The organism is Hoeflea sp. CAU 1731 (genome assembly GCF_039888615.1).
Lineage (GTDB): Bacteria > Pseudomonadota > Alphaproteobacteria > Rhizobiales > Rhizobiaceae > Flavimaribacter.
In genome coordinates, this window is record NZ_JBDQQS010000002.1 from 228,014 (window position 1) to 341,088 (window position 113,075).

Consider the following 113,075-nt stretch of genomic DNA (forward strand, 5'->3'; position numbering starts at 1 on the left):
GCCGATCAGCAGCGCCAGGTCCTTGGTCATGTGGCCGCTTTCCACGGTGTCCACGCAGACTTTTTCGAGCGTGTCGGCGAATTTGGCCAGCGCCTCGTTGTTGTCGAGCTTTGCCCGGTGGGCGAGGCCGCGCGTCCATGCGAAGATGGAGGCGATCGAGTTGGTCGAGGTTTCCTCGCCCTTCTGGTGCTGGCGGAAGTGGCGCGTCACGGTGCCGTGCGCGGCTTCCGCCTCGACCGTCTTGCCGTCCGGCGTCATCAGAACGGAGGTCATCAGGCCGAGCGAGCCGAAGCCCTGGGCCACCGTGTCCGACTGCACGTCGCCGTCGTAGTTTTTGCAGGCCCAGACATAGCCGCCGGACCATTTCAGGTTGGCCGCCACCATGTCGTCGATCAGACGGTGCTCGTAGGTGATGCCGGCTTCCTTGAAGGCGTCCTGGAATTCGGCTTCGTAGATTTCCTGGAAGATGTCCTTGAAGCGGCCGTCATAGACCTTGAGGATCGTGTTCTTGGTCGACAGGTAGACCGGAACCTTCCGCTGCAGGCCATAGTTCAGCGAGGCGCGGGCGAAATCGGTGATCGATGCGTCGAGGTTGTACATGCCCATGGCGATGCCGGCGCCTGGCGCGTCGAAGACCTCGAATTCTTCCTCGTAGCCGTCTTCGCCGACGAATTTCATCGTCAGCTTGCCTTTGCCCGGAAACTTGAAGTCGGTCGCGCGATACTGATCGCCGAAGGCGTGACGGCCAACAATCACCGGCCTCGTCCAGCCCGGAACGAGACGCGGCACGTTGTTGCAGATGATCGGTTCGCGGAAGATCACGCCGCCGAGAATGTTGCGGATGGTGCCGTTCGGCGAGCGCCACATCTTCTTCAGGCCGAATTCCTCGACGCGCGCCTCGTCCGGCGTGATGGTTGCGCATTTGACGCCGACGCCGTGCTTCTTGATGGCGTTGGCCGCGTCGATGGTGATCTGGTCGTCGGTCGCGTCGCGGCTTTCCATGCCGAGGTCGTAATATTCAAGATCGATGTCCAGATAGGGGTGTATCAACTTGTCCTTGATGAACTGCCAGATGATCCGGGTCATCTCGTCGCCGTCGAGTTCGACAACAGGATTTTCGACCTTGATTTTTGCCATGAAGAAAGCCTCGTCTTTATGTTTTCGGGCGTTGCGCCCGCTGCGCTATCGTGAAGTTCGCGCTCCTATAACACTGTGCGCCGTGAAGGCAAAGGTGGTGTTCCTGATGATTTCGTCTTATGTGAGCGCCCGAGTGCTCATGTGGCGCCAAAACAGGACAAATCATGCAAATCGACTTTCATGTTTTCGAAGAAGGCGAAGTGCGGCTTCACTATGCCGCGCTTGGGCGTTCCGATGCGCCGGCGCTGATCTGCCTGCACGGATTTCCGGAATACTGGGCAAGCTTTCGCGATATCATGCCGCTGCTTGCCGAGCGTTTCCGCGTCTACGCGCCGGATCAGCGCGGCTACAATCTGTCGTTCAAGCCTGAAGGCGTTGACGCCTACGCCGCGCGATATCTTGCCGACGACATCGCCCGCTTTGTCGATCACGTTTCGCCGGACCGGCCAGTCCTGCTGTTCGGGCACGATTGGGGCGCTTCGGTCGCCTATGCCTACGCCTTCCGTCATCCGGACAGACTCACCGGTCTGATCATCGCAAATGGCATCCATCCGGTCACGTTCCAGCGCGCGCTGCTGTACGACAAAGGCCAGCGCGAGGCGAGTTATTATATCCCGAGGCTGCGCAAGCCTGGCGTCGAGGCGGCGCTCGAGGAGGACGACTACGCCCGCACGTTCAACATGATCGGGGGCTTTTCGTCCACGGACTGGCTGAGCGAAGACGTCAAACAGGGATATCGTGACGCCTGGAGCCAACCCGGCGCGATGGAAGCGATGGTGAACTGGTATCGCGCGTCGCCCCTGGTGGTGCCGGCGTCCGATGCGGACCCGGCTGAAATCGAACGCGAAGCGGAACGTCTTCTGGATATACCGGCGGAGCACGTCACGGTTCGGGTTCCCCATCTCGTCGTGTGGGGCGCCGACGACGCCGCCCTCAAGGATGTCTGCCTGGATGGCCTTGGGGACTTCGCGCCGGATCTTGAGATCCATCGTATGAAGGGAACCGGACACTGGCTACTGCATGAACGACCGCAAGAGGTTTCCGACGCGGTTTTCGATTGGCTTGACAGGAAAGGCATAGTCTCCGGACGGGCGTAGCGCATGGCGGGAACAGACCGGCACAAGAAACTCATGACAGGCGGCCCGGCGATCATTCTCGTCGAGCCGCAACTCGGCGAGAATATCGGCATGGTGGCGCGGGCCATGGCGAACTTCGGACTGTCGGACCTGCGGCTGGTCAATCCGCGCGACGGCTGGCCGAACGACAAGGCCCGGTCCGCAGCCAGCAAGGCCGACCACGTCATCGACGCGACACAGGTGTTCGAGACCCTGGCGGAGGCGATCGCCGATCTGAATTTCGTCGTCGCCACCACGGCGCGCGAGCGCGACGGCTTCAAGCCCGTTTGCGGGCCGGTCGAGGCGACCGGCAATCTGCGCCGCGTTGAGGAAAGCGACAGGCGCGCCGGCATCCTTTTCGGCCGCGAACGCTGGGGGCTGAAGAATCACGAGATCACGCTCGCCGACGAGATTGTCACCTTTCCGGTCAACCCCGCCTTTGCATCTCTCAACATCGCACAGGCCGTCCTCCTCATGGCCTACGAGTGGATGAAATCGGGCATGGAGAGCGACCTGCCGGCCGATTTCAGGCAAGCGGAAATGGAGCCGGCCACCAAAGCCGACATGCAGGGCCTGTTCGAACATCTGGAGGAGGCGCTGGAGGCTCGCGGCTATTTCAGACCCGCCTCCAAAAAGCCGAAAATGGTGGAGAACCTGCGCGCCGTACTTAGCCGGCAGGGGCTCTATCTGCCGGAAATCAATCTCTTGAGAGGCGTCATCCGGTCGCTCGACCGGTTCAGCCGCAAAAGGCCGAAAGGCAGTGGAGCGCCGGACATGGACGCAAGCGACGAGACGGTGCAATCCGGTGAGTGACGGGCCGATCCTCGTTTTCGATTCCGGTATCGGCGGGCTGACGGTCTTGCGCGAGGCGCGCGTCCTGATGCCCGACAGGCGCTTCGTCTATATTGTCGATGACGCTGCCTTTCCCTATGGCGGATGGGAGGAGGGCGAACTCGATAGCCATATCGTCGATTTGTTTGGACGGCTTGTTGATGAGCACCAGCCGCAGCTCTGCGTGATCGCCTGCAACACCGCTTCGACCTTGGTTCTCGGAAGTCTGCGTAAGGCCTTCGCCGACATGCCCTTCGTCGGCACCGTGCCTGCAATCAAACCTGCGGCCGAGCGCACGCGCTCCGGCCTGGTCTCCGTGCTTGCGACGCCCGGCACGGTCAGACGCGCCTATACGCGCGATCTCATACAGTCCTTCGCCGCGCAGTGCCATGTGCGGCTAGTCGGCTCGGAAAATCTGGCGTCTCTTGCTGAAAAGCACATTCGCGGCGTGCACAACGATCCGGGCGCCATCCTGGCGGAGATCGAGCCCTGTTTCGTTGAGCACGATGGCAAACGCACCGATATCGTCGTGCTCGCCTGCACCCATTATCCGTTCCTCGCCAATGTGTTTCGCCGCCTTGCGCCCTGGCCGGTGGACTGGCTGGATCCGGCTGAAGCGATCGCCCGGCGCGCGCTGTCGCTGCTGCCCGATACGCGCTCGGTATCGGAAGAGCCCGATATCGCGGTTTTCACCTCGGGAGCGCCGGATTTCGCGATACGCCGGTTGATGGGTGGGTTCGGACTTTCGGTCGTGTCATGATTTTCGTTGACTTTGCTCCGGGTTTCTCCTAATCAACCCCGGAATTCGGGCCTCGCGGCCCGTTTTTTCATTACGTGTCCCGTGAATGTCCGTTTTCGCACAGTGGCTGCGGATATTCTGTCAGTCGGCAAAAACAGCCGGCAGAGGAGGGCGCGTTTCCTTCGACCGGTTTGGCAACAAACCGGTGCAACTGTATGAAAGGGAATGCGGTGAGCAAGCGCGAACCATCCAAATACAAACTCGATCGCCGTATGGGCGAAAACATCTGGGGACGTCCGAAGTCTCCGGTTAACCGTCGTGAATATGGCCCCGGCCAGCACGGTCAGCGCCGCAAGGGCAAGCTGTCCGACTTCGGCGTGCAGCTTCGCGCCAAGCAGAAGCTGAAAGGCTATTACGGCGATATCCGTGAAAAGCAGTTCCGCAAGATCTATGACGAAGCCAACCGCCGGAAGGGCGATACGCCGGAAAACCTGATCGGTCTTCTGGAATCGCGTCTGGACGCCGTCGTCTACCGCGCGAAGTTCGTGCCGACGGTCTTCGCCGCGCGCCAGTTCGTCAACCACGGCCACGTCACGGTCAATGGCGTTCGGACCAACATCCCGTCCTACCGCTGCAAGCCGGGCGACGTGATCGAAGTTCGCGAAAAGTCCAAGCAGATGGTGCTGGTCCTGGAATCGGTGCAGCTCGCCGAGCGCGATGTTCCGGACTACGTCGAAGCCGACCACAACAAGATGGTCGCCACTTTCGTGCGCGTGCCGGGTCTGGCCGATGTGCCGTATCCGGTGCACATGGAGCCGAACCTCGTCGTCGAGTTCTATTCGCGCTGATCGTTTTTCGACAGTCGACATTCGAAGCCGCCGGTTTGCTCCGGCGGCTTTTTTGTTTTAATCCTTGCCTTCGCGACCCAGCGCGATTCATACCGAACCGGAACGTCTCATGACCACCGCCGAAACCGCAGTCAAGGCCTGGACGGAGCCTGTCATGGACATGCCCGGCTCTGCAATGTCGTATCATCCGATGTTCAGGGACGCGCCGGGCTCGGTCAACTTCAAGAAGCTTAGAAAACGCCTGCTGCGGCAGACGCGGGAAGCCATCGACACCTATGCAATGGTGGACGCGGACGCGCAGCGGCGCCCGCGCTGGCTGGTCGCGTTGTCGGGCGGCAAGGATTCCTACGGCATGCTGGCGCTGCTGCTCGATTTGCAGTGGCGCGGGTTGCTGCCCGTCGATCTTCTGGCCTGCAATCTCGATCAGGGCCAGCCGAATTTCCCGAAGCATGTGTTGCCTGAGTTTCTCGAATCGATCGGCGTCGCGCACCGGATCGAATATCGCGACACTTATTCGATCGTGACCGAAAAGCTGCCCGAGACGAGCACCTACTGCTCGCTCTGTTCTCGCCTGCGACGCGGCCACCTTTATCGTATCGCCCGAGAGGAGGGATGCGACGCGCTCGTGCTTGGCCACCATCGCGAGGATATCCTCGAGACATTCTTCATGAACCTGTTTCACGGCGGACGGCTGGAGGCCATGCCGCCAAAGCTCGTCAACGACGAAGGCGACCTTCTCGTGCTGCGACCGCTTGCGCTCTGCGCCGAGGACGATCTGGAGAAATTCGCCGACGCCTTGCGATTCCCGATCATTCCCTGCGATCTCTGCGGTTCGCAGGATGGTCTGCAGCGCAACGCCATGAAAGCGATGATCGCCGATATCGAACGCCGCATGCCGGGGCGCAAGGACGCGATGATCAGGGCGCTCGCCAATGCACGGCCGTCACATCTCCTTGATACGAAACTGTTCGACTTTGCAGGCCTTTCTCTCAAGACTAATCCCATACCGGAGTAGACATGACATTTTCGGACAACGACATCGACGCGCTCGACGGCATCCTGCGGCGGGCGGCGGCGGAACAGATCGCGCCGCGATTCCGCCGGCTGGAAGACAATCAGGTCCGGGAAAAGAAGTCAGCCCTCGATCTTGTCACCGAAGCCGATGTCGCCGCCGAGCATGCGATCGAGGCGGCGTTGCGCGAAGCATATCCCGACGCGATCATCGTCGGCGAGGAAGCCGCAGAGAAGAACCCTTCGATTATCGGCGCGCTGCATGGCGCGGAACTGGCTTTCGTCATTGATCCGATCGACGGAACCTACAATTTCGCCTCCGACATGCCGCTGTTCGGCGTCATGCTGGCCGTGGTTGTCAAAGGGGAATGCGTCGCAGGCGTCATTCATTATCCAGTGACCGGTGAAAGCCTGATCGGCGCCAAGGGGGCGGGCAGCAGGCTTGTCGACGAGCATCTGATTTCCCGTCCGGCACTGGTGGCCGAACCCGTTCCGCTTTCGGAAATGATCGGAACCATCACCTGGAGCCTGATGGAAGAACCGCGTCGTTCTCGGGTAGCGGGCAACATGGCGAAGATCGCCATGACCTTTCACTTGAGGTGCTCGGCCTGGGAATACCGGGTCGTCGCCACCGGCAAGGCGCATTTCATCGGCGGGCAACGGCTATTGCCATGGGATCATCTCGCCGGCGTGCTCATCCACCAGGAGGCGGGCGGCTATTCGGCGCGGCTCGACGGCTCGCCCTATCTGCCAGGCATGACCGATGGCGGACTGATCACTGCGCCCGACCGCGATACCTGGCGGTTGATTCGCTCGGAAATTATCGGCGATTGAAAATCAGTCGTCGGCCGATCGCCTGAACAGCCGTCCTCTGTCGGTCCAGACCACCACCAGGATAGAAAGATAGCCGAAGATCGCGAAACCCAGCGCGAGCGGAACCAGCGTTCCGTCAAAAAAGCGTCCAACCACCGCGCCCAGCGCGGCGCCGCCCGTAAAGGTGACGACGCCGATCAGCGACGACGCAGAACCTGCGATGCGCCCCATCGGCTCCATGGCGATCGCATTGAAATTGGCGGAAACCACACCGAACGCCCCCATGATCATGGCCATGAGCAGAAATGACGGCCAGAAGGACGTGTTCTCCTGCAAGCTGATCGCCACCAGCAAGGTTGCAGCGACGGCATAGGCGATCAACGCCCAGTGAGAGATCATTCTCATGCCGAGCCGACGCACCAGCTGGCCGTTGAACAGGCTGAAAATCGCCATGAGGCAGGCGGTGGCTCCGAAGGCGGTGGCGAACCACTCCGCCTTGTCGAAGACAACGTCAAAGACCTGCTGGGAACTGACGATATAGGCGTAAAGCCCGCCGAAACACAGCATGGCCGCCACGGTGTAGCCTACGCTGATACGATTGGAGGCGATCTCGCCGAAGGCCTGGCTCACGGCAGCATAGGATATCGGCCTGCGCTCCTCCTCGGGCAGAGTTTCCTTCAAACGCAGAAAGGCCCAAAAACCGAGCACCGCGCCAAACACACCTAGAAAGGCGAAGATCCACTGCCAGGGCGCGACGACCAGGATCGCCTGGCCGATGCCGGGCGCGACGATCGGAACCACCATGAAAATCGAATAGGAATAGGACATGACGCGCGACATTTCCCGTCCGGTGAAACAATCGCGCACGATTGCGGTCGTCACGACCCGCACGGCGGCGGCGCATGCGCCCTGCGCTGCGCGCATTGCCAGCAGGGCTGCGTAGCTTTCTGTCCAGATGGCGGCGAGGGAGAACACTGTGTACAACGCCATTGCCGGGATCAGGACCGTTCGGCGGCCGAACCGGTCGGAAAACGGGCCGAAAACAATCTGCGAGAGACCAAATCCGAGGCCAAAGACCACAACGACCATTTGCCGGTCATTGTGATCTCCGACACCCAATCCTTCTCCGATCTGGGGCAGGGCCGGCAGCATGATGTCGATGGCCAGCGCCACGACGGAATTGAGCAGGGCGACAAGGATGATGAACTCGACAAAGCCAGTGCCTGCCTTTGTCATAGAGCCGGTTCCGCGCGGATCCGAACTTGGCTGGACCCCGGATCCAGACGGCATGGAAACTCCTTCCGAGTGACGGCCAGGAGCCTGGATGCAGAGCCCTCCGGTCTTATTCAACAAACTTTGTCTGGCTCCGGTGCGCGACCTCCGGAACCGGCAGGATGGATATCGCGGGGCCGGAGGTTCCGGTCCCGCCGATCAGACGTTGTAGCCGGCGAGACGTCCGTTGATTACATAGTCGAGGATTTCGACCGTCTGATCAGGAGTCTCCGCGACGGCGAGCGCCGCCGCATCGACTTCTTTCAAGGCGTGCTGGTGATCGGAGCCGTGGATGATGATCAGGGGTTTGCCAAGCGCCGCTGCATACCCGGCGTCGAAAGCGGCGTTCCACTGTTTGTACTTTTCGCCGAAACGCACCACCACAATATCGGCCTTGCCGATCAGCGTGCGGGTGCGGATGGCGTTGACCTGCGCGCCCTTGTGGTCATGCCAGAACTTGTTTTGCTCGGCGCCCAGAATCTGAACGCCGCAATCGTCGGACGCTTCGTGATGGGTTACGGGCGCGCTGAACGTCACCGGCAGGCCGGCCTGGCCTGCCTTTTCTTCGATCCGTTCTCTCCAGTCCGTATGGATTTCGCCGGAGAGGTAGACATTCCAAGCCATCAGGCAGCGCCCTTGACGGTGATTCCCTTCTCGGCGAGGTGGCTCTGCAGTTCGCTGGCCTGGAACATCTCACGGATGATGTCGCAGCCGCCCACGAATTCACCCTTTACATAAAGCTGCGGGATGGTCGGCCAGTTGGAGTATTCCTTGATTCCCTGGCGAAGGTCGTCGTTTTCGAGAACGTTGACGCCCTTGTAGTCGACGCCGAGATAGTCAAGAATCTGCACTACCTGACCGGAAAAACCGCATTGCGGGAAAGTAGGCGTGCCCTTCATGAACAGCACGACGTCGCTGCTTTTGACTTCACTGTCGATGAATTCGTTGATTACGGTCATGGAACGTTTCCTTTTCGCTGCCGGGTAAAAGGCCCGGAGGTTTCGGTGTCGTCCGTAAATAGCTCCGTACCAGTCAGATTTCCAGTCCCTTGTGGGATGTCGTCCGAGGAATCGGAAAAGCCGCGGCGCGGGCCGCGACTTTTCGTGGAAGTGTGGCGTTGATCAGAAGTTCAGGCACTTTTCGAGAAGGCCGGCGTCCGGATATTTGGCGTTGGGGCCGAATTCCGCATAGCAACCCGCCGTCCAGGCGTAGGCGGTGTTGTCGAAAGGCTTTGCAACCGGCGAGTGACCCGGAGCCTTGAAAACTTTCATGGGCTGAGCGGACTGTGCGCCGCCGCGCATGGGCGCTGCGAGTTTTGCCTTCAGGCAGGCTTCCTTGTTGGATTCGGTGCCGCTTGCCTTGACGGTCTTGCCGTTGGAGCATCGGACTTCGCGGATGGTATCGGCGCTTGCCGGCGTTGTGACAGTTGTGGACATTGTTGCGAGGACTGCCAGCGAAGCAAGGGTGGTTACGATCTTTTTCATAGGTTCTCTCCATATATCCGCATCCCCATCGGATGCAGGAACAGAAGTAGACCTTTGCAACTGAACGTTGCCGAAACGACCGGTTCACCCACAGTTCATGTGGAAAAACTGTTTTGCAATGCTTTGAAAAGTCAGTCGGGCGCGCTCGTCTGCAGTGCCAGCGCGTGCAGCACGCCGCCCATATTTCCCTGCAGTGCGTTGTAGACCATCTGGTGCTGCTGGACGCGTGATTTGCCGCGGAAGCTTTCAGAAACCACTTCCGCCGCATAGTGATCGCCATCGCCTGCCAGATCCCTGATGGTCACCTTCGCGTCCGGTATGGCCGTCTTGATCATCGTTTCAATGTCTCCGGCGTTCATCGGCATGTTCGGTCTCCTGTACTGCGGATTGCGGCGTTGCAGGCCGAATCCGTCTCCTTGCTTTACCGGTTCGATCCGGTCATTCGCATCATCAGCCTTCCATATAGGAAGGAAACCACGATTCATGCGCCGTGCGCAATTGGGATACGGGAATGCTCAGCAAATCGCCCAATCTCAATTCCTGGCCGCTTACAGTTCCGATGATGCGGAAGGGAACGCCGGCGCCCTCAGCATTCAGGCAAACAAAATTGGCCAGCTCCGCCGGGATCGTCGCCACGTAGCGCGCCTGGTCTTCGCCGAAGAGCTGGGCGTGCAATAGGCCGTCATTGTGGGAGATTTCGATGTCCATTCCCTTGTTTGAGGCAATCGCCATTTCGGCGAGGCATATCGCCAGACCTCCGTCCGAGATGTCGTGGCAGGACGAAAACTGGCCGTTGCCGATGGCGGATCGAATGAAATCGCCGTTGCGCCGCTCGATTGCGAGATCAACCGGCGGCGGCGGGCCGTCTCTCTGATCGAGGCAATCGCGCATATAGGCCGACTGACCAAGATGCGCGCCGTCGCCGCCAAACAGAACCACGGCGTCGCCGTCCTTTGCGCCGCTGACGCGCGCCATGTTCGCCCAGTCGGCGATCAGGCCGACGCCGGCGATGGTCGGGGTCGGCAGGATCGCCTCTCCATTCGTTTCGTTGTAGAGAGATACATTGCCCGAAACGATCGGGAAACCGAGCGCGCTGCAGGCCTCGCCCACGCCCTCGATCGCCTTGACGAATTGCCCCATGATCTCGGGACGTTCGGGATTGCCGAAATTAAGATTGTCGGTCGCCGCCAGCGGAAGCGCGCCTGTCGCGGTCAGATTGCGCCAGCACTCGGCGACCGCCTGTTTGCCGCCTTCAAACGGATCCGCCTCGCAATAGCGCGGCGTGACGTCGGAGGAAAAGGCGAGCGCTTTGGCGGGATGGCCGTCGACTCGCACCACGCCGGCGTCTCCGCCGGGAATCTGCAGGGTGTTGGCCTGGATCAGCGTGTCATATTGCTCGTATACCCAGCGCTTTGACGCGTTGTTGGGAGATCCCAGGACCTTAAGCAGCGCCTCGCCATAGTCTTCCGGTTCGGAGATCTGGTCTGCGGGGAGGGGAGAGTAGAGTCCCGTCTCACGCCACGGCCTGTCATATTCGGGCGCTTCGTCGCCGAGTTCGCGAATCGGCAGATTGGCGACTTCGTCCTTCTGGTGGAATACCCTGAAGCGCAGGTCGTCCGTGGTCTTGCCGACGATTGCGAAATCCAGTCCCCATTTGCGGAATATCGCCTCGGCGTCTGCTTCCAGTTCGGGGCGAAGCACCATCAGCATGCGTTCCTGGCTTTCGGAAAGCATCATTTCGTAGGCGCTCATACGGTCTTCGCGCACCGGCACCTTGTCGAGATCGAGTTCGATGCCAAGGCCGCCCTTGGCGCCCATTTCGACAGCGGAACAGGTCAGGCCGGCAGCCCCCATGTCCTGAATGGCGATGACGGCGCCGGACGCCATCAGCTCAAGACAGGCTTCGAGCAGGCATTTTTCGGTGAACGGGTCGCCAACCTGGACGGTCGGGCGTTTTTCCTCGATCGATTCGTCGAATTCCGCTGACGCCATGGTTGCTCCGCCGACGCCGTCGCGACCGGTCTTGGCGCCCAGATACACGACCGGCAGGCCGACGCCTTCCGCCTTCGAATAGAAAATCGCATCCGCTTTCGCGAGCCCCGCCGCAAAGGCGTTGACCAGGCAATTGCCGTTATAGCGCGCGTCGAACTGCACCTCGCCGCCGACCGTCGGCACGCCGAACGCATTTCCGTACCCGCCAATGCCGGCGACCACGCCGGAAACGAGATGGCGGGTCTTGGGATGGTCCGGCTCGCCGAAACGCAGCGCGTTCATGGCGGCGATGGGTCTTGCGCCCATGGTGAAGACGTCGCGCAGAATGCCGCCGACGCCGGTCGCCGCCCCCTGGTACGGTTCGATATAGGAGGGGTGATTGTGGCTTTCCATCTTGAAGACCACGCAGTCGCCGTCGCCGATATCGACGACGCCGGCGTTTTCACCCGGTCCCTGGATCACCTGCGGGCCTTCCGTCGGCAGGGTTCGCAGCCATTTCTTGGAGGATTTGTAGGAGCAGTGCTCGTTCCACATGGCCGAGAAGATGCCGAGTTCGGTAAAGCTCGGCGCACGGCCAATTAGATCAATGATCCTCTGATATTCATCTTCCTTGAGCCCGTGGGCTTCCACCATCTCCGGGGTAATCGCGATATCGTTGGGAATGTTCATGTCGACCAGGTGTATGTCATTGTTCTTTTCAGGCGCAGGACGAGGAATCGCCTGTCCAGCGCTTCAAGTCCGTGTTGATTCGCGCGCCGACGGGTTGGTCCATCAGCGGGCCGTAGGCGTCGATGGTCGCCGGATCGCCATGCGCCTCGATAACCGCCAGCGGCTTGCCGTTCGGGTCGCGTTTCGGCACGACCAGAATGCGTGGACGTCCGCTGAAGGAATTGAGTTCCGGCGCCATGCGATAGGTCCTGAAGTCGGCGTCATTCGAACGGAACCAGCATTCACGCGCCGCCAGCGCCACCTGTTCCATGGCGGGCAGCGCCTTCTTGTTCGTTTTGTAGGCGCTGTTGCCCGGACCGGTGGACTGGCATCCCGTTAACCCGGCGAGGGCTGAAAGCGTCAGGGCCAGCGTCGGTACATTTTTCATCATCCGGGTTCGCCTTGCTTGTTCACGCCGCGATGTCGAGCGCCGCCCGGAAAAGGCCGGCGCCGTCCTCGCCGCCATGGGCCGGCTCGATCAGATCTTCCGGGTGGGGCATCATGCCGAGCACATTGCCGTTCTCATTGATGATTCCAGCGATGTCGTTCATCGATCCGTTCGGGTTGCTTCCGTTCGCATAGCGGAAGACAACGCGGCTGCTATCCTCGAGACGCGCCAGCGTGTCCGCGTCGGCGTAGTAATTGCCGTCGTGATGCGCGACGGGGCAGCGGATCACCTGGCCCGCCTCATACTGGCTGGTGAAGCAAGTCTGCGCATTTGTAACCTCGAGCGAGACTTCCTTGCAGACGAATTTCAGCGACGCGTTGCGCATCAGCGCGCCAGGCAGCAGGCCAGCTTCCAGCAAAATCTGGAAGCCGTTGCAGACGCCCAGTACGCGCACGCCGGCCGCGGCCTTTTCGCGAACCGCGTCCATCACGGGCATGCGGGCGGCGATGGCCCCGCAGCGCAGGTAATCTCCGTAGGAGAAACCGCCCGGCACAACGATCAGGTCTACATCTGGAATTTCGGTCTCGGTCTGCCAGACAGTCACGGGCGGCGCGCCCGAGATCTTCGTCAGCGCGGCAATCATGTCCCGGTCGCGGTTGAGGCCGGGGAGGAGGAGAACTGCGGACTTCATGAATCGAATCTGTGCAAACGAGGGTGTCGGATGTCCGTTCCTTAGCGTATGTGGCGGTCAATTGCGATAGTTCGCAGCTTTCTTTCCCCGCGGAACTGATGCATAGATTGTTTTAGGCATAAAGTATTCCGTCGGGCGGGAGCGTGTGATGAGCGAAGACGAAACACGGGTCGAGAAAGGCATATCCCTGGATTTCAGGGATCGCATGTCCTATGGCGACTATCTGAAGCTGGACACGCTGCTTGCGGCTCAGGAGCCCCTCACCAAAAGCCACGACGAAACCCTTTTCATCGTGATTCACCAGGTTCAGGAGCTCTGGATCAATCTCATCGTGCACGAGCTCGAACTGGCGATCGCCAAGATGCGCAGCGATGAAACCGGGATAGCCTTCAAGGCGCTCGCCCGCATATCGCGGGTGCAGGAACAACTGATCTCGGCCTGGGACGTGCTGTCGACCATGACGCCGTCCGACTATCTGACGTTCCGCAACCAGCTTGGCCAGTCGTCAGGCTTCCAGTCCTATCAGTACCGGCTTGTCGAAATTCTGCTGGGCGCCCGCGACAGGCGCATGCTCGGGCCCCACAAACATCGGCCGGAGATTTATGAAAGGCTGGAGACGGCGTTTAATGCGCCAAGCATTTACGACGAGGCGATCGCCGTCGTGGCAAGGGCCGGTTTCGATGTTCCACGCGGCTTGCTGGACCGCGATTTCTCGCAGAGCCGTCCCTCAAGCGAGGCGCTGAGCGATATCTGGCTTGCGATTTATCGAGCGCCGCAGAAGCATTTCGAGCTCTACGAATTGGCCGAAGAACTGGTCGACGTGGAGGACCATTTCCAGCAATGGCGGTTCCGGCACATGAAGACCGTGGAGCGCATCATTGGTCACAAGACCGGAACAGGCGGATCGTCCGGCGTCGGCTTCCTGAAAACCGCGCTGGAGAAAAGCTTCTTTCCGGAACTGTGGGAAATCAGAACCCGGCTATGAGCCGCCGCCCAGCGCTTCGCCGCTACAGAATGTCGACCGCGTAGTCTTCGATCACCGTATTGGCGAGCAGCTTCTCGCACATGGCGGACAGTTTCATGCGAGCGGCTTCCTTGTCCGCCCCGTCCATTTCCACGTCGAAGACCTTGCCCTGACGGACCTGGCCAACGCCGTCGAAACCCAGCGTTCCCAGAGCGCCCTCGATCGCCTTGCCTTGCGGGTCGAGAACGCCGTTCTTGAGGGTGACGGTTACACGCGCCTGTATCACGATCCTGTTTCCCGTTTCCTGTCCGGTTATTTGACCAGAACCGGTCCGCTGCGCGGGGGTTCATTGCCATTGACGATACCGAGCCGTCTGGCGACTTCCTGATATGCGTCGACCAGGCCGCCCATATCGCGCCGGTAGCGATCCTTGTCGAGCTTGTCCTGGGTCTCGATGTCCCACAGGCGGCAATTGTCCGGCGATATCTCGTCGGCGACGACGATTCGCATCATGTCGCCTTCGTAGAGCCGGCCGCACTCGATCTTGAAATCGACGAGTTGGATGCCGACGCCCATGAACAGGCCGGAGAGAAAGTCGTTGACGCGGATGGCGAGCGCCATGATGTCGTCGATTTCCTGCGGATTTGCCCATCCGAACGCGGTGATGTGTTCTTCCGAGACCATCGGATCGTCGAGTTCGTCCGACTTGTAGTAGAATTCGATGATCGAACGGGGCAGCATCGTGCCTTCGTCGATGCCCAGCCTCTTCGCGAGAGAGCCGGCTGCGACATTGCGCACGACGATCTCGAGCGGAATGATTTCCACCTCCTTGATCAACTGCTCGCGCATATTGACGCGGCGGATGAAATGGGTGGGAATGCCGATGCGGTTCAATTGCTCGAAGATAAACTCGGATATCCTGTTGTTCAGGACGCCCTTGCCTTCGATGACATCATGCTTCTTGGCGTTGAAGGCGGTGGCGTCATCCTTGAAGAACTGGATAAGCGTGCCAGGTTCAGGTCCTTCGTAGAGGACCTTGGCCTTGCCCTCATAGATGCGGCGTCGACGACTCATTGTAAACTCTGGTTTCTGCAGATTGCTTTGATCCGCTGCATTTGGATGGAGAAATCTCGCCTTGCTGTAGCTGAAATGCGAAGATTTCACAATCGGCATATAATATCGAAAAGAAAGGATTACAGCCACCGAACCGGCTGATGTCTCGAGACGGTGATTGATCTTTGTTCCGGTATTCGGTTATGAGGTCGGACCGAAACCCGGCAATCTTTATGCCACGGCCAAATGGAAGACTTCTGGAGATCTGAACATGAGCGGTATGGACGATCGCAGCGACGCCTATGAGAACAAGTTCGCTCACGACGAGGAATTGCGGTTCAAGGCGGAAGCCCGCCGCAACAAACTGTTGGGACTGTGGGCGGCCGAACACCTCGGAAAAGCCGGTGATGAAGCCGAAGCCTACGCCAAAGAGGTAGTGCTTGCCGATTTCGAAGAAGCCGGAGACGCTGACGTCTTCCGCAAGATTCGCGGCGATTTCGACGCGGCCGGCGTGGAGCAGTCCGATCACCAGATCCGGCGCACGATGGACGAATTGATGCAAGTCGCAAAACAGCAGGTGATTTCTGAGTAAAATCGAATCATCGGCGCCAGCAACGGACGCCGTCACGATGCCCTTCAGCGATGCCTTGAGACGGGGTGAAACGAACCTCACCCTGTGGTCTTTCCTGTATGCGAAGCAGCCGCTCGAATTGTTTGCGCGCAGTAGCGTGGATTCCATAGTCCTCGACGCCCAGCACGGCGCCTATGGCGAATCGGATTTGGTCGATTCGATCGGCGTCTGCAAGGCGGCGCAAAAACCGGTTCTCGTTCGGGTTCCCGTGGATCGTCCGGATCTCGCAAGCCGGGTCCTTGATTTCGGCGCTGACGGGGTGATTGCTCCGATGATCAATTCCGCGAAGCAGGCGAGCGTTTTTGCCGCGGCTTGCAAATATCCGCCGCTGGGCGAGCGGTCATGGGGTCCCGTTCGCGACCTGGTGTTATCGCAATCTCCGGATCCAAAGAGCTACTTCACCTCTCGCAATGCGCAAACACTCGCTCTGGCGATGGTGGAAACGCGCGACGCGGTCCTGAATATCGACGAGATACTCGCGGTCGAAGGTATCGACGGCATTTTCGTCGGTCCCGCCGACCTGTCCATAAGCTGGACCGGCGGCGCTCTGATGGAGCCCGCCACAGAAGAACTGCAGAATGTGATCGCCAGGATTGCGAAGAAAATCACCGCTGCGGGCAAGATCGCCGGTGTATACGTCACCGAGACGAAAGATATCGGTCGCTATCACGCGCTGGGCTATCGATTGATCACCTGCACGTCCGATTTGGCGTTGCTCCAGGCGGGCGTCAACAACGTCATGAAGGCCGCAAAGGATCAGGTTTCCTAAGCCGGCAGCCGCCCCAGAAAGCGTGAAAACACCATGAGGCCTTCGGGCCAGGGGCCGAAGCCGGCCTCGTCGTTGATGTGCCCGGCCTCACCGGCGTCCATCATCAGCGATCCCCATGCGGCCGCGATCTCGTCCGCGACGTCATAGCTGCAGAACGGATCGTCGCGACTGGCGATGACAACCGACGGGAAGGGCAGGGGATCGCGCGAGTAGGGGCCAAAGGTCTGAAGATGCCGCGGCCGGATTTTCGGATTGGCGACGTCCGGAGGCGCGACAAGCAGCGCGCCGGAAACCAGATGGCCGATTTGCGGAACAGTCTTGATCGTCGCCGCGACGCCGAGCGAATGCGCGACAATGACAACCGGTTTCGTAGCCTCTACCACAGCCTTGCAGATGTTCTCCATCCAGTCCTCGCAGACCGGCTTGGACCAGGCTTCCTGTTCGACGCGCCGCGCGGTTGACAGCTTGGCCTCCCAGCGCGACTGCCAGTGCTGTGGTCCCGAGTTCTTGTAGCCGGGTACGATGAGGATATCTGCTTCGGAGGCTTTCATGGTCTCTGATCAGTTTGCTGAACGATCTCAGCCGAAGACCCTTTTGAAGATCGTATCGACCTGCTTCGTGTGGTAGCCGAGATCGAATTTCTCGCGAAGATCCTCTTCGGAAAGAGCGGCGCGTACGTCCTTGTCCGCCAGCAGTTCCGTTAGAAAATCCTTTCCATCCTCCCAGACCTTCATCGCGTTGCGCTGGACCAGCCGGTAGGCGTCCTCGCGGCTGACGCCTGCCTGGGTCAAAGCAAGCAGCACGCGCTGCGAATGCACCAGCCCCTTGAACTTGTTCAAATTGGCCAACATGGTTTCGGGATAGACGACCAGCTTCTCAATGACGCCCGTCAGGCGCGCCAGGGAAAAATCTAGCGTTACGGTGGCGTCCGGACCGATCATGCGTTCGACCGAGGAGTGCGAAATGTCGCGCTCGTGCCATAGCGCGACGTTCTCCATCGCCGGCATCGCATAGGAGCGCACCATGCGTGCGAGGCCTGTCAGGTTTTCCGTCAGCACCGGATTGCGCTTGTGCGGCATCGCGGACGAGCCTTTCTGGCCAGGCGAAAAATATTCCTCGGCTTCCAGCACTTCCGTGCGCTGCAGATGGCGGATTTCGACGGCCAGTCTTTCCACAGAGGAGGCGATCACGCCGAGCGTTGCGAAGAACATGGCGTGCCGGTCGCGCGGTATAACTTGCGTGGACACCGGCTCGGCTTTCAGGCCCATCGCGCTCGCCACATGCTCCTCGACCCGCGGATCGATATTGGCGAAGGTGCCGACGGCGCCCGAGATCGCGCAGGTTGCGATTTCCTCGCGGGCTGCTTCCAGCCGCTTTCGGCACCGTTCGAACTCGGCGTAAGCGTAGGCCATTTTGACGCCGAAGGTGGTCGGCTCCGCGTGAATGCCGTGGCTTCGGCCAATGGTGATCGTGTCTTTATGCTCCAGGGCGCGCTTTTTCAGTGCTTCCAGCAACTTGTCCATGTCTGCAAGCAGGATATCGCTCGCCTTGACCAGCTGTACGTTGAAGCACGTGTCGAGAACGTCCGACGAGGTCATGCCCTGATGAACAAAACGGGCGTCCGGTCCGACAATCTCTGCAAGGTGGGTCAGGAAGGCGATGACATCGTGCTTGGTTTCCCGCTCGATCTCGTCGATCCGGTCGACATTGAACTCGGCGGCGTTGCCGTTTTCCCAAATCGTTTCGGCGGCGCTTTTCGGAATAACGCCAAGTTCGGCAAGAGCGTCGCAGGCGTGCGCCTCAATCTCGAACCAGATGCGGAACTTCGATTCCGGGGACCAAATGGTTGTCATTTCAGGGCGGGAATATCTGGGAATCATGGGTTCTTGCAGTTGTTGGAGGGAACGGCCCGCCTGCTAGCAGATATCGCCTGCGATCTCAACGCAAAGCTTTCGCCATCACGTAGCTGGCCAGAGCAAGCAGGGGAAGCCCCAGAGGCAGGAAGTAGCGGCTGCCCATGACAAGAAACTGAAAAACAGCCGCAATTCCAGACGCGGCGATATAGAACGGCCAGAACCATCCGAGAGCCCTCGGATGGTAGTATCCGTTCGAATACTGAAAGCTGACGGCGAAGACAATCGCCGTTGCCGCGATCGTCAGGATTACGAGGCACAGAAATGATGCTGAAACACGGGCGGTGAACGGCTTTTCGGCGGCGATGCGCCGGGCGACGAGCCAGGCCGGCGAAAAGCCGGCGAGTCCGCCTGCAAAATAGAGCGCGACCAGGGCATTGGCGTTGAGCGTATGACCATCCAGCCAGAAGCGCAGATCGACCAGCACGGTCGCCGCCATCGCCGTTCCCCACAGGAGTGAGCCGATGGCCAGGGCGCGGATCGATGGCTGCCTGCGGCGGTGATTCACGAGGTCAGCCGCACTCCGTCGCGGCGGCGCGGATCGCATCGATGTTTTTCCTGTAGTGCTCTTCTGTTCCGCCTTTGAAAACCGCAGAGCCGGCGACGAAAACATTGACGCCTGCCGCAGCGGCGAGGGGAGCGGTTTCCGGCGTGACGCCGCCGTCGATTTCGAGGTCTATCGGGCGGTCGCCGATCATGGCGTCGATACGGCGCGCCTTGTCGAGAACGCCGCCGATGAATTTCTGGCCGCCGAAGCCCGGGTTGACGCTCATCACCAACACCAGATCAATCATGTCGATGACCGCCTCCAGCGCGTGTTCCGGAGTAGCGGGATTGAGAGATACGCCCGCTTTTTTCCCGAGAGCGCGGATCGCCTGGACGGATCGATGAAGATGCGGTCCCGCTTCCGCATGCACCGTAATGATGTCGCAGCCGGCGTCCGCAAAGGCTTCCAGGTAGGGGTCGCAAGGCGCGATCATCAGATGGCAGTCAAACGTTGCTTGTGTATGGTGCCGCAGCGCCTTGATGACGTCGGGGCCATAGGAGATATTCGGCACGAAATGACCGTCCATGACATCCAGATGCACCCAGTCAGCGCCGGCCGCGACGACGTCGCGCACTTCCTGGCCAAGCTTGGAAAAGTCGGATGCAAGGATGGACGGGGCGATCTTGACGGGGCGATTCATTCGTTGGCTCGGTCGTTGTTGGTGTTTGGCTCAGCCTCTAGCACCTCGGCCGTCCGGTTACAAACCGCCATTCAGCCCTGTGAATCGCCAAATAGGGTCCGCCATGCGGGCATGACGTCGCCCGGCGCCGGCGCGGCCTCATAAACCCCTCGAGCGATTGCGCGCGCCATGACCGCGCCTGCGGCTGCGCACATCTCGAGCATCTGGTCCGAATCCGGACGCTGTCCGCTTGCGCCGGTGGCGAGTGCGAAGACCAGATCGCCGTCATGGGCCGTGTGGGTCGGCCAGATGGCGCGGGCGAAACCGTCATGCGCGGATATTGCGAGCCGCTTGGCTTCCGCCTTGGTCAGAACCGCGTCGGTCGCGATGACGCCGATCGTCGTATTGGTTCCGTATTGCGGGCTCCGACCGCGCTGCATCTCGCGGAACTTGATGCGCAGCTCGGTTGCAGTCTTGCCGAATTCTCCCGGCAAGCCCAGGCCGCCGAATTCGCCGTCGATTTCAAAAGGCGCGGCCCAGAAATGCGGCCCCTCGCCGACCAGAACCGATCCCACCGGATTGACCGCGACAAGCGCGCCGAGGGTGAAGCTGTCGGCAACGCCGCAGGACGAGGAGCCCAGGCCGCCCTTGACGATCGCCGTCAGCGCGCCATAGCCGGCGCCGGCTGTGCCGACGTCGAAGGCCTTCCCCGCGTTTTGTGCGGCTGCGTATCCGAGTTCGCGATAGGGAGAATACCGCCCCCAGTCCTTGTCTCCGCCGTTGGTGAGGTCGAAGATAATGGCAGAAGGCACAATGGGAATCCGGAAATCGCCAGTCTGGAAGCCGACGCCCTGTTCGCGCAGGGCCGCCTGGACCCCCGAGGCGGCGTCGAGGCCAAACGCCGAACCGCCGGAAATCGCGATGGCGTCGATATGTTCGACGGCGTTGTGCGGTTCAAGGAGATCGGTCTCGCGGGTGCCCGGCGCACCGCCGAGAACCTGCACGGCCGCTGTCGCCGGTTTCGGGCAGACAAGAGCGGTCACGCCCGATTTCAGAGTATCGTCAGCGGCGTTGCCCACAAGCAACCCGTCGACGTCGGTTATGAGATTGAACGGTCCTGTTTTCACGCAATACCTCTGATCGAAAAGGTCACTGGCTTTCAGCCGGGACAAACTCGACGTCCCGCCAGACCATAAGGCGCATGGGATTGTCTCGCCGGTTGCCGTCGGCTGCAAAGGAGATCGGACCAAGCGCCGTTCGGAACGCGCCTTTGGACATTTCCTGCGCTACGCTGGTGTCGGCCATTTCCGCTGACCGTTTGGCTGCGAGCGCGATCTGGGCTGCGGCGAAAGCCGGTATGCGGTATCCGTTCGGAAGCGTCTCGGTTCTCTCGAAAACGGCGCGGGCGGCGGCCGCCGTGTCAAGCGTTTCGGCGCCAGGCAACATGACCGCGAAAACGCCATTGGCGAGCGGCGGATCTGCGTCCGGCGCATTCAGCGCATCGCCGCCCATGAAGGTCAACTCCAGCCCGGCTTCCGCAGCGTCTCGTGCGATTATCGCCGCGTCAGGGCGGTCTCCGCCGAGGAAAATATGCGTTGCCCCGGATTTCTCGAGCCGCCGCACAAGCGGAAACTGCTTTTCCTGCGATGGGCGGTAATTGTCGACGAACACCGGCTTGATGCCTGTTGTTTCTAGCGCCAGGCGCACGGACTCGGCGAGTTCGCGACCATAGACGGTGCCGTCGTCGATGAGCGCCAGCGGCTTGCCCGACCATTGCGTGGCGATTATTTCGGCAATCTTGGCTGATTCATCTGCGACGCTCGGGGCCAATCTGTAAAACTCCCAACCGAAACGGTCGGCGTCTTCTGAAACGAGTTCAGAACGCACACCGAGGGTGATTGCCGGAATATCTGAAGACGAAAGTATCGGCAGGGCCGACGCCAGGCTCTCCATGCACAGGAAGCCGATGACCACGTCCACGCCGGCCTCGACAAACGCGCTGGCCGCATCCGCGCCGCTTTCGGCGTCGCAATTGTCCGGTTCGTCGACAATGTCGACGATTGATCCGGGGGCCGTATCGGCAAAAATTCTGACCCCTTGGTCGACCTGTTTGCCGAGAATGGAGAAATTGCCGTCAGAAGGCGCGAATATGCCGATGCGCAGGCCTTTTGGACGCGACTGCGCATGCGCCATTCCGGTTGGATCCACCAACATGGCGAAAAAGAGCGCAGCCAGCAGCCTGTTGGACCTGAATTTTACCATGTGTTGTCGGCTTTCGGAGCGCATTCCTGTTGGTTCGGCGAACGCATCTGACGAATTCGTTCATTCTGACGCTGACGAAAGCAGCCTGAAAGGATGCCGTCGCCAGCGCTGGTCCACCGGCCTGATTTGGACACGAGCAGGTGGCGTTCGTCAATGTGAGGGTTAGAAAAATCGAACAGGCGGCCTCACCGCAAACCGGGCTTGTCATCGCTCGAAGCGCAAGAAAAATTCACCGGTGGTGCTTTCATTCAAAGCCAATCCATTTATGTAGGACGATACGCCGCGGACGTCGCTGCGGCGTCGGAGTATGCAATTGTTGGACAGCAAAACAGTTAACGCACAGGATTATCGGGACGCCATGGCGCATTACGCCGGCCATGTGCAGCTCGTCACCACAGAGCATGAGGGCGTTCGCCGCGGGGTTACGGTGACGGCGGCGTGCTCGGTTTCCGATAATCCTCCCACGGTTCTGGTCTGCCTGAACCGATCCAATGCGAGCAACGGAATATTTCTCGACAGGGGGTATTTTGCGCTCAACACGCTGGCGGTTCAGCATCAGGAAATGGCTGCGGCGTTCGCCGGATTCGACAACAAGACTGCTGACGAACGGTTCGCCATGGCTCGGTGGGATACGCTCGTCACCGGATGCCCGACCTTGATGGACGCCACGGCTGTTTTTGATTGCCGGCTGATTGAGCATAAGATCGTCGCGACACACATGATCCTGTTCGGGGAAGTGGTCGGCTTGCGTGAAACCGAAAACCAGCAGGCGCTGATGTTTCTGGAACGCACCTGGAGAACCTTGTAGTCAGATGTCGAAAAACGAAATCAATGCCTTTCCCGCGACAATCGATGAAACGCAGGCGCTTCTCGAAGGTCAGGACTACGTCGCAAGCCGCGCGCTTTCCACCGTTTTGTATCTGGGGCTCAAGATGCGCCGGCCGATCTTCCTCGAAGGAGAGGCGGGCGTCGGCAAGACTGAAATCGCCAAGGTGCTTTCTCAGGCGTTGGGCCGGCCGCTGATCAGACTGCAATGCTACGAGGGTCTGGATATCTCGTCGGCAGTCTATGAATGGAACTATCCGGCGCAAATGCTGGAGATCCGCATGGCTGAAGCCACCGGAGAGACCAGTCGCGACAGTATAGAGAAGGGTATATTTTCCGAACGCTACCTGATCAAGCGTCCCGTTTTGCAGGCGGTGTCGGCGCCGGAGGGCGAAGCGCCCGTCTTCCTGATCGACGAACTCGATCGCACAGACGAGGCCTTCGAGGCTTTTCTCCTCGAAATCCTTTCCGACAACCAGGTGACGATTCCCGAAATTGGTACGATCAGGGCGTCGGAACCGCCGATCGTGATCATCACGACCAACCGGACGCGCGAGATCCACGACGCCTTGAAGCGGCGTTGCCTCTATCATTGGGTGGATTACCCGGACGCAGCAACGGAGCTCGAGATCATCAGACGCAAGGTGCCGGGCTGCAACGAGGATCTGTCGGCCGAGATTGTCGCCTATGTTCAGAAATTGCGCGAGATTGAGCTTTTCAAGAACCCGGGCGTCGCCGAAACGATCGACTGGGCGACGGCCTTGACCGAACTCGACAAACTGGCGCTTGATCCGGAAACCGTGTCAGACACGTTGGGAACGCTCCTGAAATACCAGGACGACATCGCCCGGATCGAGGGCAGCGAAGGTCGGAAAATCCTCGAAGAGGTTAAAGTCGATCTGTCGCCGGCGCAGTAGAGTGAGATGACCACAACCGACAAGGCAGTGGAGACCGGCCGACTGGCCGACAATATCGTATTTTTCGCGCGAACACTGCGGAAGGCCGGCATGCGGATCGGACCGGCGGCCGTTCGCGACGCGATCGAAGCGGTTCGCGCCGGCGGCATCGGCTCTCGCGAGGATTTCTACTGGACGCTGCACGCCGTTCTCGTCAATCGCCGCGAGGATCATGTCCTGTTCGATGAGGCGTTTCGGCTCTTCTGGCGGTCGCGCGATCTTGTCGAAAAGATGCTGGAGTTGTTTTCACCCGTGGCGCCGCCTAATCGGCCGCGAGAGAAGCCCCGCGCCGGTGAAACGCGAATCAACGACGCGCTTGCCGAAAATCGCCGCAATCCGCCGACGCGTGACACGCCGCCGGAGATCGAGGTGGACGCGCGGCAATCGAGTTCCGGGACGGAAGTCCTCAAATCGCTGGATTTTGCGCAGATGACGGCCTCCGAGATGGAAGAGGCGAAGCGGGCTCTCGGTCGATTGATGTTGCCCGTGGATATGGTTCGAACGCGCCGCTATCGACGCGCGTCGAACGGGCGGCAGATCGATCCGCGCGCCACTATGCGAACCGCTCTGAGACGCGGCGGCTCGATCATATTGCCCGAGTTTCGAAAACGCAGGGAGATCCATCCGCCGCTGGTCGTTCTGGCCGATATCTCCGGATCCATGAACCAGTACACGCGCATTTTCCTGCATTTCCTGCATCTTCTCACCGAGAAGCGCCGCAAGGTGCACACATTTCTCTTCGGCACACGATTGACGAATGTCACCCGGCAGATGCGTTTCAAGGATCCAGACGTCGCGGTCGAGGAATGTTCGGCGGCCGTGGAGGACTGGTCAGGCGGCACGCGTATCGCCGAGACGCTGGAAGAGTTCAATCGTCTGTGGTCGCGGCGTGTGCTTTCGCAGGGCGCGGTTGTGTTGTTGATCACCGACGGTCTGGAGCGGGAGGTCGATAACGATCTCGAAGCGCAGATCGAGAGGTTGCATAAATCCTGCCGACGGCTGATCTGGCTTAATCCGTTGCTGCGTTTCGACGGGTTCGAGGCGCGGGCAGGCGGTGTGAGAAAGATGCTCCCGCATGTTGACGAGTTCCGCGCCGTGCACAATCTTAACGCCATATCCGACCTGGTCGCAGCACTGGACGGTAGCGGCAGGGCCGATGTGGATCCACGACGGTTTCTGTAGGTGGCCTGACCCGAGGGAGATTTTTCATGAGCGAAGCTGACACTATTCAGGATCCGCTCTCCATTGCGGAGAAATGGAAGCAGGAAGGACGGGAGGTTGCGATCGCCACCGTCGTTCAGACCTGGGGATCGGCGCCGCGACCCGTAGGCAGCCATCTTGTGATCGATGGCGAGGGCAACTTCCAGGGGTCCGTATCGGGCGGCTGTGTCGAAGGCGCGGTGGTGAGCGAAGCCCTGGACGTTATCGACGCCGGTAAATCGAAGATGCTGGAATTCGGCGTCGCCGATGAGACGGCCTGGCGGGTAGGGCTCTCCTGTGGCGGAAAAATATCCGTCTATGTCGAAAGGCTGGTTTAGACGGTGGATTTTCAACTCCTCAAAAAACTCAATGCGGAGCGGGCGGCGCGGCGCGCTGTCATCCACGTCACGGGCGTTGACGACGACGACGAACAACTCGTTCTGGAGCAGGATGAGATATCCGGAGAACTGGGAGAGGCGGTCGTCGGAGCTTTCAATTCGGGCAAATCGTCGATGGTCGAGATTGCCGGGCGCAGACAGTTCCTCAATGTCTACGTTCCTCCGGCGCGCATCGTCGTCGTCGGCGCAGTCCACATCAGCCAGGCCCTTGCGCCCATGGCGAAACTTGCCGGTTTCGATGTGCGCATCATTGACCCGCGCACGGCTTTCGCCACGGAAGTGCGGTTCGTCGATGTCGATCTGGCGGCGGAATGGCCTGATGAAGCGCTTAAAGCCCATCCGCTCGACGCCTATACCGCGCTTGCGGCGCTGACCCACGATCCCAAGATCGACGATTACCCGCTGCAGGCGGCGATCGATGCGGAATGCTTCTATATCGGCGCGCTCGGTAGCCGAAAAACCCATGCGTCCCGAGTGGCGCGGCTTATCAAGGCGGGCAAGTCCGAGGCGGAGATCGGACGCATTTCCGCGCCCATCGGCCTTGATATCGGCGCGGCAAGCCCATCGGAAATCGCAGTCGCAATACTTGCGGACATCATCCAGGCGCTCAGGAAGAGAAAGGCGGTCGCCCCGTGAAATTTGGTCCCGTCGGGCTCGATGACGCACGAGGCTCGGTTCTTGCCCACTCCGTCAAGGCGGGTGCGCGACGGCTGAGAAAAGGCACGGTTCTCGGCGAGGACGAAATCGCCATGCTGCGCGACGCCGGCATTGGTGAAGTTATCGTGGCGAGGCTGGATTCCGGGGACGTCGGAGAGGACGCAGCCGCAGGCACGCTCGGCAATTCCATGGTCGAACCGGGACTGACTGCGGAGCCGGCGTCGACCGGAAGGGTCAATCTCGTTGCGCGCTGGAATGGCCTGTTTCGGGTCGATCGTGACCGGGTTGACGCATTCAACCGCATTGATCCGGCGATAACGCTCGCCACCGTACCAGATTGCACGACCCTTCTGGCGGGCGAGATGGCGGCGACCGTCAAGATCATCCCGCTCGCCGTTTCTGAAAGTCGATTGGCCGATGCGTTTGCGCTTCTGGAGGGAGACGCCATTTTTCGCGTAAAGCCCTTTGAACCGCGCGCCGTCGGTCTGATCGCCACCGAACTACCGTCTCTGAAACCTTCTGTCATGGACAAGACCGCGCGTCTGCTTGCCCAACGGCTCGGCGTCTCTGGCAGCGAAATCAGAACGGAACGTCGCGTTCCTCACGATGCGAAGGCGGTCGCAGACGGTATTCGCGCACTGGCGGAAGACTGCGACATGATCGTCGTCTTCGGAGCGTCAGCAGTGGTGGACGATCATGACGTAATACCGGCTGCGATCGAACTTGCCGGAGGAGCTGTCGAACGCGTCGGCATGCCGGTCGATCCCGGCAATCTTCTGGTGCTCGGAAGCCTTGATCAGATTCCGGTCATCGGTGCGCCCGGCTGCGCGCGCAGCCCGAAGGAAAACGGTTTCGACTGGGTGCTTGCCCGCATCCTCGCCGGTGAAACGCCAACCTCCGACGTTATCGCCGGAATGGGCGTGGGCGGTTTGCTGGCGGAAATACCGAGCAGGCCTTCGCCGCGTCAGGCGGGAGAAACGCCCGGGAGCCTCAAACCTGTGTTGGAGACGATCATTCTCGCCGCCGGCAGATCGAGCCGCATGCAAAAGGGGGCGTCCGGTGACGCCCCGCACAAGCTTCTCGCCGAATTTGACGGGGTTCCTCTGATCCGTCGAACGGTCGAAACGGCTTTGGCGGCCGGCGTCGGTAAAGTTCATGTTGTGACCGGATACCGCGCTGCCGAGATTGAGGCGGCGCTGACAGGGCTCGACGTCAACGTGGTCCATTGCCCGGATTATCAGGACGGCATGGCGTTTTCGCTGCGCGCCGGTCTTGCCGCGCTGTCGGAAAAGACCTCCGGAATGCTGGTCTTGCTTGCGGACATGCCATTTGTCTCGGCGGATGATCTTCGCCGTCTCGCAAAGGCTTTCGATGATGCTGGCGGCCAGTCGATCACTCGCGCAGCCAGCGGGAACAAGCGAGGCAATCCGCTGATTTTGCCCAGAAGCACATTCGCCGCCATCGGCCAGTTGGAAGGCGATGTCGGAGCCAGGAGCATCGTCGCCTCCAGCGGTCTCGATGTCGTCGACGTCGATATCGGAGACGCCGCGCTGATAGACGTGGATACGCGGGAGGCGGTGACGGAAGCCGGAGGCGTATTGAAAGGCTGAGCAGTCCAAGGTTCTCTTTGACGGGTGGAACTGCAGCCCGGCCATTCTACTACCTGTTGATATGCGGTATGTTCAGGTCCTGTTTGGAAATCGGAGGGGGCTGTGATGAATGTGATGGTTGTCGGCGCGGGGCCGACCGGACTGACTGCTGCGGTCGAGCTTGCCAGACGCGGCGTCGATGTCCGTATCGTCGATAAACGCGCCGACGGCTCCGGCTTTTCGCGGGCCGTCGGAATCCTGCCCAAAAGTCTCGAACTTCTGGAGGCGTCGGGCGCAAGCGCACGATTGCTCGATGAAGGCGTCAGAATTCAGCGCGTCCATGTTTTTCAGGGAAAGCAGGAAGTACTCACGGTATCGCTGGGTCAGCAGGGCGCTGACGGTGGTTTCATTCTCGCGTTGGCGCAGGACCGAACGGAAGCGATCCTGCGCGACTGCCTCTCACACCATGGCGTCGCCGTGGAATGGTCGCGAGAACTGACTGATTTCCGGCAGGAGGCCGACTGCGTCCACGCGGTCTTTGCGGACGGCGCGACGGAGGACTTCGACTATCTGGTTGGGGCCGACGGCGTTCGAAGCCACGTTCGCGAGGCGCTTGGCGTCGACTATGACGGGATAGATCTGCCCGAAACCTGGTCGATCGCCGATGTCGACGCAAACGGCTGGCCCTATGACAAGAGCTTCGTCATCTTCAGGCTGGATCATGGTCGCGTGGCGGTGGTCGTGCCGCTCGACGCCAATCGATACCGGGTCATCTCGAATACGGACAACGCGCTTGCGGCGCTGCCTTTGCCGCTGGCGGTCACGAATACCCATCGCGAAGGCGAATTCAAGATATCTGTTCGTCAGGTCGACCGATACGATATCGACCGGGTCTATCTCGCCGGCGACGCAGCCCACTGCCATTCGCCGGTCGGGGGAAGGGGCATGAACCTGGGTATCGACGATGCGGCGGAATTCGCAAGGAGGCTAGCGCAAGGAACGCTCGACGGCTACGGCGAAAGTCGACACGCGCGGGGCCGACGCGTCATCAAGGCCAGCGAGGGACTGAGAAAATTCGTGACGTCGCAATCCGGTGTCAACGCCATTCTGTTTCGCGTGTTGACGGCGGCCATCGGTCGCGTGCCCGCCCTGCAACGCCGTCTTGGCAGGGCGATACTTTACGACTGAACGAAATTTCAGGAAACGGCGTTGGCCGCCGCAAGTCCCTGCTGGATATCCGCAAGCAGGTCCTCCGTGCCCTCCAGGCCGATCTGCAGCCGGATGACCGGTCCTTCCTTCGGCTGCTTTACCACGACCCGGTCACCCAGATAGACGGGCACCGCCAGACTTTCGAAGCCGCCCCAGGAATAGCCGAGACCGAAAATCTCGAGAGCGTCCAGGAAGGCGTCCGCCTTCCTTTTCCAGCGCGACGCCGATGCATCGCCGCCGTCGAGCACGATGGAGAACAGTCCGCTCGAGCCGCTGAAATCGCGTTTCCACAAGTCGTGGCCCGGGAATTCGGGCAGCGCCGGATGCAGAACCCTGGCGACGCCGGCGGCGTCCTGCAGTCGTTGCGCTATGCTCAGCGCGCTTTTTTCATGATGGGCGAGCCTGACCGCCATGGAGCGCAACCCGCGCAACACAAGATAAATGTCGTCCGGTCCGGCGCATACGCCGAGGGTGACATAGGCCTCGTAGAGCTTGTCCCAGTACTTCTCGTTCGCGGACACCATGCCCAGCAGCACGTCCGAATGCCCTGACGGGTACTTCGTTCCGGCGTGTACGACGATGTCGACGCCGAAACTCATCGCCTTGTAGAAGACGGCGGTGGCCCAGGTGTTGTCGAGCATGACAATGGCGTCATGCCGATGGGCGACCTCGACAATCGCCGGGATGTCCTGGATCTCGTAGGTGTTCGAACCCGGCGTCTCTGTGAAGACAATGCTTGTGTTCGGCTTGAACAGTGATTCGATTTCCGCGCCGATCTCCGGGTCGTAGTAGGTGGTTTCTACTCCCATCTTCGCCAGAATCGTGTCGCAGAACCTGCGGGTCGGGCTGTAAACGGAATCGACAACCAGGATATGATCTCCCGCTTTGACTAATCCAAGCAGCGGAACTGTGATCGCGGCAAGCCCGGACGGAACCACGATTGTGCCCGCCGCGCCTTCGATCTCCGTGATCGCGTCGGCCAGCGCGTCGGATGTGGGGGTGCCGCGCGTGCCGTATGTGTATTTCTGGTTGCGGGAGGCGAGCGTCGCCGCATCGGGAAACAGCACAGTCGAAGCATGCACCACCGGCGGATTGACGAATCCGTGAAATTCCCTTGGATTGTTGCCGGCGTGGGTAATGACTGTGTCTATGTTTTTTTGTGAATCCCGGTTCTTGTCTGACATGGAGGCGTTGATCCTGTTTTGATTTCATCGAATGCTCTGCCATGCCCCGAGGAAGGGTGCAAGATGCGTCTAAAATCCAAGATGCATTGCTTTTGTTGGTCAATTATTCAGGGAAAAGTCGGTTTTTGAGCTAAAGGGCTTGACCCGAGGGGCGATTGTGGAATGTGATGACTGTGTCAAAGGCTGTTATGTCGCGTGAAGTCGTCCGCATGACGACAAATCATCGTCATGCGGCCTATTGGGAGTGACAAACAGGGCAACAGAAAAGGTTGTATAAAATGAAAAAACAGATTCTGTCGACAATCGTCGGCACAGCGGTCTTGGGCCTGACGGCGGGTTACGCGTCAGCAACCACCCTTGAAGACGTCAAGGCGAAAGGATCGTTGCAATGCGGCGTGAGTCAGGGTCTCCCCGGCTTCTCGAACCCGGATGACAGTGGCAACTGGTCCGGTCTGGACGTCGATTTTTGCCGGGCGGTCGCCGCCGCTATTTTTGGCGATGCAACGAAGGTCAACTTCACGCCGCTCTCCGCGAAGGAACGTTTCACAGCACTTCAGTCAGGGGAAGTTGACGTTCTGTCGAGAAACACCACCTGGACGATGACACGCGACACCACGCTCGGCCTGAATTTTTCCGTCGTGAACTACTATGACGGTCAGGGCTTCATGATCCGTAAGGACATGAACATCAACTCCGCTCTGCAGCTTTCGGGCGCGTCGATCTGTACGAACACCGGCACGACGACCGAGCTGAACGTCGCCGACTATTTCCGCGCCAACGACATGGAATACGAACTGGTCGCGTTCGAAAAGGCCGACGAAGTCGTCGCCGCCTACGACGCGGGACGTTGCGACGTCTACACTACGGACGCTTCCGGCCTGTACGCACAGCGCCTCAAGCTGACGGATCCGAACGCCCATATCGTTCTGCCGGAAATCATTTCCAAGGAACCGCTGGGACCGGTCGTCCGCCAGGGTGACGACGAGTGGCTCAACGTCATCAAGTGGACCCACTTCGCCATGCTCAATGCTGAAGAACTCGGCGTAACCTCCGAGAATGTCGATAGCATGAAAGAGAGCGCCAACCCGGCGATCAAGCGTCTGCTCGGCACCGAAGGTGAATTCGGTACGCCGATCGGCGTCCCGAACGACTGGGCCTACAATATCATCAAGGAAGTCGGAAACTACGGCGAAACCTTCGACCGAAACGTCGGCCCGGATACGCCGCTGGCGATTTCGCGCGGCGTGAATGCGCTGTGGACCAATGGCGGTCTGCAGTACGGACCTCCGATCCGCTAACAAACAGAAAGCCGCCCGGTGGAGCACCTCCGCCGGGCGGTTTCACAAAAGACGCAAACGATCCGCCTGAAAGGCGGGCGAGGGGACTACATCACCCGGTCTTCGCGACAACAATCGCGGGATTCGGGCAGGAGAAAGTACTATGGCTCTGCAGGGCGTTTCACACGACGTCGGTCAGCCAAAGGTTGCAATATTCAACGATCCGAAAATCAGGGGCTGGGTTTACCAGACGGTTCTTCTTGTCGCGATCGTGTACGTTGCCTATGTCGGCATCCAGAATATGTTCGCCAACCTTGCGGCGCAAAACATCGCATCCGGCTTCGGATTTCTCGGGCGCAACGCCGGTTTCGCCATAAGCCAGACTTTCATCGATTACAGCCAGGGGGAGTCGAGCTACGGACGGGTATACCTGGTCGGCTTGATCAATACGCTTGCCGTTGCGGTGAGCGGGGTATTTCTGGCGACGATCCTCGGTTTCATTGTCGGCATTGCGCGCCTGTCTCCCAACTTTGTGCTGAGGGGGGTGGCGACGGTCTATGTCGAGGTCTTCCGGAATATTCCTCTGCTGCTTCACATCTTCATCTGGTATTTCGGCGTCTTGCGGCTGTTGCCGCATCCGCGGGAAAGCGCTGATCTGGGTTTTCTTGGCCTCCTGAACAACCGCGGATGGTTTGCGCCCTTGCCGATCACCGATGATCTGTTCTTCCTGACATCGATCGCTTTCGTCATCGGCCTTGTCGCGACCATCGTCATCTCGAACTGGTCCAGAAAGCGGCAGATGGCGACTGGTCAGCAGTTCCCGGTCTTCCAGACCGGCCTAGCGCTCATCATCGGTTTCCCGTTGCTGGTCTTCCTCGTCACCGGACTGCCCTTGGCCTTCGATATGCCTGTCGCCGGAGGCTTCCGGCCAAGCGGCGGCTTCACCATAATCCCGGAATTCATTGCGCTGCTGCTGGCATTGACGTCCTATACGGCCGCCTTCATCGCGGAAATCGTGCGCGCGGGCATTCTGGCGATCAACAAGGGGCAGACCGAAGCGGCCCACGCGCTGGGTCTTCGCAATGGTCCGACGCTGCGCCTTGTGATCATTCCGCAGGCGATGCGGGTGATCATTCCTCCGCTGACCAGCCAGTATCTAAACCTGACCAAGAACTCGTCTCTGGCCGTCGCAATCGCCTATCCGGACCTTGTTTCGGTGTTTGGCGGAACAGCGCTCAACCAGACCGGTCAGGCTGTCGAGATATTGCTGATGACTATGCTGACCTATCTGGGCATCTCGCTGCTCACATCGGCCTTCATGAACTGGTACAATGCGCGAATGGCGCTGGTGGAGAGGTAGGGTCATGTCGACGTCAACGAAATCCACCGCCTATGTCAGAACCGAGATGCTCGGCGAGGAAACCCCGCCGATCACCTCAACAGGCATCGTCGCCTGGGTCAGAGCCAATCTGCTCTATCCCTGGTACAATGCGATCCTGACGCTTCTGGCCATCGTAATCATCGTTCTCTTCTTGCCGCCTTTGATCGAATTCGTGTTCATCAACGGCGTGTGGACCGCAGAGGGCAGGGAGCAGTGCACGACGATAGCCCAGGGCGGCGTCCAGCCGGACGGATGGGTCGGCGGCTGCTGGGCCTATGTCGGCGCTTACATGGGGCAGTTCATCTATGGCCGATATCCCAGCGCCGATCTTTGGAGGGTCAATCTGGTCTTCGCGATGTTCGCGATCGGCTTGGTCCCGTTGCTCATGCCGTCGGTTCCATACAAGCGGGAAAACATCGCGTTTCTGTTGATCATCTTCCCGGTGGCGGCGTTCATTCTGCTGACGGGCGGCCACTTCGAATATAGCGGTTTCCTGCTGCCGGACTTCATCATGGAACCTTCTGCGGCGAAGTTCTGGGTCGATTACATCATCCTGACCGCGATAATCATCGGGATCGGCGTCGCCATTGCGCGGGGCACAGACTCCAATCCCCGACCCATCGTGCGGGGAATTCTCATCGCAATGGGCGGCCTCGCGGTGATCTTCATTGTATGCGCTGTAAACTTCGGTCTGGAGGAAGTTCCGACGGACCGTTGGGGAGGCCTGCTGGTGACGCTGGTCATCGCGGTGACCGGCATTGTGGCTTCGCTGCCGATCGGCATCGTGCTCGCCCTCGGCCGGCGGTCCAAGATGCCGATCGTCCGTCTGATCTCGGTGATCTTCATCGAGTTCTGGCGCGGCGTGCCGCTGATCACCGTTCTTTTCATGTCTTCGGTGATGCTGCCGCTCTTCCTGCCGGAAGGCGTGACCTTCGATAAATTGCTGCGCGCGTTGATCGGCGTCGCGATGTTCTCGGCCGCGTACATGGCGGAAGTGATCCGCGGTGGTTTGCAGGCCATTCCCAAGGGACAGTACGAAGGCGCGATGGCGCTGGGCCTCGGCTATTGGCAGATGATGCGTATGATCATTCTGCCGCAAGCGCTGAAGCTGGTGATCCCGGGGATCGTCAACACCTTCATCGGCCTCTTCAAGGACACGACGCTGGTGCTGATCATTGGTTTGTTCGACTTCCTCGGCATGATCCAGTCGAGCTTCACCGATCCGACATGGGCGACGCCCTTGCAGTCTATGACGGCGTACTCATTCGCCGCCGCCGTGTATTTCTGCTTCTGCTTCAGCATGTCGCGCTATTCAGCCTATATGGAACGCCGGCTTGACACCGGACACAAATAAGACAGGGGAATAACAACAATGTCAGAACCAGCCATCGAGGAAGTCGACCGTTCCAAAATGACCGTGTCCGACACGGAGGTCGCGGTAGAAATCGTGGGCATGAACAAGTGGTTCGGTGATTTCCACGTCCTGCGCGACATAAACCTGAAAGTCATGCGTGGCGAAAGAATTGTCATCGCAGGCCCGTCCGGATCGGGCAAATCGACGATGATCCGCTGCATCAACCGGCTGGAAGAACATCAGCAGGGCACGATCGTCGTCGACGGAATCGAACTGACCAACGACCTGAAGAAGATCGACGAAGTACGGCGCGAAGTCGGCATGGTGTTCCAGCATTTCAATCTTTTCCCGCATCTGACGATCCTGGAAAACTGTACGCTGGCGCCGATCTGGGTTCGCAAGATGCCGAAGAAGCAAGCCGAGGAAACGGCGATGCATTTCCTGACACGGGTCAAGATCCCGGAGCAGGCCCACAAATATCCGGGCCAGTTGTCCGGCGGTCAGCAGCAGCGCGTGGCGATCGCCCGGTCGCTGTGCATGAACCCGCGTATCATGCTGTTCGACGAGCCGACCTCGGCCCTCGACCCGGAAATGATCAAGGAAGTGCTCGACACCATGGTCGGCCTCGCGGAAGAAGGCATGACGATGCTGTGCGTGACCCACGAGATGGGATTTGCCCGTCAGGTGGCAAACCGTGTGATTTTCATGGATCAGGGGCAGATCGTCGAAGAGAATGCGCCGGACGAATTCTTCGACAATCCGCAGCACGAGCGCACCAAGCTATTCCTCAGCCAGATCCTTCACTGATCCTGCGGAAACTGTTTCTTCAGCCGGTCTCGTAGCCGTAGAGCCAGTCGAGGTCGGCCAGAAGCGATTGCCCGCCGCGGAGTGTGAAGACGATGTCGCGGCCCAGCCTGAAGGGGCCGATGGCCTGGTAGGCGAACTTGTTGAGCAAGCCGCGCTGGCCAACGCGTCGGATGCGGGGCCTGCGATGCGCTTCGAAGCGCATGAGGGCGGTCGCCGTTTCGATGTCGGTCCGATCCAGCCAGGACGCGAGTTCACAGGAATCCTCTATCGCCATAGCCGCCCCTTGAGCTGCATGCGGCGCCATCGCGTGGGCGGCGTCGCCGATGAGTATCGTGCTGTCGTCGCCTCGCCAGGACGCGTCTGCGACTTCGTAGATCGGCCAGTGGCGCCATTCGGCATTCGCCAGAACAATTCCGATCGACGCGTGCCACCTTTTGAATGCTGACAGCAGACGGGCGGCGTCGCCCTTGAGGTTCCAGCCTTTCTCACTGTGATGTTCGGGGATCGTTGCAACGAGGTTTATCGTCCCGGAACCGATTCGGTAGATCACGAGATGAGCGCCGGGGCCTAGCAGGGCCGTCACGTCGGTGCGCGAAAATGAAGCTGGAAGCTCCGCAATCGGCATTGTCGCCCGCCACGCGGAGTAACCCGAGAAGCGAGGCTCCGCAGACCCGCGAACCATGCGCCGCAGGCTCGACCAGACGCCGTCTGCGCCGACGGTCACATCGGCGGCGCCACGCGCCGGCGCCTCGATCCGCTTGCCGAATTCGAAATCGATTGAACTGTAGCGCCGGCAGGCATTCAAAAGAACATCCTGCAGTCTGGCGCGGTGGATGACGGCGTAAGGCGCCTTCCAGCGATCCCTTGACATGGCTCTGACGGGCAATCGGGCAAGCGTTCGCAGTGAAAGACCGGAAACCAACTGCAGATTATCGGGTTCATACCAGACTTCGGCGAGGTGGCCCCTAAGGCCGAGCGCATCGTAAATCCTGGTCGCATTCGGCGAAAGCTGCAAGCCGGCGCCGATTTCCTCAAGCGCCGGAGATTGTTCGAATATCCGCACAGTATGGCCTCTTTCGGCCAAGGCGAGCGCCGTCGTCAGTCCCGCAACCCCGGCGCCAACGATATCGATATGCTTTGTGTTCTTCACGGGTATCCGTGCATTTCGTTCGGACAGTCGTAGTGTCTGATTTGCGTTCAGGGCCGACGCGTCCCTGACAGCCCCGCCTTAAAGAACTGCGGCGTTGAAGAGGCAGTTTTCCGGAAGCGTTGTTGTCACGCTGAGAAGCGGATTGTAGCGATAGTGCGTCGAACAATAGGGACAAACGATTTCCGTGTCGTCTCCCATATCGAGAAATTCGTGCGGATGATCGAAAGGCGGATTCGCGCCGACACACATGAACTCCTTCGTTCCAACCTCGATCGTGGTGTGACCCGCGTCATTGTGGAAGTGAGGAATTGTATGTCCGGCCATGGAATTCTCCATAAGAATAAATGTTTCGAGTAAGCATTTCCGCTTTCCATCGCCCCGCTTGCTGATCGCAAAATTCGGGCCTGTCTTCAAGTCCAAATATTTGGGGTAAACTTGTTTGTGATCAAACCATTCCAGCGCGATGCTCGATGTATCACTTGATTTTCGGGACCCGCTGGGTTTGAAAACAGAAACGCAAAGGCTCCGCATGTCGAATGGATCGCCTTGCGGTGTTTCATGCTTCGGATCTGGACGATATGGTTATAGAGGCGCTGCCAATGCAGCATTTCATGAATGGTGATCTGCGGATCGCCTATCTCGATGCAGGCCCGCGCGATGCGTTTCCAATCCTGCTGATTCACGGATTTGCCTCCACAGCTCACATCAACTGGGTCAACACGGGTTGGGTCAAAACTCTGACTGACGCCGGACACCGGGTGATTGCTCTCGATAATCGCGGTCATGGCGTCAGCGACAAACCGCATGATCCCGACCGCTATACATTGTCGGAGATGAAGAGCGATTCCGTGGCGCTGCTGGATTATCTGTCTGTTCCGCAGGCCAATGTCATGGGTTACTCCATGGGAGCGTCGATAACAGTGCGACTTGCGCTCGACGATCCCGACAGGGCGGCGTCCCTGATTTTCGGCGGCCGCGGGGCCGCGATCCTGGAGCCGAACCTCGACTGGGAGTCGATCGCCAATGGTCTGCGCGCGCCTTCGGCCGACGACGTTACTGGCGAGCCGGCGCGTCGGTTTCGTCTCTTCGCCGACCAGACGGGGTCTGATCGACTTGCGCTTGCGGCTTGCATTCAGTCAATCCGCACCTTTTTTACGGAAGTGGAACTGGCTCAGATCGAAAAGCGCGCCCTGGTAGCGACCGGAACGAAGGACGACATTGCGGGTCCGCCGGAGCCGTTCGCAAACGCGCTTGCGCACGGCGAGGTGTTTCACATCGAAGGCCGGGACCACATGCTTGCTGTTGGCGACAAAACCTACAAGGCTGCGGTGCTCGAGTTCCTTGCCGACGGTTCCGGAAGCTGCGTTTCCGGATGAGCGGGCAGACTGTCGATATAACTCGACCGGTCGAGCAAGTCCGCAAGTTTATCGGAACGCATCAGAATACTCTGGTCGCGACTGTCTTGGGGGTAGAAGGACCTCCCGTGGTATTCCTGCATGGCGGCGGCCAGACCCGCCATGCCTGGCTGGCGACCGCGAGAAGTGTCGCCCGCGCCGGTTGGACTGCAATCTCTGTCGATTTGCGAGGTCATGGCGACAGTGACTGGATTGATGGCGGGCACTACAATTTCGATGACTTTTCCCGAGACGCGATCCGCCTGTTTCGTACAATCAAAGAGGATTACGGGGAAAAGCCCGTGGCGGTGGGCGCGTCGCTCGGCGGCATTTCGTCGCTGATCGCACAACAGTTGTCCGGCCAGGATCTTCTCGCCGGGCTGGTTCTCGTTGACGTGACGCCCCGGATGCGGCGTGACGGCGTCGAAAAGATCCTGGGTTTCATGGGAGAGAGAGCCCATGAAGGATTTGCCTCCCTGGAAGAGGCCGCTGACACGATCAGCGCCTATCTGCCGAATCGAAATCGTCCCAAATCGCTGTCGGGCCTTTCCAAGAACCTGCGGCGGGGAGAGGACGGCCGCTATCGCTGGCATTGGGATCCGGCCATTGTTTCGGGGCCGCATCCGATCGATGCCGGCCAATTCACCTCGGAAAAGCATCGCCTGGAGGCTGCCCGCGCGCTGACCATTCCCACCCTGCTGGTTCGCGGGCGACAATCGGAGCTTGTCCAGGAGGAGCACACTGAGGAGTTTCTCGAAATAGCGCCGCACGCAAGACTTGCGGATGTTTCGGGGGCCGGGCACATGGTTGCGGGCGATCGCAATGATCTCTTCCAGGCGGCCATACTCGATTTTCTTGGTGAATTACGCGACAGCGCCGCCACGTAATGGTTGCATCCGCATTTATTGACGCAGCGCGGCCAGTATGATCTGTCAGTCGCCCGTGTGGCGGAATTGACGCATATCGGCTGCACGAACGACGGTTCTGTTAGAATAGGCATGACATGGACATCGCATCGCGAGTTTACGATCACAATTGGAAGATTGATCCGATCGTCCGATCCCTGATCGACACGGACTTCTACAAATTGCTGATGGCGCAGTCGGTTTTCGGAAACAATCCGGACACGCAGGTGACGTTCAGCATCATCAACCGGACGAAAGAGGTGCCTCTGGCGCAGCTTATCGACGAGAAGGAACTGCGCGACCAACTCGACCACATACGCGACCTCAGGCTTACTCCCGGCGAGAGCACCTGGCTGCGGGGCAACATGTTTTATGGCAAACGCTACATGTTCCGTCCGGACTTCATGGAGTGGTTCGAGAACCTGCGATTGCCGCCCTATCATCTGGAGCGGCGCGGCGATCAGTACGAATTGACATTCGAGGGGCCATGGCCCGCCGTCATGCTTTGGGAAATACCGGCGCTTGCCGTACTGATGGAACTGCGATCCCGCGCTGTCCTCCGTGACATGGGCCGTTTCGAACTGCAGGTCCTTTATGCGCGCGCAATGACGAGGATCTGGGAAAAAGTCGGTGACCTGCGCGATTTGGACGCTCTCAAGATCGCCGATTTCGGCACGCGCCGAAGGCATTCCTTCCTGTGGCAGGACTGGTGTGTTCAGGCGATGCTCGAAGGTCTGGGCGACAAGTTCATCGGCACGTCGAACTGCCTGATCGCGATGCGGCGCGACGTCGAAGCCATCGGCACCAACGCGCATGAATTGCCGATGGTCTATTCCGCGCTGGCGAACTGCGATGAAGAGCTGGCTTCGGCGCCATACAGGGTGCTGGAGGACTGGCAGGAAGAGCACGACGGCAACTTGCTGATCATATTGCCGGACACGTACGGCACAGAAGGCTTTCTGAACCGGGCTCCTGACTGGCTGGCGGACTGGACGGGCATTCGCATTGACAGCGGTGATCCGGTCGTCGCCGCCGAAACGGCGATACACTGGTGGCGCTCCCGCGGACAGGACCCGCAAAAGAAGCTGCTGATATTCTCCGATGGGCTCGATACCGACAAGATCATCGACATCTACAACCGCTTCCATGGACGCGCCCGCGTCAGTTTTGGATGGGGCACGCTGCTGACAAACGATTTCCGGGGCCTCGTCGACGGGGATCGACTTGCGCCGTTCTCGCTCGTCTGCAAGGCCGTTTCCGCCGATGGCCGGCCGACCGTCAAGCTGTCGGACAATCCCCGCAAGGCCATGGGGCCGCCGCAAGAGATCGAACGCTACAAGAAGGTCTTCGGCGTCGGCGCTCAGGAAGAGCGGGACGTCCTGGTTTGACCTCAGCTTCCGTTGAAAACGGGTTTGCGCCTTTCGCGGAACGCCAGTCTGCCTTCCTTGTAATCCCTGCTTGAAAACGTCGATGCTCCGAGAGCAGAGGCTTTTTGGAAATCGTCGGCGCTATGGCTGAGCGCGGCGCGTATGGCCGCCTTTGACGCGCGGTTGCTGAGGGGCGCGTTCGCGCAGATCTCCGCAGCCAGTTGCAGCGCGTTTTCCTCCAGGTCCCGGTCGTCGTGCAGCGAGAGAATAAAGCCGGCGTCGAGCGCCGTCGCAGCGTCGATCCGGCGGGCCGAATAGAGCATGTAGCGGGCGAATTGCGGACCTGCTGCCTCCACGATGTCAATCATTGCATCCGCCGGATAGGACAGGCCAAGCTTGCCTGCAGGCACGCTGAAAGAAGCGGTGTGGCTGGCTATGCGCAGATCGGCGGCGGCCGCAAGGCCAAACGCCCCGCCGAAACAGATTCCTCTGATAACGGCCAGGACCGGTATGGGACATTCGCGCACAGCCCGAAACGCGTCGGAATTCGACTGCTCGTATCGGTCGGCGGTGTGCGGATCGCGTCTTGCTGAATCGAATTCTCCGATGTCGGCGCCTGCGGAAAAGTCGCTTTCCCCGCCGCCCTTCATCAGCACGCATCGAATGTCGTCAGCCTGGTCGATCAGTTCGAATGCATGGACGATCTCGCGCCACATCTGGTGCGTGATCGCGTTCTTCTTGTCCGGTCGATCGAAGGTAATCGTCGCTATGGAATCGGACCAGCTTAGAACGATCTGGCCGTCGGCAAGCGGTTTCGAAGATTGATTGTTCAATTTCTTTGTCACCGTCGTTGAAAAGTTTTCGATTTGAATAATCGCGGATTCGCCCTATTTTTATCGCAAGTTTACCAAGGCGCGATAGGTTCCGAAGCAAATGCGGCTCCGGTCGTGACGCAAAAATATCGAGGGAGACGCCGCGATGCCAGCACCGAAGGCGCTAAGGGCGGAACAGATCAAGGCGATGGATCCGATTTGGGACGCCATCCGCATGGAGGCCCAGCAGGCCGCCGACAATGATCCCGTTCTCGCAACCTACCATTATTCGACCATCCTGAATTTCCGGACGCTCGAAGAAGCCGTCATTCATCGCGTGTGCGAACGTCTTGATCATGCGGACATGCCGACCAACCTGCTGCGCCAGACATTCGATGAGATGCTGGAAGACTGGCCGGAATGGAGCGCGATCCTGCGGGTTGATATTCAGGCTGTTTACGACCGTGATCCGGCTTGCGACCGCTTCATTGAGCCGGTGCTTTATTTCAAGGGATTCCATGCAATCCAGGCGCATCGTCTTGCACACTGGCTGTGGGAAAACGGTCGCCGGGATTACGCCCTTTACCTGCAGAGCCGGTCTTCGGAAGTTTTCCAGACGGATATTCATCCGGCGGCGCGCATGGGCAAGGGCATCTTCCTCGATCATGCGACCGGTCTTGTTGTCGGCGGCACGGCGATTATCGAGGACGACGTTTCCATTCTGCATGGCGTAACGCTGGGAGGAACCGGCAAGGAGCCGGGCAACCGGCACCCGAAAGTTCGTCAAGGCGTTCTGATCGGCGCCGGCGCAAAGATTCTCGGCAATCTGGAAATAGGAAGATGTTCGCGCATCGCCTCCGGTTCGGTGGTGCTTTCGGCCGTGCCCGAGGCGTCCACGGTGGCCGGAGTGCCGGCGCGGGTTGTCGGCAAGGCCGGGTGCCTGGAGCCGTCGCGATCCATGGACCAGATCGTCGGCGAAAGCTGAGACAACAGAAATCCCGCGTTTCAGGCCCGCATCCCGAGGTGCGGGCTTTCTAGTTTAAAGACACGGGATTGTCGGTGGTTGCAGTGGGTTTTGCTGCAGATCGAAATAGTACAAGCGGCCGGTCGCTCTTTACATTGCCGCTTCTGACGTGCGAGAAGCGCCGCTAACCTGAAACGCCGGGCGACCCGTGTCGCCGACAGGTCAATTGACGGAGATTGTCTTGAAGCCGGAAGAACTGCGCAAACTGGATTCCTATTTCAAACGCACATTCAACGCCCAGATGGCGGTTCGAAAGCGCCCCAACAAGAACGATTCGGCGGAAGTCTATATCGGAGATGAATTTCTCGGCGTGCTGTTCCGCGACGATGACGAAGAAGACGATCTTTCCTACAATTTCACGATGGCTATTCTCGAGATCGATCTGGACGATCATTAAGTCTCAGGTTCACTGGGTCAGGCGCTGCTTGCGGGGAGGGCGGGCGCTTACGATTGCCGACGACACGTAAAAATTCATAGCCTGATCCAGGGCTTTCCATTGCGGCAGCAGGTCTTCGCTGAAGCGGTACATCAAGCTCAGGCCTTGACCTTTATGAACATCGCGCATGCAGGTGCGCGACTCGTTCGGCAGATCCGAAGGGTCGATGCATCTGGCGACAAAGGGATGGGCTGTGTTCGTCTCGACATAGAGATATTCACCGGCGTAGCGGCTGGTTTCGTCAAAGGTAAACCGGGTCAGGCCGTAACTCAGTGACTGACCGCGATGATCGACAAGTCGGCTGTATACAGGCGCAAATCGCTCCGACATGTCGAGCTGCATCTCCTGCCTGCTGAGCGTGATGAAAACGATATCCTGTGAACTGTCGATGCCGTTGAAAAGATCCTTGGTCTTCTCACTGTATCCCTCCAGACTCGGCCAGAGCACGTAGAGGTCAACCCGGTTTGCAGCGCCGTCGTTTCGCTGCTCTTCGAAGCGGATCATGTTGTCCGGGATACGCAACGCATTATCGCCAATTGTGATGGTCCGGATTGTCGGATCCGCGCTGAAACCGCTGGTGACGATTGTGTCGCCGTACCAGTGTCCGGCGATGTTCAGCAGAACTGTGAGCAACATCAGGGACGCAGCGACTACGGCGGTTTTCCAGATGAACGCCTGCGATATCAGGGGGCGCGGGTCGATCGCCGGATTTGCCGATTGCGAGGAGGGCATCAAATGGAATTCCCATGCGAGCAACGCCCGCACCTATGGATCAGGTTATTTTGGATGCGATTTTCGCGGAATGTAGTTAAGACCTCGTAAACCGGCGTAATTCCGGCTCCCCGGCGCATTGTCATTTTCCCGGTAGCTGCTATGCGAGGACGGGATTGCGCAGACACCTGGAGGATTTGATATGGCGCTGTACAAGCTCGACGACGAAAGCCCCAACCTGCCTGACGGATTTTTCTGGGTTGCGGAAAGCGCGTCTGTAATCGGCAAGGTGAATATCGGCGAGGATGTTGGAATTTGGTTCGGTTCGGTTCTGCGCGGGGACAACGAGCCGATGACCCTTGGCAAGGGCACGAATGTCCAGGAAAATTGCGTCATGCACACCGATATCGGATTTCCGCTCGTCATTGGCGAAGGCTGCACGATCGGTCACAAGGCGATGCTGCATGGCTGCACGATCGGCGACAACAGCCTGATTGGGATGGGCGCGATCGTGCTCAATGGAGCCAGGATCGGCGATAATTGCCTTATAGGGGCAGGAGCTCTCGTGACGGAGGGAAAGGAAATACCGGACAACAGCCTCGTCATGGGGTCGCCGGCAAAGCCGGTTCGTGAACTCGACGACAAGGCGGTCGCCATGCTGCAATGGTCCGCGCGCCACTACATCGAAAATGCGCGTCGGTTTGCAGCCGGTCTCGAAAGAATTTCCTGAGAACAAAAAAGAGCCGTCCCTGGGGCGGGACGGCTCACAGGCCTGGTCTGAGATGGGAAGGGTGGGGACCGACCGAGGCCTGAATTCCGGTTGCGCGCCGTTCTATTTGCGGATGCTTCCGACAAAAGTGGCGCGGCTGTCCTGCAGCTTGGTCCATCTGCCGGTGTTGACCGAGGATTGACGCTTCAAAAAGGTGTAATCCGTTTGTGACCACAGCAGGACTTCATCGTGCATATTGTCGAGGATGAAGTCGCCATGGTCGGTTCTGACCGTAAGCACGGCGTGTCCCGATCCGTCGGTTTGACGTACAATGGTGATTAGCAGGTCAGAAGCGCGATAGCCCATCTGCATAAGCAGCTTCTGTTTCAGCAGAACGTAGTCCTCGCAGTCGCCGACAGCCTTGGGGTAAGCCCAGAACTCTTCGACGCCGAACACATCCTGATCGGTCATCGGGATGATGTCGCGATTGACCCGTGCATTAATGCTGACCATCCGGTTCCAGACGTCCTTTGTCAGCCTCATGGGCGCGCTGACGGGCGTACGGTAGCTGCACTCGGACGGATGAACCTTGCAAAAATTGTAGTGACCGATCGGCTGGCTGGTGCCTCCGAGCGTCTGCATGTTGGGCGAGAAGCCCAGCGCCGGCCCTGTCAGCCAGACCATGGCGAGCGCGAGAATACCGCCGATGCACAGTGTGGATTTCATGATGCGTCCCTCTCCATCTTGAGGGAACTATCTCACATTGGATTTTAGATACCGGAAATTATCGCAATAAAAACAAAGGCTAATTCAGAATAAATGCAGTTAAAATTCTATCGAACCGGGTAAGCGGCGGGAAACCGAAAACGCAATTGCGCGGATGGCTTTACCAGGCGCTTTCTATCGGCCGTATACCGAACTAAGGTGCCCGAATGGGGAGTCATCGCTAATGCGGCAGCCAACCAAGGCGGAGCTCAGGATCGAGCATTCCATGCGCGATCCGTTTCTGGCGGATAATGTGACGAATGCAATGCTGCTGCTCGCCGGCTTCATGTCCGGCTCGTTGACGCTGATCAGCGAAGGCATTCGGAGCTTCCTGATGCTGGCTGCGTCGACCTATGCCTATATTGTGCTGCGCGCCAAGCATCGCGGCCGCTTCGATCACTACGAATACGGGCTGGACAAGATTGAGAGCTTCGTCGGACTTGTCGTAGGGGGCGGACTTCTTGCAAGCGGTCTGTGGGTTGCCCAGAGCGTGGTTTCGACCATCGTCGGAGGCGAGCCGACCGCATCGCCGCTGGGGCTGGCCGTGGGGGCGGTGGTGAACGCCGTCAATGGCGTCGTGAATATTCTCGGTTGGTGGGGGATGAAGAAGGCCGAGCCGGAAGAGCCGTCCGATGTCTTCAGGGCCCAGCTCAACGCGCGGTTCATCATGATGGCGTCTTCGGTCTTTCTCCAGATCACGCTGACGATCGCCGCTTTGGCGATCGATCCCGTCGTGGCGCTGCTGATGGATGCGCTTGGCGCCGCTTTCGTCGCGACGATCATGGTGTTGCGCGGTGTTTCGATGCTTTTCCGCTCAGCGCCTCAGATACTGGATTCAAGGCCGGACGAGGACGTCTGCAAGGCTGTGCGCGAGGCGGCCGAGGCGGTCGTCGCCCCCGCCCAGGTCGCCCGTTTCAGGGCGCGGCCGATCATGGAGGGTGTCCAGGCGGAAGTCTTCGTGACGACGCCGCCGGATATGCCGGCCTCGGCTTTGTCACGGTGGCGTCAGGACATACTGGATCGCCTGCAGGACGGCGCGATGCGGATCGAACTCGCGGTTCTTTCCGAACATCAGGCCGATGGACAGGAAACGTGACGACACAGACGATCATGTAATCACTTTTCCGGGAATGAAACGGGGGTATCGATGCGCGGCAGGAAAGTTCTGTTACTGACAATCTTGGTGTTCGGAGCCTATTGCCTCTGGATGATCGGGCCGTATATCCGATCCACGCTGGTTCGCGACTCCGCCATCACAACCTGGTCGCGGATGGCTGTTGCGCCCATTGAAGGCCGTATCGTAACCGAGCTGCCGCTCGCCGGTTCGATCGTGGGGAGCGACGGCCTCGTGGCAACGATTGAAAATCCGCTGCTGTTTGATGAAAAACGATCGGTGGACGACATGCGTCAGCAGGTCGCCACCGCGCAAAGCAATGCCGCCGAAGCCACTGATCAGCTTGACGACACCGAAAGTTTGGAACGGCGAAGAGTGAGTCAGCGCGATCAGTTGGCGGAGGTTTTTCACGAAACCCTTGAGACGGAAATCCAGACGCTCAGGCGGCAGATTGCGGTCAATGCAAAGCGGATCGACGTGCTGCAGCGGATCGTGGATCGCAGCCAGACCTTGACGGAGCGCGGTGTTGGATCGAACGCCGATCTTGACGAAGCCGCCCTCCGGCTATCCGACGCCAACGCGCGGGCGGCCGAACTCAACGCCGAACTTGCTTTTGCGCTATTGCGGGACAAGGCGGCCGAATCCGGCGTGTTCATCGCGGCCGACGGCAGCACGCCCGACTGGCTTCGCTACAGTGAACTGGAGTTGCAATTGCAACAGCAGAGACTGCGCCACGAACTCGACCGCGCAAATGCCCGCGTCGAGGACGCAAAACGTGGACTCGCATTGGCGACGACGGCGCTGGCGGAACTTTCCGCTGCAAATGTGACTGCGCCGGGCGGCTCGCTGATCTTCAGCGTCCTCGCCGCGCCGGACGCCGCAGTCACCGCTGGTCAACCCATTGTCGAATGGATCAATTGCGAGGTGCTGCTGGTGGACGTGCCGGTGCCTGACGCCGAGATTCCGCTGATCAGGAAAGGCGATCGCGCGGAGGTGATCATGGAAGGAGAATCCTCGGTCCGTGACGCGACGGTTGTTCTGACGCGGGGATCGGCGTCTCCGATCGGCCGCAAGGATCTGGCGGCGGTTGCAAAGGGGCGCACTGCAGGCGTCGCGCAGGCGTTGCTTTCGCTCGACAGGGAAGGGATGGGACCGGACCAGTGTCCGATTGGCCAATCCGCCTATGTCCGGTTTCCGGGCGTCGGCCTGTTTGACGTGCTGAAGGCGCGTTTGCGGCTATGATCGCCAGCGGGCGCCGCACGCCGACTCCGATCGAGCTCGAAAGAGAGCGAACTCTGATCATCACGGAAGTCGCCGACACGGCCATTGTCGTCCTGTTGATCGCCGCAGCCCTCGCCAGCGGATCGCTGACGATGCTGGGCGAGGCGACGCGCGGAGCGCTCACCCTTGGCATTGGATACTATTCGTTGTGGCTGTTGCGCGCCGTGCACCGAAACATGTTGAAGGGATTTCAATTCGGCACGGGAAAGATCGAGCAGTTCGCCTGGGTCGTCGTCGGACTTGGCATGGTCCTTGGCGCATTATGGGTGGGACAGAGCGTATTCCGGGCCCTGGATGGCGACAGTCCCGCAGCCAGTCCGCTCGGGCTCTCGGTGGCCGCGATCTTCAATGCTCTCAACTTCTGCATCAACTGGCTCAGCTGGCGCGGCATGCGCGCTGCGGCCAGAGAAGAAACGGGCGGCGTTCTCGGCGCCGAACTCAGCGCCCGGCGGGGAGCCGTCGTTGGCACCGGCATTCTTCAGGTGACACTGACTTTGGCCGTGTTCGCCAAGGATCCAGGGGTCGTTCTTCTGCTCGACTCGTTCGGAGCGCTGCTTGTCGTCTTTCTCATGCTGCGCCGGGGCCTGCGGATGATCAGCGCCGGTCTTTCGAGCCTGTTCGACCAGCCGGCCGATCCTGACAGGATGGAGGCGGTGCGCGCGGCGGTGGAGGCCTCTGTTCCCGAACGCGCGCTGATCGGATTTCGAACGCGACGGGGAGGCGACAGGCTGTTTGTCGAAGTCGCGATCGATACCGCGTCTGACGCTACGACCGGTGATATCGAGAATTACAGAAAATCACTGCAATCGGCTCTGCGGAGTCTCGAGACGCCCGTCGATCTTGTCGTCGTTGCTTCATGAATTGCGCGCGCGACGCAGAGGTCAGATGTAATTTTCCAGCGCTTCCGGCGGCTGGATGGTGGCGAATTCGATGGCGATGCCGTCATCGAAATGGCGCACGACACGGCCGCGCATGTTTCCGAGAAGGACATGCGAACCGAGCGCCGGCCTGGCCTCGATCTCGATTGCGGCGCCGGACATCGAAAGGTCCACGATACGACAGGGATAGGTGTCGCCGTCGGCGAGTTTGATTTCCGCATTCGGATCGCGCGGGACAATCCGCTCATGCCGACGATCTTCTGCTACGCCCATTTCGTTGCGGTTTGCGAACCAGTTCAACTGCGCCGCGAGTTTCTGCCGCTTTCTTTCGGTCGCCTTGATCTTGATTCGGAAGCCGTCTTCGGTCAGCGCGGACATCTTGCCTTCGACCCGTCCAATATGGTCGATATAGGCGATAATTCTCTCCTGGTTTTGTGGCCTGGCCGCACAGCGAAAATAGGCCTCGAAGGGAGACATTTCTACCGCAACGCATTGATATTCATTGAAATCCGCGCACATGAGCCGCCCGCTGAGATCAAGGGCGACTACCTTGTGTCCATTTCCCTCTGGATCAGGCGTGATAATGCGCTCCAATGTCGGCCTCGTCGTTTGCATGGAATACTGAACCTTGAAAGGGTGGGATCCAGCCACCGTTATATTATATATCTATGCTCAACCGTTAACAACCGGTAATAGATGTTATCGATGGAAACGATACAATTATAATTAGAAGTCCATCAGATAAAAGATCAATGGTTGCAAACTGGTATTATCCATCTTGGTTAACAATTTGTTGGCGAGTGTTTGCCATTCAGCCGGCAGCCTGTGCGCGTTTTGTCGAGCCACTTCTTTTTTTGCGCCGAACGGAATACTAGCTAAGTCCGATTCAGTGTGAAAGGCGCGTGTCATGGCGGATAGACAGCCGGATCAAGAACACAACGGTCCCGCAGGCGACTGGTCGAGCGGGCGACCGCCGCGACAGCCGATTTTCAATCTGCCGGCGGTCGTCACCTGGGCGACATTCGCGATGTGGTTCATCCATATAGCCAGGGCCTACGTCCTTACGCAGGACCAGAATATTTTCGTTCTCATTCATGGCGCCTTTATTCCGATACGCTATGAATCCGTGTCGCTGTTTACCGATCCGGCTGCTTTCTGGACGCCGGTCACCTATTCCTTGCTTCACGCGAATTTCGCGCACTTGATCGTCAACACGCTTTGGCTCATCGCATTTGGCGCGGTTGTCGCGCGTCGAATCGGAACACAGCGATTTGTCATATTCTGGATCCTGTCGGCTATGGCGTCGGCGGGGCTGTATTTCCTGTTTCATGCGCAGAGCGGCGCTCCGATGATCGGCGCTTCCGGCGTGATATCAGCTCTCATGGGCGCTGCGGCTCGTTTCGCCTTCCCCAGGCACGGCGGCTTCAATCGCCTCAATGCGCACAGGCTGCCTTATCAGACGCTGCAGGAAACCCTCGTGAACCGCACTGTGATCACTTACGTGGTGATATGGTTTGCAATAAACGCGATTGCGGCCTTCGGCCTGCTTGGCGGACCGGGCCCCGATGCGCAGATCGCCTGGGAAGCGCATGTCGGCGGCTTTCTCTTCGGCTTCTTTGCATTTCGGTTCTTCGACGTCGGCTCGCATTTCAAACCTGCCGCCTGAGCCTTTGGCGCAATGGCTTAAGTCTCACATTTCATTTCGTTTCACGAAGAATTCGCGATCAGTCTCCGCGCTACCATTTGCTTGCAATTCGCCTCGGCTGCGCGCACGATACGATGACTGATGCGCCGATATGGCGGCCGGGAAAGGATGCCGCCGTAACGAATGTGAGTGAGGAGACACCCATGACAGTCAAGGCAATACTCGATCAGAAGGGCCGTGAAGTGATCACGGTCACGCCTGAAATCTCACTGTCGGAAGCCAACGCCAGGCTGGCGGAGTACAAGATCGGCGCCGTCGTCGTCGTCGACGGGTCCGACAGGATCTGCGGGATCCTGTCGGAACGCGATATTGTGCGCGCGCTGGCAGCCAAGGGGGCTGACGCGATGTCCGGACCGGTCTCATCCGCCATGACGGCGAATGTAAAGGTCTGCAGCGAGACCCATTCGGTCAATCAGTTGATGGAGATGATGACGCAGGGACGGTTCCGTCACCTGCCGGTCGAGGTCGACGGAAAACTGGGAGGCCTCGTCTCGATCGGCGACGTCGTACGCCTGCGCATCGAACAGGTCGAGCGCGAAGCCGAGGAAATCAAGGCCTATATCGCCAGTTAATCGACTGCGGCGGCAATCTTTGCCGCGTTGGCCTTGAGTTCGTCCGCGTCGCCCTGCTGCGAGGCGGGCGGGAGAAGGGCGACGCCCTCGAAACGCGGAATAACGTGGACATGCAGGTGGAACACCACTTGTCCGCCAGCAGCTTCGTTGAATTGCTGGATGGTCACGCCGTCGGCCGCGAATGCCTTCTTGCAAGCCCGCGCTATCCGTTGGACGGTTTTTCCTACGCTGGCGTAGTCTTCATGCGCGATATCGAGAATATTGCGCGCCGGGTTTTTCGGAATGACCAGGCAATGTCCGGGTCCGCGAGGCATGATGTCCATGAAAACCAGCGTGTCTTCATCCTCGAAAACCTTGTGGCAGGGCAGTTCGCCACGGAGAATCTTCGCGAAGATGTTCTGATCGTCATAGGCCGGTTCATTCATCCCGATAGTCCTCGTTCATGCTTGGTTGGCGGTGAGATACACATGAAGGGGCGCGTCTGTTCCGTCAAGAACGAGTATGGTTGCAAAGACTGGTTATTTCGTGTCGGCGCGATTTGTATATAGTGTCTGGCGAGATGGATATTTCGGTAACTCTTCATCGATAGGTTGCTAACAAATCAAAATGGAGGAATTAAAATGGCGTCGAAGAATGTTTGTGAAGTCCTGCTGGACAACCTCGCTCATGCTGGAGCCCATCACATTTTCGGCGTCACAGGCGATGCGCTCAATCCGTTCCTCGAGGCGATCCGCGGAGACGGACGCTTCGAGTGGTTCGGCGTGCGCCACGAGGAAAACGCAGCCTATGCAGCCTATAGCCAGGCGGCGCTGAGCGGCGGAATAGGCGTGTGCGCAGGCACGGTCGGCCCGGGCGCTCTGCACCTGATAAACGGTCTCTACAACGCCAAGAAGGAGCGGGCGGGCGTTGTTGCGATCACCGGTCAGGTCGCCCACAAAGAGCGCAGCACGAACTATCACCAGGAAGTAAACCTGGAGAAGATTTTTGACGACGTCTGCGGCTTTCAGGCGATTATTCACACGGCCGAAGCGGCGCCGCGGCTGATGCAGATGGCGATTCAGAAAGCGCTGATCGAGCGCGAGGTCGTGCGCATAGAATTGCCCATCGACGTCACCGAACAGAAAGTGCCAGAAATCCGCAAGGACTTCCATTTCGTGACGAAACCTTCGGCGATTATCCCGCCGCAGGAGGAAATCGAACGCGCCGCCGACCTGATTAATCAGGGCAAGAAGGTGGCGTTCTTCTGCGGTCACGGCTGCCACGGCGCGAGAGATGAAATCGTGGAGCTCGCCAAACGCATTCACGCGCCGATCACCCATACTCTCAAGGGCAAGGAAGTCTTCGACTATGATGACGGTCCCGTGGTCGGCATGACGGGCCTCCTGGGCAATCCGGGCGGCTATCACAGCGTGCGGGACTGCGACGTTCTGGTGATGCTGGGAACCGACTTTCCCTATGAGTGGTTCATTCCCGACGGCATCGAGGTCGTCCAGGTGGATTGCCGCGCCGAAAATGTCGGCAGGCGGACAAATGTCACGGTTGGGCTGATCGGCACGATCAAGGAGACCGTCGGTCTGCTCGCGCCCCTGATAAAGGACAAGTCGGACGCCGATTTCTTCGACAAGCAGAAAAAGCGGTCGTCGAAATGGTTGAAAGCGATGGAGGAGCAGGGGTCGCCGGAACGCACTTCCAAGCCATTGCATCCTCAACTTTTCGCCAAGGCTGTGTCGGATATGGCGGACGACGATGCGGTTTTCGCGGCCGATGTCGGCGAATGCACAGTGTGGCTCGCGCGTCAGATGCGTTTGAAGGGCGAGCGCCGCATGGTCAGCGCCTTCAATCACGGCTCCCTCGGTTCCGGCCTGCCCTCCGCGCTCGGCGCGATTGCGCTCAATCCCGGACGTCAGGTCTGGTCGCTATGCGGCGATGGCGGCTTCGGTATGGCCATGCAGGACTTCGTCACCGCCGTGCGCTATGACTGGCCGCTCAAGGTGATCATCTTCAACAATTCCGAACTGGGTTTCGTCAAAATGGAGATGGAGGTCGCGGGCTACGCCTACAACAAGAACGCCACGCATCTGCAGAATCCGGACTTTGCTGAATACGCGAAGATCTGCGGCGGAGACGGCGTTCGGGTTGAAGACGCTGATCAGGTCATTCCCGCCATCGAAAAGGCCGCAGCATCCGACAAACCCTTCATTATCGATGCGATCGTCACGTCTGGCGAGTTCGCCATGCCGCCGCACATCGAAATTAATCAGGCCTGGGGCTTTGGCCTTGTAAAGGTCAAGGAAGGCATCCTGATGTTGAAGGGCGATGAAAGCCAGTGGGACAACTGGAAGGACGAAATCAAGGCTTCGCTGTAATCTGAATACAGTATCCGATTGAGATATCACCAAGATTCATAGTCATTTTCTGAAAAGAACTATGGTTAGGAATTGGTGATTTCTTAATTCTATTGTTGTTCAATCACCGAGTATGGCAGACACAATTGTTGTTTGCGCCGGTTGAGTATTGCGTTCCGGGTACTGGCCGAAAGCCGACTTCCCGGTTATTGATTGAAAGAACACCGTTTGCGAGAGCGAATGGGCGACGTATCGCGTACAGGGAAGGGGCAGCACGGGTTTGTTTCCAGACTTCAGGAACACTTGCTTCAAGCCGCACTGATAAATCGATGACGGGCTGCCGAACCATGTCTGAACGGGCGCATTCCAGGGGCAGACATTGTCTCGCCGCGATGCTTTGCGCCGGCTTGATTCATGTTCCTCAGGCGGCTTTTGCGTTCGAGCTTTTCGGGATCCATCTGTGGGGCAAGAAACAGGAAGCGGTCGAAGAAGTCGAACCCGTCCCCGATCCAGTCACCTACAAGGTTGAACTCAGCGTCGACAACGAAGAGATCAAATCGGATCTTGAATCTTCGTCGCTTCTACTCGCGGAAGAAACCAAGCCGCCCTCGGGTACGATCGGGCTTCTGACCCGCGCGCACAATGACCAGAGGCGGCTCGTTGCGACGCTGTACTCGCTGGGCTATTACGGCGGCATCGTTTCGATCCTTGTAAACGGTCGTCCGTATGAACTGGTCCCGATCGACGCCGGCCTGGACAGGGCCGGAACCGTCAATGTCGTGATCCACGTCAAGACCGGCCCTTTGTTCCATTTTGCCCCGGCGGATGTCGTCGCCTCGGACGGCGAGGCGGTGGACCTGTCGGAATATGGCGTGGTCCCTGGCGAGGTCGCGCAATCCGGACAGGTCGCGCAGGCCGCCTCAAAGGTGGTGAGCGCCTGGCGCGACAAGGGCTACGCCTTTGCGAAGATTTCGAACCAGGAACTTATCGCCAATCACAACAACGATCTGCTGGAAGTCAAATTGCGCCTCGATACGGGCATAAAGACGGTTTTCGGCGATGTGAAAGTGGTAGGCGCCGTAGACATAGAGCCGGATTTCATCATCCAGCAGGCAAATATCAGGCGCGGCGCGATCTTCAGTCCGAAAGACCTTGCCGACGCCAGCAAGCGGCTTCGCGCGCTGGGCGTGTTCTCCAGCGTCGTCATAGAGGAAGCGGGCGCTCCTGATCCCGACGGATCCGTTCCGGTCACGATTACGGTGAGTGAGCGCGATCCAAAGGGATTCGGCATCGGTCTGACCGCCGCCACGCAGGATGGCCTTGGTGGTGAGGCGTTCTGGGTGAACAGGAACCTGTTCGGCCGCGCGGAGTCTCTGCGCTTTGAAGCATCCATGCAGGGCGTCGGCCGCGATAATCTCGAAACCGATCTCGATTATCGCGCAGCGATGATTTTCTCGAAGCCCGGTGTCTTCGGACCGCTGACGACGTTCAGCACGAAACTCGAGGCCGAGCTTCTCGACAACGACGCCTATTTGAAAAAATCCGTTTCCGCCAATTTGGCGCTCGAACGGGAATTCACCGACACGGTCTCCGGCACGGCCGCGCTGGATATCGAATATGCTGACTTTACGGAAACCGTGTATCCGTCGCGATCACTGATCGTTTCGACGCCGCTGGAACTCACCTGGGACACCAGGGACGACAAGCTCAATCCCACGAAAGGCATGCGTTTTGTACTCTATGGAGAGCCGGCCTTCGATTTCGAAGATTCAGCGTCCTTCTTCAAGACAAAGGCGGTCTTTAGCGCCTATCAGGCGCTGAACGAGGCCCGGACATTCGTCCTCGCAGGCCGCCTTGCCGCCGGCACGATCGTAGGCGCAGGCATATCCGAGGTGCCTCCCGACCGGCTGTTCTTTGCCGGCGGCGGCGGTTCGATCCGTGGCTACGCCTATCAGGCGGCAAGCCCGCGCGACAGCGAAAACGAACTGATTGGCGGCTTGTCGCTGATCGAGGCGTCCGTTGAAGCCCGCGTCGGACTGACCGAGAATTTTGGCCTTGCCTTCTTTGTCGACACCGGCGGCGCCTTCTCGTCATCGACCCCGGGCGATGGCGGCCAATGGTACACCGGCGTCGGCGCGGGCGTGCGCTACAATACGCCGGTTGGGCCGTTGCGCATGGATTTCGCCATTCCGCTGGAACAGATCAGGGACGAACCCTCCTACGGGATTTATCTCGGGCTGGGTCAGGCGTTCTGATCGTTACCATTGATTGAGTGAATCGATATAGTGTCGCCGTTATTGAGCCTTACAAGGTAGGCATGATGAAGATCCTTACGCGCATTCTGCTTGGTCTTTGCATTGTGATCATCGTGCTGGTCGCTGCGGTGTTCGGGCTGCTTGGGACGCGTCCGGGTCTCGATCTTGTAGCCTCGGTCGTCAACTCCGTCGCCAGCAACGATGATCAGACAATCGAGATAACCGGTATAGACGGCGTTCTTTCCGGCAGGCCTTCGGTGGAAAAGGTGACGATCGCCGACCGTGAAGGCGTTTGGCTGACCGTTGCGAATGTTGAGGCGGAACTCGCGCTCCTGCCGCTCCTGACGGTGAATATCCAGGCGGCCGGACTTTCAGCCGACATGATCGACCTGGCAAGGCTGCCGCAGGGCAATCCGGAGGCCAAACCCGCGCCGAGCGATGGCGGCGGCTTTTCGCTGCCGGCTATTCGCGCCGACATTCAGAATATCTTCGTTCGCGAAATCAGGCTCGGAGAACCGGTCATCGGTGAGGCCGCCACTTTGCAATTGACCGGCGCCGCCATGCTTGACGACGCTCCGGTCAATATCGCCGGCAATCTCGAACTCCTGCGCACCGATGGCGCGCAGGGCGACATCAAGGCCGACTGGAAACTGGCGCCGGATACGAACGAACTGAAGCTGGATCTGGCCGTCAGCGAACCTCGCGACGGTCTGCTTGCGCGTACCCTTGATATTTACGGCCTGCCGTCGGTCGATGCGCGGATCAAAGGCGACGGGCCGCTCGACGACTGGCAGTCCGAGATTTCGGTGAGCCTCGACGGCGAGGAAACGGTTTCGGGAACGGTGGCGCTTTCCTGGACACAGGATCGCCAGCAGGTTTCCGGCGCCCTGGCTGGACAACTGGCGCGATTGGCGCCGCAGCAAATCAAGCCGGTGCTCGCCGGTGAAACGGATATCAAGGTGGATGTGACCCGGGCGAGCGACAACACGCTTCGCATCGATACGCTGAGCGTCAAGTCACAACTCGCCTCGATCAGCGCCTCCGGCCATGTGCTGCCGGACAGCGACGCCGTCGACATGCAGGCCAGTCTCGAATTCGGCATGCCGGGCTCGGATGTGATGATCCAGCTCGACGACAATGCGTCCATCACCGTCGGGCATGTGCAGATGACCACGGCGCTAAAGGGGTCCATGGACGATGCGCAATGGCGGCTTGAGGCTGCAGTCGCATCGCTTTCCGACGACGCGCGGTCATTGACCGATCTGCGCATTACGGGAAGTTCGCCAGACATCAATGTGAATGCGCGTTCCGGTTCGGCCGTTGTCAAACTCGATATTGGTTCACTCAATTCGGGGCAGGCAGAAGTCGCGGATCTTGTGGATGGACCCGCCAGCATGACGCTTCAGGCGAACCTGGACGGCGACAGGCTTGACCTTCAGGATATTCAGTTCGCGCTGAACCAGATCAGGGGCGCTCTCAAGGGCGACGTCGATCTGGCTGATCTCTCGCTCTCGCTGGCTCTCAGCGCCAATGTTGCTGCGCAGAAGGAGGGGCTAGCCCACCAGTTGTTCGGCGATCAGGCGCTGGATGTTTCAGGAAATCTGGCGCGCAACGGCGAAGGGGTGCTGAGTTTCAGCAATCTCGACGTCAAGAGCGGCAATCTGATGCTTGGCGGCAAGGGGCAGCTTTCCTCAACTGCTCTCGAATTCGACGGAGACGTCGCGCTGCAAGACCTTTCAGCTCTCAATGCCGATGTCGCCGGTTCGGTGCAGGCCGACGTCCGTCTGAGCGGCTCTCCGGAAGATCCGTCATTCGAGATCACCGCCCGCGGTCGCGATGTCGTTGTCCTGGAAAATGCGCTCGAGGACCTCGTTCTCAAAGCGCAGGGCAGGAACGCGGTTTCGGATCTCGCCGCCGATATCAAGCTCGATGGCCGATATAACAAACAGCCTCTGTCAATCGTCGCCGATGTCAGTCGCGGCTCCGGACCGATACCGCTGATCAGCAATCTGATAGTGGACATTCCGGGCGTCACGGCCAGCGGAGGCCTCCAGCCAAACGCAGACGGTGTGGTAACCGGAGAACTCGACGTCGACGTCACCGCGCTTGAAGAACTCGCGCCGTTGTTGCTGCGCGACGATCTCGCGGGCAAGCTGACTGGCAAGGTCGTTTTCGCCGACAAAAATTCCCGCCAGACCGTCAACGCCAAGTTCAGCACCGACAGGCTCGACGCCGCCGGCGTCGTCGTCCAGAACATGACGGCCGATCTCAATGTTTCGATCCTGCCGGACGGACTTGGCATGCTGGCCGACGTCCGGGCCGGGCAGATTGACGCGCAAGGCCAGAAAATAACCGACGCCGTGGTCAAGGCCTCCGGCGATCTCGACAAGATGCCGCTCAGCATCAGCGCCAATGTGGCGGATTCTCCCGTCCGGGTTTCGGGCTGGGTTTCGATGGTCGACAATGTGACGACGATTGCGCTCGATGAGGCGAAAGGAACCTATTCGAACATTCCGCTGAACCTGACCCAGCCGATCGAGGTCCGAATTACCGGCGAAACGACGCAACTGCCGGACATCGCGCTGCAGATCGGACAAGGCACGGCGACTATTAGCGGCTCGGCCGGCGATCAGTTAGCCGTAGACGTCAAGATCGAGCGGCTGCCGCTGTCGATCATCGACAATGTCGCGGCAACCGGCATTGGGCCTCAGGGAACGCTCAACGCCACCGCAAAGATAACCGGCGCGTCGTCTGATCCGACAGTCGATTATCGAGTGAATGTCGAAAGCCTCTCAACCGAAATCACACGTTCCATACAGGCGCCCGCGCTTTCCATCGAATCCTCCGGCACGTTCGCGAGCATGGTCCTGAACACAACCAGCCGCGCCTTCGGGGGCGGGCTTGAATTGAACGCCAATGGCAGCGTCAATCTCAAAGGAGCCTCGCCTCAGCTCGATATCAGCCTGCAGGGCGCCGCCCCGTTTGCATTCGCGGGTCTGGCGCTGGCGTCGTCCGGCGTACAGATGAATGGCGTCGCCAACGTGTCATTGTCCGTGTCTGGTTCGGCAGCCAATCCGAATCTCAGCGGCCAGATATCGACCAGCGGAGCGACGTTTATCGAGGACGCCGCCCAGCTTGTAATTCGTGACATCGCGACCACGATTGATTTCACTGCGGCCCGAGCCACAATCAGCAGCCTGTCCGGACGTTTGGGCCAGAACGGCAAGATATCCGGTTCGGGCTATGTCGACCTGGACGCCGGCGCGGGCTTCCCGGCAGACATACAGGTGTCGCTTGACGACGGGGTCTATTCCGACGGGGAGATCGTCACGGCCGAGTTTGATGCAAAGATGCACATTAACGGGCCGGTCGCCACCACTGGAGTGCTGGACGGGACCGTCGATATCAGGCGCATGGACATCACTGTGCCCGATACGCTGCCGTCTTCCGTTCCGTTGGTCGACGTCAAACACATCAATCCGCCTGCGGCTGTCGCCCGGCAGACGCAGGAAATTACGAGCAGCAGTTCGAGTTCGAGCAGCGACGATACAGGTGGGTTGCAGCTCGATCTTACAGTCAGCGCGCCAGGACGGATATTCCTGCGTGGACGCGGCATGGATGCGGAGTTTCGCGGCAATATCGAGGTCGTTGGTTCGGTGGGCAATCCGAGCGCCACGGGTGATTTCGAAATGGTGCGCGGCCGCATCAACGTCCTGACAAAGCGTTTCGAGTTCAATCATGGCAAGATCATTTTCACAGGCCCACTCGATCCTACACTCGATTTCGAGACCGCGACGACCCAGAGCGGCGTTACCTTCTCGGTCAATGTCGATGGAACTGCTTCGTCGCCGCAGATTACGTTTTCCTCGAGCCCGGAGATGCCACAGGACGAAGTGCTCGCCCAGTTGTTCTTCGGAAAGGGCGTTTCAAACCTGTCCGCGATCCAGATCGCGCAACTGGCCGGCGCGATCGCCGAAATCAGCGGAACGGGTGGTGGCGGGGGTCTGTTTGGAAGCCTGCGCAATTTCACCGGACTCGATGACATCGATATTCAATCCGGAGGAAATGACGGTGAGACGACCGTCGGCATCGGACGCTATCTGAACGACAGGACCTATCTCAATGTCGAGAAGGGTCTGACAGGGGACTCGGGTCGCGTGCGCATTGATGTTGAACTGACGGATCATCTCAAGCTGCGTGGGGAAGCCGGAATCGACGGCAATACCAAGGCCGGCATTTTCTATGAGCGGGATTACAAGTAGACGGGCCGGAACAGGCATCGCCGATTGATTGGGTGTGGGGACATGATGGATACGCTTGCGCGTCGTATTGACCAGGGCAGAGGGGTGGAAAAGGCCGATCTGGTTCTGAAGGGCGGCGCGATTTTCGACCTTGTCACCGGCGCGTTCATTCACACAGATATCGCAATTTGCGGCGATGTGATCGTCGGTACATGCGGCGATTATGCTGGCGTGACGGAAATCGACATCACCGGCAAGACCGTCGTTCCGGGATTCGTGGACACGCACCTGCATATTGAATCGTCGGCCGTTACGCCGTTTGAATTCGATCGCTGCGTCCTGCCGCGTGGTGTCACCACCGCCGTCTGTGATCCGCATGAAATCGCCAACGTCATCGGCGCCGAGGGTATCCGCTATTTTCAGGCCTGCGCCGAAAACACGATCATGGATATCCGTATCCAGCTCAGCAGTTGCGTTCCGGCGACTGCTTTCGAGACGTCTGGCGCATCGCTCGACGTTCACGATCTGGAAGCGCTCCGAAACCACCCCAAGGTGCTCGGGCTCGCCGAAATGATGAATTATCCGGGCGTGCTCGCAAAGGATCCGGTCTGCCTGGAAAAGCTGGCGGCGTTCTCGGACGTCCCAATCGACGGCCACGCCCCGCAATTGCGCGGTCTCGACCTCAACGGATATTTGTCCGCCGGCATTCGCACCGATCACGAGGTGACGACGGCGGAAGAGGCGCTCGAAAAGCTGCAGAAGGGCATGCGGGTCTTCGTGCGCGAGGGGTCGGTGTCGAAGGACCTCGCCGCGCTGATGCCGATCATCACAGAGCGCAATTCACCGTTCATCGCCCTGTGCACGGACGATCGCAATCCGCTTGATATCGGCGAACACGGACACATCGACTACATGATCCGCACGGCGATCGCGGCCGGCGTCGAACCGCTTGCGATCTATCGCGCCGCCAGCCTGTCCGGCGCTCAGGCGCACACGCTGAGGGATCGCGGACTGATCGCCCCCGGCTGGCGGGCGGACATTGTCATCCTCAACGATCTGGGGTCATGCGATGTCGACCAGGTCGTCTGCGCCGGCCGCGTTGTCGACGAGGCGCTGTTTGCCACCCGCAGGCTTGTTCCGCCGGTGGGCCGTAACAGCGTTCACATACAGCCCGTCTCAGCGGAAGATCTGAAGGCCCACCAGACGAACGGAACCACGCCGGTCATCGGCGTCATTCCCGGCAAGATTATTACCGAGCATTTGGAATTGCGCCTGCCTGTCGAAGACAGCAGGCCGCAAATTGATTTCGAACAGGATGCGCTCAAAGTCGCGGTCATCGAGCGGCACGGTAAAAACAGCAATATCAGCGTCGGCTTCGTACACGGGTTCGGCCTCAGGAAGGGAGCGATCGCGTCAACCTTGGGTCACGACAGCCACAATCTGTGCATCGTCGGAACCAACGAGCGCGACATGGCGGTCGCCGCCAATCGGCTGGGCGAGATCGAGGGCGGTTTCGCGGTGGTCGAAGACGGCGAAGTCAAAGCCGAGATCAGTCTTCCCGTTGCCGGTCTCATGAGCCTTGAGCCCTACGAGACGGTCTATGACAGTCTGAAAAAACTTAGAGAGGCTGCATACGCGCTCGGCACGGTGCTTGAGGAGCCGTTCCTCCAGGTCGCCTTCCTGCCGCTGCCGGTCATTCCGCACCTGAAGATCACCGACCGCGGCATGTTCGACGTCGACCGTTTCGAACTGATCCGGGAGACTGCAGAAGACGCCGGTTAGATTTCATAATCAGTTTTGACCAATGCGCCCGTGTAGGAACAAAAAGAGAACATCGTTGCTGCATTTTCCGCTCGTCTGTGCTACAAGAAGGGCGTTGGAATTTGCCTGCAGCCATGCGCTTGATGCCTGAAAACGCGGATTCCCGAAACAAAGCCAGATCTCGTTTTCGCATGGAATTGGCGTAGAATTTTATAAATAACAATAAAAACAATAAGTTATTTGTGTTTTTTAACTGTCGGGAACGCTTTCTGACCGTTCACGCTGATAACGCCGCTCCAGCCCGAAGCAACCCCAGATCAGTCCGAGGATCAGGTAGAAGTGACGCCAGTGGTCCGTATCGATGACCGTGCCGATCAGGACATGCCCGACAAAAACGACATAGGCGCACAGCAGGAAGGGCTGCCAGGCCCGGTCCCGCAACAGGCATTTGAACCCGACGGCGAGAGTTAGGGCGATCAGCGTGAAATAGGAGGCGAAACCGATCCAGCCATAGTCCAGCAACGCTTTCAGCCAGATGTTGTGGGTGTCTTCCCCATAGATCGTGCCGAAGACCACCGGCCCGATGCCGAGCGGATGCTCCATGGCCATGTAAAACCCGATGCCGTGCCGGGCAAAGCGTCCGTAAACGGCGGTGTCATAAGATTGCACCAGTTGCGCGCGGTCGGCGAACAGGCTCGAGACCTGTTCGAACTGGAGGGCGACGACGAGCGCCACGACGACGAGGCCCAGCCCGGCGACGCTCAGCCCAATGATTTTCATTCTGAAGGCAGGGGCGTTTTCCTTGAGGAGCATCAACAGGATCAACAGGGCGACCGACAGGAAGTAGAGGCCCCATGCCGCGCGTGAAAACGAGAGGAAGACGCCGAAGCTCAGAACAAGAAAGGCGGCTATCCGCAAAGGCGCTGCCAAGAGCGGCCCGGACAGGATCGAGTGCAGGAGGAAGACGATTGGCAGGATCAGAAACGGCCCGAACACATTGGGGTCCTGAAATGTGCCCTTGGCGCGATCGTAGAGAATGAAGGCTTCGCTGCCCGGTATAAGATAGAAATAGGCGGCGATACCGATGGTCGCGGTAACCAGCGCGCCGGCGAGATAGGCGTAGAAGATGGTTGCAAGCCGGCTTTCGTCCTGTTCGATGATCGCGGCGAAGAAGACCGCCGACAGCGCCAGAAACAACGATACGGCCATATATAGGACGGCGTCGAAATTGAGCTCCGCCATTGTAGTCAGCGAGAGCAGGCCGCCGACATTGAAAAACACAAGGAGAGCCAGCAGCGACGCTGCGTTGGCGGTGATCCTCAGTCCAAGGATGAACCAGACGCCGATCAGCGCCGACATGTAGAGTTCGTAGGGCGCCGGTTCGTTGATGACGAAGCCGGACAGGAACGCGCCCAGTCCGATAAACGCCTTCGCCGGATTTATCCTGAGGACGAAACGTCGGGCCGGTATGGAAGCAGCCGCCGTCAATAGGCGTTGACCCCCTTGATCAGGTTGATGGGCGTCAGGAAGAGAATCTTGAGGTCGAAAAGCAGCGACCAGTTTTCGATGTAGTAGAGATCGAACGCCGTGCGCTGGCGGATTTTCTCGTCACTGTCTATCTCACCGCGCCAGCCGTTGATCTGGGCCCAGCCGGTCACGCCCGGCTTCACCTTGTGACGCCCGAAATATTCCTCGACGATCTCGTTGAATATCCGGTCGTGCGATCGGGCGTGCACGGCGTGCGGGCGGGGTCCGACGAGGGAAAGATCGCCCTTCAGCACGTTGAAGAACTGCGGCAGTTCGTCGATCGAGGTGCGTCTTAAGAAACGGCCGACGGGAGTCACACGAGGATCATCCTTGGTGACCGGCCTGATCGCCGTCTGGTCCGTCTGATCGACATACATGGACCGGAATTTGTGAACGTCGATGGTTTCGTTGTTGAAGCCGTGCCGTTTCTGCGTGAAGATGACGGGGCCGCGCGATGTGGCCTTCACGGCGATGGCGGCGCCCAGCATGATCGGCCATAAAAGCAGGATGCCCAGCACGCTGAAAAAGATGTCGAATGCCCGTTTCGCGACTGAATCCCAGTCGGTGATCGGCCTGTCGAGAAGGTCGAGCAACTGCACCGTGCCGATGGACGAGTAGGCGCGGGGACGAAAGCGCAATTCGCTGGAATGCGCGGCCAGGCGTATGTCGACAGGCAGGACCCAGAGCTTCTTGAGCAACTGGGCGACCCGCTTTTCCGCCGTCAGCGGCAATGTCAGGATCAGCATGTCGATGCGCACGAGCCTGGCTAGTTCGACGAGTTCGCTGATGTTGCCCAGTTTCGGATATCCGGCGACGATAGGCGGCGAACGCCTGTTGTCGCGGTCATCGAAAATGCCGCAAATCCGGACGTCGTTTTCCGGCTGTTTCTCCAGTGACCGGATAAGCTTTTCCGCCGGTTGGCCGCCGCCGACGATAATGGCCCTGCGTTCCATCGTGCCGTCGCGCACCCATCTTCGGATACTGAAAGCCACGAAGTGGCGCCAGATGACAAGCGTCGCCAAGCCGGTAACAAACCATGATCCGAACCAGACGCGGGAAAAACTGGCGCCGATTTTCAGGAAGAAGGCCAGAACCGCCATGGCGGAAAACGCGATCAGCCAGCCGACGATGATGCGCGGTATATTGCGCAGAGGTGAACGCAGCGACTGGATCTGATAGGTGTCCGCGATTTGAAAGGCGAGAACGGCGAGCGCCGATCCCATAAGGATCGTAAACAGATATCCGAAGGAGAAGCCGGACCGCGGCAGGACGTAGATCAGTTGTATGGTAAGTCCTGAGAGCGCCAGCAGGCAGAAATCCACCAGACGTATCAAGCCCGTCATGATGACGGGTGAAACGCCTTCATCGCCAAGTTGCGCCGAAAGCTGCGCAGCCAGTCGCTTTACCTTCTCTCTGTCCGCTTCGCCAAGCGGAGCAATGACCGGTTCCGGCGCTTTCGCGTCGTCCTGAGCGTGGATTCTATCGGTATTCATGTCTCAAGCAATTCCAGGAAGGCGGACGCGCCGCGCTTTCAGCGTAGTTTTCCTTCTGTGATGGATCCTGACCACAGATAGCAGGTAAGTACGCTCAAATTAAACAGGAGCCCTTAATTTTTGTTGAGGGCGGGCCGGCTAGCGGCAAACGTCTGTCAAAGACTGCAGACTTGGTAAATATTCAATATCCTGTCCGCCATTGCTGCGGAAGAGAATTGTCTCCGAAATTCTTCGGTTTCCGGCATTTCGGCCGCAAGGCGGTCCGGGTTTTTCACCCCTTCTGACATTGCCGTCGCCAGCAGGTCGATACTGTCGGTCGGAACAAGCGCCGGACTCTCCGCGCCGAGGACTTCCGGAATGCCGCCGACGCGCGAGGCGATGACAGGGCGTCCGGCGGCGATCGCTTCGAGAACGATATAGGGCATGGATTCAGCGCGCGAGGGGACCACCACGATGCGTCCCTTGCGAAATGCGTTTCTCGCGGGCATGGCCGGCGACATTTCGATCCGTGCGCCGTATCCGCGCTGGATGATCGTTTTCTTGTACGCGTCGGACGATTCACCATCGCCCACCATCCTGGCCCGTAGCGGTCTGCCTACAATGCGTTCCGCCATGCCGAAGGCCTCGATGAACCGGTCCGGTCCCTTCAGTTTCCGCATCATGCCGATAAACAGGAAATCAGCAGCGTCGCCGTCCGGAGCAACCGGTTCGAACTCTTCTTCGCTGACCCCGTTATGCACCACATGCCACTGCGCCTGCGGCGGTCCGACTTTCTCGGAGTAGGCCTCTTGCTCATAGCGGCTGACGAATATCAGCTGATCGGTGCGACGTTCTAGCATGCGTTCGATCGCGAAGAAGGCACGGCCATGCAGGGTCTTCGGCGAATAGTGCAGAGACCCGCCATGCGGAGAATAAAGACGGGCTACGCGAGACCCTTTCGCCCGTAATCGTGAGCCGATGACGCGCGCCAATGCGCCGCCCTTGGCTCCATGCCCATGTAGTATGTCAGGTTGAAGGTTGCCGATCACCTGGCCGTAGCGGTATAATGCGAACAGGTCTGCCGGGGTAATCGCGCGCCTCACAGGAAGGCGCGTTACCCCCAGTTTCAGCATCGGCAAAATGGTGTCGAAGAGAGCGTCCTCGTGGGCGCCTCCCGTAATGCTGTCGCAGACGATGCCGACTTCGTGTCCGACGGCGCTGTGATGGCGGGCCAGATCCCTGACATGCCGGAAGATGCCGCCGATCGGCGAGCGGAAGCAGTGAATGATCCTCAAGGGTCGGTCAGCGCCGTTCATGGGCGTCTAAAACAGTCTCTCGCGAATATAAATTGTGTCGCCGCCAATGATCGGGTCGGAAATCGGCACGCGACCGGTTATGACTTCGCCATTGACCTGCCGGGTGACGTCGGCGTTGGCCTGGTTGGCCCGCACCGTAAATCCGCCGGCGATGGCGATTGCATTCTGCACGGTCATTCCCGGGACATAGGTGTATTGGCCGGCGGCGTTGACTTCGCCCATCACGAAGATCGAGCGATGCCGGTCCACCTGCACCGTCACGTCGGGATCGCGCAGGAAGCCCTGGCGCAGGCCGCTGGCGATCTTGCCTTCGAGCGACTGCGCCGTCTGGCCGCGCGCGCTTACGGCGCCAACGAGGGGAAAGGCAATATAACCAGCCTGATCGACCGTGTAGGTGTTCGAGATGTCATCCTGACCGTAAACGGTGATGCGCAGAACGTCGCCCGCGCCAAGACGGTAGGGTTCGATCACCGCTTCGTGGAACGCGTCGGGAGCAGGGCGATAGCCGCTACAGCCATATGGCGCTATCGCCAATACGGCTAGTGACGCCACTATCGCATATCTGAAACTCCGAAACGCCATAACTGTGATACCTGGTGGCAAGAGTGCTCCATCCGGCCTCCTTTATCGAACGGTTAAGGTTAATGTCCGGTAAAACACCCCGGCTTAATTTGAATTGTCTCCGGAGGGCGCTTCTGCACGCTGGAAGCTGTTTAACGGTTAGGTTACCATGTTCGTTTACGCTTCGCGGCGCTGTATATATCCGTACACGCGCGCATAGGAGCCTTGGCGGATTGCGATGGGCAGGGCAGGAGTCTGACGTATGAGCCGGAATGGCGATGGCAACGGTGATGTGGAAATCGACATAGCGCGTCTGATCGCCGCTGTATGGCGCCGGCGCGCGGCCGTGATTTCTCTCGTCGTTCTGGTCTGTGTCATCGCGCTTTCGGTGCTGTCGATGATTCCGTCCCGCTACCGTGCGGAAACACGCATCCTGATCGAGACGCGCGACACGATCGCCGTGCGGTCTGCGCCGCTGGATGGCGTCGAAAACCAGTATCTGGACCAGGAGGGGGTTGCGAGCCAGGTCGAGATCATGCGCTCGACCGATCTGATCAGGGCGGTAGCCGAGAGGCTCGACCTTACGTCCCATCCCGAATTCAGCGCAGCGGCCCGCCCATCTTTGATATCCCGCGTCATGATCATTGTCGGGCTCGAGCCCGATCCATCCGACGCGCCACCCGGCGAGCGGCTTGTCGAACTCTTCCGCGAGCATCTGAAGATCTACCAGGTTGCGAGCTCCCGCGTCATCGTCGTCCAGTTCTGGTCGGTTGATCGGGAGTTGTCGGCGCAGGTGGCCAATGCTATCGCAGACGCCTATCTGGAAATTCAGAGCGGCGCCAAGCAGGTCTCCAACGCGGACGCCAGCGCCTGGCTGGAGCCGGAAATCCAGCAACTCGGCGACAGGGTGCGCGAGGCCGAGGCGAAAGTCGCCCGCTACCGCGCCGACGCTGATCTGCTCCTGGTCGACGGCAATGAAACCCTGGTGACCCAGCAACTCAGCGATATCACCAGCGAGATTGCAGCGGTTCGGGCGGAAAGAGCGAATGCGCAAGCGCGGGCGGAAACGGTGCGCAATGCGATCGAACGTGGCCAGTCCACCGACGCATTCAGCAATGTAATTGAATCCGAGCAGGTTCTGCGCTTGCAGGACCGCCGGGCTTCAGTCCAGTCGGAACTCGCGGATCTGTCGACAACCTTGCTCGATCGCCATCCGCGCATGCGGGCCCTGCGTTCCCAACTCGAGGATATCGATCGTCAGATCCGCAGTGAAACGACGCGCGTGCTCAGCAGTCTCGAGAACGAGGCGGAAGTCGCCCGCGTCAGGGAACGTGAACTCGTCAGTCAACTGGACGAATTGAAACAGAACTCCGCGCAGGCAGGCGACCGGGAAGTCGAACTGCGAGCGCTGGAGCGGGAAGCCGCGGCCCAGCGTCAATTGCTGGAATCCTATCTCAGCCGATATCGCGAGGCGAATTCGCGGATGAACCCGGCGAGTTTGCCAGCCGATGCGCGGGTTATTTCTCGCGCGCTGGTTCCCTCCGAACCCTATTTCCCGAAAGCGATTGCCACGGTCATGATGGCGGGTCTGGCGACGCTCATGCTGGCCTCGATGGTCATTATGCTGCGTGAACTGTTTGCCGGCGAAGGCCTGCGTGGCGATTCCAGCGCGAGACCGTTCAGAGAAGAAGAGCTGGACGATTCTGTCAGTGGGGAAAAAGTCGTTGATGGGCCTGCAGCCGACATGGATTTGACCGAGGATTCAGAAAACGCCGTCGCCGAAGAGCAGCGAACGACGCCTGATGCTGCAGCAATTGAGCCGGAAAAAGATCGAGCTTATGCATTTGAGACCCCCTCTGTCCGCAATACCCTGATGGATACAAAACCGGCGCCGGAGCCGCGGCCAGTCATCGCGACTGCGGTTCCGGCGGACAACGGCGGTCAGCTTGAAAAGGCGGATATGGATAAGCGCAACGGCGGAAACAGCGTCAGCGGCGTCGCGGGCCATCTGAGAAGTACCGAGGCCCCGATCGCCGTCATTATCTCGCCTGAAGGAGACAGGGGGTCCACCACCTCCGTTATGTTGGCGCGTATGCTCGCCAACGATGGTCAACAGGCGCTGCTTGTGGATATGACCGGTTCGGCCTGTCCGACGCGCATGATGACGATGCAGAACGATCTGCAAGGCGTGACCAATGTGCTCGTCGGAGAATGTTCACTGTCGGAGGCCGTCCATGGCGATCGCCTTTCAGCCGCGCACATTATGCCGCAAGGCACCGCCGATCCGGTGCAGGCGATGAGTCATTCCAGTCAGTTACCGCACATCGTTGAAGCCCTGTCTCAGGTCTATGATATCGTGGTCATTGAATGCGGCCCGACCGACTCGCGGGGCGTGCGACGGCTGCTCGGAGACGAGAACATCGAGCTGATCGTGTCCGTGGTTCATCCCGACGAGGATCTGATGACTGAAATTCTGAGCGATTTCCATTCTCACGGCTTCGACAATTTCGTTGTCATGAGCCCGGGCGTCGGCGCGCCGCCCGAGAGGCCTGATCGCAGCGCTGCCTGAATATCCTCAGTCTGTCTTGCGTCGCAGAGCCATTCTCGCCTTGCGCGCCAGCGCGAACAGGCGCGGATTGGTTTTGATCATGCGTTTTGCATGCGTCAATCCGGCGACTGCGACGGCGCCTGCGCGCCCCTTCGCAGTCAGCGCGATTACACAGTCGTAGAGTTGCGTTTCGACGTCGCACCAGTTGCGCTTGAATTGCTCGTCGCCGACGCCGAAATCAAAGAGTTCCTTGCCGCTTTCGCACGCGTTTTTGATCATGTGATAGAAGAGCAGGTCTCCTGGGCTCGCATTCTCGGTTTCGCCGCTTTCGAACGAACTGAACTGGCAAATGACGTGTCCGTCTTTCACTGAGAGACCGGCGATGGCGATCGGTCTGCCGTCGACCCTGAGACGGATGGCGTGCATTTCGAGCGGTTTTCGCACCTCTTCGAAGCAACCGGCGGCGAGGTCCTTGAACAACTCCTGAATGCTCTGCGATGCGAAGACATCCGGAATGCCCTTCATGTTAAAGCGGGCAGCTTTTTGTTCATAGAAACAGTCAAGGAGCGCGCGAGCTTCTTGCGGTGTCGCCGCCTGAACGTAGTCGTAGCCGCCAAGGGCTTCCAGGAGCTTTGCCGAAGTGCGAAATTTCTTGCGCCGTCGTTTCGCATTCCCGCGTCTGACCACCGTCTCGAAATCGCTCTCCAGCGAAACCTGGAACGATCTGTTCTGGTCCTCGAAATGCGGCAGGTTTGCAAAGGGATGCGCAAATCCACGCCAAGTTTCCGGATGTCTTTCCAGCAACAGCAGATCGACCCCATCCACGACCTTTCGAACCTGGTCGATGACGTTCCACATGGCGTGCGGCGTTGAAATTGCGATGAAATCCGGATGGAAGAGACCAAAATTAAGATTGTTGAACGTGCCGCCTGCATAGCCCGCAATACGCAACGGACCCGCTTTCCTGATCGAAAGCGGCAGGACGAACGCAATTCGTCCATCAAACTCTCCGGCCGTGAAACGCCCGACAATGAAGAGCGGCCGACTGTCGCGCCCGGACCATGCGCGGCACCAATGATAGCTCTGGTGAATGCTGCACTGGGGCAGAGTCTCCAGTTCACGCCACTCCTTTTCAAGCGGCGTGATATCATCGGTATGTGTAATGCTCAGCGTTTTGGTCATGGTTCCATCGGCCATTGTCGGCTCTTGGAGGCCATTCTAGCGGCAAGGAGTAAATAGAGCCTGTCGGCCGGAGAAAGCCCTTACGACTTTTCGTTTCCTTCCGGCCGTCCCTGCATCCACCGGATCAGGAACATCGCGGGGATTATCCAAATCAGGCCACTCACGAAGAAATAGAGCAGATGGATCCACCAAGGCGATTCCGCAAGCCTGTAGGTCGCGATCGTCGTTGCTACGAGCGCGTAGATGATCGCCAGCGCGACGATCAGCAGGCTTCCAATCAGTTTTTTCAGACGAATAGGCATAGGTTGTCCTGTTGCTGCGGCACGGAGTAACGGTTTTGGCGAAACCTGCAAGCCATTTTTGTGTGCACGGTCAGGTGAGACAGTTTGCACCTTGCTTTAGCCGGAACAGTGCTCCAAATGGGCGTTCAAACAACCAACTGCTGACCATATGTCCGAAAGAACTCTCTCCAACAATCGCAGGCTGCTTCGCTGGTGGCTGTTCATCGTCCTTCTGGCCATTACCGCGCTCGTGATCGTTGGCGGAGCCACGCGTATGACGGATTCCGGGCTTTCCATTACCCAGTGGAAACCGATCCATGGCGTCATCCCGCCCTTGAATGAGGCGGAGTGGCAGGAAGAACTGGAGCTTTACAAGGCGATCCCGGAGTATGAGCAGGTCAACAAGGGGATGAGCCTTGACGCGTTCAAATTCATCTTCTGGTGGGAATGGGCGCACCGGTTGCTTGCGCGCAGCGTCGGAATTCTCTTCGCCGCGCCTCTTGCGTTCTTCTGGCTGACCGGCCGGGTCGAGGACAGGCTGAAACTCCCTCTTCTTGGCATTCTGGCGCTGGGAGGTCTGCAGGGTTTCGTTGGCTGGTGGATGGTGGCCTCCGGCCTCGTCGACCGGATCGACGTCAGTCAGTACCGTCTCGCCACGCATCTGACTCTCGCATGTTTCATATTCGCCGCCATCGTTTGGGTCTGGCGGGGCATTGGTCGGCATTCCAACGATGCGGCGCCGACGCCGTCCTCATCCGCCTATTCTGGAACGATCGCCTGTCTCGTGCTTGTGCAGATTTATCTAGGCGGTCTGGTCGCCGGCATGAAGGCAGGGCTTGCCAGCAACACCTGGCCGTTGATGGATGGCCAGTTCGTTCCTTCCGGCCTGTTCATCATGAAACCCTGGTTCATCAACCTTTTCGAGAACGCGCTCACCGTACAGTTCGACCATCGCATGGTCGCCTATCTGCTATGGGTGTTGGCGGGCTGGCACATGATTGCGTCATTGCGCGCAGCGCCCAACACCACCCACGCCAGGCGGAGTGTTGTCCTCTTCGCATTGGTGACTATCCAGGCGATCATCGGGATAGCAACGCTTCTGCTGGTCGTGCCCATGCATCTGGCGCTGACGCATCAGGCCGTGGCGCTGCTGGTGCTCGGTTTCGCCGTCGCGCACTGGCGCGCCTATTACGGCAGTTACAGGTATCCGAAAAAAGCGTTGGCCGCGGCCTGATTGATCAGGCCGCGAGCATCAGGTTCATGTTCTGCACAGCGGCGCCGGAGGCGCCTTTGCCGAGATTGTCCAGGATTGCGATGAGATTGACCTGACCTGTGGCTTCGTTGCCGCAGACGAAAAGCTTCATCGTGTCCTTGCCGGCGAGCTCCGTCGCCACAATGCGCTTGAGGGCGGCCGACTCTTCCATCGGGACCAACTCGACAATTGACTGTCCGGCGTAGTGATCGGCGAGAAGCGCATGGATATCGCCGAGCTTCTGCGCGCCCTTCAACCGGTCGAGGAACAGGGGTAATTGCACCAGCATTCCCTGAGGAAAACGACCGACGCTCGGCGAAAAGATCGGCGCCGCGTCGAGCAGGCCGTGTTCCGTGATTTCGGGCACATGCTTGTGGTTCAGTCCAAGACCGTAGGCGAAAAGCGGCGCGGCGATATGATCATCGGCCGTTTCGTCTTCCATTTGTGCGATCAGCGCCTTGCCGCCGCCCGTATAACCGGAGACCGCGTTGACGGTAACGGGATAGTCTCCGGGTAGAACGCCGGCTTCCCGCAACGGCCGGATCAAGGCGATCGCGCCTGTCGGATAGCATCCCGGATTGGCGACGAACCGCGCGCTCCCGATTTTTTCGGCCTGGCCTTTCGCCATTTCAGCGAAGCCGTAGGCCCAGTCGGGATCGATCCGGTAGGCGGTGCTGGAATCGATCACCCGCGTTGAATTGTTGCCTTCAAGCATGTCGACTGCCTGCCGCGAAGCAACGTCGGGAAGGCATAGAATGGCGATGTCCGCTTCATTGAGCAGATCGGTCCGCATCTGTTCGTTGCGCCGCTCTTCAACCGGAATGGACAGGACATCAATGTCGCGGCGGTCGGCCAGACGCGTGCGGATCTGCAAGCCGGTCGTTCCGTGTTCGCCATCGATGAATATCTTCGGTTTCATGTCCCTGGTTTCCGGTTAAAGGCGCAATGCGCAGTGTCAAAGTTCCGCCGCGCTATATAGTATAGCATGTAAACCATGTCCAACGGGATGCGCAGCCAAATCGTGTTTGTGAATCTGATCGGAAATATCCTGGCTTGCGGAACGTTTCTGATTGCCTTCTGTCTGCCGGCCGGCGCTATCGATCCGTCCCATGAAATGGTCGAGGAACTGGGCGCGTTGCTGTATCACGACCGCAATCTCTCGATGAACCGCACGCAATCCTGCGCCACCTGTCACGCGCCGGACCACGGCTTTGTCGATATGCGCGACAATGGGGCGGGCGCCGGCGTTTCACGCGCTGTCTCTATGGGCGATGACGGGATTTCGCTGGGCGACAGAAATGCGCCGTCCATAGGCTATGTCGGCTTCATTCCCGCTTTTCATAAAGCCGAGACGGGACGCTACAGGGGCGGTTTCTTTCTGGATGGGCGCGCGGCCACACTGGAGGAACAGGCGGTGACGCCATTGCTCAATCCGGCCGAGATGGGAATGCTCGAAAAGCGCGCCGTCGTAGCAAGAGTGCAGGAAAACCAGGATTATGTCGCGGCGTTCCGCAAGTATTACGGAGAGGCCGTCTTCGACGATACTGAAACGGCCTACGACGCCCTGGTCGCAAGCATCGCAGCTTTCGAGCGTTCTGCGTTTTTTCGTCCGTTTGATTCCCGTTACGACCGGTTCCTGGCTGGCGAAGCGACGCTCACGCCGGAGGAGGAAAGGGGGCGGGAGCTGTTCTTCGCCGAAGGTTTTACCAATTGCGCGCTCTGTCACCGGTTGCGCGACGGGCCGGCAGAGCTGGAAGAGACTTTCTCCAATTACGAGTACCACAATGTCGGCGCGCCGGTGAACAAAGCTGTGCGCAAGGCCAACGGTGGCGGCGATGTCAGGGCGGATCTCGGCCTGCTCGCCAACGCAGGCGTTGATGATCCCTCCGAAGCCGGAAAGATCAAGGTTCCCACGCTGCGCAATGTGGCGGTGACCGGGCCCTATATGCACAATGGCGTGTTCAACGATCTGAGAACCACCGTGCTGTTCTATAATCGGTATCTTACAGACGATCCTATCTACCAGATCAATCCGGAAACCGGCGTGGCCTGGGGCTCGCCGGAGTTTACGCACAGCCTGTCACGCGCGGAGCTTGAAACTGGGCTGCCGCTGTCAGAGGACGATATCGACGCGCTTGTCGCATTCCTGAAGACGCTTACCGATGCGCGCTTCGAACACTTGCTGAATGAATAGAGTGTTTTCTGATCACCCCAGAAATGTGACGATCTCGTCGACCGGTGCGCGCTCGGTCCGCAGCGTGTTGATCGGATGGTCTTCGTCCATGTAGCCGACTGCGATGCCACAAAACAGCATCCAATCGGCCGGCGGTTTCAGATGTTCGTCGATCGTCGTGTGCCATTGGACCCAGGCTTCCTGCGCGCATGTGTGAAGGCCATGCTCGCGGGCAAGCAGCATGACGCTTTGCAGGAACATGCCGACGTCAGACCATTGCGGCGGTCCCATCGTCCGGTCGATATAGACGAAGAGCCCGACAGGCGCCCCGAACATCTCGAAATTGCGCCGGAACTGGCGGATGCGTCCTGGCTTGTCGTATCGATCGATCCCGATCGAGGCGTAGAGATCTTCGCCGCATTTGAACCGCCGGGCTGCATACGGCTCCTTCAGGTCGGGAGGATAGACGTCATCGAAAATCCGGGCGAGGGGCGCCCCCGAGACGGCAAAGAGACTCCAGGGCTGCAGATTGCCGCCCGACGGAGCAAAGCGGGCGCCGTCGATGATGGCGCGCACCGTCTCGCTGTTGACAGGGTCCGGTTTGAAGGCGCGGCAGCTGATACGCGTTGCGAGGGCTTCTGAAACGTTCATTGTGTCTCCTGAGCGGGAATATCGGGTAGCGTGTCTGCCGTCGTCGAACAGGAGTGTCAACCGATCCGGCTTCGGGATCCAAAAGAGCAGACGCTATGCAACGGCCTGACGGGACGTTTGTTTCCAGACGACCAACGCGATGACCGCGAGATAGACTGACGACGATGCCGAGCGGAAGACCTGCGAAAATGCCAGCAATTCGCAGGCTCACGCGCCCACTGAGCCATGAAAGCCCGAGGACCATCAGCGACGTCACGACGATTTTGACGAGACACATAATGATGCCCGTCCAGCTCTCCTTGGCCCTGCCGTGTCATCACGATGACGCATAAACTGATAATATCCGGGATCAGTGCCGGCAAACAAAAACGCCCGCATCGCTGCGGGCGTTCGATAGTCGATATAAAAGGCTGTCGATCAGCGCTTGGAGAACTGGAAGGAGCGGCGAGCCTTTGCCCGGCCGTATTTCTTGCGTTCCACAACACGGCTGTCGCGGGTCAGGAAGCCGCCCTTCTTAAGAACCGAGCGAAGGCTGGGCTCATAGAGGGTCAGCGCCTTGGAAATGCCGTGACGCACAGCGCCTGCCTGTCCGGACAAGCCGCCGCCGGCGACTGTCGCGACTACATCGAACTGGCCGTCACGGGCCGCCGCCAGGATCGGCTGCTGCAGGATCATCTGCAGAACCGGGCGCGCGAAATACTCAGTGAAGTCTTTCTTGTTGACCGTGATCTTGCCGGTGCCGGGCTTGATCCAGACGCGCGCGACGGCGTCCTTGCGCTTGCCGGTCGCATAGGAGCGGCCGAATTCGTCCAGCTTCTGGACATGCACGGGAGCCTGGATTTCCGCGGTTTCGGCCGCGGAGCCCAGTTCTTCGAGGGAATTGAGTTCAGCCATGATCAGGCGGTCCTTACATTCTTGGAATTCATAGCGCCGACGTCGAGCTTGACCGGCTGCTGTGCTTCATGCGGATGTTCTGCGCCCGGATAGACGCGCAGGTTCTTCATCTGGCGACGGCCGAGCGGGCCGCGCGGTATCATCCGCTCAATGGCCTTTTCGATCACGCGCTCCGGGAAGCGGCCCTCGAAAATCTGGCGAGCGGTGCGCTCCTTGATGCCGCCGGGATAACCGGTGTGCCAGTAATACTTCTTGTCGGTGTACTTTTTGCCGGTGAAAACGGCTTTACCGGCGTTAATGATCACGACATTGTCGCCATCATCCACATGAGGAGTGTAGGAGGCTTTGTGCTTGCCGCGCAGGCGCATGGCCACGATGGAAGCGAGGCGGCCGACGACGAGACCTTCAGCGTCGATCAGTATCCACTTCTTCTCCACCTCGGCGGGCTTCTGTGAGAAGGTTTTCATTCGGGTTTCTCTTTCCTGAACCTTTGTCGCCAAAGGCGTTTCTTGTTGCTTGGGGCCGGCTTGCGCCAGCAAAAAACATGTCGGCCCCGCGAAGGACCGACATTGAGCGAGGCTTATAGGCCGTCGCATAGGCGCCGTCAAGCAGAAAGGTTTCGGATGTTTCGTAATTCATGCAATAGAATCAATATTTTAAAAAATAGGTATCATATTACCGTATGAGAATAGACTGTTATCCGGACGTTTTTGTCCGTTTTGGCGGGATCGAATAGGTGCCGGTCGCATGTGCGACGGTCAGCCCGTCGGAGCCGTTGCGGATGTCGATGTCGAAGACCATGAGCGACTTGCCGAGTTTGAGAATGCGGCAGACGCCGTCGATAGGGCCGGGGTCGGCCTTGCGCATGAAGTTGATGTTGATGTTGGTCGTCACCGACAGGGCGTCGGCGCCGGCATGGGTCAGCACGCAGACATATCCGCCGATATCGGCGAGCGTGAAAAGCGAAGGCCCCGATACCGTTCCGCCTGGCCTGATATGTCTGCCGCCGGCTTCCAGACGCACCTTGCATCCTCCCGGAAAGACATCGATAGCATGATAATCCGGCTCTTTTCCGTTCAGCTCCGGATACACCTCACGCAGAAATTCATTGACTTCCGCGGCGGTCATTTTCGGTTCGTATGCGATAGCGTTCATTGGTTTCGCCGCCTATTTGCCGGGATTGATCGGTCGGTTTTGTGTCCAGTCGAAGGTGCCGAGGTCGCGTTCTCTCGCCGCCTGTTTCCAGCCGAATTCCTCGGCGCGCGCCTTGAAGTTCAGTCCTTCCGGCGAATGCCGCGTGACGCCGTCAAACAGCGTGGCGAACATTTGCGTCTGGTGGAGCCCCATTGCTTCGATCGCCTGGTTGACCACCAGCTTCTGCATCATGAGCTGGTTGACCGGCACGCCCGAAATGCGATCGGCAAGGGTGTCCACTGCGTCGTCGAGTTCGTCTTCCGGCACGGATTTCAGGATCAGCCCCAGGTCCTGCGCCTCCCGACCATCGATCTTGTCCCCCGTAAATAGCATGCGCTTGGCCTTCTCCGGTCCAAGCCGATAAACCCACATGGCGGTCGTGGGGCATCCCCAGACCCGGGTCGGCATGTATCCGATCTGCGCGTTGTCGGCCATCACGATCATGTCGCAGCAAAGCGCAATATCGGAACCACCGGCCACGGCATAGCCGTGCACCTTGGCGATCACCGGCTTGTGCGAACGCCACAGAGACATGAAATGCTGCGTGTTGCGCATCATGAAAGCGTAGTCCTTCATGGGGTCCCATGGCATTTGTTGGGTCGCTTCGTTGCCTGAACCGCCTGTCGCCTGCGCATAATAGGCTAGATCGTAACCCGCGCAGAACGCCTTGCCTGCGCCGGACAGAACGATCACATGAACGTCCGGATCGGAATTGGCGCGATCCACTGCGCGTTCGAGCTCTCCAGGCAATTCGTCGTCGATCGCATTCATTACTTCAGGACGGTTCAGCGTGATGCGCCCAACGCGCCCGTCCTTTTCGAACAGAACCTTGTTCATCCATTCCTCCCTAACGTTGACGTAAACGTAAAAACAAAACGCCGTTCTGCCAAGCCTTGAAAGCAGCGCCGTGAAAACCGGTCTCCCTGCTGTCACGACGGCGCAATTGCAGTATAAGAGTGTCTGAAACACCACTGCTACTCGCGAATGACCGGAGGACGCCATGGCACAGGCCGCAGCAAAGACCAATGATAACGACAAGGCGCTTGTCATCAGCCAACTTGCCAACGGCATCCTGAGACTGACCTTGAACAATCCGCCGGCAAACGCCTTGTCCATCGCCCTGATGCAGACGCTGCGCGACGAACTTGCGGCGGCGGAGGAGAATCGGGAGGTTAGCGTTGTCGTGATCGCCGCCAGCGGCAAGCTGTTTTCCGCCGGGCATGATCTCAAGGAGATGACCGGGCATCGCGAGGACGCGGACCGGGGCAGGGCGTTCTTCGAGCAAACCATGCGCATGTGTTCCGACCTGATGCTGCAGATCACGAATCTGCCGAAGCCGGTTATCGCGGAAGTCGACGGGCTGGCGACAGCCGCCGGTTGTCAGCTTGTCGCAACCTGCGATCTCGCCATATGCACCGATACGTCGACCTTCTGCACGCCAGGCGTCAATATCGGTCTCTTCTGTTCGACGCCGATGGTCGCAATTTCGCGCGCCGCGCACCGCAAGCAGGCCATGGAAATGCTACTCACCGGCGAGCCCGTCGACGCCTCCGCCGCCAAGGAATATGGGCTAGTGAACCGGGTCGTGCCCAAAGAGTATCTACGCACCGTTTCCGACAAATATGCTTCGGTGATCGCCTCGAAGTCGCCATTGACCCTGAAAATCGGCAAGGGCGCCTTTTATCAACAGATGGATCGGCCGCTCGCCGAGGCATACGACTATGCGGCCTGGGTGATGACTGAAAACATGCTTGCCCGCGACGCCGAGGAAGGCATTAACGCTTTTCTGGAAAAGCGCGACCCTGAATGGACCGGCCGCTGAACCACCAGGGTCGCCTGACCGCGCGTCAGCCGATCTCCACCACAACGATCTCCGGCGGCATGCCGAAGCGTACGGGCAGAATAGAGCAGCCGAGCCCGCCAGAGACTATCAGGTCTCGGGGCGTCGCCGGTCGTATATCGCTTACTCCAGGTCTTGTTTCAACGATGTGCCCGTAGGCGTACCGGTTATGGTATCTGGACGGGACATAGGGTGAATAACCAAACAGGCGGATCTGGCCGCCATGGGTGTGGCCAGACAATGTCAGCGAAACGCGTAATGGCGCCTGAGGAAAAATATCCGGTTCATGCGCCATCAGGATGACAGGCGCGTCATCCGTCACCATGGCCAGGGTTGCGCTGAGATCGTCGACGCCGCTCCAGCGCGAGCGTCCGTAACGCGGCGTTAGCGCTACCTGATCGCCCAGTCCGGCGAGCCAGAAAGCCTGTCCGTCCTTTTCGATGCGCACAGCGTGGTTTTCGTAGACCTGAACTCCGACGATTTCGAGCGCTGTCTGACTGACAATCGGCCCGTGGCCTCTCTGCTGCGCAGCTTCGTCTTCCCACCAGTCGTGATTGCCAAGAACCGCGTGAACGCCGAGCGGAGCGGAAAGTCCAGACAAGGCTTCAGACCATTCTTCGACGGAAACCTCTCCGGATATGCCTTTCTGCCCGGTGCAATAGTCGCCGAGCAGCAGCGTGATGTCCGGTGCAAGGGCGTTGGTTCGGTCGCAGATCGACCGGATGCGCTCAGGCGGCATCCAGGGACGGCAGGCATGGATGTCGGCGAGCACGGCGATTCGCAGACGAAACCCTTTGGGCCAACGCGCCGGGGTAACGCTGTAAGTGCGGGTAACCAGACGGGAGGGTTCTCCCGCCACGGCGTAGGCGCCCAGCGACACGCCGCCGAGGACAGCGGCGCCAATGCCTTTCAGAAATGTCCTGCGAGTAAACAATTGCGTTGCGCATCGAGTTCATTGGTGCGGGGGTCGACCCGCTTACGGGTCGGCTCAAGCCTCGATGGAACACAAGTGTGGCGTTTAAAAGTCGCCGGTCCGGCTGTTATCGGTGCAAACCCGAACCGGGCAGCGTTTGCGATCCTGAGACGGCACATAGGATGGTTTGGCGTACTGATCGTAACCGCAATGGCCCGAGTGAAACGCATAGGTGTCATAGAGCGTCAGAGCCGGAATGCGCGGCGAGGGGTAGCGCAACACCGCCGCGCCCTCGGATTTCAGTATTTCCTGAATACGTGCGCAACTCAGTCTCGTCGCATCGTAGCGGCTGAGCGCATGAGCCGGCATTGCAATAGTGGCGGCGCAAATGGCCAATACGACAGTTCTTTTCAACGCCAATCTCCTATATCAACTGCACAGCAGTACTCGTTGATCGCAAACAGCAAACACTGTTGCAAGGTAAACTATAAACAAATATCTGCCTTGTGTGCCAATCATCGCCAACGCTTGGTCTTGTCATCCTGCAAGGTGGGCAAGCGTCAACGTCGGAACACTAGCGTGCAGCTCGGCGCTGGAATGTGGGTTTCACCACACGGTCTGGCGCATCGCACCGTCGCCAAAGACCGTAATTATCAGTAGTCCGAGGCTTGATCGGCGCAAACCCTGACGCGACAGCGTTTCTTGTCCTGCGAGGGAACCCAGGACGGCTTTGCGAACTGGCCGTATTCGCATTGCCCCGAATCCGCGGCGTAGGTTTCGTAAAGCGTCAGTTTGTAGTCTCGCGGCGAAGGGTAGCGCAGCACGACCGAGCCTTCCAGTTTCACTATCGCCTGAATTTTGATGCAGGTGTGAGAGGTGGCGTCGTAACGACTGATTGCGTTCGCAGGTAAGGTCGTGGCGACAACCATCAATGTCAGGAGTACAACTTTTCTCACGATAAGGGGTCCTCAGCGCGTCGGAATGCGCACCTTCTAACCGTATGTGTTGAAGGATGAAAAGACAACTTGTTATCTATCGCGTCGCCTGAAGCGCATCAACGGGAGATCGACTGATCCTTGCAGATCCGCGCGCGGCATTTCGGGTTGTCCTTGGTCGGCACGAAATAGGGTTTCGCGTATTGGCCATAACCGCAATAACCCGAATTCTTGGCGTAGACGTCATAGAGCGGTATGGATGGTTTGTGCGGATTTCTGTAATGCAGCACTGCGGCGCCTTCCTGTTGCAGTATCGCCTGGGTTCGCGCGCAGGTCAGGTTCGTTGTATTGTAATTGTTGATAGCATTTGCGGGCATGGCGTAAATCACCGCGCACATTGCAATGGCCGTCAATTTCCTCACCTTCGATCTCCTCTTTTCAACCGTTTGAACCGGCGTCGGTCGAAAGGCGACGACGCCAGGCTGAAACAACTGCAACACATCGCCTGTTGAGCGCTACATTATATGCTGTTAAGGCAGTGCGCCACACGAAGTTAGGCTGCAGCGCTCCGCCAAAAGTCAAGTATACGTTACCCGAGAGTTTGAAATGGATCACGATACCTATCCGGAATCCTATATTTCCCGGATACTGCGTTCCGTAAAGACGATCGCCATGATCGGCGCGTCCGGCCGCGATGTGCGACCCAGCAACATCGTCATGAAATATCTGCTCGCGAAGGGGTATGACGTTTATCCGGTCAATCCCGGCCTGGCGGGAAAGCAGGTCATGGGCCGCGAGGTTTATGGCTCGCTCGCGGACATTCCGGTTCATATCGATATGGTGGATGTGTTTCGCGGATCCGACGCCGTGCCGGGTATCGTCGATGAAATCCTTGCGCTGGACGATCGGCCGGATGTGCTTTGGACCCAATTGACTGTGCGCAACGACGATGCGGCCCGCAAGGCCGAGGCGGCGGGCATAAAGGTCGTAATGGATCGGTGTCCCAAAATCGAATATGGCCGGCACTCCGGCGAGATCAAATGGAATGGCGTCAACAGTCGGATGATTTCGTCGAAAAAGCCCGTAATGCAAAAAGGCTACCAGGCGCTCGGCATTCGCCCGCAGCTCGATCGCGCACAGGGCGACTGAGACGCCGCCGGGTCTGGCGCGACACATTGAAAACAGGACCACCAACCAGCAGGAGAAATTCATGCCCAGCAATGAACCCGGTTTCAGCACACTCGCAATACACGCCGGCGCCCAGCCGGATCCCACCACGGGAGCGCGCGCGACCCCGATCTACCAGACGACGAGTTTCGTATTCGAGGACGCCGAACACGCAGCGTCGCTCTTTGGACTGAAGGCGTTCGGAAACATCTACACCCGCATCATGAATCCGACCCAGGCGGTTCTTGAGGAGCGCATTGCCGCGCTGGAAGGCGGCACTGCGGCGCTTGCGGTCGCCTCCGGCCATGCGGCGCAAATGATCGTGTTCCATACCATTATGCGGCCAGGCGACAATTTCATTTCGGCCAACAAGCTCTACGGCGGTTCGATCAACCAGTTCGGCCACGCCTTCAAGAATTTCGACTGGCATGTCCGCTGGGTCGATCCGACAAATCCTGACGAGATCGAGCAGCAAATCGACGACAGGACGCGCGCCATCTTCATCGAGAGCCTGGCCAACCCCGGCGGAACCTTTGTGGATATCAAGGCGATCGCAGATATCGCGCACAAGCATGGCTTGCCGCTAATCGTCGACAACACAATGGCGAGCCCGTATCTTCTGCGTCCCATCGAGCACGGCGCTGATGTCGTGGTGCATTCCATGACCAAATTCATCGGCGGCCATGGCAATTCCATGGGCGGCGTCATTGTCGATGGCGGAACCTTCAACTGGTCAGAATCAGGCAAATATCCGATGCTGTCAGAGCCGCGGCCCGAATATGGCGGCATGGTTCTGCACGAAACATTCGGGAACTTCGGATTCGCCATCGCCTGTCGAGTGCTTGGCCTGCGCGATCTTGGTCCGGCGCTGTCGCCGTTCAACGCTTTCATGCTCCTCACGGGCGTCGAAACGCTTCCACTGCGGATGCAGAAACATTGCGACAACGCCCTGGAGGTGGCCACATGGCTGAAAGGTCACGACAAGGTTTCGTGGGTTTCATATTCAGGTCTCGAAGACGACCCCAACCATGCCCTGATGAAGAAATACTCGCCCAAGGGGGCGGGAGCCGTCTTCACCTTTGGCCTGAAGGGCGGCTTCGACGCAGGCGTCACTTTCGTCGAATCGCTGGAGGTGTTCTCGCATCTCGCCAATATCGGCGACACGCGATCGCTGGTCATCCACCCGGCGTCGACGACCCATCGCCAGCTTTCGCCCGAGCAGCAGGTCGCGGCCGGCGCCGGTCCGGACGTCGTTCGCCTGTCTATCGGCATCGAGGATGCGGCGGACATCATCGGAGATCTCCAACAGGCGCTGGCGGCTGTTTGATTGGATCGGCGCGCGGAGGCTTCTGGCCGCCGCGCATAAAATCCCGAAAGCGCCATCTCTTGAATGCGCATAGGATGGCGTCCTATGTAAGCCAGGAAAGACACTCAATGATTCTCCGCCATGGTCCACACGCGGAGCAGCAGAAAAGGCAAATTCATGTCAAATCCGGTCGAGACTGCACTCAATCTGGTGCCGATGGTGGTCGAGCAGACGAATCGAGGCGAACGGGCTTTCGATATCTTCTCCCGGCTGCTGAAGGAAAGAATCATCTTCATCACCGGACCGGTCGAGGACGGGATGGCGACGCTGGTCTGCGCACAACTGCTCTTCCTGGAAGCGGAAAATCCCAAGAAGGAAATTGCGCTTTACATCAATTCGCCTGGCGGCGTTGTGACGTCGGGCATGGCGATCTACGACACGATGCAGTTCATCAAGCCGGCCGTCTCAACGCTCTGCATTGGCCAGGCCGCATCAATGGGCTCGCTCCTTCTTTGCGCAGGCCACAAGGATATGCGGTTCGCCACGCCGAACGCCCGTATCATGGTTCACCAGCCTTCCGGCGGCTTCCAGGGGCAGGCGTCCGACATCGAGCGTCACGCTCAGGACATCATCAAACTGAAGCGCCGGCTGAACGAAATTTACGTGCAGCACACGGGTCAGGATTACGGAACGATCGAGAACACGCTCGACCGCGATCATTTCATGACATCGGACGAGGCGAAGGATTTCGGTCTGATCGATCGCGTGATTTCCAGCCGCGAGGCTGTGGAAGGCGACGATAAGGCTTGACGCGGGCCGCCGTTTTTGACGGAACTGCGACAAATCTACAACAAAATTTCGCATTAGGGACTGGTGCGGCAGGTGTAGCGCATTAAAATGAGGTGTTAAGGGTATGTTCAAGGATATGCGAATAGCCTCCGGTGTTAGACTTTCGCTGTCGACGTTGCTCTAATTGAATTTGGCGAAGAGCATGACCGGCGCCGACCGGCCAGTCCGGTCAAATACTGATGCGACGCAGAGTCGGGTCATGAGAAGGAATAAAACATGAGCAAGGTTAGCGGTGGAAGCGGTGGTGAATCGAAGAACACCCTCTATTGTTCGTTTTGCGGCAAGAGCCAGCACGAAGTTCGCAAGCTGATTGCGGGACCGACGGTCTTTATCTGCGACGAGTGCGTCGAACTCTGCATGGACATCATCCGCGAGGAGAACAAATCCTCGATGGTGAAGTCCAGCGACGGCGTGCCCACTCCGAAGGAAATTATCGAAACGCTCGATGAATATGTCATCGGGCAGCAGCACGCCAAGCGCGTGCTTTCGGTCGCCGTTCACAATCACTACAAGCGTCTTGCCCACTCCAGCAAGAGCAATGACATCGAACTGTCCAAGTCGAACATCATGCTGGTGGGACCGACCGGTTGCGGCAAGACCTATCTCGCCCAGACGCTTGCCAGAATTATCGACGTTCCGTTCACCATGGCCGACGCCACGACCCTTACGGAAGCGGGCTATGTTGGCGAAGACGTTGAAAACATCATCCTGAAGCTGCTGCAGTCTGCCGATTACAATGTCGAGCGCGCGCAGAGGGGCATCGTCTATATTGACGAGGTCGACAAGATCTCGCGCAAGTCGGACAATCCCTCGATCACCCGGGACGTATCGGGCGAAGGCGTTCAGCAGGCGCTTCTGAAGATCATGGAGGGAACGGTCGCTTCGGTTCCGCCCCAGGGCGGCCGAAAGCATCCTCAGCAGGAATTCCTGCAGGTCGATACGACCAATATCCTGTTCATCTGCGGAGGCGCCTTCGCCGGTCTCGACAAGATCATCTCGGCGCGCGGCGAAAAGACCTCGATCGGTTTCGGCGCTGCAGTCAAGGCGCAGGACGAGCGTCGCGTCGGCGAGATCCTGCGCGAACTTGAGCCCGAGGACATGGTCAAGTTTGGCCTCATCCCCGAGTTTATTGGTCGTCTGCCGGTCATCGCCACCTTGGAAGATCTTGATGAGGACGCGCTGATCTCGATCCTTTCGGAACCGAAGAATGCGCTCGTCAAGCAGTATCAGCGCCTCTTTGAGATGGAGAGCGTCGAACTGACATTTCATGAAGATGCATTGCGCGGCATCGCCAAAAAGGCGATCGCCCGCAAGACCGGCGCGCGCGGCTTGCGCTCGATCATGGAAAAGATCCTGCTCGACACCATGTTCGAGCTTCCCTCTCTCGAAGGTGTCCAGGAAGTCGTCATCTCCGATGAAGTGGTCAGCGGATCGGCCCGGCCGCTCTATATTTATTCGGAGCGCGACGAGGAAAAGGGCAACGCTACGGCGTAACCACTCCCGCCTGAATTGAATATTCGAAACCCGCCCTCGTGGCGGGTTTTTTTGACAAATCTGCAACTGAACTGCCGCTTGACCTGCACACTGCCGCAATATCAGGATGCAGCATGTTCGCAGATGCGCCTCAGCGCGGCTTTGTCGCAAAGGAATTCGAGAATCGGCTTTCGCGGCTGCAAGACGGCATGCGGAAGCGGAATGTAAATCTCGCCTTTTTCACGACGGAAGCGGAATTCCGTTACCTTACCGGCTTTTTTTCGCAGTTCTGGCAGAGCCCGACCCGGCCCTGGTTTTTGCTGGCGCCGCAATCCGGCAAACCGGTCGCCGTCATTCCCGAAATCGGCGCGGAATGCATGCGCCGCGCCGGCGTCGAGGATATACGCGCATGGGATTCGCCAGCCGCCGATGATCGGGGGGTAGAACTCCTGTGCGAAACGATCGTCGAACTGGCGGGCGAAGGCGCTTCGGTTGGTCTATTGAAGGGCAGGGAAACCGCTTTGCGTATGCCGCTTGCGGATTTCGAAGCGTTGAAGCAACGACTTTCAGGCCTGCAGTTCGAGGATATCACCGGGCTTGTTCTGCAGCTGCGTATGGTCAAGTCCGAAGCCGAGATCGAAAAGATCGCCCATGTTTGCCGGTCCGCGGGACGTGCTTTCGTTCGCGCGCCGGATGCAATTCACACCGGCATGAGCGAACGCGAAGCCTTTCAGGCCTTCAAGATTCTTTGCCTTGAGGAAGGGGTTGACGACGTTTCCTACCTTGTGGGCGGCGCGGGCGCTGGCGGGTATCGGGATATCATTTCACCGCCGTCGGAAAGGAAGCTCGCCGCAGGCGATGTTCTGATGTTTGACACCGGATGTGTCTGGGATGGCTATTTTTGCGATTTCGACCGAAATTTCGCCATCGGCGAAGTGGCGCAAGCCGTCCAGGACGCGCATGCAAGGCTGTGGGAAGCCACGGAGGCAGGGCTGGAGGCGGCGAGGCCGGGCGCCTGCTGTTCAGACCTGTTTCACGCCATGGCGGCGCTTCTGCCAGGCGCAAGCTCCGGAGGCGTCGGGCGCATGGGGCATGGACTCGGCATGCAATTGACGGAGTTCCCCTCAATCACGCCCTCCGACAGGACGGAGCTTCAGCATGGTATGGTCATGACGCTGGAGCCGTCCATCGATCTCGGCGGCGGGCGCATGCTGGTGCACGAGGAAAACCTTCTCGTCCGGGACGATGGTCCGCTCCTGCTGACCCGGCGGACGCCGCAACGAATGCCTGTGATCGGATGAATGCAATGCTGAGGTTCGAATACGATCTGGATCCCGTACGCGACAGGCTCGCGACCTACGGAATCATTATCCTGAAGACGGACGAGACGCTCGAGAAGGAGTTTGGCGTCCTTTTGAATGGGGGCGGCAACGTCGTGCACTACAGCCGCGTCGAAAGCGAAGCCCTGGTGTCGCCCAAGACGCTGCGGCGAATGGAGGCCCGCATTCCAAAATCCGCCGGCATGCTGCCCGAAGCGGCGAACTACGACGCTGTCGCCTACGCCTGTACGTCCGGAGCGACGACCATCGGCCCGCAGAAGGTCGCTGCAGCGGTCCACACAGTCATTCCCGATATCCCGGTCACCGATCCGATAACCGCGACCATCGCCCGGTTGAGATCCATCGAGGCGCGCAAGATATGCCTTCTGACGCCCTATGTTCCCTCCGTCACCGGGGCCATGGCCGAAAAACTGACCGGGGAAGGGTTTGAGATCGTTGCTTCCGGCTCGTTTTACGAGGAACGGGAATGCGCCGTTGTAAGAATTTCGCAAGCGTCCGTCCTTGCCGCCGTCGAGGCGCTGGCGCAGGAAGCCGACGCGGACGCCGTCTTCGTGTCCTGCACCAACCTGCCTACGATCGACATTCTGGAAGAAGCGCGAAAACGTACGGGAGTCGAGGTTTTCAGCAGCAACAGCGCGCTTGCCTGGCATCTGGAGACGCTTGCGAACCGTTCACAATAGCTGTGAAACACGGCAATCCATCTTACGACGCAGGCTCCGGCTCCCTATATACATGATACACTGGGACGATTCGTCCTGTGGATGCTTTGCAGCTATTCGGCTAATGCCCTGTTTCAGGCTTGAAACCTCCTGCCGAAAACTCCAATTATCAGGCAAGTGACGCGTCGAATGCGCCGGGCTCATCCGGGCGGGCGCTAGTATCGCGGTCGAAAGGAAACAAGATGAATGAAATGACCACTCAGCAAGGCGAGACGACGACCTACCCGGTATTGCCTTTGCGCGATATCGTCGTTTTCCCGCACATGATCGTTCCGCTGTTTGTCGGCAGGGAAAAGTCCATCCGCGCCCTTGAGGAAGTGATGGGCGCAGACAAGCAGATCCTGCTTGCGACCCAGATCAACGCCGGTGACGACGATCCGAAGGCCGAGGAAATCTACGAGGTCGGCACAATAGCCAACGTGCTGCAGCTTCTGAAGTTGCCGGACGGAACTGTGAAGGTGCTTGTCGAAGGCAAGGACCGCGCGAAAGTCACGGCCTACACCCGGACCGACGAGTTCTACGAAGCCGCGGCCGAGGTCATGTCCGAACCCGAAGAGGATCCGGTTGAAAACGAGGCGCTTTCGCGCTCGGTCGTTTCCGAGTTCGAGAACTATGTAAAGCTCAACAAGAAGATTTCGCCTGAAGTGGTGGGCGCCGCCAGCCAGATCGACGATTACTCGAAACTGGCCGACACCGTTGCTTCTCATCTGTCGATCAAAATTCCTGAAAAGCAGGAGATGCTGGCGACTGTCAGCGTGAAGGAGCGTCTTGAGCGGGCGCTCGGCTTCATGGAAGGGGAGATTTCCGTTCTGCAGGTCGAAAAGCGCATCCGTTCGCGCGTCAAGCGCCAGATGGAGAAGACCCAGCGCGAATACTACCTCAACGAACAGATGAAGGCGATCCAGAAGGAACTTGGCGACGGCGAAGACGGTCGCGACGAGATGTCCGAACTGGAAGAGCGTATCTCGAAGACCAAGCTGTCCAAGGAAGCGCGCGAGAAGGCTGACGCCGAACTGAAGAAGCTCAAGCAGATGAGCCCGATGTCGGCGGAAGCGACTGTCGTTCGCAACTATCTCGACTGGCTGCTCGGTATTCCGTGGGGCAAGAAGTCGCGGATCAAGGTCGATCTGAACAAGGCCGACGACATTCTCGAAACCGATCACTACGGTCTTGAGAAGGTCAAGGAACGCATCCTCGAGTATCTCGCCGTGCAGACGCGTTCGAACAAGATCAAGGGACCGATCCTGTGCCTCGTCGGACCGCCCGGCGTCGGCAAGACGTCGCTCGCCAAGTCGATCGCCAAGGCGACCGGCCGCGAATACGTGCGCATGGCGCTTGGCGGCGTTCGCGACGAAGCCGAGATCCGTGGTCATCGGCGCACCTATATCGGTTCGATGCCCGGCAAGGTCATCCAGTCGATGAAGAAGGCGAAGAAGGCCAATCCGCTGTTCCTGTTCGACGAAATCGACAAGATGGGCGCCGATTTCCGTGGCGATCCGTCCTCGGCGTTGCTCGAAGTGCTCGATCCGGAACAGAATTCGACCTTCATGGACCACTATCTCGAAGTGGAATACGATCTGTCGAACGTCATGTTCATCACGACGGCGAACACGCTGAATATTCCGGCGCCCCTGATGGACCGTATGGAGATCATCCGGATCGCCGGCTACACCGAAGACGAGAAGCTGGAAATCGCCAAGCGGCACCTGTTGCCGAAAGCGGTTCGCGATCACGCGCTTCAGAAGAACGAGTTCTCTGTCACCGACGACGCGTTGCGGCAGATCATTCGCCGGTACTCGCGTGAAGCTGGCGTCCGGAACTTCGAACGTGAGCTGAAGTCTCTCGCCCGCAAGGTCGTGACGAGGATCCTCAAGGATGGCGTCAAATCAGTGGACGTGACGGCGGATAACCTGTCCGATTACCTCGGCGTTCCGCGCTTCCGTTACGGCGAAGCCGAACTGGACAACCAGATTGGCGTCGTGACCGGTCTCGCATGGACAGAGGTGGGCGGCGAACTGCTGACCATCGAAGGCGTGATGATGCCCGGCAAAGGCAAGATGACCGTCACCGGCAACCTGCGCGACGTGATGAAGGAGTCCATCTCTGCGGCTGCTTCGTACGTGCGCTCGCGCGCCGTCGATTTCGGCATCGAGCCGCCGATGTTCGACAAGCGCGACATCCACGTTCACGTGCCGGAAGGCGCCACACCAAAGGACGGACCGTCGGCCGGCGTGGCAATGGCGACGGCGATCGTGTCGATCATGACGGGCATCACAGTGCGTAAGGATGTCGCGATGACCGGCGAGATCACGTTGCGTGGTCGCGTCCTGCCGATTGGCGGCCTGAAGGAAAAGCTGCTTGCGGCTCTGCGAGGCGGTATCAAGACTGTCCTGATTCCGGAAGAGAACGCCAAGGACCTGGCGGAAATTCCGGACAATGTGAAGAACGTACTGGAGATCATTCCGGTGTCGCAGATGAGCGAGGTCCTGGACCATGCTCTGACGATGATACCGGAGGCGATCGAATGGACCGCGACGCCTGAGCCACCAATTGTCGGCGACGAAGGAAGCAAGGAATCAGGCGCATCTGTTGCCCATTGATTCTTTTCGGATTTTCCGAATTCAAGCGTTGAGAGACGGGCGGAAGCCCGTCTCTACTGTTTTCAGGGCCTCAAAATTGCAAAAACTACCGGAAAACCGGCGTTTTTGCTTGTTTTCCAACACGCAATCATTGTGATTCTAGTGTCATTACGTACAATCCTGCCTGACTTGAAATGAGTCGTCTGACATATCGAAAGGGTTGGAAAAATGAACAAGAACGAACTGGTTGCTGCCGTTGCCGAAAAAGCGGGTTTGAGCAAAGCGGACGCCGGATCGGCGGTCGAGTCCGTGTTTGACACGATCACCTCCGAACTGAAATCTGGTGGTGATGTTCGTCTGGTGGGATTCGGAAACTTCTCGGTCACGCACCGCGACGCCTCGAAGGGCCGCAATCCGATGACCGGCGCAGAAGTCGATATCCCGGCGCGCAACGTACCGAAGTTCTCGGCTGGCAAAGGGCTGAAGGACGCGGTCAACAGCTAGTTGCCCCTGCACTTGAACAATGCTTTTTAGGCCCGGCCATTGCGCCGGGCTTTGTTTTGTCTGGAGGCGGGTGGATGACGGGGATAGTTCAGTGAGTGCGCGTTCTGAGATGATCTCTCGTCCGACCGGTTACGACAAAGGTCTCTGGAATCCCGATTTCGCGCCAACAAGACCTGACGACCGAACCTGGACCTGGCCGAGCTTCAGTTGGCTCTGGGTTGGTCTGGTCGTCAATATTGCGGCCTATGTGACCGCCTCCAGCCTGATGGCCCAGGGTTTGACCTGGTGGCAGGCGATGCTGGCCGTGCTGGTCGGCAATTCTATCCTTGTTGCGCCGCTCGTGCTGATCGGTCGCATGGGAGTTCTGTATCGCGTGCCGTTCCCGGTGTTGTTGCGCTCTTCCTTCGGCACGATCGGCGCCAGGCTACCGGCCATGCTGCGCGCTGTTGTCGCCTGCGGGTGGTTCGGCATCCAGACCTGGATCGGAGGCTCGGCGATCTACGCCATCGCAAAGATCCTGTTCCCCTCGGTCGTCAATCCGTTCTCCACAACGATTATCCCGGTGATCGGTCTTGATCCCATCGCATTCGGCTCGTTTATCGCATTTTGGGGCCTGCACGTGTTCTTCATCGCCAAGGGCGTCGAATCGATACGCTGGCTGGAAACTATCGCCGGACCTTTGCTGCTCACCGGCGGGCTGGCGGCGTTGGCGTGGGTCTATGTCTCGTTCGGCAGTTTCGGAAAGATCCTCGAAACGTCGCAACAATTGATCAAACCGGGCGAACATGCGTTCTGGATGATATTTGGGACCGCCGTCACGGCCGTTGTCGGGGGATGGGCCACTCTGGCGCTCAACATTCCGGACTTCACGCGCTTCGCCAGGAGCGGCAGGGACCAGGTCATTGGCCAGGCGCTGGGATTGCCGCTGCCGGCCATGCTCCTGGCTTTCATTGGGGTCGTGGTGACGTCCGCTTCCTATCTGGCGCTCGGCAAGGTCATCTGGAATCCCGTCACGCTGGCCGGTGAACTCGAAAGCTGGCTGACGGTTGTCCTGCTGTTCTTCCTGATCGTCGCCACGATCACAACCAACATCGCAGCCAACGTTGTGTCGCCATCCAATGATTTCTCCAATCTCGCTCCGGGTCGCATCTCCTTCAAGATGGGCGGATACATCACGGTGGTCATCGGCGTCCTGATGTTTCCCTGGAAGCTGATGGAAAGCGCAAACGCCTACATTTTTGTCTGGCTTATTGCCTATGGAGCTCTCCTGGGGCCCATTGCCGGCGTTATGATAGCGGACTTCTATCTGGTTCGGCGGGGCAGGATTGCAGCGGACGATCTGTTCCTGAAGGACGGATGCTACCGCTATTGGAACGGATGGAACCTCAGCGGCGTTGCGGCCCTCGTCATTGGTGTGACTCCGTGTTTTCCCGGGTTTCTGCATGCCGTGGGTCTGTGGCCGGATTGTCCGGACTATCTGCAAACGATCTATGATTATTCCTGGTTTGTCGGTTTCATCGTCGCTTTTGTGGTCTATCCGGTCCTGATGGGCGTCTCAGCGCCGGAACGTCGCGATGCAGTCGCGCCGTGAGGCTAATCGACCACACTGGCGGTTGAATACATCTGCGGTGGATTTACTTATGCCTGTCGTTTCTGTATGGCTTGCCGCCTTTGTAGAGCGACTAATCTTTTCGACATGCCGGTGAACCATGAAAACCGCGACCGATCATTCGGGCCCCGTTGGCCCTGTTGCGCTTTCGTTGTGGAGCCAGATTCGGGCGACGCTTGCCCTTGGCCTGCCGCTAATAGGCGCGCAACTCGCCCATATGGCCATCCACGTCACCGACACCGTCATGATCGGTTGGCTGGGCGCCGAAGAGTTGGCGGCCGGCGTGCTCGGCACACAGGCGTTTTTCCTCTTCTTCATACTGGGCACGGGGTTCGGGCTGGCGGCCATGCCGCTTGCCGCTCAGGCCCATGGGCGCGACGATGTGCGTGGTCTTCGCCGGGCGATCCGCATGGGCATGTGGGTCATTTTGTTGCTTGGCGCGATATCGATGATCCCGCTCTGGTTCACGGGCGGCGTGCTTGTTGCGCTGGGACAGGAGTCCCATGTTGCAGAGATGGCGCAGGACTATGTGCGCGTCGCGCAATGGTCGCTGTTTCCGGCGCTTTTGATAACGGTGCTCCGATCTTATCTCAGCGCTCTTGAGAAGGCCCATGTGGTATTGTGGGCGACTGTGCTCGGCGCATTGGCGAACGCGCTGCTCAACTACATGTTCATATTCGGAAATCTCGGCGCGCCGCGTTTGGAAATTGTCGGCGCAGCCGTGGCTTCACTTGGAACAACGGCCATCACCTTCGTCGCGCTTCTCATCTATTGCGTGAAGAAGAAGGAACTGGAGCGATATGAGCTGATGGTTCGTTTTTGGCGGCCGGACTGGCGCGCCTTCTTCGAATTGCTGCGTCTTGGCTGGCCAATAAGCGCGACTATCATTGCGGAAGTTGGTTTGTTCGCGGCTGCCGCGGTCATGGTGGGATGGCTGGGCGCCGTGGAGCTCGCTGCCCATGGCATCGCGCTTCAGCTCGCCGGCATTGCCTTCATGGTCCCGCTGGGGCTCTCCAACGCCGCCACGGTTCGTATCGGTCAGGCTTATGGCCGCAAGGACTGGAGCGGCCTTGGCCAGGCGGGTCAGGTGGCGGTTGGCCTGTCGATCGTCGTTACGCTGACGTCAGCCGCCCTGTTCTGGCTTTTTCCGGATACTCTTATCGGCTGGTATCTCGACAAGGACAATCCGGACGCCGCCGCGGTTCTGCGTCAGGGAGCGCCGCTTCTGGCGATTGCCGCAACGTTTCAGGTGGCGGATGGTCTGCAGGCTGTCGGAAGCGGCCTTTTGCGCGGTCTCAACGATACCAAGATACCGATGTTCATTGCCGTGACCAGTTACTGGATCGTTGGCCTTCCGCTCGGATACCTGTTCGGCTTCGTGATGGGTTATGGAGCGGAGGGCGTCTGGTGGGGTCTCGCCAGTGGACTGGTGCTCGCAGCCTCGCTGATGAACTGGCGCTTCGCCGCGCGTCGTCGCCTCGGTCTCGTCGAAGGCTGACCGGCGTTATTCCAATTCCGGACCGAGACGTTTGGCGTCCCGGTCCGGATGATGGAACACCAGAATCCCGATGACGGAGGAGGCGGCGAGCGCCGCGATCAGCCAGAACGCCGGTCGGAAGTCTCCCGTTACTTCCAGCGCATAACCGGTGATGACCGGCGCCAGAAAGCCCGAGGCGGCAAAAAAGATGGTCATTATACCCATCGCCGTTCCTGCGACTCGCGGAACGAGATCGGCGATGACGGCGTAGTAGGCGGCGTTCGCAGCCATCGAGGCGGCGACGGCGACCGTAATTCCGGCAACGGCGACCACAATGTTGCTGGAAAGGGCTACCGGAATGATCGCCAGCGCTGCAACCAGTTGCGTGCCTGCAATCTGGAAGCTGCGCGCAACCCGCAGGCTCGAAGTTCGTTTGAGAATCGCATCGGACCAGCGGCCAAAGGCGACCAGCAACACCGCAGCTGTCGCCCATGGCAGAAAGCTGACAAGGCCCACACTGGAAAGGTCTAGATTGTAGCTCTTGCGCAAATATTCCGGCAACCAGGTCATGAAGAAAAACAGATAGTACCCGAAGACGAAATAGGCCCAATAGTTGGCCCAAAGGGTAGGCGTCGTGAGGAGGGCTCTCCAAATGTGTGCTCTGGGCGGTGGTTGGGTCGCGGACGGCTCGTCACGGCCCGTGCGGGCGATGTGCTCTGCTTCCTCCGATCCTATTCGATCTGATTCTGATGGATCATTTGCATAGAAGACGAGCCAGAAGGGAAGCCAGATCAGGCTCGCGACGGCCAGGATGAAAAACATCGCGCGCCAGTCGAACATGCCGATCAGCAAGGTGACGAGCGGAGCGCCTATGGCGAGCGCGATCGGCACTGCGACAAGCGCCCCGCCGAGAGCCGTTGCTCGTTCCTGAGGCGGCAGCCACCGCGTTATGGCGCTCGTCGTCGTCGGAAAACTTGGTCCTTCGGCCAGTCCCAGCGCGGTGCGCGCCGCGTAGAGCATCAGGAACCCTGTCGCGGCGCCCGTCCAGCCGATGCTGACCGCCCAGGCGAGAACAGCGACGAAATAGGCGCGTTTGGCGCCGAATCTGTCCACCGCCATGCCCCCAAACAGGGTACTGATGATGTAGCCGATGCCGAATGCGCCCAGAATCAGACCGATCTGGCTCGAGTCGAGATCAAATTCGGACTGGATTCGATGCACCGCAAAGGAAATTGCCGAGCGGTCGATATAGTTGACCACGGTGACTGCAAAGAGCAGAAACACGACGAACCATCGATACCGACCGGCCATGGCAGTTACCCCCCGAAACAACGCCTCGACGAAGCCTAAGCGAGATGAGGCGCCAACGCAATCTGCGTCACTATCGCACATCGCCTGTGCGAAAGTGCTTGTAAGGGCTGTCCTCCATACTGCTGGTATACCGGAGGAATGATGGTGGGCGGTGAGAGGCTCGAACTCCCGACATCTTCGGTGTAAACGAAGCGCTCTACCAGCTGAGCTAACCGCCCTGAAGAAAACTCCGCACCGTTTATGCGCTTCGGTGGACAAGTGCAAGAAAAAATCGTTGTCCGCTTGGCTTTTGTGCTGAAAAATCCACGGCCGCAGAGCAAGTGGATTATTGTTATGAGAACGTCGCAATTCCTCCCGAACGCGCTTGACAGCTTGGGGGGAACGGCTTAATTGACCGCTCACGTTTCGCAGAGACGCGAGACAAAAGCGCGGGTGTAGCTCAGCTGGTTAGAGTGCCGGCCTGTCACGCCGGAGGTCGCGGGTTCGAGCCCCGTCACTCGCGCCATTTTTTCAATGACTTAGCAAGTTATAAAATCTGGAAAAGTTGGAATTCTGGCCGATATTCCAACTTTTGGGCACTTTTGTTCCTTTTAGATGTTTCGCAATGGCCCTCAATCACCGAGCCATTCAGCGCAGCTTTCGGGAAATGCGCGCAGATATTATCCACGATCTTGTTGATCTCGCCGGTATCCGTGCAGTAGTGCACGATGATCGATGCGGCGTTGTGGTTTGTTTCAACCGACAAAACGCCTTGCGGCGTTCTGACCTTGCTTGCAATTGTACTGGGCTGTTTCGTATTTTTGCAAACGTGTGAATTGCGCTATTCGTTTGACCATGAAAGTTTTCGTTTCACGTTCTGGTCTCTATGATCGATGCTTGCTTGCAGCTAGCGACTACCGGAGCAACAAAGCATGTCTCAGAGAGGGACGCCCTTGACCGGAACTGATCGGACCGCGGATGGAAGACTATGAAACGCAAGGTCATTGTCATCGGCATCGGCGCCGGCAATCCGGACCACGTTACGATTCAGGCGGTTGATGCGCTGAACAGGGTTTCCGTATTGTTCATACCCGACAAGGGAGCGGAGAAGACGGATCTGGCGCAATTGCGCAGGCAAATCTGCGAGCGCTTCATTCGCAACGATGACTATCGGATGGTGGATTTCGCCACCCCGCCGAGAAAACGGTCTTCGCCGGATTACCGGCAAGACATCAGGATCTGGCGTGAACAGGTCGAGGACGTCTATCAGCGACTGCTGACGGAGGAGCTCGGCGATGATGACTGCGGCGCCTTCCTTGTCTGGGGCGATCCCTCGATTTACGATGGGACGTTGCGCATACTGGAGAAGATCCGCGCGAAAGGCGCCTTTGAACTTGAATACGAAGTAATTCCAGGAATCAGCAGTGTGCAGGCGCTCGCCGCGCGACACAGGGTTCCCTTGAACGGAATCGGTGCGTCGATCATGATCACGACAGGCCGTAAACTGGCTGAGGGTTTTCCCGACGATGTCGACAGCGTGGTCGTCATGCTGGATGCGGCGAACGCCTTCAAGACAGTCGACGGAGACCTGGATATTCACTGGGGCGCCTATGTCGGAATGGATGAGGAAATCCTTTTGTCCGGCAAAGTGCGCGACGTTGGCGACGAAATCGAGCGGCTAAGGGATAACGCCCGGGAAAAACATGGTTGGATCATGGACAGCTACCTGCTGACCCGGCCGGGGAAGGACGACGGGGAATAGAATGCCCGTCGGCTCATTTCCCCCGAAACGAATTGTCTGTCTCACAGAAGAAACTGTCGAGACGCTCTATCTTCTCGGAGAGCGGGATCGGATCGTCGGGGTGTCCGGCTACGCTGTTCGTCCGCCGCAGGTGCGTCGTGAAAAGCCGCGCGTTTCAGCGTTTGTATCGGCCGATATCCCGAAGCTGCTGGCCTTGCAGCCGGACCTTGTGCTTGCCTTCTCCGACATTCAGGCCGATATCGCCGCTGAACTTGTGCGTTCGGGCGTCGCTGTGCACGTCTTCAACCAACGCGATATCGCAGGCATCCTTGCGATGATCAGAATGATCGGCGCGATGGTCGGCGCCTCGCGGATGGCTGAAGACCTGGCTCTTTCCTACGAAGAACGGCTTGATAGCGTGCGAAAGGCCGCTGGCGGAAGCGCGCGCCCGAAAATCTATTTCGAGGAATGGGACGATCCGCTGATCAGCGGGATTGGCTGGGTGTCGGAACTGATCACTGTCGCCGGCGGAGACGACGTCTTTGCGGCAAAGGCGAAGGAAAAGGCGGCGGTAGATCGCATCGTCGCTGCAGCGGACGTGGTGCAAGCATCTCCAGACATCATTCTCGCGTCCTGGTGTGGTAAAAAGGTTCGACCCGAAAGGATCTCCGGTCGCGCCGGCTGGGACGCCATTCCGGCGGTGCGCAACCGCCGGATCGTCGAAATAAAGTCACCGCTTATTTTGCAGCCGGGGCCGGCGGCGCTGACCGATGGACTGGACGCGATCGTGGCTGCCATCCACGGATAATTCCTCATGCGGCGATCGCCGTCGCGCGGCGCGCAGACCATGTCGCATTCTCAGCGTTGCGAATCCAAATATTGTGGTTTCCTGTCATGATCCGAGGTGCCGCGCTGCCAGTCAGGGCGGATAATTGGGAAGCCGGTTGGAAGCCGGCGCTGCCCCCGCAACGGTAGCGGAGCGAATAACCCGACGATAGCCACTGAACGGAGGAGTCCGGGAAGGTGTCGGGACAGTCCGTCAGGACAGCTCCGAAGCCCGGAAACCAGCCGCGGATAGGATTTAACCGACTGATCGCGGTGGGCGGTCAAGAGGCAAAGATGCGGTGCCGCCGATTGATCGGAGGCCATGCCAAATCTTTCCTCTATCACCACCAAGTTCAGTCCTTTGGCAGGGACGGGACATGGATATACATGACGAGATGTTGGGACTTCTAGGAAGTCGCCGCTCTGGCTTTTCTCTCGAACAGCCGTTCTACACCGATCCACGATTTTATGAAGTTGATCTGGACCTGATCTGGTACCGGGACTGGCTGTTTATCGACCACGACTGCGAATTGCAAAAGCCCGGGAGCTACTTCACGGTCGAGGTCGGAGCCTACCCGGTCATTGTGTTGCGGGACAGGGAAGGCGACATTCGCGCGTTTCACAATTCTTGCCGCCATCGCGGAAGCCGCGTCTGCAGCGCCGCCAAGGGAATGACCGCGCGCCTGGTCTGCCCCTACCATCAATGGACGTACGACCTTGACGGCAGCCTTGTCTATGCGCGTCAGATGTCAGAGGATTTTGATCGCGCGCCATACGGTCTGAAGCCGGTCGCCTGCGAAACTGCCGGCGGGTACATCTTTATCTGCCTTGCCGACAAACCGACTGACTTCGAGCCGTTCCGCACGACAATGGAGCCCTATTTTCTTCCGCACCGTTTGACCGAAGCAAAGGTGGCTTAAGAATCGACGATTATCGAAAAAGGCAACTGGAAGCTGGTGTGGGAGAATAATCGCGAGTGCTACCACTGCGCAGGAAGCCATCCGGAATTGTGCAAGACCTTTCCTGAAGCGCCCACGGTGACCGGCGCGCAGGGCGGGGAGAATGATCCGGAGATGCTTGCGCACTGGGCCAAATGTGAAAAAGCCGGTCTGCCGAGTCGCTTTCGCATAGACCCGGCGGGACAGTTCAGGGCAACGCGGATGCCGCTGCTCCAGGACTCTGTCAGCTACACCATGACCGGTCGGCGGGCGGTGGACCGCAGGCTCTCCGACGACGTGACGACCGACCGGATCGGTTCGCTTTTGCTCTATCACTATCCGACCACCTGGAATCATGTTCTGACCGATCACGCAGTGACGTTTCGCGTGATGCCGATCAGCGCCACGGAAACGGCGGTCACCACCAAGTGGCTCGTCCACAAGGACGCCGTCGAGGGCGTCGATTACAACCTCGCCGAACTTATCCATGTCTGGACCGAAACCAACGACCAGGATCGCCGGATTGTCGAGGAAAACGCAGTCGGCATCCATTCGCCAGCTTACGAACCCGGTCCTTATTCGGAAATTCATGAGGGCGGCGTGATCCAGTTCGTCGAGTGGTACTGCAGCTTCATCGAGTCGAGACTGGCTGACGGCGAGGCGGCATCCATGAAGATCGTGGCCTGACGTGACTCAAATAGGCATGAACAAGAGCTTCGAGCCCGTACTTTATCGCCATCTCGATGAAATGCAGCCGTGGAATCACGAACTGCAGGTCCTTGAACTGATCGCCATCGCAGACGAAGCGCCGTCGGTGAAGACATTCACGTTCCGCTCTGACAACCAGACCTGGTTTCGTTACATGCCCGGCCAGTTCATCACGCTGGAACTGCCGGTCGAGCCGCAGCCGCTGATGCGAACCTATACTCTGGCTTCGAGCCCGTCGCGGCCCTTTTCGATTTCGGTCACGGTCAAGGCGCAGCCGGACAGCGTCGGCACGCGCTGGATGTTCGACAACCTGGAGACAGGCATGCATCTGAGGGCCTATGGCCCTGGCGGGGATTTCTCGCTGCATCACCATCCAGCGGCGAAGTATCTTTTCATTTCGGCGGGCTCCGGCGTCACGCCGATGATGTCGATGCTGCGCTGGCTCAACGACTGCGCGCCATGGACCGATGTCGCCTTTCTCAGTTGCGCCAGGCGCACGGACGAAGTGATCTTTCGCAAGGAACTTGAACTCACCAGCAATCGCATGCCGGGCCTCTCGCTCGATTTCCTGATTGACGACAAGTCGGGACATGAGAAGTCCTTCGGTCATCGTGGCCGGCTTGATCCGGTGCGCCTTTCGCTGCTTGTGCCAGATTTTGGCGAGCGGGAGGTGTTTTGTTGCGGCCCTGAGCCGTTCATGCGCAGCGTGCGCGGCATGCTTGAAGACAGTGGCTTCGACATTCATAGCTACCATCAGGAGAGCTTCGGATCGCCCGCTGCGGAAGCCGTTGAAACCGCTATCGAAGCCATTGTCGAAGAAATGGCGGAAGAAAGCGTGGCGGTGCGTTTTGCCAGTTCCGGCGTCGATGCGGATTGCATCACAGGCCAGACCGTCCTCCAGACGGCGCGCGCCGCTGGCGTGCGTATTCCAGCCGCCTGTGAATTCGGACTTTGCGGCACGTGCAAGGTAAAAAAGCTTTCCGGTTCCGTCGTGATGGAGCATAATGGCGGAATCCTCGATCACGAAATCGAGGACGAATATATTCTGGCCTGCTGTTCCCGGCCAACCTCGCCGCTGGTGGTCGATGTATGACCATTCGGCCAGACCGTCGTTGCCATTCGCCCGCTCAGGAGGAGAGTCCGTTACGCTCAAGATCGCAGTCGCGCGCGCCCGAAGACCTGTTTCTGCAGTGGCTGCTGGATCTTCCAGATCACGCTGAAATCGAGAACGAGGCGCGGCGGGAAATTGCGCGTCTGGAGCGTCGCTTGCCATTGTCAGTGGAAGTCCGGCGGCTCCGCGCGCTGCTGCAGCAAGCTGCAGTCTCAAGTTCGAACAATAAAGTTTCCGGCAATTCAGAAAGACGAACGCGGCGCTGGTTATGCCTCTGAGTGGACGCGTCGAAGCCAACCACTCATCCTGAGGCTCTTCAACCACATACTCGCTGGGAAAATCATCGAAAAGGAGTTGAAAAGCTGTCATGGTCGCCACGGCATTGCGACGGAGTGCGTTATCGGACGAATCGATGAATGAGACAGTCGACAAATACTGTGAGAGGCTGGATGCGAGCTTCTGGTCCGAGCCGCTGAACGCGATCACCAACTTCGCATTCATCGTCGCCTGCCTGCTGGCGCTATACGCCTGGCGGCAAGGCGCATCCCGGTCTGCGCCGGCGTTGTTGCTGTCTCTTTGGATCGGGGTGATCGGCGTTGGATCTTTCCTGTTCCACACATTTGCGACGCGCTGGGCGCTCGCCGCCGACAGTCTGCCGATTCTCATCTTCATTCTCGCCTATGTCTATCTGGCGATGCGCGACTATCTTGGGCTGACGGCGTGGATCTCCCTGGCGATAGTTTTTTTCTACATTGTGGCTTCCGTTGTCGCTACGCCGCTCCTGACGCGCGTCGCAGGTTCCTCAGCCGGCTACATGACCGCCTTGATCGCGATGGTCGTCGTGGCTGCGCTTGTGCGCGGCAAAGACCGTCCGGTGAGTAATGGACTATTTGTCACAGCCGCTGTGTTCTGCGCCTCGATTGGCTTCCGGATGATCGACCTGCCGCTCTGCGAGACCGTGGCGATGGGCACGCATTTCGTGTGGCATATTCTCAATGCGGTCGTCCTCTACGCGCTCGCAAGGATATATATTGACAGTCGGGAGAGGACGGTCGCGGTCGCGTCGATGCCACGAGGCCATTGAAAACGGGACCCGCTCTCATATTTGTCCGGGTCGTGTGCGGTCCGTGTGTTCCGCCACGATAGACGCCGTCCTCGACACCTTTCGGTCGTTCCGGATTGTGCGTTGTGGAACGCGTCCGCACGTCGTAGTATTTTGCAGTGCAAACGGACTGATGCGTTGACTGGACTGACTGATTGTGTAAACCGACACCTTAGAACCATTCGCGAAATGGCGGCTCGCGAAAGTGTTAGGAAATATGATGACCGAACTTCTCAGCTCATATCTGCCGATTGTTGTATTCATTGGTATTAGCCTGGTCATTGGAGCCGCTTTGCTCGTCGCTCCATTCATCATCGCCTTCAAGGCGCCCGACTCGGAAAAGCTTTCGGCCTATGAATGCGGATTCAACGCCTTCGACGATGCGCGAATGAAGTTTGATATCAGATTTTACCTCGTGGCGATCCTGTTCATCATCTTCGATCTCGAAGTCGCGTTCCTGTTTCCCTGGGCGGTCTCTTTCGATGGAATCGGCTGGTTCGGATTCTGGTCGATGATGATCTTCCTCGGCATCCTGACGATCGGCTTCGCCTATGAGTGGAAAAAGGGAGCGCTGGAATGGGAGTAGGCGACACCATGTCGACGCTTGTTGCACCGCAACCGAAAGGCGTTATTGATCCGTCCACGGGCAAGCCGGTTGGCGCCAATGATCCGTTCTACGGCGAAATCAACAATGAGCTCGCCGACAAGGGTTTCCTCGTCACCTCTGCGGACGAATTGATCAAATGGTCCCGCACTGGATCGCTGATGTGGATGACCTTCGGTCTTGCCTGCTGCGCGGTTGAGATGATGCAGATGTCGATGCCGCGCTACGATGGCGAGCGCTTCGGTTTTGCGCCGCGCGCGTCACCGCGCCAGTCGGATGTCATGATCGTCGCTGGTACGCTGACCAACAAGATGGCGCCCGCGCTCCGCAAGGTCTACGACCAGATGCCTGAGCCGCGTTACGTCATATCTATGGGGTCGTGCGCCAATGGCGGCGGTTACTACCATTATTCCTATTCCGTCGTTCGCGGCTGCGATCGCGTTGTGCCGATAGACATCTATGTGCCTGGTTGCCCGCCGACCGCCGAAGCGCTGCTTTACGGTGTGTTGCTGCTGCAGAAGAAGATTCGACGCACCGGAACGATAGAACGCTAGGGGCCCGAGAAAGGCTGTTGCATGAGTGAAGCGTTGCAAGAACTTGCCGCCTACATCACCGAACGCAAGGACGGTGCGGTTATGTGGCACGAGGTCCGCTTCGGCGAGTTGACGCTTGTTTCCGACCCGGCGCACATCATCCGTCTGCTGACCTTTCTTCGCGATGATTCCCAGTGCCAGTTCATCAATTTTACCGACATTTGCGGCGTTGACTGGCCGGGTCGCGAGAAGCGGTTCGATGTTGTCTACCATCTGATGTCGCCTCGTCAGAACATGCGCATCCGTGTCAAGGTTCCAGTCGGAGAAGACGAGACCATTCCGTCGGCCACCGGGGTCTTTCCGGGCGCAGACTGGTTCGAGCGCGAAGCCTATGATCTTTACGGCATCCTGTTTACCGGACACCCGGACCTGCGTCGCATCCTGACAGACTACGGGTTTGACGGACATCCGCTGCGCAAGGATTTCCCGACGACCGGATTCGTGGAAGTGCGGTACGACGAGGAGGTCAAGCGCGTCGTCTACGAACCGGTGCAGTTGCGACAGGAATTCCGAAATTTTGATTTTCTGTCGCCCTGGGAGAATGCCGAATACATTCTGCCGGGCGATGAAAAGGCCAGTGAATAAGAGCTTCTGATCGATCATGAGCGAAACACAGGACATCGGCGCACAGCAAAGCCTGAAGGGGCGGTGCCTTTGCGGCTCCGTGCAGTTCACGGCAGCTCCGCAGTCGCGTGACATGAACGCCTGTCACTGCGTCATGTGCCGTCGCTGGTCCGCCGGTCCGTTTCTGGCGGTCGATTGCGGCGACACCGTGCGTTATGATTCCGACGATGGTTTGGCGTTTTATCCGTCATCGGAATGGGGTGAGCGCGGTTTCTGCAAGAATTGTGGAACATCGCTTATCTGGAAGATGCAGGGGCGTCCCGAATGTCATGTGTCGACACAGGCCTTCGAGGAAGCAGGCGGTTTTACGCTGACTTCGGAAATCTTCGTGGACGAGAAACCTGAAGGTTACGCCTTTGCCGGCGACATAAAGAAAATGACAGGCCCGGAGGTGATCGCGGCCTTCATGCAAGAACAGGAAGGCGCGTAGATGAACGAGCATAATGTACGCAACTTCAACATCAACTTCGGCCCGCAACATCCTGCTGCGCATGGTGTTTTGCGCCTTGTCCTAGAGCTCGACGGCGAGGTTGTGGAGCGCGTCGATCCGCATATCGGCCTTCTGCACCGCGGCACTGAAAAGCTGATCGAATCGAAAACCTATCTGCAGGCCGTGCCGTATTTCGACAGGCTCGATTATGTCGCGCCAATGAATCAGGAGCATGCTTTCGCGCTTGCCGTCGAACGTCTCATTGGCGTCGAAGTCCCGATCCGCGGACAATTGATTCGGGTGCTCTACAGCGAAATCGGCCGCATCCTTTCGCATTTGCTCAACGTGACGACCCAAGCCATGGACGTAGGCGCCCTGACGCCGCCGCTCTGGGGTTTCGAGGAACGCGAAAAGCTGATGGTCTTTTACGAGCGCGCCTGCGGCGCGCGCATGCATTCGGCCTATTTCCGGCCGGGCGGCGTTCACCAGGATCTGCCTGCGGATCTCGTCGAGGACATCGGCAAGTGGTGCGATCCGTTCCTGAAGGTCTGCGACGATATCGAGGGTCTGCTCACCGACAACCGCATCTTCAAGCAGCGCAATGTCGACATCGGCGTGGTCAAGCTTGACGAAGCCTGGGCGTGGGGTTTCTCCGGCGTGATGGTGCGCGGTTCGGGCGCGGCATGGGACTTGCGCCGCGCGCAGCCCTACGAGTGCTACAACGACATGGAATTCGAAATTCCGATCGGCAAGAACGGCGACTGCTACGACCGCTATCTCATCCGCATGGAAGAGATGCGTCAGTCGGTCAAGATCATGAAGCAGTGCGTCGAGCGGCTCTTCAGCACCGAACGGACAGGGCCCGTGTCCTCCACGGATGGCAAGATCGTGCCGCCGAAACGCGGCCAGATGAAACGTTCGATGGAAGCGCTGATACATCATTTCAAGCTCTACACCGAGGGCTTTCACGTGCCGGAAGGCGAAGTGTACGCCTGTGTCGAGGCGCCGAAGGGCGAATTCGGCGTTTACCTTGTGTCCGATGGCGGCAACAAACCCTATCGCTGCAAGATCAAGGCGCCAGGCTACGCCCATCTCCAGGCAATGGATTTCCTCTGCAGGGGACACATGCTGGCGGACGTCTCCGCTGTTCTCGGTTCCCTTGATATCGTCTTCGGGGAAGTTGATCGCTGATGCTACGGTTCGCCATGCCGATGCTGCTTTTGATGACGGTCGCGATGGCGGCGGTTTCGCCGGCGCGCGCGCAGGATTCGGGCGGGGCGATCACCAACATGAAGACCCTTATACAGAGCGGATTCGATATAAAGGCAGCCGCCCCGAACGGCGACAAATTTGTTGTATTCCTGCAGCGGGAGCGGGAAGCCTACGCCTGCGAGTTCGTGACGCTTACAGTGTCGCGTTGCGGCGCCATAAATAATGAGGCCAATTGAGTATGTCCGTTCGCCGTCTTGCAGAAGATGATGTCCAGCCTGCGGCTTTCCGCTTCAACGAGGACAACGCCGCCTGGGCGCAGCAGACCATCGGCAAGTATCCGCAGGGGCGTCAGCAATCCGCCATCATCCCGCTTTTAATGCGCGCCCAGGAGCAGGAAGGCTGGGTCACCAAGGCGGCGATCGAGTCCATCGCGGACATGCTGGAAATGCCCTATATCCGCGCTCTCGAGGTCGCGACCTTCTACACCCAGTTCCAGCTGAAGCCGGTCGGCACGAAGGCCCACGTCCAGGTCTGCGGCACCACGCCCTGCATGCTGCGCGGCTCCGAAGAACTCATCAGAGTCTGCCGCAACAAGATCAATGAAAAGCCGTTCGAGCCAAACGAGGCCGGCACGCTCTCCTGGGAAGAGGTCGAGTGCCAGGGCGCCTGCGTAAACGCGCCCATGGTCATGATCTTCAAGGACGCCTATGAGGACCTGACGCCGGAACAACTCGCCGACATCATCGACAAGTTCGAGGTTGGCGAGGGCGACAGCGTGACGCCCGGACCGCAGAATGGCCGACATCTCTCGGCTCCGATCAGCGGCCTGAAGACGCTTCTCGACGAAGACAAGCCGATCGCAGCCAAGAAAGCCGCGACGAAGAAAACGGCGCCTGCGTCCAGGCCCGCGGCCGCAAAGGAAGCGTCTGTTCCGGACGACGCCAATAGGCCTCAAGGCATCGAAAAGCCGGGAGACGCCGACAATCTGAGACTGATCTCCGGCGTCGGGCCGAAAATCGAAGGTCTTCTGCACTCGCTTGGAATCTACAAATGGGAGCAGATTACCAAATGGACGAAGGAAGAACGCGACTGGGTCGACGGATACCTGAAGTTCAAGGGACGCATCGAACGCGAAGACTGGGTCAAACAGGCCGAAGCGCTCGCCAAGGGCGGCGCCGAAGAATATGAACGCGTCTTCGGAAAGAAGCCGAGATAGGGCCGGGTAGGGAATGAGTCATGCTCAAGGATAAAGACCGCATCTTTACCAATATCTACGGCCTGAAGGACAAGAGCCTGAAGGGCGCTATGGCGCGCGGCCACTGGGACAACACCAAAGGCCTCATCGAAAAGGGCCGCGACTGGATCATCGCCGAGATGAAGACCTCGGGCCTGCGCGGTCGCGGCGGCGCGGGCTTCCCAACCGGTCTCAAATGGTCCTTCATGCCGAAGGAAACCGACGGCCGGCAGCATTATCTGGTTGTCAACGCTGACGAATCCGAACCCGGCACCTGCAAGGACCGGGAAATCATGCGTAACGATCCGCATACGCTGATCGAGGGCTGCGTGATCGCCAGCTTTGCGATGAGCGCGCACACGGCCTACATCTACATTCGCGGCGAATATATACGCGAACGTGAGGCGTTGCAGAACGCGATCGACGAGTGCTACGACGCCGGCATCCTAGGCAAGAACAACAAGTGCGGCTGGGACATGGACGTTTTCGTCCATCACGGCGCAGGCGCTTATATTTGCGGCGAGGAAACCGCGCTGCTGGAGAGCCTGGAAGGCAAGAAGGGGCAGCCGCGCCTCAAGCCGCCATTTCCGGCGAATGTTGGCCTCTACGGCTGCCCGACCACCGTTAACAACGTCGAATCGATCGCAGTGGCGCCGACGATCCTGCGGCGCGGCGGCGCATGGTTCGCCGGCTTCGGACGTCCGAACAACGCCGGCACCAAGCTTTTCTGCGTATCCGGACACGTCAACGAACCGGCGACCTTCGAGGAGGAAATGTCGATCCCGTTCCGTGAACTGATAGACAAGCATTGCGGCGGCATTCGCGGCGGCTGGGACAATCTTCTGGCGGTCATTCCGGGCGGCTCGTCGGTTCCGGTGGTGCCCGCCGAGGAGATCATCGACTGTCCGATGGATTTCGACAGCCTTCGCGACCTCAAATCGGGTCTCGGAACGGCTGCCGTCATCGTGATGGACAAGTCGACCGACATCGTAAAGGCGATTGCTCGCCTGTCGCACTTCTACAAGCACGAAAGCTGCGGACAGTGTACGCCCTGCCGTGAGGGAACCGGCTGGATGTGGCGCGTGATGGAGCGCATGGTCGTTGGCAACGCCCGCAAGGAAGAAATCGACATGCTGCTGCAGGTCACAAAGCAGGTCGAGGGGCACACAATCTGCGCACTCGGCGACGCTGCAGCGTGGCCCATTCAGGGGCTGATCCGGCATTTTAGGCCGGAGATGGAAAGACGCATTGACGAATTTACGCGCAACGCCGGCGGGACGCCGGTGCTTGAAGCGGCGGAATAGGTAAGACAGGGCGGGACACCGCGGAACTGGACTTGAGATGGCAAAGATCAAGGTCGACGGAAACGAAATAGAAGTGCCGGACCACTACACGCTTCTCCAGGCGTGTGAGGAGGCGGGTTCGCAGGTGCCGCGTTTCTGCTTCCATGAGCGGCTTTCGATTGCGGGCAACTGCCGTATGTGCCTCGTCGAGGTAAAGGGCGGTCCGCCAAAGCCTGCGGCGTCCTGCGCGATGGGCGTGCGCGATCTGCGGCCGGGCCCGGAAGGGCAGCCGCCGGAAGTCTTCACCAACACCCCTATGGTCAAGAAGGCTCGTGAAGGGGTAATGGAGTTTCTGCTCATCAATCATCCGCTGGACTGCCCGATCTGCGATCAGGGCGGTGAATGCGACCTGCAGGACCAGGCGATGGCCTTTGGCGTGGATTCCTCGCGATTCCACGAAAACAAGCGCGCCGTGGAAGACAAATATATCGGCCCGCTGGTCAAGACGATCATGAACCGGTGCATCCACTGCACGCGCTGCGTTCGCTTCACGACGGAAGTTGCGGGCATATCCGAACTCGGGCTGATCGGCCGTGGCGAGGACGCCGAAATCACGACCTATCTAGAGCACGCCATGACGTCGGAAATGCAGGGCAATGTCGTGGATCTTTGCCCGGTCGGCGCCCTCACATCCAAGCCCTACGCCTTTATGGCGCGGCCCTGGGAGCTCACGAAAACCGAGACCATCGATGTCATGGACGCCTGCGGTTCGGCCATTCGTGTCGACACGCGCGGTCGCGAAGTCATGCGCATCCTGCCGCGGATAAATGAAGCCATCAATGAAGAATGGATCTCGGACAAGACGAGATATGTCGCCGACGGTCTGCGCACCCAGCGTCTCGACCGACCGTTCGTACGCGTGGACGGCAAGCTGAAGGCAGCCAGCTGGCCGGACGCTTTCACCGCGATCAAGCAGGCAGTGGACGCCGCGGCGCCGGAGAAGATCGGCGCGATTGCCGGCGACCTCGCGGCCTGCGAGGAAATGTTCGCCCTGAAGCAGCTCATGCAGTCGCTGGGTTCCTCCAATATCGATTGCCGCCAGGATGGGGCGAAGCTCGATCCGTCGAAGGGGCGGGCAAGCTACCTCTTCAATCCCACCATTACGGGCATTGAGGACGCCGACGCGCTCCTGATCATCGGAGCCAATCCCCGTTTCGAAGCGACGGTGCTCAATGCGCGCATCCGCAAGCGATGGCGCCTGGGCGACTTCCCGATCGGCGTGATCGGCGAACAGACGGAGATGAGATACGATTACGAATATCTCGGCGCCGGTCCAAAGACCTTGGGCGATCTCGTTGCCGGAACGACTGATTTCGCAAAGACCCTGAAGGATGCGGAGCGGCCGATCATCATCGTCGGGCAGGGCGCTCTGACCCGGGCTGACGGGATGGCTGTCCTCGAACATGCGGCAAAGCTCGCTGCCGAAGTCGGCGCGGTTTCGGAAGACTGGAACGGTTTTGCAGTTCTGCACACGGCGGCGTCGCGCGTCGGCGGACTTGACCTCGGTTTTGTGCCGGGCGAAGGCGGCGTCGGCGCGGCGGATATGCTCTCGGAAATGGACGTGCTCTTCCTGCTTGGCGCAGACGAAATGGACATGACGAAACGGCAGTCCGGCTTCACTGTCTATGTCGGCAGCCATGGCGATGTTGGCGCGCATCACGCCGACATCATTTTGCCGGCGGCGACCTACACGGAGAAAGCCGGCACCTATGTGAACACGGAAGGCCGTGTTCAGATGGGCGTTCGGGCAGGATTTGCGCCGGGCGAGGCAAAGGAAGACTGGGCCATACTGCGCGCGCTTTCGGATGTGCTGGGCAAGAAACTTCCGTTCAATTCGCTCGGTGAGTTGCGCCTCCAGCTTTATGCGGCGCATCCGCATCTGGCTGTTGAGGACGCCATCGAACCGGGATCGCATGACGATATCGCCGCGCTCGCCTCAACGTCGGGTGAATTCGAGACGGCCGGCTTCGAATCGCCTATTGCGGATTTTTATCTGACCAATCCGATCGCCAGGGCTTCCGCCGTAATGGCGGAATGTTCGGCGCTTGCCCGAAGTGAAAGCGCCGTGGCGGCGGAATAGGACGAGAACAGGACAATGGAATCGTTTCTGACAAACTACGTGGTTCCGGCGCTGATCATGATCGGTCAGTCGCTGTTGCTGCTTGTCGTCCTTCTCGTATTCATCGCCTATGTGCTCTACGCCGACCGAAAGGTCTGGGCGGCGGTGCAGATGCGTCGCGGCCCCAATGTCGTGGGCCCATGGGGGTTGCTCCAGTCCTTCGCCGACCTTTTGAAGTTCGTCTTCAAGGAGCCGGTCATCCCGGCCGGCGCCAACAAGGGCGTGTTTCTTCTTGCGCCGCTGGTGTCGGTGACGCTGGCGCTCGCCGCCTGGGCGGTCATTCCGGTCGCCGACGGCTGGGCGATCGCCTCGATCAATGTCGGCATTCTCTATGTCTTCGCGATCTCGTCGCTTGAAGTCTACGGCGTGATCATGGGCGGATGGGCGTCGAACTCGAAATATGCGTTCCTCGGAGCGCTGCGCTCCGCCGCGCAAATGGTCTCCTACGAAGTATCGATCGGCTTCGTGATCATCACAGTGCTCCTGTGCGTCGGTTCCCTGAATCTGACCGACATCGTGCTGTCGCAGCAGGATGGCCTCGGCACGATGCTGGGTCTGCCCAATACGTTCCTCGACTGGCACTGGCTGGCGCTGTTCCCGATGTTCATCGTGTTCTTCATTTCGGCGCTGGCCGAAACCAATCGTCCGCCGTTCGATCTGCCTGAAGCTGAATCCGAGCTGGTCGCAGGTTTCATGGTCGAGTACGGCTCGACGCCGTACATGATGTTCATGCTCGGCGAATACGCCGCCATCGTGCTGATGTGCGCGCTGACGACGATCCTGTTCCTTGGTGGATGGCTGCCTCCGGTCGATTTTTGGCTGATCAACTGGATTCCGGGCGTCTTCTGGTTCGTCCTCAAGGTGTGCCTGGTGTTCTTCATGTTCGCCATGGTCAAGGCGTTCGTTCCGCGATACCGCTACGACCAGCTCATGCGTCTCGGCTGGAAGGTCTTCCTTCCCCTCTCGCTCGCCATGGTCGTGATTGTCGCCGCGGTTCTCAAACTCACCGGCTGGACGGCCTGAATCGGGAGAATTGTAGAATGTCACTCGCCCAAGCCGCAAAGTCCCTGTTCCTGAAGGAATTCGTGGAAGCGTTTTTCCTCTCGATGCGGTATTTCTTTGCTCCCAAGTCGACAGTGAACTACCCATTCGAAAAAGGGCCGGTCAGCCCGCGTTTTCGCGGCGAACATGCTCTGCGCCGCTATCCGAACGGCGAAGAACGTTGTATTGCCTGCAAGCTGTGCGAGGCCATTTGCCCGGCGCAGGCGATCACGATTGAAGCCGGTCCGCGTCGCAACGACGGGACGCGCCGCACCGTGCGCTACGACATCGACATGGTGAAGTGCATCTATTGCGGTTTCTGCCAGGAGGCCTGTCCCGTTGACGCCATCGTCGAGGGGCCGAATTTCGAGTTTGCGACCGAAACACGCGAGGAACTTTACTACGACAAGGACAAGCTCCTTGCGAACGGCGACCGTTGGGAGCGCGAGATCGCGCGCAACATCGCCATGGATGCGCCGTACCGGTAGCGTCCGAACATGGATGGTCCGCGTCGCGGCCGTCCGGAACGACAATTCTGAGGCCGGCGGGAACCGGCGAATTCGGGGATCCGGCGCATCATGCGCCGCGCACTCCGGGGGAAAGACAAAAAGGCACGGCTCATGGGTCTACAGGCTCTGTTCTTCTATCTGTTCTCTGCGATCATGATAGCGGCCGCATTGATGGTGGTGTTTTCGCGCAATCCGGTGCATTCCGTGCTGTTTCTGATCCTGACCTTCTTCAACGCCGCTGCGCTGTTCCTTATGACTGGAGCGGAGTTTCTGGCGCTGATACTGGTCGTGGTATACGTCGGCGCTGTGGCCGTGCTGTTCCTGTTCGTGGTCATGATGCTTGATATCGACTTCACGGAGTTGCGCTCGGGCGTCATGCGCTACGCCCCGGTCGGAACCTTGATTGGCGTCGTGCTATCGGCCGAGCTCATATTCGTCCTGGCCGGCAACGCCTTCAAGGTGGAGCCGGAATCAAATCCTGTGCAGCCCATTCCGGATCTGAATGCAGTGTCGAACACGCAGGCGCTGGGCGACATCCTCTACACCGACTACGTGCACCTGTTTCAGATCGCCGGCATGGTTCTGCTCGTCGCAATGATCGGCGCCATCGTGCTGACACTGCGACACAAGGAAGGCATAAAGCGGCAGGATATCGCCGCGCAGGTCGCGCGTTCTCCGGAAACCGCGGTCGAAGTCATTGACGTCAAGCCCGGACAGGGCGTCTAGGGGAGGGAACGAGGCAGCATGGAAATCGGACTTTCCCATTATCTGACGGTTGCGGCGGTCATGTTCACGATCGGCATTTTCGGCATTTTTCTCAATCGCCGGAACGTCATCATCATCCTGATGTCGATCGAACTCATCCTGCTCGCCGTCAATATCAATTTCGTGGCGTTTTCCGCCTATCTAAACGATCTGATGGGGCAGGTCTTCGCCCTGTTTGTCCTGACGGTCGCGGCTGCTGAAGCGGCCATCGGGCTCGCCATACTCGTCGTCTTCTACAGGAACCGAGGTTCCATCGCCGTGGAAGACGTCAACATGATGAAGGGCTGACCCCTAATGTATCACGCCATCGTTTTCCTGCCTTTAGTTGGTGCGATCATTGCCGGATTGTTCGGGCGATCCATAGGCGCCAAGGCCTCGGAATACATAACTTCCGGCATCATGATCCTCGTCGCTTTCCTGTCCTGGATCGCATTCTTCCAGATCGCGCTCGGTCATGGAGAAATGATCCAGATCGATGTGCTGCAATGGATCCGCTCGGGAACCTTGTCCGTCGATTGGGCGCTGCGCGTCGACACGCTGACCGCCGTCATGCTCGTGGTCGTCAATACGGTGTCGTGCCTGGTGCACATCTATTCGATCGGCTACATGCACCACGATCCGCATCGGCCGCGCTTCTTCGCCTATCTCTCGCTCTTCACCTTCGCCATGCTCATGCTGGTGACGTCCGACAACCTGCTGCAGATGTTCTTCGGCTGGGAAGGCGTGGGGCTCGCGTCTTATCTGCTGATCGGCTTCTGGTTCAAGAAACCGTCCGCCAACGCCGCCGCCATGAAAGCCTTCATCGTCAACCGCGTCGGCGACTTCGGCTTCGCGCTTGGCATATTCGGCGTTTTCGTGATCTTCGGATCGATCTCGTTCGACACGATCTTTGCCGGAGCGGCGCAGTTCCTGCCGGGCGAGGCGAGCGACACCGATCAGGTCGTGCTCGAATTCCTCGGCACGGGCTGGGATCGCGGCTCCGCGCTGACGGTCGTATGTCTGCTTCTCTTTGTCGGCGCGATGGGTAAATCGGCGCAGTTCCTGCTCCATACGTGGTTGCCGGACGCCATGGAAGGTCCGACTCCGGTTTCAGCTCTCATCCACGCCGCAACGATGGTTACGGCGGGCGTCTTCATGGTGGCGCGCATGTCGCCAATCTTCGAGCTTTCCGTCACGGCCCTTACATTCGTCACGATAATCGGCGCGATCACCGCCTGTTTTGCCGCGACCATCGGCCTCGTGCAGAACGACATCAAGCGCGTGATCGCCTATTCAACCTGTTCGCAGCTCGGCTACATGTTCGTTGCGCTTGGAATGGGCGCATTCGGCGCCGGCATCTTCCATCTATTTACGCACGCCTTCTTCAAGGCGCTCCTGTTCCTCTGCGCGGGTTCGGTCATCCACGCCGTGTCGGACGAGCAGGACATGCGCCGCATGGGCGGGTTGCGCAAACACATTCCATTCACCTACTGGATGATGATCATCGGCACGCTCGCGCTGACCGGTTTCGGCATTCCTTTCACGCCAATCGGCACATCGGGCTTTATTTCGAAGGACATCATCATCGAGACCGCCTATGTCGGAACCAATCCGGCGGCCGGCTTCGCGTTCATCATGGTCGTCGTCGCGGCGCTCTTCACGAGCTTCTACTCCTGGCGGCTGATCTTCATGACGTTCCACGGCAAGCCCCGTGCTTCAGCCGATGTCATGCACCATGTCCACGAGTCGCCGATGGTCATGCTCGCGCCGCTGTTCCTTCTCGCGCTTGGCGCCTTGTTCGCCGGCGTGATCTTCCAGGGCGATTTCTTCGGCCATCACTACGAGGAATTCTGGAAGGAGGCGCTGTTCACTCTGCCCGACAACCATATCCTCGAGGAATTCCACCACGTTCCGGGCTGGGTGAAATTCAGCCCGTTCCTGGCCATGGCGATCGGCTTCGTTATCGCCTGGTATTTCTACATCCGTTCGCCGGAGACGCCAAAGCAACTCGCTTCGCAGTTCGAAATTCTCTACAAGTTCCTGCTCAACAAGTGGTACTTCGACGAAATTTACGATTTCCTCTTTGTCCGCTCGATAAAGAACCTCGGATATTTCCTCTGGAAGAAGGGCGACGGCTGGCTGATTGACGGGTTCGGGCCGGATGGGATCGCCGCGCGTGTTCAGGACATCACACGGCGCACCGTGCGTCTGCAGACCGGTTACCTCTATCACTACGCCTTCGCCATGCTGCTTGGCGTGGCGGCGCTGTTGACCTGGATGATGCTGGGAGGAGCTGCGTGATGTTGACCGACTGGCCAATTCTTTCCATCACCACCTTCCTGCCGCTGGTCGGCGCGATCATTATCCTGCTGACGCCGGAAGATTCCGACATCGGTAAGCGCAATATCCGCAACGTCGCGCTGGTGACAACGGTTTTCACTTTCGTCTTCTCCCTGATCTTCGTCTGGGGCTCGTTCGACGGCAGCAGTTCCGATTTTCAACTTGTCGAAAGGACGCCCTGGCTCGGAACCGGCATCTCCTACTACATGGGTGTCGACGGCATTTCGATGCTGTTCGTCATCCTCACGACGTTCCTGATGCCGCTATGCGTTCTGGCGAGCTGGACGACGATCAATGTCCGCGTCAAGGCGTATATGGTTGCGTTCCTGCTTCTGGAGACGCTTGTCATCGGCGCGTTCTGCGCCCTCGACATCATCCTGTTCTACGTCTTCTTCGAAGGTGGCCTGATCCCGATGTTCATCATCATCGGCGTCTGGGGCGGTCCGCGCCGGATCTATGCGAGCTTCAAGTTCTTCCTGTACACGCTGGCCGGATCGGTGCTGATGCTTGTGGCCATCATGTACATGTACTGGAACGCCGGAACCACGGCGATCCCGGAAATGCTGGCGCATGATTTTCCGCCGGAGGCGCAAACATGGCTATGGCTGGCCTTCTTCGCGTCCTTCGCGGTGAAGCTGCCGCTCTGGCCGGTTCATACCTGGCTTCCCGACGCCCACGTCGAGGCGCCCACCGCGGGCTCCGTGGTGCTCGCAGGCATCCTGCTGAAACTCGGCGGATACGGATTCATCCGCTTTT

The 113,075-nt window shown here is 59.0% G+C and carries 110 protein-coding genes, 2 tRNA genes, 1 pseudogene and 1 riboswitch (2 of these 114 running past the window's edge); of the genes and pseudogenes, 70 read left to right on the forward strand and 43 right to left on the reverse strand.

Going from position 1 to position 113,075, the window contains the following annotated elements:
- Nucleotides 1–1,137, reverse strand: partial view of an NADP-dependent isocitrate dehydrogenase gene (locus tag AAFN47_RS05160; RefSeq protein WP_499808146.1) — the 5' portion only. It extends 75 nt beyond the left edge of the window; 1,137 of the gene's 1,212 nt are visible here — the first part of the coding sequence; it begins with the start codon at nt 1,135–1,137; the stop codon falls past the left edge of the window.
- A 164-nt stretch (nt 1,138–1,301) separates the two neighbouring features.
- Between AAFN47_RS05160 and AAFN47_RS05165 the strand changes: the two genes are divergently transcribed.
- The 6 genes from AAFN47_RS05165 (at nt 1,302) to AAFN47_RS05190 (ending at nt 6,515) form a co-directional block, all read left to right on the forward strand.
- Nucleotides 1,302–2,234: an alpha/beta fold hydrolase gene (locus AAFN47_RS05165; RefSeq protein ID WP_499808147.1), complete on the forward strand. Its 933-nt coding sequence runs from the start codon at nt 1,302–1,304 to the stop codon at nt 2,232–2,234.
- A 3-nt stretch (nt 2,235–2,237) separates the two neighbouring features.
- The gene (locus AAFN47_RS05170; RefSeq protein ID WP_499808148.1) at nt 2,238–3,065 is read left to right on the forward strand and encodes an RNA methyltransferase; all 828 of its coding nucleotides are present in this window, start codon (nt 2,238–2,240) and stop codon (nt 3,063–3,065) included.
- Nucleotides 3,058–3,843 carry a glutamate racemase gene (gene murI, locus AAFN47_RS05175; RefSeq protein WP_499808149.1) on the forward strand — a complete coding sequence of 262 codons (786 nt, stop codon included), beginning with the start codon at nt 3,058–3,060 and terminating at the stop codon, nt 3,841–3,843. The genes AAFN47_RS05170 and murI overlap by 8 nt, the downstream gene beginning before the upstream one ends.
- Nucleotides 3,844–4,052: 209 nt before the next feature.
- A complete protein-coding gene (gene rpsD, locus AAFN47_RS05180) occupies nt 4,053–4,670 on the forward strand; it encodes a 30S ribosomal protein S4 (RefSeq protein ID WP_499808150.1) in 618 nt (205 codons plus the stop codon).
- A 154-nt stretch (nt 4,671–4,824) separates the two neighbouring features.
- Nucleotides 4,825–5,685, forward strand: a complete 861-nt coding sequence (gene ttcA, locus AAFN47_RS05185; RefSeq protein WP_499808373.1) for a tRNA 2-thiocytidine(32) synthetase TtcA — start codon at nt 4,825–4,827, stop codon at nt 5,683–5,685.
- 2 nt (nt 5,686–5,687) lie between these two features.
- Nucleotides 5,688–6,515 carry an inositol monophosphatase family protein gene (locus AAFN47_RS05190; protein WP_499808151.1) on the forward strand — a complete coding sequence of 276 codons (828 nt, stop codon included), beginning with the start codon at nt 5,688–5,690 and terminating at the stop codon, nt 6,513–6,515.
- A 3-nt stretch (nt 6,516–6,518) separates the two neighbouring features.
- Here AAFN47_RS05190 and AAFN47_RS05195 read toward each other — a convergent pair whose 3' ends face one another.
- From AAFN47_RS05195 to purQ, 8 genes are all read right to left on the reverse strand, one after another.
- Nucleotides 6,519–7,730 carry a multidrug effflux MFS transporter gene (locus AAFN47_RS05195; RefSeq protein ID WP_499808152.1) on the reverse strand — a complete coding sequence of 404 codons (1,212 nt, stop codon included), beginning with the start codon at nt 7,728–7,730 and terminating at the stop codon, nt 6,519–6,521.
- Between the two features lie 195 nt (nt 7,731–7,925).
- Entirely contained in the window at nt 7,926–8,390 is a 465-nt protein-coding gene (locus AAFN47_RS05200) for a YtoQ family protein (RefSeq protein ID WP_499808153.1), read from the reverse strand.
- Entirely contained in the window at nt 8,390–8,725 is a 336-nt protein-coding gene (gene grxD, locus AAFN47_RS05205; RefSeq protein ID WP_499808154.1) for a Grx4 family monothiol glutaredoxin, read from the reverse strand. Before grxD ends, AAFN47_RS05200 begins: the two co-directional genes overlap by 1 nt.
- 162 nt (nt 8,726–8,887) lie before the next feature.
- Complete coding sequence (locus AAFN47_RS05210; RefSeq protein WP_499808155.1) at nt 8,888–9,250, reverse strand: hypothetical protein; 363 nt, start codon at nt 9,248–9,250, stop codon at nt 8,888–8,890.
- 131 nt (nt 9,251–9,381) lie between these two features.
- On the reverse strand, nt 9,382–9,615 hold the full coding sequence (locus tag AAFN47_RS05215) for a BolA/IbaG family iron-sulfur metabolism protein (RefSeq protein ID WP_220227159.1): 234 nt from the start codon (nt 9,613–9,615) through the stop codon (nt 9,382–9,384).
- An 85-nt stretch (nt 9,616–9,700) separates the two neighbouring features.
- Nucleotides 9,701–11,911 carry a phosphoribosylformylglycinamidine synthase subunit PurL gene (purL, locus tag AAFN47_RS05220; protein ID WP_499808156.1) on the reverse strand — a complete coding sequence of 737 codons (2,211 nt, stop codon included), beginning with the start codon at nt 11,909–11,911 and terminating at the stop codon, nt 9,701–9,703.
- A 28-nt stretch (nt 11,912–11,939) separates the two neighbouring features.
- Nucleotides 11,940–12,338 (reverse strand): hypothetical protein, encoded by a 399-nt coding sequence (locus AAFN47_RS05225; protein WP_499808374.1) that lies wholly within the window; start codon nt 12,336–12,338, stop codon nt 11,940–11,942.
- 22 nt (nt 12,339–12,360) lie between these two features.
- Nucleotides 12,361–13,029 carry a phosphoribosylformylglycinamidine synthase subunit PurQ gene (gene purQ / locus AAFN47_RS05230; protein ID WP_499808157.1) on the reverse strand — a complete coding sequence of 223 codons (669 nt, stop codon included), beginning with the start codon at nt 13,027–13,029 and terminating at the stop codon, nt 12,361–12,363.
- A 148-nt stretch (nt 13,030–13,177) separates the two neighbouring features.
- Here purQ and kynA point away from each other — a divergent pair, with 148 nt between their 5' ends.
- Nucleotides 13,178–14,014: a tryptophan 2,3-dioxygenase gene (gene kynA, locus AAFN47_RS05235; RefSeq protein ID WP_499808158.1), complete on the forward strand. Its 837-nt coding sequence runs from the start codon at nt 13,178–13,180 to the stop codon at nt 14,012–14,014.
- Between the two features lie 22 nt (nt 14,015–14,036).
- Here the strand turns inward: kynA and purS are convergent, their stop codons facing one another.
- Entirely contained in the window at nt 14,037–14,279 is a 243-nt protein-coding gene (gene purS / locus AAFN47_RS05240) for a phosphoribosylformylglycinamidine synthase subunit PurS (RefSeq protein ID WP_499808159.1), read from the reverse strand.
- A 26-nt stretch (nt 14,280–14,305) separates the two neighbouring features.
- Complete coding sequence (gene purC / locus AAFN47_RS05245) at nt 14,306–15,067, reverse strand: phosphoribosylaminoimidazolesuccinocarboxamide synthase (protein ID WP_499808160.1); 762 nt, start codon at nt 15,065–15,067, stop codon at nt 14,306–14,308.
- Nucleotides 15,068–15,317: 250 nt separating this feature from the next.
- Here purC and AAFN47_RS05250 point away from each other — a divergent pair, with 250 nt between their 5' ends.
- Both AAFN47_RS05250 and AAFN47_RS05255 read left to right on the forward strand, forming a co-directional pair.
- On the forward strand, nt 15,318–15,638 hold the full coding sequence (locus AAFN47_RS05250) for a DUF1476 domain-containing protein (protein ID WP_499808161.1): 321 nt from the start codon (nt 15,318–15,320) through the stop codon (nt 15,636–15,638).
- Between the two features lie 37 nt (nt 15,639–15,675).
- On the forward strand, nt 15,676–16,446 hold the full coding sequence (locus AAFN47_RS05255) for an HpcH/HpaI aldolase family protein (protein WP_499808162.1): 771 nt from the start codon (nt 15,676–15,678) through the stop codon (nt 16,444–16,446).
- On the opposite strand, the gene AAFN47_RS05260 is transcribed toward AAFN47_RS05255, so the two are convergent.
- The 6 genes from AAFN47_RS05260 to AAFN47_RS05285 all read right to left on the reverse strand — a co-directional run bounded on the left by AAFN47_RS05260 (nt 16,443) and on the right by AAFN47_RS05285 (nt 21,787).
- Nucleotides 16,443–16,997: an RBBP9/YdeN family alpha/beta hydrolase gene (locus AAFN47_RS05260; protein WP_499808163.1), complete on the reverse strand. Its 555-nt coding sequence runs from the start codon at nt 16,995–16,997 to the stop codon at nt 16,443–16,445. The genes AAFN47_RS05255 and AAFN47_RS05260 overlap by 4 nt on opposite strands.
- A 27-nt stretch (nt 16,998–17,024) precedes the next feature.
- Nucleotides 17,025–18,326, reverse strand: coding sequence for an adenylosuccinate lyase (purB, locus tag AAFN47_RS05265; RefSeq protein ID WP_499808164.1), 1,302 nt, complete (start codon nt 18,324–18,326; stop codon nt 17,025–17,027).
- A gap of 58 nt (nt 18,327–18,384) precedes the next feature.
- Nucleotides 18,385–18,867: a hypothetical protein gene (locus AAFN47_RS05270; protein ID WP_499808165.1), complete on the reverse strand. Its 483-nt coding sequence runs from the start codon at nt 18,865–18,867 to the stop codon at nt 18,385–18,387.
- A 4-nt stretch (nt 18,868–18,871) separates the two neighbouring features.
- The gene (gene rpe, locus AAFN47_RS05275) at nt 18,872–19,546 is read right to left on the reverse strand and encodes a ribulose-phosphate 3-epimerase (protein ID WP_499808166.1); all 675 of its coding nucleotides are present in this window, start codon (nt 19,544–19,546) and stop codon (nt 18,872–18,874) included.
- Nucleotides 19,547–19,617: 71 nt separating this feature from the next.
- On the reverse strand, nt 19,618–20,652 hold the full coding sequence (locus AAFN47_RS05280; protein ID WP_499808167.1) for a P1 family peptidase: 1,035 nt from the start codon (nt 20,650–20,652) through the stop codon (nt 19,618–19,620).
- Nucleotides 20,653–20,674: 22 nt separating this feature from the next.
- On the reverse strand, nt 20,675–21,787 hold the full coding sequence (locus tag AAFN47_RS05285; protein ID WP_499808168.1) for an ABC transporter substrate-binding protein: 1,113 nt from the start codon (nt 21,785–21,787) through the stop codon (nt 20,675–20,677).
- A 307-nt stretch (nt 21,788–22,094) separates the two neighbouring features.
- On the opposite strand from AAFN47_RS05285, the gene AAFN47_RS05290 reads away from it, so the two are divergent.
- From AAFN47_RS05290 to AAFN47_RS05320, 7 genes are all read left to right on the forward strand, one after another.
- Complete coding sequence (locus tag AAFN47_RS05290; protein WP_499808169.1) at nt 22,095–22,595, forward strand: flavin reductase; 501 nt, start codon at nt 22,095–22,097, stop codon at nt 22,593–22,595.
- Between the two features lie 4 nt (nt 22,596–22,599).
- A complete protein-coding gene (locus AAFN47_RS05295) occupies nt 22,600–23,529 on the forward strand; it encodes an AAA family ATPase (protein ID WP_499808170.1) in 930 nt (309 codons plus the stop codon).
- Between the two features lie 6 nt (nt 23,530–23,535).
- Entirely contained in the window at nt 23,536–24,750 is a 1,215-nt protein-coding gene (locus AAFN47_RS05300; RefSeq protein ID WP_499808171.1) for a vWA domain-containing protein, read from the forward strand.
- 26 nt (nt 24,751–24,776) lie between these two features.
- The gene (locus AAFN47_RS05305; RefSeq protein ID WP_499808172.1) at nt 24,777–25,106 is read left to right on the forward strand and encodes an XdhC family protein; all 330 of its coding nucleotides are present in this window, start codon (nt 24,777–24,779) and stop codon (nt 25,104–25,106) included.
- A gap of 3 nt (nt 25,107–25,109) precedes the next feature.
- A complete protein-coding gene (locus AAFN47_RS05310; protein WP_499808173.1) occupies nt 25,110–25,802 on the forward strand; it encodes an XdhC family protein in 693 nt (230 codons plus the stop codon).
- Nucleotides 25,799–27,433, forward strand: coding sequence for an NTP transferase domain-containing protein (locus tag AAFN47_RS05315; protein ID WP_499808174.1), 1,635 nt, complete (start codon nt 25,799–25,801; stop codon nt 27,431–27,433). The genes AAFN47_RS05310 and AAFN47_RS05315 overlap by 4 nt, the downstream gene beginning before the upstream one ends.
- Before the next feature lie 105 nt (nt 27,434–27,538).
- Nucleotides 27,539–28,600, forward strand: a complete 1,062-nt coding sequence (locus AAFN47_RS05320; RefSeq protein WP_499808175.1) for an FAD-dependent oxidoreductase — start codon at nt 27,539–27,541, stop codon at nt 28,598–28,600.
- 8 nt (nt 28,601–28,608) lie between these two features.
- Here AAFN47_RS05320 and AAFN47_RS05325 read toward each other — a convergent pair whose 3' ends face one another.
- Nucleotides 28,609–29,805, reverse strand: coding sequence for a cystathionine beta-lyase (locus AAFN47_RS05325; RefSeq protein WP_499808176.1), 1,197 nt, complete (start codon nt 29,803–29,805; stop codon nt 28,609–28,611).
- A 278-nt stretch (nt 29,806–30,083) separates the two neighbouring features.
- On the opposite strand from AAFN47_RS05325, the gene AAFN47_RS05330 reads away from it, so the two are divergent.
- The 4 genes from AAFN47_RS05330 (at nt 30,084) to AAFN47_RS05345 (ending at nt 34,624) form a co-directional block, all read left to right on the forward strand.
- A complete protein-coding gene (locus AAFN47_RS05330; RefSeq protein WP_499808177.1) occupies nt 30,084–31,103 on the forward strand; it encodes an amino acid ABC transporter substrate-binding protein in 1,020 nt (339 codons plus the stop codon).
- 142 nt (nt 31,104–31,245) lie between these two features.
- Nucleotides 31,246–32,442: an amino acid ABC transporter permease gene (locus tag AAFN47_RS05335; RefSeq protein ID WP_499808178.1), complete on the forward strand. Its 1,197-nt coding sequence runs from the start codon at nt 31,246–31,248 to the stop codon at nt 32,440–32,442.
- 4 nt (nt 32,443–32,446) lie between these two features.
- Nucleotides 32,447–33,817, forward strand: a complete 1,371-nt coding sequence (locus AAFN47_RS05340) for an amino acid ABC transporter permease (protein WP_499808179.1) — start codon at nt 32,447–32,449, stop codon at nt 33,815–33,817.
- Nucleotides 33,818–33,835: 18 nt separating this feature from the next.
- On the forward strand, nt 33,836–34,624 hold the full coding sequence (locus tag AAFN47_RS05345; protein WP_499808180.1) for an amino acid ABC transporter ATP-binding protein: 789 nt from the start codon (nt 33,836–33,838) through the stop codon (nt 34,622–34,624).
- A 19-nt stretch (nt 34,625–34,643) separates the two neighbouring features.
- Here AAFN47_RS05345 and AAFN47_RS05350 read toward each other — a convergent pair whose 3' ends face one another.
- Both AAFN47_RS05350 and AAFN47_RS05355 read right to left on the reverse strand, forming a co-directional pair.
- The gene (locus AAFN47_RS05350; RefSeq protein WP_499808181.1) at nt 34,644–35,774 is read right to left on the reverse strand and encodes an FAD-dependent monooxygenase; all 1,131 of its coding nucleotides are present in this window, start codon (nt 35,772–35,774) and stop codon (nt 34,644–34,646) included.
- Between the two features lie 78 nt (nt 35,775–35,852).
- Complete coding sequence (locus AAFN47_RS05355) at nt 35,853–36,098, reverse strand: zinc-finger domain-containing protein (RefSeq protein ID WP_499808182.1); 246 nt, start codon at nt 36,096–36,098, stop codon at nt 35,853–35,855.
- A 254-nt stretch (nt 36,099–36,352) separates the two neighbouring features.
- Here AAFN47_RS05355 and AAFN47_RS05360 point away from each other — a divergent pair, with 254 nt between their 5' ends.
- The 3 genes from AAFN47_RS05360 to pncB all read left to right on the forward strand — a co-directional run bounded on the left by AAFN47_RS05360 (nt 36,353) and on the right by pncB (nt 39,461).
- Nucleotides 36,353–37,150 (forward strand): alpha/beta fold hydrolase, encoded by a 798-nt coding sequence (locus AAFN47_RS05360; protein ID WP_499808375.1) that lies wholly within the window; start codon nt 36,353–36,355, stop codon nt 37,148–37,150.
- Between the two features lie 107 nt (nt 37,151–37,257).
- Nucleotides 37,258–38,055 carry an alpha/beta fold hydrolase gene (locus AAFN47_RS05365; RefSeq protein ID WP_499808183.1) on the forward strand — a complete coding sequence of 266 codons (798 nt, stop codon included), beginning with the start codon at nt 37,258–37,260 and terminating at the stop codon, nt 38,053–38,055.
- 116 nt (nt 38,056–38,171) lie between these two features.
- Nucleotides 38,172–39,461, forward strand: coding sequence for a nicotinate phosphoribosyltransferase (gene pncB, locus AAFN47_RS05370; protein ID WP_499808184.1), 1,290 nt, complete (start codon nt 38,172–38,174; stop codon nt 39,459–39,461).
- A gap of 2 nt (nt 39,462–39,463) precedes the next feature.
- Here the strand turns inward: pncB and AAFN47_RS05375 are convergent, their stop codons facing one another.
- Entirely contained in the window at nt 39,464–40,273 is an 810-nt protein-coding gene (locus AAFN47_RS05375; RefSeq protein ID WP_499808185.1) for an enoyl-CoA hydratase-related protein, read from the reverse strand.
- 145 nt (nt 40,274–40,418) lie between these two features.
- Here AAFN47_RS05375 and cysE point away from each other — a divergent pair, with 145 nt between their 5' ends.
- Complete coding sequence (gene cysE / locus AAFN47_RS05380; RefSeq protein WP_499808186.1) at nt 40,419–41,237, forward strand: serine O-acetyltransferase; 819 nt, start codon at nt 40,419–40,421, stop codon at nt 41,235–41,237.
- A 220-nt stretch (nt 41,238–41,457) separates the two neighbouring features.
- Nucleotides 41,458–41,673 carry a DUF3126 family protein gene (locus tag AAFN47_RS05385; RefSeq protein ID WP_499808187.1) on the forward strand — a complete coding sequence of 72 codons (216 nt, stop codon included), beginning with the start codon at nt 41,458–41,460 and terminating at the stop codon, nt 41,671–41,673.
- A gap of 9 nt (nt 41,674–41,682) precedes the next feature.
- Here AAFN47_RS05385 and AAFN47_RS05390 read toward each other — a convergent pair whose 3' ends face one another.
- On the reverse strand, nt 41,683–42,444 hold the full coding sequence (locus AAFN47_RS05390) for a hypothetical protein (protein ID WP_499808188.1): 762 nt from the start codon (nt 42,442–42,444) through the stop codon (nt 41,683–41,685).
- A 181-nt stretch (nt 42,445–42,625) separates the two neighbouring features.
- Here AAFN47_RS05390 and AAFN47_RS05395 point away from each other — a divergent pair, with 181 nt between their 5' ends.
- Nucleotides 42,626–43,153: a gamma carbonic anhydrase family protein gene (locus AAFN47_RS05395; RefSeq protein ID WP_499808189.1), complete on the forward strand. Its 528-nt coding sequence runs from the start codon at nt 42,626–42,628 to the stop codon at nt 43,151–43,153.
- 102 nt (nt 43,154–43,255) lie between these two features.
- Here AAFN47_RS05395 and AAFN47_RS05400 read toward each other — a convergent pair whose 3' ends face one another.
- Nucleotides 43,256–43,858, reverse strand: coding sequence for a transglutaminase-like cysteine peptidase (locus tag AAFN47_RS05400; protein ID WP_499808190.1), 603 nt, complete (start codon nt 43,856–43,858; stop codon nt 43,256–43,258).
- A 223-nt stretch (nt 43,859–44,081) separates the two neighbouring features.
- Here AAFN47_RS05400 and AAFN47_RS05405 point away from each other — a divergent pair, with 223 nt between their 5' ends.
- Genes AAFN47_RS05405 through AAFN47_RS05415 form a run of 3 tightly spaced genes read left to right on the forward strand, consistent with a single transcriptional unit; the run spans nt 44,082 to nt 47,152 of the window.
- Complete coding sequence (locus AAFN47_RS05405; protein ID WP_499808191.1) at nt 44,082–44,993, forward strand: cation efflux transmembrane domain-containing protein; 912 nt, start codon at nt 44,082–44,084, stop codon at nt 44,991–44,993.
- Nucleotides 44,994–45,044: 51 nt separating this feature from the next.
- Entirely contained in the window at nt 45,045–46,253 is a 1,209-nt protein-coding gene (locus tag AAFN47_RS05410; protein ID WP_499808192.1) for an HlyD family secretion protein, read from the forward strand.
- A complete protein-coding gene (locus AAFN47_RS05415; protein WP_499808193.1) occupies nt 46,250–47,152 on the forward strand; it encodes a cation diffusion facilitator family transporter in 903 nt (300 codons plus the stop codon). Before AAFN47_RS05410 ends, AAFN47_RS05415 begins: the two co-directional genes overlap by 4 nt.
- A gap of 21 nt (nt 47,153–47,173) precedes the next feature.
- Here AAFN47_RS05415 and AAFN47_RS05420 read toward each other — a convergent pair whose 3' ends face one another.
- Nucleotides 47,174–47,785 carry a PilZ domain-containing protein gene (locus AAFN47_RS05420; RefSeq protein ID WP_499808194.1) on the reverse strand — a complete coding sequence of 204 codons (612 nt, stop codon included), beginning with the start codon at nt 47,783–47,785 and terminating at the stop codon, nt 47,174–47,176.
- Between the two features lie 292 nt (nt 47,786–48,077).
- Between AAFN47_RS05420 and AAFN47_RS05425 the strand changes: the two genes are divergently transcribed.
- Complete coding sequence (locus AAFN47_RS05425; RefSeq protein ID WP_499808195.1) at nt 48,078–48,836, forward strand: rhomboid family intramembrane serine protease; 759 nt, start codon at nt 48,078–48,080, stop codon at nt 48,834–48,836.
- A 182-nt stretch (nt 48,837–49,018) separates the two neighbouring features.
- Nucleotides 49,019–49,447: a CBS domain-containing protein gene (locus AAFN47_RS05430; RefSeq protein WP_499808196.1), complete on the forward strand. Its 429-nt coding sequence runs from the start codon at nt 49,019–49,021 to the stop codon at nt 49,445–49,447.
- Here the strand turns inward: AAFN47_RS05430 and AAFN47_RS05435 are convergent.
- Nucleotides 49,444–49,872, reverse strand: a complete 429-nt coding sequence (locus AAFN47_RS05435) for an HIT family protein (RefSeq protein ID WP_499808197.1) — start codon at nt 49,870–49,872, stop codon at nt 49,444–49,446. The genes AAFN47_RS05430 and AAFN47_RS05435 overlap by 4 nt on opposite strands.
- A 195-nt stretch (nt 49,873–50,067) precedes the next feature.
- On the opposite strand from AAFN47_RS05435, the gene AAFN47_RS05440 reads away from it, so the two are divergent.
- From AAFN47_RS05440 to ade, 4 genes are all read left to right on the forward strand, one after another.
- Entirely contained in the window at nt 50,068–51,813 is a 1,746-nt protein-coding gene (locus tag AAFN47_RS05440; RefSeq protein ID WP_499808198.1) for a thiamine pyrophosphate-dependent enzyme, read from the forward strand.
- A 326-nt stretch (nt 51,814–52,139) separates the two neighbouring features.
- Nucleotides 52,140–54,047 (forward strand): autotransporter assembly complex protein TamA, encoded by a 1,908-nt coding sequence (locus AAFN47_RS05445; protein WP_499808199.1) that lies wholly within the window; start codon nt 52,140–52,142, stop codon nt 54,045–54,047.
- Between the two features lie 62 nt (nt 54,048–54,109).
- Nucleotides 54,110–58,309, forward strand: a complete 4,200-nt coding sequence (locus AAFN47_RS05450; RefSeq protein WP_499808200.1) for a translocation/assembly module TamB domain-containing protein — start codon at nt 54,110–54,112, stop codon at nt 58,307–58,309.
- Nucleotides 58,310–58,351: 42 nt separating this feature from the next.
- A complete protein-coding gene (gene ade / locus AAFN47_RS05455; protein ID WP_499808201.1) occupies nt 58,352–60,070 on the forward strand; it encodes an adenine deaminase in 1,719 nt (572 codons plus the stop codon).
- 228 nt (nt 60,071–60,298) lie between these two features.
- On the opposite strand, the gene AAFN47_RS05460 is transcribed toward ade, so the two are convergent.
- The 4 genes from AAFN47_RS05460 to AAFN47_RS05475 all read right to left on the reverse strand — a co-directional run bounded on the left by AAFN47_RS05460 (nt 60,299) and on the right by AAFN47_RS05475 (nt 64,946).
- Complete coding sequence (locus tag AAFN47_RS05460) at nt 60,299–61,537, reverse strand: O-antigen ligase family protein (protein WP_499808202.1); 1,239 nt, start codon at nt 61,535–61,537, stop codon at nt 60,299–60,301.
- Nucleotides 61,534–63,069, reverse strand: coding sequence for an undecaprenyl-phosphate glucose phosphotransferase (locus AAFN47_RS05465; RefSeq protein ID WP_499808203.1), 1,536 nt, complete (start codon nt 63,067–63,069; stop codon nt 61,534–61,536). Before AAFN47_RS05465 ends, AAFN47_RS05460 begins: the two co-directional genes overlap by 4 nt.
- Before the next feature lie 155 nt (nt 63,070–63,224).
- Nucleotides 63,225–64,364 carry a glycosyltransferase family 4 protein gene (locus tag AAFN47_RS05470; protein ID WP_499808204.1) on the reverse strand — a complete coding sequence of 380 codons (1,140 nt, stop codon included), beginning with the start codon at nt 64,362–64,364 and terminating at the stop codon, nt 63,225–63,227.
- A 6-nt stretch (nt 64,365–64,370) separates the two neighbouring features.
- Nucleotides 64,371–64,946: a polysaccharide biosynthesis/export family protein gene (locus AAFN47_RS05475; RefSeq protein WP_499808205.1), complete on the reverse strand. Its 576-nt coding sequence runs from the start codon at nt 64,944–64,946 to the stop codon at nt 64,371–64,373.
- 241 nt (nt 64,947–65,187) lie between these two features.
- Here AAFN47_RS05475 and AAFN47_RS05480 point away from each other — a divergent pair, with 241 nt between their 5' ends.
- Entirely contained in the window at nt 65,188–67,494 is a 2,307-nt protein-coding gene (locus AAFN47_RS05480) for an exopolysaccharide transport family protein (protein ID WP_499808206.1), read from the forward strand.
- Nucleotides 67,495–67,500: 6 nt separating this feature from the next.
- Here the strand turns inward: AAFN47_RS05480 and AAFN47_RS05485 are convergent, their stop codons facing one another.
- Together AAFN47_RS05485 and AAFN47_RS05490 are read right to left on the reverse strand one after the other, a co-directional pair.
- Nucleotides 67,501–68,655, reverse strand: coding sequence for a GNAT family N-acetyltransferase (locus AAFN47_RS05485; RefSeq protein WP_499808207.1), 1,155 nt, complete (start codon nt 68,653–68,655; stop codon nt 67,501–67,503).
- Nucleotides 68,656–68,735: 80 nt separating this feature from the next.
- A complete protein-coding gene (locus AAFN47_RS05490) occupies nt 68,736–68,957 on the reverse strand; it encodes a DUF2842 domain-containing protein (RefSeq protein WP_499808208.1) in 222 nt (73 codons plus the stop codon).
- Nucleotides 68,958–69,105: 148 nt separating this feature from the next.
- Between AAFN47_RS05490 and AAFN47_RS05495 the strand changes: the two genes are divergently transcribed.
- Entirely contained in the window at nt 69,106–70,170 is a 1,065-nt protein-coding gene (locus tag AAFN47_RS05495; RefSeq protein WP_499808209.1) for a COX15/CtaA family protein, read from the forward strand.
- A gap of 4 nt (nt 70,171–70,174) precedes the next feature.
- Here AAFN47_RS05495 and argC read toward each other — a convergent pair whose 3' ends face one another.
- Nucleotides 70,175–71,107, reverse strand: coding sequence for an N-acetyl-gamma-glutamyl-phosphate reductase (gene argC / locus AAFN47_RS05500; RefSeq protein ID WP_499808210.1), 933 nt, complete (start codon nt 71,105–71,107; stop codon nt 70,175–70,177).
- Nucleotides 71,108–71,209: 102 nt separating this feature from the next.
- On the opposite strand from argC, the gene AAFN47_RS05505 reads away from it, so the two are divergent.
- A complete protein-coding gene (locus AAFN47_RS05505; protein WP_499808211.1) occupies nt 71,210–72,382 on the forward strand; it encodes a cytochrome-c peroxidase in 1,173 nt (390 codons plus the stop codon).
- A gap of 12 nt (nt 72,383–72,394) precedes the next feature.
- On the opposite strand, the gene AAFN47_RS05510 is transcribed toward AAFN47_RS05505, so the two are convergent.
- The 5 genes from AAFN47_RS05510 to AAFN47_RS05530 all read right to left on the reverse strand — a co-directional run bounded on the left by AAFN47_RS05510 (nt 72,395) and on the right by AAFN47_RS05530 (nt 75,937).
- A complete protein-coding gene (locus AAFN47_RS05510; protein ID WP_499808212.1) occupies nt 72,395–73,012 on the reverse strand; it encodes a nitroreductase in 618 nt (205 codons plus the stop codon).
- Nucleotides 73,013–73,429: 417 nt separating this feature from the next.
- Nucleotides 73,430–73,906, reverse strand: a complete 477-nt coding sequence (gene rpsI / locus AAFN47_RS05515; protein WP_499808213.1) for a 30S ribosomal protein S9 — start codon at nt 73,904–73,906, stop codon at nt 73,430–73,432.
- Nucleotides 73,907–73,908: 2 nt separating this feature from the next.
- Entirely contained in the window at nt 73,909–74,373 is a 465-nt protein-coding gene (gene rplM, locus AAFN47_RS05520) for a 50S ribosomal protein L13 (protein WP_220227218.1), read from the reverse strand.
- 229 nt (nt 74,374–74,602) lie between these two features.
- On the reverse strand, nt 74,603–75,061 hold the full coding sequence (locus tag AAFN47_RS05525; protein WP_499808214.1) for a PaaI family thioesterase: 459 nt from the start codon (nt 75,059–75,061) through the stop codon (nt 74,603–74,605).
- A 12-nt stretch (nt 75,062–75,073) separates the two neighbouring features.
- A complete protein-coding gene (locus AAFN47_RS05530; RefSeq protein WP_499808215.1) occupies nt 75,074–75,937 on the reverse strand; it encodes a crotonase/enoyl-CoA hydratase family protein in 864 nt (287 codons plus the stop codon).
- A gap of 163 nt (nt 75,938–76,100) precedes the next feature.
- Here AAFN47_RS05530 and AAFN47_RS05535 point away from each other — a divergent pair, with 163 nt between their 5' ends.
- A complete protein-coding gene (locus AAFN47_RS05535) occupies nt 76,101–76,922 on the forward strand; it encodes an enoyl-CoA hydratase (RefSeq protein ID WP_499808216.1) in 822 nt (273 codons plus the stop codon).
- Nucleotides 76,923–76,947: 25 nt separating this feature from the next.
- Here the strand turns inward: AAFN47_RS05535 and AAFN47_RS05540 are convergent, their stop codons facing one another.
- The 4 genes from AAFN47_RS05540 to AAFN47_RS05555 all read right to left on the reverse strand — a co-directional run bounded on the left by AAFN47_RS05540 (nt 76,948) and on the right by AAFN47_RS05555 (nt 79,210).
- Nucleotides 76,948–77,874, reverse strand: a complete 927-nt coding sequence (locus AAFN47_RS05540; RefSeq protein ID WP_499808217.1) for a metallophosphoesterase — start codon at nt 77,872–77,874, stop codon at nt 76,948–76,950.
- 84 nt (nt 77,875–77,958) lie between these two features.
- Nucleotides 77,959–78,267, reverse strand: a complete 309-nt coding sequence (locus tag AAFN47_RS05545) for a hypothetical protein (protein ID WP_499808218.1) — start codon at nt 78,265–78,267, stop codon at nt 77,959–77,961.
- Between the two features lie 239 nt (nt 78,268–78,506).
- Complete coding sequence (locus AAFN47_RS05550) at nt 78,507–78,809, reverse strand: hypothetical protein (protein ID WP_499808219.1); 303 nt, start codon at nt 78,807–78,809, stop codon at nt 78,507–78,509.
- Between the two features lie 98 nt (nt 78,810–78,907).
- Nucleotides 78,908–79,210 (reverse strand): hypothetical protein, encoded by a 303-nt coding sequence (locus AAFN47_RS05555; RefSeq protein WP_499808220.1) that lies wholly within the window; start codon nt 79,208–79,210, stop codon nt 78,908–78,910.
- A 184-nt stretch (nt 79,211–79,394) separates the two neighbouring features.
- Between AAFN47_RS05555 and AAFN47_RS05560 the strand changes: the two genes are divergently transcribed.
- The 10 genes from AAFN47_RS05560 to AAFN47_RS05605 all read left to right on the forward strand — a co-directional run bounded on the left by AAFN47_RS05560 (nt 79,395) and on the right by AAFN47_RS05605 (nt 91,832).
- Nucleotides 79,395–79,937, forward strand: coding sequence for a CoA-binding protein (locus tag AAFN47_RS05560; protein WP_499808221.1), 543 nt, complete (start codon nt 79,395–79,397; stop codon nt 79,935–79,937).
- 61 nt (nt 79,938–79,998) lie between these two features.
- The gene (locus tag AAFN47_RS05565; protein WP_499808222.1) at nt 79,999–81,282 is read left to right on the forward strand and encodes an O-acetylhomoserine aminocarboxypropyltransferase; all 1,284 of its coding nucleotides are present in this window, start codon (nt 79,999–80,001) and stop codon (nt 81,280–81,282) included.
- Between the two features lie 156 nt (nt 81,283–81,438).
- Complete coding sequence (locus AAFN47_RS05570; RefSeq protein WP_499808223.1) at nt 81,439–82,071, forward strand: ATP-dependent Clp protease proteolytic subunit; 633 nt, start codon at nt 81,439–81,441, stop codon at nt 82,069–82,071.
- A gap of 255 nt (nt 82,072–82,326) precedes the next feature.
- Entirely contained in the window at nt 82,327–83,604 is a 1,278-nt protein-coding gene (gene clpX / locus AAFN47_RS05575; protein ID WP_499808224.1) for an ATP-dependent Clp protease ATP-binding subunit ClpX, read from the forward strand.
- Between the two features lie 113 nt (nt 83,605–83,717).
- Complete coding sequence (locus tag AAFN47_RS05580) at nt 83,718–84,884, forward strand: M24 family metallopeptidase (protein WP_499808225.1); 1,167 nt, start codon at nt 83,718–83,720, stop codon at nt 84,882–84,884.
- Nucleotides 84,885–84,889: 5 nt separating this feature from the next.
- Nucleotides 84,890–85,603 carry a maleate cis-trans isomerase family protein gene (locus AAFN47_RS05585; RefSeq protein ID WP_499808226.1) on the forward strand — a complete coding sequence of 238 codons (714 nt, stop codon included), beginning with the start codon at nt 84,890–84,892 and terminating at the stop codon, nt 85,601–85,603.
- 230 nt (nt 85,604–85,833) lie between these two features.
- Nucleotides 85,834–88,242, forward strand: coding sequence for an endopeptidase La (gene lon, locus AAFN47_RS05590; protein ID WP_499808376.1), 2,409 nt, complete (start codon nt 85,834–85,836; stop codon nt 88,240–88,242).
- 207 nt (nt 88,243–88,449) lie between these two features.
- The gene (gene hupB / locus AAFN47_RS05595) at nt 88,450–88,725 is read left to right on the forward strand and encodes a DNA-binding protein HupB (protein WP_220227231.1); all 276 of its coding nucleotides are present in this window, start codon (nt 88,450–88,452) and stop codon (nt 88,723–88,725) included.
- A gap of 91 nt (nt 88,726–88,816) precedes the next feature.
- Nucleotides 88,817–90,316 (forward strand): NCS1 family nucleobase:cation symporter-1, encoded by a 1,500-nt coding sequence (locus AAFN47_RS05600; RefSeq protein WP_499808227.1) that lies wholly within the window; start codon nt 88,817–88,819, stop codon nt 90,314–90,316.
- A gap of 118 nt (nt 90,317–90,434) precedes the next feature.
- On the forward strand, nt 90,435–91,832 hold the full coding sequence (locus AAFN47_RS05605; protein ID WP_499808228.1) for an MATE family efflux transporter: 1,398 nt from the start codon (nt 90,435–90,437) through the stop codon (nt 91,830–91,832).
- Nucleotides 91,833–91,838: 6 nt separating this feature from the next.
- Here AAFN47_RS05605 and AAFN47_RS05610 read toward each other — a convergent pair whose 3' ends face one another.
- Both AAFN47_RS05610 and AAFN47_RS05615 read right to left on the reverse strand, forming a co-directional pair.
- Entirely contained in the window at nt 91,839–93,122 is a 1,284-nt protein-coding gene (locus AAFN47_RS05610) for an MFS transporter (protein WP_499808229.1), read from the reverse strand.
- 142 nt (nt 93,123–93,264) lie between these two features.
- Nucleotides 93,265–93,340: transfer RNA gene (locus AAFN47_RS05615), tRNA-Val, on the reverse strand.
- Between the two features lie 210 nt (nt 93,341–93,550).
- Here AAFN47_RS05615 and AAFN47_RS05620 point away from each other — a divergent pair.
- The 21 genes and pseudogenes from AAFN47_RS05620 to AAFN47_RS05720 all read left to right on the forward strand — a co-directional run.
- Nucleotides 93,551–93,627 (forward strand) — tRNA-Asp (locus tag AAFN47_RS05620).
- Between the two features lie 462 nt (nt 93,628–94,089).
- Nucleotides 94,090–94,863, forward strand: coding sequence for a precorrin-6A synthase (deacetylating) (gene cobF / locus AAFN47_RS05625; RefSeq protein ID WP_499808230.1), 774 nt, complete (start codon nt 94,090–94,092; stop codon nt 94,861–94,863).
- 1 nt (nt 94,864) lies between these two features.
- Nucleotides 94,865–95,650 (forward strand): cobalamin-binding protein, encoded by a 786-nt coding sequence (locus tag AAFN47_RS05630; protein WP_499808231.1) that lies wholly within the window; start codon nt 94,865–94,867, stop codon nt 95,648–95,650.
- 77 nt (nt 95,651–95,727) lie between these two features.
- Nucleotides 95,728–95,929, forward strand: a riboswitch (cobalamin riboswitch).
- Between the two features lie 115 nt (nt 95,930–96,044).
- A pseudogene (locus AAFN47_RS05635) lies at nt 96,045–97,292 on the forward strand (aromatic ring-hydroxylating oxygenase subunit alpha).
- Between the two features lie 16 nt (nt 97,293–97,308).
- A complete protein-coding gene (locus AAFN47_RS05640; RefSeq protein WP_499808232.1) occupies nt 97,309–98,406 on the forward strand; it encodes an FAD-binding oxidoreductase in 1,098 nt (365 codons plus the stop codon).
- Nucleotides 98,407–98,836: 430 nt separating this feature from the next.
- The gene (locus AAFN47_RS05645; protein ID WP_499808233.1) at nt 98,837–99,508 is read left to right on the forward strand and encodes a ceramidase domain-containing protein; all 672 of its coding nucleotides are present in this window, start codon (nt 98,837–98,839) and stop codon (nt 99,506–99,508) included.
- Between the two features lie 238 nt (nt 99,509–99,746).
- The gene (locus AAFN47_RS05650) at nt 99,747–100,112 is read left to right on the forward strand and encodes an NADH-quinone oxidoreductase subunit A (RefSeq protein WP_499808234.1); all 366 of its coding nucleotides are present in this window, start codon (nt 99,747–99,749) and stop codon (nt 100,110–100,112) included.
- A complete protein-coding gene (locus AAFN47_RS05655) occupies nt 100,103–100,684 on the forward strand; it encodes a NuoB/complex I 20 kDa subunit family protein (RefSeq protein WP_499808235.1) in 582 nt (193 codons plus the stop codon). The genes AAFN47_RS05650 and AAFN47_RS05655 overlap by 10 nt, the downstream gene beginning before the upstream one ends.
- 21 nt (nt 100,685–100,705) lie before the next feature.
- Nucleotides 100,706–101,308 carry an NADH-quinone oxidoreductase subunit C gene (locus AAFN47_RS05660; protein WP_499808236.1) on the forward strand — a complete coding sequence of 201 codons (603 nt, stop codon included), beginning with the start codon at nt 100,706–100,708 and terminating at the stop codon, nt 101,306–101,308.
- Nucleotides 101,309–101,324: 16 nt separating this feature from the next.
- On the forward strand, nt 101,325–101,777 hold the full coding sequence (locus AAFN47_RS05665; RefSeq protein WP_499808237.1) for a GFA family protein: 453 nt from the start codon (nt 101,325–101,327) through the stop codon (nt 101,775–101,777).
- Nucleotides 101,778–102,968, forward strand: coding sequence for an NADH-quinone oxidoreductase subunit D (locus AAFN47_RS05670; RefSeq protein WP_499808238.1), 1,191 nt, complete (start codon nt 101,778–101,780; stop codon nt 102,966–102,968).
- Nucleotides 102,968–103,225, forward strand: coding sequence for a hypothetical protein (locus AAFN47_RS05675; protein ID WP_499808239.1), 258 nt, complete (start codon nt 102,968–102,970; stop codon nt 103,223–103,225). The genes AAFN47_RS05670 and AAFN47_RS05675 overlap by 1 nt, the downstream gene beginning before the upstream one ends.
- Nucleotides 103,226–103,227: 2 nt before the next feature.
- The gene (nuoE, locus tag AAFN47_RS05680) at nt 103,228–104,205 is read left to right on the forward strand and encodes an NADH-quinone oxidoreductase subunit NuoE (RefSeq protein ID WP_499808240.1); all 978 of its coding nucleotides are present in this window, start codon (nt 103,228–103,230) and stop codon (nt 104,203–104,205) included.
- A gap of 20 nt (nt 104,206–104,225) precedes the next feature.
- Nucleotides 104,226–105,527: an NADH-quinone oxidoreductase subunit NuoF gene (gene nuoF, locus AAFN47_RS05685; RefSeq protein WP_499808241.1), complete on the forward strand. Its 1,302-nt coding sequence runs from the start codon at nt 104,226–104,228 to the stop codon at nt 105,525–105,527.
- A gap of 37 nt (nt 105,528–105,564) precedes the next feature.
- Nucleotides 105,565–107,646 carry an NADH-quinone oxidoreductase subunit NuoG gene (gene nuoG / locus AAFN47_RS05690; RefSeq protein WP_499808242.1) on the forward strand — a complete coding sequence of 694 codons (2,082 nt, stop codon included), beginning with the start codon at nt 105,565–105,567 and terminating at the stop codon, nt 107,644–107,646.
- Between the two features lie 15 nt (nt 107,647–107,661).
- Entirely contained in the window at nt 107,662–108,708 is a 1,047-nt protein-coding gene (nuoH, locus tag AAFN47_RS05695; RefSeq protein WP_499808243.1) for an NADH-quinone oxidoreductase subunit NuoH, read from the forward strand.
- Nucleotides 108,709–108,725: 17 nt separating this feature from the next.
- The gene (gene nuoI / locus AAFN47_RS05700) at nt 108,726–109,214 is read left to right on the forward strand and encodes an NADH-quinone oxidoreductase subunit NuoI (protein ID WP_499808244.1); all 489 of its coding nucleotides are present in this window, start codon (nt 108,726–108,728) and stop codon (nt 109,212–109,214) included.
- Between the two features lie 132 nt (nt 109,215–109,346).
- Nucleotides 109,347–109,961, forward strand: coding sequence for an NADH-quinone oxidoreductase subunit J (locus AAFN47_RS05705; RefSeq protein ID WP_499808245.1), 615 nt, complete (start codon nt 109,347–109,349; stop codon nt 109,959–109,961).
- 18 nt (nt 109,962–109,979) lie between these two features.
- Complete coding sequence (nuoK, locus tag AAFN47_RS05710; RefSeq protein ID WP_220227247.1) at nt 109,980–110,288, forward strand: NADH-quinone oxidoreductase subunit NuoK; 309 nt, start codon at nt 109,980–109,982, stop codon at nt 110,286–110,288.
- Nucleotides 110,289–110,294: 6 nt separating this feature from the next.
- Entirely contained in the window at nt 110,295–112,280 is a 1,986-nt protein-coding gene (gene nuoL, locus AAFN47_RS05715) for an NADH-quinone oxidoreductase subunit L (RefSeq protein ID WP_499808246.1), read from the forward strand.
- A 2-nt stretch (nt 112,281–112,282) separates the two neighbouring features.
- Nucleotides 112,283–113,075 carry the 5' portion of an NADH-quinone oxidoreductase subunit M gene (locus AAFN47_RS05720; protein ID WP_499808377.1) on the forward strand. 719 nt of this gene lie beyond the right edge of the window, so 793 of the gene's 1,512 nt are visible here — the first part of the coding sequence; it begins with the start codon at nt 112,283–112,285; the stop codon falls past the right edge of the window.

What these genes read in the sequence shown, in the direction of transcription:
- AAFN47_RS05165 (WP_499808147.1), top strand. Translation starts at nt 1,302, where the DNA reads ATGCAAATCGACTTTCATGTTTTCGAAGAAGGCGAAGTGCGGCTTCAC.
- AAFN47_RS05170 (WP_499808148.1), top strand. Translation starts at nt 2,238, where the DNA reads ATGGCGGGAACAGACCGGCACAAGAAACTCATGACAGGCGGCCCGGCG.
- ttcA (WP_499808373.1), top strand. Translation starts at nt 4,825, where the DNA reads ATGGACATGCCCGGCTCTGCAATGTCGTATCATCCGATGTTCAGGGAC.
- AAFN47_RS05190 (WP_499808151.1), top strand. Translation starts at nt 5,688, where the DNA reads ATGACATTTTCGGACAACGACATCGACGCGCTCGACGGCATCCTGCGG.
- AAFN47_RS05195 (WP_499808152.1), bottom strand. Translation starts at nt 7,730, where the DNA reads ATGACAAAGGCAGGCACTGGCTTTGTCGAGTTCATCATCCTTGTCGCC.
- AAFN47_RS05200 (WP_499808153.1), bottom strand. Translation starts at nt 8,390, where the DNA reads ATGGCTTGGAATGTCTACCTCTCCGGCGAAATCCATACGGACTGGAGA.
- grxD (WP_499808154.1), bottom strand. Translation starts at nt 8,725, where the DNA reads ATGACCGTAATCAACGAATTCATCGACAGTGAAGTCAAAAGCAGCGAC.
- AAFN47_RS05210 (WP_499808155.1), bottom strand. Translation starts at nt 9,250, where the DNA reads ATGAAAAAGATCGTAACCACCCTTGCTTCGCTGGCAGTCCTCGCAACA.
- AAFN47_RS05215 (WP_220227159.1), bottom strand. Translation starts at nt 9,615, where the DNA reads ATGCCGATGAACGCCGGAGACATTGAAACGATGATCAAGACGGCCATA.
- purL (WP_499808156.1), bottom strand. Translation starts at nt 11,911, where the DNA reads ATGAACATTCCCAACGATATCGCGATTACCCCGGAGATGGTGGAAGCC.
- AAFN47_RS05225 (WP_499808374.1), bottom strand. Translation starts at nt 12,338, where the DNA reads ATGAAAAATGTACCGACGCTGGCCCTGACGCTTTCAGCCCTCGCCGGG.
- purQ (WP_499808157.1), bottom strand. Translation starts at nt 13,029, where the DNA reads ATGAAGTCCGCAGTTCTCCTCCTCCCCGGCCTCAACCGCGACCGGGAC.
- kynA (WP_499808158.1), top strand. Translation starts at nt 13,178, where the DNA reads ATGAGCGAAGACGAAACACGGGTCGAGAAAGGCATATCCCTGGATTTC.
- purC (WP_499808160.1), bottom strand. Translation starts at nt 15,067, where the DNA reads ATGAGTCGTCGACGCCGCATCTATGAGGGCAAGGCCAAGGTCCTCTAC.
- AAFN47_RS05250 (WP_499808161.1), top strand. Translation starts at nt 15,318, where the DNA reads ATGAGCGGTATGGACGATCGCAGCGACGCCTATGAGAACAAGTTCGCT.
- AAFN47_RS05255 (WP_499808162.1), top strand. Translation starts at nt 15,676, where the DNA reads ATGCCCTTCAGCGATGCCTTGAGACGGGGTGAAACGAACCTCACCCTG.
- AAFN47_RS05260 (WP_499808163.1), bottom strand. Translation starts at nt 16,997, where the DNA reads ATGAAAGCCTCCGAAGCAGATATCCTCATCGTACCCGGCTACAAGAAC.
- purB (WP_499808164.1), bottom strand. Translation starts at nt 18,326, where the DNA reads ATGATTCCCAGATATTCCCGCCCTGAAATGACAACCATTTGGTCCCCG.
- rpe (WP_499808166.1), bottom strand. Translation starts at nt 19,546, where the DNA reads ATGAATCGCCCCGTCAAGATCGCCCCGTCCATCCTTGCATCCGACTTT.
- AAFN47_RS05285 (WP_499808168.1), bottom strand. Translation starts at nt 21,787, where the DNA reads ATGGTAAAATTCAGGTCCAACAGGCTGCTGGCTGCGCTCTTTTTCGCC.
- AAFN47_RS05290 (WP_499808169.1), top strand. Translation starts at nt 22,095, where the DNA reads ATGCAATTGTTGGACAGCAAAACAGTTAACGCACAGGATTATCGGGAC.
- AAFN47_RS05295 (WP_499808170.1), top strand. Translation starts at nt 22,600, where the DNA reads ATGTCGAAAAACGAAATCAATGCCTTTCCCGCGACAATCGATGAAACG.
- AAFN47_RS05300 (WP_499808171.1), top strand. Translation starts at nt 23,536, where the DNA reads ATGACCACAACCGACAAGGCAGTGGAGACCGGCCGACTGGCCGACAAT.
- AAFN47_RS05305 (WP_499808172.1), top strand. Translation starts at nt 24,777, where the DNA reads ATGAGCGAAGCTGACACTATTCAGGATCCGCTCTCCATTGCGGAGAAA.
- AAFN47_RS05320 (WP_499808175.1), top strand. Translation starts at nt 27,539, where the DNA reads ATGAATGTGATGGTTGTCGGCGCGGGGCCGACCGGACTGACTGCTGCG.
- AAFN47_RS05325 (WP_499808176.1), bottom strand. Translation starts at nt 29,805, where the DNA reads ATGTCAGACAAGAACCGGGATTCACAAAAAAACATAGACACAGTCATT.
- AAFN47_RS05330 (WP_499808177.1), top strand. Translation starts at nt 30,084, where the DNA reads ATGAAAAAACAGATTCTGTCGACAATCGTCGGCACAGCGGTCTTGGGC.
- AAFN47_RS05335 (WP_499808178.1), top strand. Translation starts at nt 31,246, where the DNA reads ATGGCTCTGCAGGGCGTTTCACACGACGTCGGTCAGCCAAAGGTTGCA.
- AAFN47_RS05340 (WP_499808179.1), top strand. Translation starts at nt 32,447, where the DNA reads ATGTCGACGTCAACGAAATCCACCGCCTATGTCAGAACCGAGATGCTC.
- AAFN47_RS05345 (WP_499808180.1), top strand. Translation starts at nt 33,836, where the DNA reads ATGTCAGAACCAGCCATCGAGGAAGTCGACCGTTCCAAAATGACCGTG.
- AAFN47_RS05355 (WP_499808182.1), bottom strand. Translation starts at nt 36,098, where the DNA reads ATGGCCGGACATACAATTCCTCACTTCCACAATGACGCGGGTCACACC.
- AAFN47_RS05360 (WP_499808375.1), top strand. Translation starts at nt 36,353, where the DNA reads ATGGTTATAGAGGCGCTGCCAATGCAGCATTTCATGAATGGTGATCTG.
- pncB (WP_499808184.1), top strand. Translation starts at nt 38,172, where the DNA reads ATGGACATCGCATCGCGAGTTTACGATCACAATTGGAAGATTGATCCG.
- cysE (WP_499808186.1), top strand. Translation starts at nt 40,419, where the DNA reads ATGCCAGCACCGAAGGCGCTAAGGGCGGAACAGATCAAGGCGATGGAT.
- AAFN47_RS05390 (WP_499808188.1), bottom strand. Translation starts at nt 42,444, where the DNA reads ATGCCCTCCTCGCAATCGGCAAATCCGGCGATCGACCCGCGCCCCCTG.
- AAFN47_RS05395 (WP_499808189.1), top strand. Translation starts at nt 42,626, where the DNA reads ATGGCGCTGTACAAGCTCGACGACGAAAGCCCCAACCTGCCTGACGGA.
- AAFN47_RS05400 (WP_499808190.1), bottom strand. Translation starts at nt 43,858, where the DNA reads ATGAAATCCACACTGTGCATCGGCGGTATTCTCGCGCTCGCCATGGTC.
- AAFN47_RS05405 (WP_499808191.1), top strand. Translation starts at nt 44,082, where the DNA reads ATGCGGCAGCCAACCAAGGCGGAGCTCAGGATCGAGCATTCCATGCGC.
- AAFN47_RS05410 (WP_499808192.1), top strand. Translation starts at nt 45,045, where the DNA reads ATGCGCGGCAGGAAAGTTCTGTTACTGACAATCTTGGTGTTCGGAGCC.
- AAFN47_RS05415 (WP_499808193.1), top strand. Translation starts at nt 46,250, where the DNA reads ATGATCGCCAGCGGGCGCCGCACGCCGACTCCGATCGAGCTCGAAAGA.
- AAFN47_RS05420 (WP_499808194.1), bottom strand. Translation starts at nt 47,785, where the DNA reads ATGCAAACGACGAGGCCGACATTGGAGCGCATTATCACGCCTGATCCA.
- AAFN47_RS05425 (WP_499808195.1), top strand. Translation starts at nt 48,078, where the DNA reads ATGGCGGATAGACAGCCGGATCAAGAACACAACGGTCCCGCAGGCGAC.
- AAFN47_RS05430 (WP_499808196.1), top strand. Translation starts at nt 49,019, where the DNA reads ATGACAGTCAAGGCAATACTCGATCAGAAGGGCCGTGAAGTGATCACG.
- AAFN47_RS05435 (WP_499808197.1), bottom strand. Translation starts at nt 49,872, where the DNA reads ATGAATGAACCGGCCTATGACGATCAGAACATCTTCGCGAAGATTCTC.
- AAFN47_RS05440 (WP_499808198.1), top strand. Translation starts at nt 50,068, where the DNA reads ATGGCGTCGAAGAATGTTTGTGAAGTCCTGCTGGACAACCTCGCTCAT.
- AAFN47_RS05445 (WP_499808199.1), top strand. Translation starts at nt 52,140, where the DNA reads ATGTCTGAACGGGCGCATTCCAGGGGCAGACATTGTCTCGCCGCGATG.
- AAFN47_RS05450 (WP_499808200.1), top strand. Translation starts at nt 54,110, where the DNA reads ATGATGAAGATCCTTACGCGCATTCTGCTTGGTCTTTGCATTGTGATC.
- ade (WP_499808201.1), top strand. Translation starts at nt 58,352, where the DNA reads ATGATGGATACGCTTGCGCGTCGTATTGACCAGGGCAGAGGGGTGGAA.
- AAFN47_RS05465 (WP_499808203.1), bottom strand. Translation starts at nt 63,069, where the DNA reads ATGAATACCGATAGAATCCACGCTCAGGACGACGCGAAAGCGCCGGAA.
- AAFN47_RS05470 (WP_499808204.1), bottom strand. Translation starts at nt 64,364, where the DNA reads ATGAACGGCGCTGACCGACCCTTGAGGATCATTCACTGCTTCCGCTCG.
- AAFN47_RS05475 (WP_499808205.1), bottom strand. Translation starts at nt 64,946, where the DNA reads ATGGCGTTTCGGAGTTTCAGATATGCGATAGTGGCGTCACTAGCCGTA.
- AAFN47_RS05480 (WP_499808206.1), top strand. Translation starts at nt 65,188, where the DNA reads ATGAGCCGGAATGGCGATGGCAACGGTGATGTGGAAATCGACATAGCG.
- AAFN47_RS05485 (WP_499808207.1), bottom strand. Translation starts at nt 68,655, where the DNA reads ATGACCAAAACGCTGAGCATTACACATACCGATGATATCACGCCGCTT.
- AAFN47_RS05490 (WP_499808208.1), bottom strand. Translation starts at nt 68,957, where the DNA reads ATGCCTATTCGTCTGAAAAAACTGATTGGAAGCCTGCTGATCGTCGCG.
- AAFN47_RS05495 (WP_499808209.1), top strand. Translation starts at nt 69,106, where the DNA reads ATGTCCGAAAGAACTCTCTCCAACAATCGCAGGCTGCTTCGCTGGTGG.
- argC (WP_499808210.1), bottom strand. Translation starts at nt 71,107, where the DNA reads ATGAAACCGAAGATATTCATCGATGGCGAACACGGAACGACCGGCTTG.
- AAFN47_RS05510 (WP_499808212.1), bottom strand. Translation starts at nt 73,012, where the DNA reads ATGAACGTTTCAGAAGCCCTCGCAACGCGTATCAGCTGCCGCGCCTTC.
- rpsI (WP_499808213.1), bottom strand. Translation starts at nt 73,906, where the DNA reads ATGGCTGAACTCAATTCCCTCGAAGAACTGGGCTCCGCGGCCGAAACC.
- rplM (WP_220227218.1), bottom strand. Translation starts at nt 74,373, where the DNA reads ATGAAAACCTTCTCACAGAAGCCCGCCGAGGTGGAGAAGAAGTGGATA.
- AAFN47_RS05525 (WP_499808214.1), bottom strand. Translation starts at nt 75,061, where the DNA reads ATGAACGCTATCGCATACGAACCGAAAATGACCGCCGCGGAAGTCAAT.
- AAFN47_RS05530 (WP_499808215.1), bottom strand. Translation starts at nt 75,937, where the DNA reads ATGAACAAGGTTCTGTTCGAAAAGGACGGGCGCGTTGGGCGCATCACG.
- AAFN47_RS05535 (WP_499808216.1), top strand. Translation starts at nt 76,101, where the DNA reads ATGGCACAGGCCGCAGCAAAGACCAATGATAACGACAAGGCGCTTGTC.
- AAFN47_RS05560 (WP_499808221.1), top strand. Translation starts at nt 79,395, where the DNA reads ATGGATCACGATACCTATCCGGAATCCTATATTTCCCGGATACTGCGT.
- AAFN47_RS05565 (WP_499808222.1), top strand. Translation starts at nt 79,999, where the DNA reads ATGCCCAGCAATGAACCCGGTTTCAGCACACTCGCAATACACGCCGGC.
- AAFN47_RS05570 (WP_499808223.1), top strand. Translation starts at nt 81,439, where the DNA reads ATGTCAAATCCGGTCGAGACTGCACTCAATCTGGTGCCGATGGTGGTC.
- clpX (WP_499808224.1), top strand. Translation starts at nt 82,327, where the DNA reads ATGAGCAAGGTTAGCGGTGGAAGCGGTGGTGAATCGAAGAACACCCTC.
- AAFN47_RS05580 (WP_499808225.1), top strand. Translation starts at nt 83,718, where the DNA reads ATGTTCGCAGATGCGCCTCAGCGCGGCTTTGTCGCAAAGGAATTCGAG.
- AAFN47_RS05585 (WP_499808226.1), top strand. Translation starts at nt 84,890, where the DNA reads ATGCTGAGGTTCGAATACGATCTGGATCCCGTACGCGACAGGCTCGCG.
- lon (WP_499808376.1), top strand. Translation starts at nt 85,834, where the DNA reads ATGACCACTCAGCAAGGCGAGACGACGACCTACCCGGTATTGCCTTTG.
- hupB (WP_220227231.1), top strand. Translation starts at nt 88,450, where the DNA reads ATGAACAAGAACGAACTGGTTGCTGCCGTTGCCGAAAAAGCGGGTTTG.
- AAFN47_RS05605 (WP_499808228.1), top strand. Translation starts at nt 90,435, where the DNA reads ATGAAAACCGCGACCGATCATTCGGGCCCCGTTGGCCCTGTTGCGCTT.
- AAFN47_RS05610 (WP_499808229.1), bottom strand. Translation starts at nt 93,122, where the DNA reads ATGGCCGGTCGGTATCGATGGTTCGTCGTGTTTCTGCTCTTTGCAGTC.
- cobF (WP_499808230.1), top strand. Translation starts at nt 94,090, where the DNA reads ATGAAACGCAAGGTCATTGTCATCGGCATCGGCGCCGGCAATCCGGAC.
- AAFN47_RS05630 (WP_499808231.1), top strand. Translation starts at nt 94,865, where the DNA reads ATGCCCGTCGGCTCATTTCCCCCGAAACGAATTGTCTGTCTCACAGAA.
- AAFN47_RS05640 (WP_499808232.1), top strand. Translation starts at nt 97,309, where the DNA reads ATGAACAAGAGCTTCGAGCCCGTACTTTATCGCCATCTCGATGAAATG.
- AAFN47_RS05645 (WP_499808233.1), top strand. Translation starts at nt 98,837, where the DNA reads ATGAATGAGACAGTCGACAAATACTGTGAGAGGCTGGATGCGAGCTTC.
- AAFN47_RS05650 (WP_499808234.1), top strand. Translation starts at nt 99,747, where the DNA reads ATGACCGAACTTCTCAGCTCATATCTGCCGATTGTTGTATTCATTGGT.
- AAFN47_RS05655 (WP_499808235.1), top strand. Translation starts at nt 100,103, where the DNA reads ATGGGAGTAGGCGACACCATGTCGACGCTTGTTGCACCGCAACCGAAA.
- AAFN47_RS05660 (WP_499808236.1), top strand. Translation starts at nt 100,706, where the DNA reads ATGAGTGAAGCGTTGCAAGAACTTGCCGCCTACATCACCGAACGCAAG.
- AAFN47_RS05665 (WP_499808237.1), top strand. Translation starts at nt 101,325, where the DNA reads ATGAGCGAAACACAGGACATCGGCGCACAGCAAAGCCTGAAGGGGCGG.
- AAFN47_RS05670 (WP_499808238.1), top strand. Translation starts at nt 101,778, where the DNA reads ATGAACGAGCATAATGTACGCAACTTCAACATCAACTTCGGCCCGCAA.
- AAFN47_RS05675 (WP_499808239.1), top strand. Translation starts at nt 102,968, where the DNA reads ATGCTACGGTTCGCCATGCCGATGCTGCTTTTGATGACGGTCGCGATG.
- nuoE (WP_499808240.1), top strand. Translation starts at nt 103,228, where the DNA reads ATGTCCGTTCGCCGTCTTGCAGAAGATGATGTCCAGCCTGCGGCTTTC.
- nuoF (WP_499808241.1), top strand. Translation starts at nt 104,226, where the DNA reads ATGCTCAAGGATAAAGACCGCATCTTTACCAATATCTACGGCCTGAAG.
- nuoG (WP_499808242.1), top strand. Translation starts at nt 105,565, where the DNA reads ATGGCAAAGATCAAGGTCGACGGAAACGAAATAGAAGTGCCGGACCAC.
- nuoH (WP_499808243.1), top strand. Translation starts at nt 107,662, where the DNA reads ATGGAATCGTTTCTGACAAACTACGTGGTTCCGGCGCTGATCATGATC.
- nuoI (WP_499808244.1), top strand. Translation starts at nt 108,726, where the DNA reads ATGTCACTCGCCCAAGCCGCAAAGTCCCTGTTCCTGAAGGAATTCGTG.
- AAFN47_RS05705 (WP_499808245.1), top strand. Translation starts at nt 109,347, where the DNA reads ATGGGTCTACAGGCTCTGTTCTTCTATCTGTTCTCTGCGATCATGATA.
- nuoK (WP_220227247.1), top strand. Translation starts at nt 109,980, where the DNA reads ATGGAAATCGGACTTTCCCATTATCTGACGGTTGCGGCGGTCATGTTC.
- nuoL (WP_499808246.1), top strand. Translation starts at nt 110,295, where the DNA reads ATGTATCACGCCATCGTTTTCCTGCCTTTAGTTGGTGCGATCATTGCC.